The sequence below is a fragment of the Marisediminicola sp. LYQ85 genome, from assembly GCF_046600695.1.
Lineage (GTDB): Bacteria > Actinomycetota > Actinomycetes > Actinomycetales > Microbacteriaceae > Marisediminicola.
In genome coordinates, this window is record NZ_JBKIWO010000001.1 from 1312799 (window position 1) to 1426790 (window position 113992).

118 protein-coding genes, 1 tRNA gene and 1 other RNA gene (2 of these 120 cut by a window edge) are annotated in these 113992 nt (G+C 68.5%); 62 read left to right on the top strand and 58 right to left on the bottom strand.

From position 1 onward, the window contains the following. The 3 genes in view from ACLHG5_RS06125 to ACLHG5_RS06135 are tightly spaced (each overlapping or abutting the next) and all read right to left on the bottom strand, a layout consistent with a single transcriptional unit that may run on beyond the window. Positions 1-662, bottom strand: partial view of a glycosyltransferase gene (locus ACLHG5_RS06125; RefSeq protein WP_411318129.1) — the 5' portion only. 367 nt of this gene lie to the left of the window's left edge; the window shows 662 of its 1029 coding nt (coding positions 1-662); its start codon is at positions 660-662; its stop codon lies off the left edge, out of view. Then, complete coding sequence (locus ACLHG5_RS06130) at positions 659-1816, bottom strand: glycosyltransferase (RefSeq protein WP_411318130.1); 1158 nt, start codon at positions 1814-1816, stop codon at positions 659-661. Before ACLHG5_RS06130 ends, ACLHG5_RS06125 begins: the two co-directional genes overlap by 4 nt. Continuing rightward, positions 1813-2955, bottom strand: coding sequence for a hypothetical protein (locus ACLHG5_RS06135; RefSeq protein ID WP_411318131.1), 1143 nt, complete (start codon positions 2953-2955; stop codon positions 1813-1815). Before ACLHG5_RS06135 ends, ACLHG5_RS06130 begins: the two co-directional genes overlap by 4 nt. Positions 2956-3133: 178 nt before the next feature. Here ACLHG5_RS06135 and ACLHG5_RS06140 point away from each other — a divergent pair, with 178 nt between their 5' ends. From ACLHG5_RS06140 to ACLHG5_RS06205, 14 genes are all read left to right on the top strand, one after another. Next, on the top strand, positions 3134-4033 hold the full coding sequence (locus ACLHG5_RS06140) for a WcbI family polysaccharide biosynthesis putative acetyltransferase (protein ID WP_411318132.1): 900 nt from the start codon (positions 3134-3136) through the stop codon (positions 4031-4033). Next, complete coding sequence (locus tag ACLHG5_RS06145; RefSeq protein WP_411318133.1) at positions 4030-5076, top strand: hypothetical protein; 1047 nt, start codon at positions 4030-4032, stop codon at positions 5074-5076. The genes ACLHG5_RS06140 and ACLHG5_RS06145 overlap by 4 nt, the downstream gene beginning before the upstream one ends. Further along, positions 5073-6398 carry a glycosyltransferase family 2 protein gene (locus tag ACLHG5_RS06150; protein ID WP_411318134.1) on the top strand — a complete coding sequence of 442 codons (1326 nt, stop codon included), beginning with the start codon at positions 5073-5075 and terminating at the stop codon, positions 6396-6398. The genes ACLHG5_RS06145 and ACLHG5_RS06150 overlap by 4 nt, the downstream gene beginning before the upstream one ends. 37 nt (positions 6399-6435) lie before the next feature. Next, on the top strand, positions 6436-7380 hold the full coding sequence (locus ACLHG5_RS06155; protein ID WP_411318135.1) for a DMT family transporter: 945 nt from the start codon (positions 6436-6438) through the stop codon (positions 7378-7380). A 238-nt stretch (positions 7381-7618) separates the two neighbouring features. Continuing rightward, positions 7619-8029: a hypothetical protein gene (locus tag ACLHG5_RS06160; protein WP_411318136.1), complete on the top strand. Its 411-nt coding sequence runs from the start codon at positions 7619-7621 to the stop codon at positions 8027-8029. Between the two features lie 70 nt (positions 8030-8099). Beyond that, complete coding sequence (locus tag ACLHG5_RS06165; RefSeq protein WP_411315030.1) at positions 8100-8669, top strand: sigma-70 family RNA polymerase sigma factor; 570 nt, start codon at positions 8100-8102, stop codon at positions 8667-8669. Further along, on the top strand, positions 8659-9525 hold the full coding sequence (locus tag ACLHG5_RS06170; protein WP_411318137.1) for a hypothetical protein: 867 nt from the start codon (positions 8659-8661) through the stop codon (positions 9523-9525). The genes ACLHG5_RS06165 and ACLHG5_RS06170 overlap by 11 nt, the downstream gene beginning before the upstream one ends. A 106-nt stretch (positions 9526-9631) precedes the next feature. Further along, positions 9632-10375: a PspA/IM30 family protein gene (locus ACLHG5_RS06175; protein ID WP_411315028.1), complete on the top strand. Its 744-nt coding sequence runs from the start codon at positions 9632-9634 to the stop codon at positions 10373-10375. Between the two features lie 41 nt (positions 10376-10416). After that, positions 10417-11427 carry a heparan-alpha-glucosaminide N-acetyltransferase domain-containing protein gene (locus tag ACLHG5_RS06180; RefSeq protein WP_411318420.1) on the top strand — a complete coding sequence of 337 codons (1011 nt, stop codon included), beginning with the start codon at positions 10417-10419 and terminating at the stop codon, positions 11425-11427. A gap of 47 nt (positions 11428-11474) precedes the next feature. Continuing rightward, positions 11475-12125 (top strand): NADPH-dependent F420 reductase, encoded by a 651-nt coding sequence (locus ACLHG5_RS06185; RefSeq protein WP_411318138.1) that lies wholly within the window; start codon positions 11475-11477, stop codon positions 12123-12125. Between the two features lie 46 nt (positions 12126-12171). Continuing rightward, the gene (locus tag ACLHG5_RS06190) at positions 12172-12993 is read left to right on the top strand and encodes an arginase family protein (protein ID WP_411315026.1); all 822 of its coding nucleotides are present in this window, start codon (positions 12172-12174) and stop codon (positions 12991-12993) included. 67 nt (positions 12994-13060) lie between these two features. After that, positions 13061-13855 carry a crotonase/enoyl-CoA hydratase family protein gene (locus ACLHG5_RS06195; protein WP_411318139.1) on the top strand — a complete coding sequence of 265 codons (795 nt, stop codon included), beginning with the start codon at positions 13061-13063 and terminating at the stop codon, positions 13853-13855. Positions 13856-13859: 4 nt separating this feature from the next. Then, positions 13860-14210 (top strand): ribonuclease E inhibitor RraB, encoded by a 351-nt coding sequence (locus ACLHG5_RS06200; RefSeq protein ID WP_411315024.1) that lies wholly within the window; start codon positions 13860-13862, stop codon positions 14208-14210. A 6-nt stretch (positions 14211-14216) separates the two neighbouring features. Next, a complete protein-coding gene (locus tag ACLHG5_RS06205; protein WP_411318140.1) occupies positions 14217-15644 on the top strand; it encodes a dihydrolipoyl dehydrogenase family protein in 1428 nt (475 codons plus the stop codon). Positions 15645-15648: 4 nt separating this feature from the next. Here ACLHG5_RS06205 and ACLHG5_RS06210 read toward each other — a convergent pair whose 3' ends face one another. Next, the gene (locus ACLHG5_RS06210; RefSeq protein ID WP_411318141.1) at positions 15649-16878 is read right to left on the bottom strand and encodes a glycosyltransferase; all 1230 of its coding nucleotides are present in this window, start codon (positions 16876-16878) and stop codon (positions 15649-15651) included. Positions 16879-16935: 57 nt separating this feature from the next. Between ACLHG5_RS06210 and ACLHG5_RS06215 the strand changes: the two genes are divergently transcribed. Then, complete coding sequence (locus tag ACLHG5_RS06215; protein ID WP_411318142.1) at positions 16936-17376, top strand: Fe-S oxidoreductase; 441 nt, start codon at positions 16936-16938, stop codon at positions 17374-17376. A 30-nt stretch (positions 17377-17406) separates the two neighbouring features. Here the strand turns inward: ACLHG5_RS06215 and ACLHG5_RS06220 are convergent, their stop codons facing one another. The 7 genes from ACLHG5_RS06220 to ACLHG5_RS06250 form a co-directional block, all read right to left on the bottom strand. Further along, positions 17407-18201, bottom strand: a complete 795-nt coding sequence (locus ACLHG5_RS06220) for an ABC transporter ATP-binding protein (protein WP_411315020.1) — start codon at positions 18199-18201, stop codon at positions 17407-17409. Next, positions 18201-19229, bottom strand: coding sequence for a FecCD family ABC transporter permease (locus ACLHG5_RS06225; RefSeq protein WP_411318143.1), 1029 nt, complete (start codon positions 19227-19229; stop codon positions 18201-18203). The genes ACLHG5_RS06220 and ACLHG5_RS06225 overlap by 1 nt, the downstream gene beginning before the upstream one ends. Next, positions 19226-20293, bottom strand: coding sequence for a FecCD family ABC transporter permease (locus ACLHG5_RS06230; protein WP_411318144.1), 1068 nt, complete (start codon positions 20291-20293; stop codon positions 19226-19228). Before ACLHG5_RS06230 ends, ACLHG5_RS06225 begins: the two co-directional genes overlap by 4 nt. Positions 20294-20299: 6 nt before the next feature. Further along, the gene (locus tag ACLHG5_RS06235) at positions 20300-21325 is read right to left on the bottom strand and encodes an iron-siderophore ABC transporter substrate-binding protein (protein WP_411315017.1); all 1026 of its coding nucleotides are present in this window, start codon (positions 21323-21325) and stop codon (positions 20300-20302) included. Between the two features lie 163 nt (positions 21326-21488). Then, a complete protein-coding gene (locus ACLHG5_RS06240) occupies positions 21489-22451 on the bottom strand; it encodes a siderophore-interacting protein (protein ID WP_411315016.1) in 963 nt (320 codons plus the stop codon). Positions 22452-22532: 81 nt separating this feature from the next. Continuing rightward, entirely contained in the window at positions 22533-23948 is a 1416-nt protein-coding gene (locus tag ACLHG5_RS06245) for an amidase (protein ID WP_411318145.1), read from the bottom strand. 26 nt (positions 23949-23974) lie between these two features. Next, positions 23975-24358, bottom strand: a complete 384-nt coding sequence (locus ACLHG5_RS06250; RefSeq protein WP_411315014.1) for a hypothetical protein — start codon at positions 24356-24358, stop codon at positions 23975-23977. Positions 24359-24428: 70 nt separating this feature from the next. Here ACLHG5_RS06250 and ACLHG5_RS06255 point away from each other — a divergent pair, with 70 nt between their 5' ends. Next, positions 24429-24761 carry a DMT family transporter gene (locus ACLHG5_RS06255; RefSeq protein ID WP_411318146.1) on the top strand — a complete coding sequence of 111 codons (333 nt, stop codon included), beginning with the start codon at positions 24429-24431 and terminating at the stop codon, positions 24759-24761. A gap of 54 nt (positions 24762-24815) precedes the next feature. On the opposite strand, the gene ACLHG5_RS06260 is transcribed toward ACLHG5_RS06255, so the two are convergent. From ACLHG5_RS06260 to ACLHG5_RS06275, 4 genes are read right to left on the bottom strand one after another with little or no spacing between them, the layout of a single operon-like run. Next, complete coding sequence (locus tag ACLHG5_RS06260) at positions 24816-25394, bottom strand: GNAT family N-acetyltransferase (RefSeq protein WP_411315012.1); 579 nt, start codon at positions 25392-25394, stop codon at positions 24816-24818. A 47-nt stretch (positions 25395-25441) separates the two neighbouring features. After that, complete coding sequence (locus ACLHG5_RS06265; protein ID WP_411318147.1) at positions 25442-26146, bottom strand: uracil-DNA glycosylase; 705 nt, start codon at positions 26144-26146, stop codon at positions 25442-25444. After that, a complete protein-coding gene (locus ACLHG5_RS06270; RefSeq protein WP_411315010.1) occupies positions 26116-26592 on the bottom strand; it encodes a phosphoribosyltransferase in 477 nt (158 codons plus the stop codon). The genes ACLHG5_RS06265 and ACLHG5_RS06270 overlap by 31 nt, the downstream gene beginning before the upstream one ends. A gap of 40 nt (positions 26593-26632) precedes the next feature. Continuing rightward, positions 26633-27397, bottom strand: coding sequence for an SDR family NAD(P)-dependent oxidoreductase (locus ACLHG5_RS06275; RefSeq protein WP_411315009.1), 765 nt, complete (start codon positions 27395-27397; stop codon positions 26633-26635). 100 nt (positions 27398-27497) lie between these two features. Between ACLHG5_RS06275 and ACLHG5_RS06280 the strand changes: the two genes are divergently transcribed. From ACLHG5_RS06280 to ACLHG5_RS06310, 7 genes are all read left to right on the top strand, one after another. Further along, entirely contained in the window at positions 27498-28625 is a 1128-nt protein-coding gene (locus ACLHG5_RS06280) for an acyltransferase family protein (RefSeq protein WP_411318148.1), read from the top strand. 163 nt (positions 28626-28788) lie between these two features. Continuing rightward, on the top strand, positions 28789-30114 hold the full coding sequence (locus ACLHG5_RS06285) for a bifunctional o-acetylhomoserine/o-acetylserine sulfhydrylase (RefSeq protein WP_411315007.1): 1326 nt from the start codon (positions 28789-28791) through the stop codon (positions 30112-30114). A gap of 74 nt (positions 30115-30188) precedes the next feature. Further along, positions 30189-31400, top strand: a complete 1212-nt coding sequence (locus ACLHG5_RS06290) for a homoserine O-acetyltransferase (protein WP_411315006.1) — start codon at positions 30189-30191, stop codon at positions 31398-31400. Between the two features lie 129 nt (positions 31401-31529). After that, complete coding sequence (locus ACLHG5_RS06295) at positions 31530-32174, top strand: response regulator (RefSeq protein WP_411315005.1); 645 nt, start codon at positions 31530-31532, stop codon at positions 32172-32174. Between the two features lie 143 nt (positions 32175-32317). Then, positions 32318-33481, top strand: a complete 1164-nt coding sequence (locus ACLHG5_RS06300) for a sensor histidine kinase (protein WP_411318149.1) — start codon at positions 32318-32320, stop codon at positions 33479-33481. Beyond that, a complete protein-coding gene (locus ACLHG5_RS06305; protein WP_411318150.1) occupies positions 33478-34731 on the top strand; it encodes a hypothetical protein in 1254 nt (417 codons plus the stop codon). Before ACLHG5_RS06300 ends, ACLHG5_RS06305 begins: the two co-directional genes overlap by 4 nt. Before the next feature lie 115 nt (positions 34732-34846). Continuing rightward, complete coding sequence (locus tag ACLHG5_RS06310; protein WP_411315002.1) at positions 34847-35503, top strand: response regulator; 657 nt, start codon at positions 34847-34849, stop codon at positions 35501-35503. Between the two features lie 18 nt (positions 35504-35521). Here the strand turns inward: ACLHG5_RS06310 and ACLHG5_RS06315 are convergent, their stop codons facing one another. The 3 genes from ACLHG5_RS06315 to ACLHG5_RS06325 all read right to left on the bottom strand — a co-directional run bounded on the left by ACLHG5_RS06315 (position 35522) and on the right by ACLHG5_RS06325 (position 38283). Beyond that, positions 35522-35881, bottom strand: coding sequence for an MTH1187 family thiamine-binding protein (locus ACLHG5_RS06315; RefSeq protein ID WP_411318151.1), 360 nt, complete (start codon positions 35879-35881; stop codon positions 35522-35524). Between the two features lie 85 nt (positions 35882-35966). Beyond that, positions 35967-37373: a hypothetical protein gene (locus tag ACLHG5_RS06320; RefSeq protein WP_411318152.1), complete on the bottom strand. Its 1407-nt coding sequence runs from the start codon at positions 37371-37373 to the stop codon at positions 35967-35969. Between the two features lie 88 nt (positions 37374-37461). After that, entirely contained in the window at positions 37462-38283 is an 822-nt protein-coding gene (locus ACLHG5_RS06325) for an NAD(P)H-hydrate dehydratase (RefSeq protein WP_411318153.1), read from the bottom strand. Between the two features lie 56 nt (positions 38284-38339). On the opposite strand from ACLHG5_RS06325, the gene ACLHG5_RS06330 reads away from it, so the two are divergent. Beyond that, a complete protein-coding gene (locus ACLHG5_RS06330) occupies positions 38340-39428 on the top strand; it encodes an NADH:flavin oxidoreductase/NADH oxidase (protein ID WP_411318154.1) in 1089 nt (362 codons plus the stop codon). Between the two features lie 86 nt (positions 39429-39514). On the opposite strand, the gene ACLHG5_RS06335 is transcribed toward ACLHG5_RS06330, so the two are convergent. The 3 genes from ACLHG5_RS06335 to ACLHG5_RS06345 form a co-directional block, all read right to left on the bottom strand. After that, on the bottom strand, positions 39515-40555 hold the full coding sequence (locus ACLHG5_RS06335) for a hemolysin family protein (protein WP_411318155.1): 1041 nt from the start codon (positions 40553-40555) through the stop codon (positions 39515-39517). After that, positions 40552-41940 (bottom strand): hemolysin family protein, encoded by a 1389-nt coding sequence (locus ACLHG5_RS06340; RefSeq protein WP_411318156.1) that lies wholly within the window; start codon positions 41938-41940, stop codon positions 40552-40554. Before ACLHG5_RS06340 ends, ACLHG5_RS06335 begins: the two co-directional genes overlap by 4 nt. A 79-nt stretch (positions 41941-42019) precedes the next feature. Continuing rightward, positions 42020-43459 (bottom strand): GuaB1 family IMP dehydrogenase-related protein, encoded by a 1440-nt coding sequence (locus ACLHG5_RS06345; protein WP_411314995.1) that lies wholly within the window; start codon positions 43457-43459, stop codon positions 42020-42022. Positions 43460-43603: 144 nt separating this feature from the next. On the opposite strand from ACLHG5_RS06345, the gene ACLHG5_RS06350 reads away from it, so the two are divergent. Further along, entirely contained in the window at positions 43604-47437 is a 3834-nt protein-coding gene (locus ACLHG5_RS06350) for a multifunctional oxoglutarate decarboxylase/oxoglutarate dehydrogenase thiamine pyrophosphate-binding subunit/dihydrolipoyllysine-residue succinyltransferase subunit (RefSeq protein ID WP_411318157.1), read from the top strand. A gap of 90 nt (positions 47438-47527) precedes the next feature. On the opposite strand, the gene ACLHG5_RS06355 is transcribed toward ACLHG5_RS06350, so the two are convergent. Together ACLHG5_RS06355 and ACLHG5_RS06360 are read right to left on the bottom strand one after the other, a co-directional pair. Beyond that, positions 47528-47767, bottom strand: a complete 240-nt coding sequence (locus ACLHG5_RS06355) for a zf-HC2 domain-containing protein (protein WP_411314993.1) — start codon at positions 47765-47767, stop codon at positions 47528-47530. Continuing rightward, the gene (locus ACLHG5_RS06360) at positions 47764-48456 is read right to left on the bottom strand and encodes a sigma-70 family RNA polymerase sigma factor (protein ID WP_411314992.1); all 693 of its coding nucleotides are present in this window, start codon (positions 48454-48456) and stop codon (positions 47764-47766) included. Before ACLHG5_RS06360 ends, ACLHG5_RS06355 begins: the two co-directional genes overlap by 4 nt. Before the next feature lie 118 nt (positions 48457-48574). Between ACLHG5_RS06360 and aroA the strand changes: the two genes are divergently transcribed. The 3 genes from aroA to ACLHG5_RS06375 are packed head-to-tail and all read left to right on the top strand — an operon-like array spanning position 48575 to position 51919. Next, positions 48575-49996: a 3-phosphoshikimate 1-carboxyvinyltransferase gene (gene aroA, locus ACLHG5_RS06365; protein ID WP_411318158.1), complete on the top strand. Its 1422-nt coding sequence runs from the start codon at positions 48575-48577 to the stop codon at positions 49994-49996. Between the two features lie 22 nt (positions 49997-50018). Continuing rightward, on the top strand, positions 50019-51044 hold the full coding sequence (rsgA, locus tag ACLHG5_RS06370; RefSeq protein ID WP_411318159.1) for a ribosome small subunit-dependent GTPase A: 1026 nt from the start codon (positions 50019-50021) through the stop codon (positions 51042-51044). Positions 51045-51103: 59 nt separating this feature from the next. Further along, positions 51104-51919 (top strand): inositol monophosphatase family protein, encoded by an 816-nt coding sequence (locus ACLHG5_RS06375; protein ID WP_411318160.1) that lies wholly within the window; start codon positions 51104-51106, stop codon positions 51917-51919. Here ACLHG5_RS06375 and ACLHG5_RS06380 read toward each other — a convergent pair. From ACLHG5_RS06380 to prfB, 8 genes are all read right to left on the bottom strand, one after another. Continuing rightward, on the bottom strand, positions 51916-53394 hold the full coding sequence (locus ACLHG5_RS06380) for an MFS transporter (RefSeq protein ID WP_411318161.1): 1479 nt from the start codon (positions 53392-53394) through the stop codon (positions 51916-51918). The genes ACLHG5_RS06375 and ACLHG5_RS06380 overlap by 4 nt on opposite strands. A 77-nt stretch (positions 53395-53471) precedes the next feature. Next, the gene (locus ACLHG5_RS06385) at positions 53472-54206 is read right to left on the bottom strand and encodes an NUDIX hydrolase (protein ID WP_411314987.1); all 735 of its coding nucleotides are present in this window, start codon (positions 54204-54206) and stop codon (positions 53472-53474) included. Positions 54207-54246: 40 nt separating this feature from the next. Beyond that, positions 54247-54567: a hypothetical protein gene (locus tag ACLHG5_RS06390; protein ID WP_411318162.1), complete on the bottom strand. Its 321-nt coding sequence runs from the start codon at positions 54565-54567 to the stop codon at positions 54247-54249. A 72-nt stretch (positions 54568-54639) separates the two neighbouring features. Further along, positions 54640-55013, bottom strand: a transfer-messenger RNA (tmRNA) gene (ssrA, locus tag ACLHG5_RS06395). A 147-nt stretch (positions 55014-55160) separates the two neighbouring features. Beyond that, positions 55161-55637 (bottom strand): SsrA-binding protein SmpB, encoded by a 477-nt coding sequence (smpB, locus tag ACLHG5_RS06400; protein WP_411314985.1) that lies wholly within the window; start codon positions 55635-55637, stop codon positions 55161-55163. Positions 55638-55733: 96 nt separating this feature from the next. Then, positions 55734-56651, bottom strand: coding sequence for a permease-like cell division protein FtsX (ftsX, locus tag ACLHG5_RS06405; protein WP_411314984.1), 918 nt, complete (start codon positions 56649-56651; stop codon positions 55734-55736). Continuing rightward, positions 56648-57424 (bottom strand): cell division ATP-binding protein FtsE, encoded by a 777-nt coding sequence (gene ftsE / locus ACLHG5_RS06410; RefSeq protein ID WP_411314983.1) that lies wholly within the window; start codon positions 57422-57424, stop codon positions 56648-56650. Before ftsE ends, ftsX begins: the two co-directional genes overlap by 4 nt. Positions 57425-57527: 103 nt before the next feature. Further along, on the bottom strand, positions 57528-58634 hold the full coding sequence (prfB, locus tag ACLHG5_RS06415; RefSeq protein WP_411314982.1) for a peptide chain release factor 2: 1107 nt from the start codon (positions 58632-58634) through the stop codon (positions 57528-57530). A gap of 92 nt (positions 58635-58726) precedes the next feature. Between prfB and ACLHG5_RS06420 the strand changes: the two genes are divergently transcribed. Next, on the top strand, positions 58727-59986 hold the full coding sequence (locus ACLHG5_RS06420) for an MFS transporter (RefSeq protein WP_411318163.1): 1260 nt from the start codon (positions 58727-58729) through the stop codon (positions 59984-59986). A 32-nt stretch (positions 59987-60018) separates the two neighbouring features. On the opposite strand, the gene ACLHG5_RS06425 is transcribed toward ACLHG5_RS06420, so the two are convergent. The 7 genes from ACLHG5_RS06425 to ACLHG5_RS06455 form a co-directional block, all read right to left on the bottom strand. Next, positions 60019-60492 (bottom strand): pilus assembly protein TadG-related protein, encoded by a 474-nt coding sequence (locus ACLHG5_RS06425; RefSeq protein WP_411314980.1) that lies wholly within the window; start codon positions 60490-60492, stop codon positions 60019-60021. Beyond that, positions 60489-60962, bottom strand: coding sequence for a hypothetical protein (locus ACLHG5_RS06430; protein ID WP_411314979.1), 474 nt, complete (start codon positions 60960-60962; stop codon positions 60489-60491). The genes ACLHG5_RS06425 and ACLHG5_RS06430 overlap by 4 nt, the downstream gene beginning before the upstream one ends. 4 nt (positions 60963-60966) lie before the next feature. Beyond that, on the bottom strand, positions 60967-61377 hold the full coding sequence (locus ACLHG5_RS06435) for a TadE family protein (RefSeq protein WP_411314978.1): 411 nt from the start codon (positions 61375-61377) through the stop codon (positions 60967-60969). A 1-nt stretch (position 61378) separates the two neighbouring features. After that, the gene (locus ACLHG5_RS06440; protein ID WP_411316285.1) at positions 61379-61558 is read right to left on the bottom strand and encodes a hypothetical protein; all 180 of its coding nucleotides are present in this window, start codon (positions 61556-61558) and stop codon (positions 61379-61381) included. A gap of 71 nt (positions 61559-61629) precedes the next feature. Then, complete coding sequence (locus ACLHG5_RS06445; RefSeq protein WP_411314977.1) at positions 61630-62568, bottom strand: type II secretion system F family protein; 939 nt, start codon at positions 62566-62568, stop codon at positions 61630-61632. After that, positions 62565-63443: a type II secretion system F family protein gene (locus tag ACLHG5_RS06450; protein ID WP_411318164.1), complete on the bottom strand. Its 879-nt coding sequence runs from the start codon at positions 63441-63443 to the stop codon at positions 62565-62567. Before ACLHG5_RS06450 ends, ACLHG5_RS06445 begins: the two co-directional genes overlap by 4 nt. After that, positions 63440-64423 carry a CpaF family protein gene (locus tag ACLHG5_RS06455; RefSeq protein ID WP_411318165.1) on the bottom strand — a complete coding sequence of 328 codons (984 nt, stop codon included), beginning with the start codon at positions 64421-64423 and terminating at the stop codon, positions 63440-63442. The genes ACLHG5_RS06450 and ACLHG5_RS06455 overlap by 4 nt, the downstream gene beginning before the upstream one ends. Here ACLHG5_RS06455 and ACLHG5_RS06460 point away from each other — a divergent pair, their 5' ends adjacent. From ACLHG5_RS06460 to ACLHG5_RS06555, 20 genes are all read left to right on the top strand, one after another. Continuing rightward, positions 64424-65887, top strand: a complete 1464-nt coding sequence (locus tag ACLHG5_RS06460; RefSeq protein ID WP_411318166.1) for a recombinase family protein — start codon at positions 64424-64426, stop codon at positions 65885-65887. Beyond that, positions 65884-66231 (top strand): hypothetical protein, encoded by a 348-nt coding sequence (locus ACLHG5_RS06465; protein WP_411318167.1) that lies wholly within the window; start codon positions 65884-65886, stop codon positions 66229-66231. Before ACLHG5_RS06460 ends, ACLHG5_RS06465 begins: the two co-directional genes overlap by 4 nt. Before the next feature lie 434 nt (positions 66232-66665). Further along, the gene (locus tag ACLHG5_RS06470; protein WP_411318168.1) at positions 66666-67013 is read left to right on the top strand and encodes a hypothetical protein; all 348 of its coding nucleotides are present in this window, start codon (positions 66666-66668) and stop codon (positions 67011-67013) included. Further along, the gene (locus ACLHG5_RS06475) at positions 67010-67291 is read left to right on the top strand and encodes a hypothetical protein (protein ID WP_411318169.1); all 282 of its coding nucleotides are present in this window, start codon (positions 67010-67012) and stop codon (positions 67289-67291) included. The genes ACLHG5_RS06470 and ACLHG5_RS06475 overlap by 4 nt, the downstream gene beginning before the upstream one ends. A gap of 97 nt (positions 67292-67388) precedes the next feature. Then, complete coding sequence (locus ACLHG5_RS06480) at positions 67389-67586, top strand: hypothetical protein (RefSeq protein WP_411318170.1); 198 nt, start codon at positions 67389-67391, stop codon at positions 67584-67586. Beyond that, on the top strand, positions 67583-69574 hold the full coding sequence (locus tag ACLHG5_RS06485) for a hypothetical protein (protein ID WP_411318171.1): 1992 nt from the start codon (positions 67583-67585) through the stop codon (positions 69572-69574). The genes ACLHG5_RS06480 and ACLHG5_RS06485 overlap by 4 nt, the downstream gene beginning before the upstream one ends. Next, positions 69571-69765 carry a hypothetical protein gene (locus ACLHG5_RS06490; protein WP_411318172.1) on the top strand — a complete coding sequence of 65 codons (195 nt, stop codon included), beginning with the start codon at positions 69571-69573 and terminating at the stop codon, positions 69763-69765. Before ACLHG5_RS06485 ends, ACLHG5_RS06490 begins: the two co-directional genes overlap by 4 nt. A gap of 49 nt (positions 69766-69814) precedes the next feature. Then, complete coding sequence (locus ACLHG5_RS06495; RefSeq protein WP_411318173.1) at positions 69815-70924, top strand: hypothetical protein; 1110 nt, start codon at positions 69815-69817, stop codon at positions 70922-70924. Beyond that, positions 70921-72543, top strand: a complete 1623-nt coding sequence (locus tag ACLHG5_RS06500; RefSeq protein WP_411318174.1) for a hypothetical protein — start codon at positions 70921-70923, stop codon at positions 72541-72543. Before ACLHG5_RS06495 ends, ACLHG5_RS06500 begins: the two co-directional genes overlap by 4 nt. A gap of 63 nt (positions 72544-72606) precedes the next feature. Next, positions 72607-73410, top strand: coding sequence for a hypothetical protein (locus ACLHG5_RS06505; RefSeq protein ID WP_411318175.1), 804 nt, complete (start codon positions 72607-72609; stop codon positions 73408-73410). 12 nt (positions 73411-73422) lie between these two features. Then, on the top strand, positions 73423-73584 hold the full coding sequence (locus ACLHG5_RS06510; RefSeq protein WP_411318176.1) for a hypothetical protein: 162 nt from the start codon (positions 73423-73425) through the stop codon (positions 73582-73584). After that, positions 73581-73964, top strand: coding sequence for a hypothetical protein (locus ACLHG5_RS06515; RefSeq protein ID WP_411318177.1), 384 nt, complete (start codon positions 73581-73583; stop codon positions 73962-73964). Before ACLHG5_RS06510 ends, ACLHG5_RS06515 begins: the two co-directional genes overlap by 4 nt. Next, positions 73954-74346 (top strand): hypothetical protein, encoded by a 393-nt coding sequence (locus ACLHG5_RS06520; protein WP_411318178.1) that lies wholly within the window; start codon positions 73954-73956, stop codon positions 74344-74346. The genes ACLHG5_RS06515 and ACLHG5_RS06520 overlap by 11 nt, the downstream gene beginning before the upstream one ends. A 12-nt stretch (positions 74347-74358) precedes the next feature. After that, positions 74359-74766: a hypothetical protein gene (locus ACLHG5_RS06525; RefSeq protein ID WP_411318179.1), complete on the top strand. Its 408-nt coding sequence runs from the start codon at positions 74359-74361 to the stop codon at positions 74764-74766. Positions 74767-74769: 3 nt separating this feature from the next. Further along, positions 74770-75279 carry a hypothetical protein gene (locus ACLHG5_RS06530; RefSeq protein WP_411318180.1) on the top strand — a complete coding sequence of 170 codons (510 nt, stop codon included), beginning with the start codon at positions 74770-74772 and terminating at the stop codon, positions 75277-75279. A gap of 4 nt (positions 75280-75283) precedes the next feature. After that, the gene (locus ACLHG5_RS06535) at positions 75284-76975 is read left to right on the top strand and encodes a hypothetical protein (protein WP_411318181.1); all 1692 of its coding nucleotides are present in this window, start codon (positions 75284-75286) and stop codon (positions 76973-76975) included. Continuing rightward, positions 76975-77346, top strand: coding sequence for a hypothetical protein (locus ACLHG5_RS06540; protein ID WP_411318182.1), 372 nt, complete (start codon positions 76975-76977; stop codon positions 77344-77346). Before ACLHG5_RS06535 ends, ACLHG5_RS06540 begins: the two co-directional genes overlap by 1 nt. Then, the gene (locus tag ACLHG5_RS06545; RefSeq protein ID WP_411318183.1) at positions 77346-79430 is read left to right on the top strand and encodes a hypothetical protein; all 2085 of its coding nucleotides are present in this window, start codon (positions 77346-77348) and stop codon (positions 79428-79430) included. Before ACLHG5_RS06540 ends, ACLHG5_RS06545 begins: the two co-directional genes overlap by 1 nt. A gap of 2 nt (positions 79431-79432) precedes the next feature. Further along, a complete protein-coding gene (locus tag ACLHG5_RS06550; RefSeq protein WP_411318184.1) occupies positions 79433-80182 on the top strand; it encodes a hypothetical protein in 750 nt (249 codons plus the stop codon). 35 nt (positions 80183-80217) lie between these two features. Beyond that, the gene (locus ACLHG5_RS06555) at positions 80218-80808 is read left to right on the top strand and encodes a hypothetical protein (protein WP_411318185.1); all 591 of its coding nucleotides are present in this window, start codon (positions 80218-80220) and stop codon (positions 80806-80808) included. Here ACLHG5_RS06555 and ACLHG5_RS06560 read toward each other — a convergent pair. Beyond that, on the bottom strand, positions 80791-81090 hold the full coding sequence (locus ACLHG5_RS06560; protein WP_411318186.1) for a hypothetical protein: 300 nt from the start codon (positions 81088-81090) through the stop codon (positions 80791-80793). The two genes, ACLHG5_RS06555 and ACLHG5_RS06560, sit on opposite strands and share 18 nt — an antisense overlap. Positions 81091-81370: 280 nt before the next feature. Between ACLHG5_RS06560 and ACLHG5_RS06565 the strand changes: the two genes are divergently transcribed. From ACLHG5_RS06565 to ACLHG5_RS06580, 4 genes are all read left to right on the top strand, one after another. Further along, a complete protein-coding gene (locus ACLHG5_RS06565; RefSeq protein ID WP_411318187.1) occupies positions 81371-83029 on the top strand; it encodes an ABC transporter substrate-binding protein in 1659 nt (552 codons plus the stop codon). A 68-nt stretch (positions 83030-83097) separates the two neighbouring features. Next, positions 83098-84102: an ABC transporter permease gene (locus tag ACLHG5_RS06570; protein WP_411314973.1), complete on the top strand. Its 1005-nt coding sequence runs from the start codon at positions 83098-83100 to the stop codon at positions 84100-84102. Next, positions 84099-85046, top strand: coding sequence for an ABC transporter permease (locus tag ACLHG5_RS06575; RefSeq protein WP_411314972.1), 948 nt, complete (start codon positions 84099-84101; stop codon positions 85044-85046). The genes ACLHG5_RS06570 and ACLHG5_RS06575 overlap by 4 nt, the downstream gene beginning before the upstream one ends. Positions 85047-85089: 43 nt before the next feature. Next, positions 85090-85569 carry a glutathione peroxidase gene (locus ACLHG5_RS06580; protein WP_411314971.1) on the top strand — a complete coding sequence of 160 codons (480 nt, stop codon included), beginning with the start codon at positions 85090-85092 and terminating at the stop codon, positions 85567-85569. 16 nt (positions 85570-85585) lie between these two features. Here the strand turns inward: ACLHG5_RS06580 and ACLHG5_RS06585 are convergent, their stop codons facing one another. Next, positions 85586-87262: a dipeptide ABC transporter ATP-binding protein gene (locus ACLHG5_RS06585; protein WP_411318188.1), complete on the bottom strand. Its 1677-nt coding sequence runs from the start codon at positions 87260-87262 to the stop codon at positions 85586-85588. Positions 87263-87403: 141 nt separating this feature from the next. On the opposite strand from ACLHG5_RS06585, the gene ACLHG5_RS06590 reads away from it, so the two are divergent. Beyond that, positions 87404-88459: a DUF368 domain-containing protein gene (locus tag ACLHG5_RS06590; protein WP_411314969.1), complete on the top strand. Its 1056-nt coding sequence runs from the start codon at positions 87404-87406 to the stop codon at positions 88457-88459. Positions 88460-88472: 13 nt separating this feature from the next. After that, positions 88473-88554, top strand: a tRNA-Leu gene (locus tag ACLHG5_RS06595). Between the two features lie 66 nt (positions 88555-88620). Here the strand turns inward: ACLHG5_RS06595 and ACLHG5_RS06600 are convergent. The 8 genes from ACLHG5_RS06600 to ACLHG5_RS06635 form a co-directional block, all read right to left on the bottom strand. Then, positions 88621-89313 carry an SDR family NAD(P)-dependent oxidoreductase gene (locus ACLHG5_RS06600; RefSeq protein ID WP_411314968.1) on the bottom strand — a complete coding sequence of 231 codons (693 nt, stop codon included), beginning with the start codon at positions 89311-89313 and terminating at the stop codon, positions 88621-88623. 92 nt (positions 89314-89405) lie between these two features. Continuing rightward, complete coding sequence (locus ACLHG5_RS06605; protein WP_411318189.1) at positions 89406-89951, bottom strand: HEAT repeat domain-containing protein; 546 nt, start codon at positions 89949-89951, stop codon at positions 89406-89408. Between the two features lie 19 nt (positions 89952-89970). Then, positions 89971-90693 (bottom strand): metal-dependent transcriptional regulator, encoded by a 723-nt coding sequence (locus ACLHG5_RS06610; RefSeq protein WP_411314966.1) that lies wholly within the window; start codon positions 90691-90693, stop codon positions 89971-89973. 4 nt (positions 90694-90697) lie between these two features. After that, entirely contained in the window at positions 90698-91936 is a 1239-nt protein-coding gene (locus tag ACLHG5_RS06615) for an Nramp family divalent metal transporter (RefSeq protein WP_411318190.1), read from the bottom strand. Positions 91937-91945: 9 nt separating this feature from the next. Then, positions 91946-92530: an RdgB/HAM1 family non-canonical purine NTP pyrophosphatase gene (rdgB, locus tag ACLHG5_RS06620; protein WP_411318191.1), complete on the bottom strand. Its 585-nt coding sequence runs from the start codon at positions 92528-92530 to the stop codon at positions 91946-91948. After that, positions 92527-93258: a ribonuclease PH gene (gene rph / locus ACLHG5_RS06625; protein WP_411314963.1), complete on the bottom strand. Its 732-nt coding sequence runs from the start codon at positions 93256-93258 to the stop codon at positions 92527-92529. The genes rdgB and rph overlap by 4 nt, the downstream gene beginning before the upstream one ends. Next, positions 93255-94094: a glutamate racemase gene (murI, locus tag ACLHG5_RS06630; protein ID WP_411318192.1), complete on the bottom strand. Its 840-nt coding sequence runs from the start codon at positions 94092-94094 to the stop codon at positions 93255-93257. The genes rph and murI overlap by 4 nt, the downstream gene beginning before the upstream one ends. Positions 94095-94105: 11 nt before the next feature. Beyond that, the gene (locus ACLHG5_RS06635) at positions 94106-95587 is read right to left on the bottom strand and encodes a cryptochrome/photolyase family protein (protein ID WP_411318193.1); all 1482 of its coding nucleotides are present in this window, start codon (positions 95585-95587) and stop codon (positions 94106-94108) included. A 307-nt stretch (positions 95588-95894) separates the two neighbouring features. Here ACLHG5_RS06635 and ACLHG5_RS06640 point away from each other — a divergent pair, with 307 nt between their 5' ends. Beyond that, the gene (locus ACLHG5_RS06640) at positions 95895-97124 is read left to right on the top strand and encodes an ice-binding family protein (protein ID WP_411318194.1); all 1230 of its coding nucleotides are present in this window, start codon (positions 95895-95897) and stop codon (positions 97122-97124) included. A 40-nt stretch (positions 97125-97164) separates the two neighbouring features. Further along, positions 97165-98472: a nicotinate phosphoribosyltransferase gene (locus ACLHG5_RS06645; protein WP_411318195.1), complete on the top strand. Its 1308-nt coding sequence runs from the start codon at positions 97165-97167 to the stop codon at positions 98470-98472. Here ACLHG5_RS06645 and ACLHG5_RS06650 read toward each other — a convergent pair. The 3 genes from ACLHG5_RS06650 to ACLHG5_RS06660 are packed head-to-tail and all read right to left on the bottom strand — an operon-like array spanning position 98462 to position 101786. Then, positions 98462-98722 carry a DUF3039 domain-containing protein gene (locus tag ACLHG5_RS06650; RefSeq protein ID WP_411314958.1) on the bottom strand — a complete coding sequence of 87 codons (261 nt, stop codon included), beginning with the start codon at positions 98720-98722 and terminating at the stop codon, positions 98462-98464. The two genes, ACLHG5_RS06645 and ACLHG5_RS06650, sit on opposite strands and share 11 nt — an antisense overlap. Positions 98723-98745: 23 nt before the next feature. Next, a complete protein-coding gene (locus ACLHG5_RS06655) occupies positions 98746-100317 on the bottom strand; it encodes an ABC transporter permease (protein WP_411318196.1) in 1572 nt (523 codons plus the stop codon). Then, positions 100293-101786 (bottom strand): ATP-binding cassette domain-containing protein, encoded by a 1494-nt coding sequence (locus ACLHG5_RS06660; RefSeq protein WP_411318197.1) that lies wholly within the window; start codon positions 101784-101786, stop codon positions 100293-100295. Before ACLHG5_RS06660 ends, ACLHG5_RS06655 begins: the two co-directional genes overlap by 25 nt. 865 nt (positions 101787-102651) lie before the next feature. On the opposite strand from ACLHG5_RS06660, the gene ACLHG5_RS06665 reads away from it, so the two are divergent. The 4 genes from ACLHG5_RS06665 to ACLHG5_RS06680 are packed head-to-tail and all read left to right on the top strand — an operon-like array spanning position 102652 to position 105778. Next, positions 102652-103344, top strand: coding sequence for an NTP transferase domain-containing protein (locus ACLHG5_RS06665; protein WP_411318198.1), 693 nt, complete (start codon positions 102652-102654; stop codon positions 103342-103344). Positions 103345-103389: 45 nt separating this feature from the next. Beyond that, positions 103390-104187 carry an ABC transporter permease gene (locus tag ACLHG5_RS06670; protein WP_411314954.1) on the top strand — a complete coding sequence of 266 codons (798 nt, stop codon included), beginning with the start codon at positions 103390-103392 and terminating at the stop codon, positions 104185-104187. Further along, positions 104187-104966 (top strand): ABC transporter ATP-binding protein, encoded by a 780-nt coding sequence (locus ACLHG5_RS06675; RefSeq protein WP_411314953.1) that lies wholly within the window; start codon positions 104187-104189, stop codon positions 104964-104966. The genes ACLHG5_RS06670 and ACLHG5_RS06675 overlap by 1 nt, the downstream gene beginning before the upstream one ends. After that, entirely contained in the window at positions 104963-105778 is an 816-nt protein-coding gene (locus ACLHG5_RS06680) for a hypothetical protein (RefSeq protein ID WP_411318199.1), read from the top strand. Before ACLHG5_RS06675 ends, ACLHG5_RS06680 begins: the two co-directional genes overlap by 4 nt. On the opposite strand, the gene ACLHG5_RS06685 is transcribed toward ACLHG5_RS06680, so the two are convergent. From ACLHG5_RS06685 to ACLHG5_RS06715, 7 genes are all read right to left on the bottom strand, one after another. Next, positions 105762-107090, bottom strand: a complete 1329-nt coding sequence (locus ACLHG5_RS06685; protein WP_411318200.1) for a CDP-glycerol glycerophosphotransferase family protein — start codon at positions 107088-107090, stop codon at positions 105762-105764. The genes ACLHG5_RS06680 and ACLHG5_RS06685 overlap by 17 nt on opposite strands. 54 nt (positions 107091-107144) lie before the next feature. Beyond that, on the bottom strand, positions 107145-108017 hold the full coding sequence (locus ACLHG5_RS06690) for a glycosyltransferase family 2 protein (protein ID WP_411318201.1): 873 nt from the start codon (positions 108015-108017) through the stop codon (positions 107145-107147). Further along, a complete protein-coding gene (locus ACLHG5_RS06695) occupies positions 108014-108823 on the bottom strand; it encodes a CDP-alcohol phosphatidyltransferase family protein (protein ID WP_411318202.1) in 810 nt (269 codons plus the stop codon). Before ACLHG5_RS06695 ends, ACLHG5_RS06690 begins: the two co-directional genes overlap by 4 nt. Positions 108824-108826: 3 nt before the next feature. Continuing rightward, on the bottom strand, positions 108827-109864 hold the full coding sequence (locus tag ACLHG5_RS06700; RefSeq protein WP_411318203.1) for a glycosyltransferase family 2 protein: 1038 nt from the start codon (positions 109862-109864) through the stop codon (positions 108827-108829). A gap of 155 nt (positions 109865-110019) precedes the next feature. Next, positions 110020-111714 (bottom strand): trypsin-like peptidase domain-containing protein, encoded by a 1695-nt coding sequence (locus ACLHG5_RS06705; RefSeq protein WP_411318204.1) that lies wholly within the window; start codon positions 111712-111714, stop codon positions 110020-110022. A 190-nt stretch (positions 111715-111904) separates the two neighbouring features. Then, positions 111905-112735 carry a hypothetical protein gene (locus ACLHG5_RS06710; protein WP_411318205.1) on the bottom strand — a complete coding sequence of 277 codons (831 nt, stop codon included), beginning with the start codon at positions 112733-112735 and terminating at the stop codon, positions 111905-111907. Then, the gene (locus tag ACLHG5_RS06715; protein WP_411318206.1) at positions 112711-113271 is read right to left on the bottom strand and encodes a hypothetical protein; all 561 of its coding nucleotides are present in this window, start codon (positions 113269-113271) and stop codon (positions 112711-112713) included. The genes ACLHG5_RS06710 and ACLHG5_RS06715 overlap by 25 nt, the downstream gene beginning before the upstream one ends. Before the next feature lie 110 nt (positions 113272-113381). Between ACLHG5_RS06715 and ACLHG5_RS06720 the strand changes: the two genes are divergently transcribed. Continuing rightward, positions 113382-113992, top strand: partial view of an aminotransferase class I/II-fold pyridoxal phosphate-dependent enzyme gene (locus ACLHG5_RS06720; RefSeq protein ID WP_411318207.1) — the 5' portion only. It continues 589 nt past the right edge of the window; 611 of the gene's 1200 nt are visible here — the first part of the coding sequence; it begins with the start codon at positions 113382-113384; the stop codon falls past the right edge of the window.

Sequence of the window (113992 nt, forward strand, 5' to 3'; positions counted from 1 at the left end):
TCGGCTTCGAGCGCAGCCCACTGTTCCGCGGCGGGCAGCGGCGAGGTGAGGCTCCCGAGAACCACGCCACCCGATCTCGACGGGCTCGCCGCGGTGCGGTCACTGTCGGCACGGTCGCCGTATCTGGAGATCCCCCCCACCTCGCGCACACGGTCTCGAGCAGCCGCGAACGGCGCGAGGTCGTGAGTGCCCGGAGCCCACGGACAGAGGATGACGTCGGCGAGCGAGTAGGCGAGACGGTGCGGCTCGTCGGTGCGCGCGCCGGGCTGAGCGACGACGATCGTGGGGATGCCGAGCAGCCGCACGAGGAGGGCGACCTCGACCGAGACGTCCACGACGAAACGGTCGAGACCGTGGGCCACCGAGTGCTCGACGATCGACGCGAGCCTCCCCGCGTGGCCGGGGTGGGCGACCGGCGCCCAGTGCAGCGCGCCGTTCGCGGTCGGGTTCGCTTCTGCGGGATCGCGAGGCGCGCCCTCCGGGCTCTCGACGACGTCCGAATCGCTCGGCAGCTGGACCCACCGGGTGCGGGGTGGCAGATCGCGCGGGGCGGTGAGCGAACTGAAGACCCACACCTCGTGGTCGAGGTGGGGGCGGATCGCGAGGAACCGCGTGATGTGGCCTCGACCCGCGTGGTGGATGTACCAGCCGAGCCCCGTCATATCGCCGCGTCGATCGGCTCGGCGTCGGCGCTCGACGCGATCGCGCGATGGAAGTGGTGCTCGACGCGCGAGACGTGGTGCACGACCGCGAACCGCCGGGCGGCCTCCGATCGCGTGCGCCGACGATCCCGATACCCGTTGTGGTGGTCGAGAAGGTCTCTCGCGGCCGACGCGAGGGCGTCGAGATCGTTGGGGGGAACGAGACGTGCTCCCGAATTGTTGCCGACGACCTCGCCGACGCCCCCGACGTGGAAAGCCGCCACCGGGGTCCCCGTCGAGAGCGCTTCGGCGATCACGAGGCCGAACGGCTCCTCCCACACGGGCGTGACGAGCGCGCATCCGCTCGATCCGACGAGCTCGGCGAGTTCGCGCATCCGCAGGGGGCCGACGTATCGCGCGTCGTCGTCGAGCAGAGGGGCGACAGAGGTCGCGAAGTAGTCGGAGTCGCCCACCCTGCCGGCGATGACGATGCGGGCCCCCGCAGCGCGGGCGGCCAGTATCGCGAGGTGCGGTGCCTTCTCGGGCACGATGCGCCCGAACCACACGATGTCTGCTCCCCCGCGACCGAATCGCCACATCGTCGTGTCGACGGCGTTGTGCAGCAGGTCGGATGCGAGACCCGCACTCTGCCACTCGTGCTGAGTGTGCCGGCTCACCGACACGAAACGACTGCCCGCCGACCGCCCGGCCTCGCGCCACCCGTCGAGCATGCTCGGAAGCGGCGGGGTGTGCAGAGTCGTGAGCATGGGGATGCCGAGCCCTGGGGCACGCGCGAGGGGCGCCCCGTGGAGGTTGTGGTTGTCGATCACGTCGACGACGTCGCGGCGGGCGGCGAACCAGTCGAGCGCGCGGTCGAGGAACTCCACCGCGACCGGGAGATGACCGGGAGGGAAGGTGCTGTCGGAGGCGAGAGCGGGGTCGGCCCAGACCACGGGAGGGAGCGCGAGCTCCGGGTGCGGTGCGGGAACCGAACCCTCGACGGCCGTGAGCACGACACGGTGGCCGCGAGCGCGCAGCATCCGCACCCTGTCGAAGAGCGCGGCTTCGAGCCCTCCCGCGTGCGGTTCGCCGAGCGCGTGGCGGAACGGAGCGATCATGCCGATGGTGAGCGGGCGGGATGCTCTCGCGTCGCGCACCGGCAGGACCGCCGTCACTGCAGACGCCGCTCGGAGGTGGGTCGCGCAGCGACGGCGCGCTCGTAGACGGCACGGTGCTCCCGGGCGATACGCCGCCGCGCCGCGCGGCGCTCGATCCGGCGCGAGTGCACGAGCTCGAGCCGTGCCTGCGACCCCGCCGCGGTGTGCGGAGCAGCGACGGCGACCTCGAGCGCGGCGGCGAGCGACACGGGGTCGTCGAGGTCGACGGCAAGGAAGTCGTCTGGATGCTGTTCGCCGAGGAAGCCGATGTCTGCTCCCACGACGGGGACCCCGAGGTCGAAGCACAGCTCGACCCAACCGGAGTGGGTGCCGTGACGGTAGGGAAGGAGCGCGACATCCGACTCCGACACCGTCATCTCGAGTTCGGAGTCGTCGAGCCTGTCGCGCTCGCGGAGGATGATGCGCGGCGACGCCTCCGCGATGCGGCGCACCTCGTCGCGAGCGGCCTCGTCGCGTACTCGCGCGTTGAGGTCGACTCGAGCCTCGACGTCGATGCCCCGTCCGGCGAGGATCTCGAGCGCGACGGTGAGAGCACCGACGGTCTCGACCCCGGCGATGTTCGGTCGCAGGTCGCGCAAGTGCACCCCGACGACCGCGGCACGCGAGAGCGACTCCGCCGCGACCGGACCGGAGACCACGGCCTCATCGCGGTCGACCGGCACGATGTGCGGATGCGCGATCACGGTCGCGGACCGCCCCCACGTCGCGGAGACGTGCGCCGCCGCACCCGCGGTGAGGGTGATGATCTCATCGGCCCGCCCGACGACGAGCGCGATCTGCTCGTCGTGGCGACTCTGGTCGTCGAGTTGGGGGTTGATCAGGTCGTGGAGGGTGAAGACGAGGGGTCGCCCCGCCCGCTCGAGGGCGTCGAGGGCCTCGCTGAGTTCGGCTGTCTCGAACGACTCCATTCCGAAGTGCACGTGCAGCACGTCGAACTCCGCAGCGTGCTGCGAGATCCATCCGGCCGTGAGCATCGCGGGGGGCCACCATCGACCCGACGCGCCGCCGACGGGAGGCGGATCGGGCAGGTGCACGACATCGGTCTCCCCCGGGTCGCGAGTGTTCTCGACGTAGGGGTGCGACGCCGGCACGCACGCGATCGTCAGCGCACGGGTGCGTAAGGTGTTTTCGGACACGGATCTCCAACAGGACGTCAACTCGAGAGCCGGAGCAACTCACCGCCAGACGGACTGCGACCCGTCAGGGCGCGACGGGCTGGGAGACACGTCGTCATGCGAATATAACCCCGACGGACGACACCGACGCACGCGAATCCGGGCGCTGCCGGCGACTCACCCCACCGAGAGGAACGACGTGATCGACGAAGCGGCCGACGGCGCTCGTCGGCGACACTACGGATCGTTCTACGGCCTCACCCCCGCGCCCGAGTCCCTCGCGATCGTCATGGGCAATTGCCAAGCCGAATCGCTGCGCATCACCCTCGAGGGAGACGACCTGGCGACCGTGCGCATCCCCGCCGTGCACGAGCTCACGAGCGACGACCTGTCTCACCTCGAGCGCCTGCTCCCCCGCGTGAGCCTCCTCGTGACCCAACCGATCCGCGACGGTTATCACGACCTCCCCCTCGGAGCGGCGGAGATGATCGCCCGCCTGCCGCGAGGTGCCCGCCACGCGATCGTTCCCACCATCAGGCACACCGCCCTCTACCCCGCTCACGTCATCGTGCGTGATCACTCGCGCCCGCTCGCCGACCCCCCGATCGTCGTCTATCACGACCTCCGCGAACTCGCGCGAGCGGCGGGCACCCCCGTGCGCGTGGACACCGAGGCCATCCGCGCGATCGCGGCGCGGTCGAGCGACGAGTTGCGTCGTCGGGAGAGCCTGCACGGGGCGATCCCGGTCTCCGACCTCGTCGACCCTCCGAGATTCGACACCATGCGCACGATCAACCACCCCGGCAATCCCGTCTTCTCGGCGCTCGCCGTGCGCGTGCGGGAGTCGGTCGGCCTCGCCCCGGTCGCCGCAGACCCGGGTCGTCCCCTGCTCGACTCGGTGCACGCCCCGCGCGACCCCGAGGTCATCGAGACGTGGGGGCTCGACGACGCGCCGACGGATCACTGGGTCGTCGACGGCGAGGTCATCCCCCGCGACACGGTCCTGAGCGCGCACCGCGAGTGGTACCGCGAGCACCCCGAGACGGTCTCGTTCGCCGTGCGCCGCCACGCCGAGACACTGCGGATGATGCAGTCATGAATTCTCCGCTCCGGATCGGGCTCATCGTGCACGCCGACCGACAGCACGGCGTCGCACAGTACGCGCGCGCTCTCGCCGACCGAGTGGTGGCGGCGAGCGCGCACGCGGACACCTCGACCGCGACCGTTCTCGAGAGGGGCGGCTCCGAGGCCTCCGACCTCCGCGACGACACCGACCCGACCCCCGTGCACGCGCACTTCACCGACCGGTTGTGGGGCCCGAACCCGGGCGACGCCGCGGCTGCGATCGAGCGGATCGCGCGGCGCACGACGTGCACCGTCACACTCCACGACGTGCCTCAGCCGTCCGACGGCCGATCCCTCGAGGCGCGCATCGCGGGATATCAGCGCGTCGTCGACGCGGCCGCGGGCATCGTCGTCAACAGCGAACACGAGCGACTCCTGCTCGCCGATGTCATCGATCTCGGCGACACGCCCGTGACCGTGATCCCCCTGCCTGTCGAGGTCGCTCACGAATCTGCGGGCGACCCCGCCCCCTCGCTCGCGGACGCACCGGTGCTCGACCCCGCCGTCGCCATCCTCGGCTTCTTCTACCCCGGCAAGGGACACCGCGAAGTCGTCGATGCCGTCGCCGCTGCGCGCGTCGACGCTCCCGTTCGCGCGCTCGGCCGGGTCTCCGACGGCCACGAGGCAGACCTCGCCGAACTCGAGTCGCACGCTCGAGCGCTCGGGGTCGACTTCGCCGTGACGGGCTATCTCGACTCCGATGAACTCGTGCGGCAGTGCCGTCGGGTCGCGGTACCGGTCATCGCGCACACGCACTTCTCGGCGTCCGGCTCGATGGCGACCTGGATCGGCGCCGGACGTCGACCGATCGTCGTCGAGAGCCGATACGCGCGGGAGATGGAGCACTTGCGCCCCGGAACCCTCACGATCGTGAGCGCCGCGGATCTCGGGGCGGCCGTCGCGCGCGCGATCTCCGACCCCGTGTCGACCCGAGTCGCCGCGGATGCCGACACCCGCCCCCACCCCGACGACACCGTCGCCGCCTACCGCGCGTGGTGGGCCGAGGTCGCGTCGTGACCGCGCCCCCCTACGGCGTCTCAGTCGCGGGGAACGCCTGGAACACGCTCGACGGCGAGGGTCGCGACACTCCTGTGACGGTCACGGTCGTCGTCGCGCACTTCGAGCAACCGGTCCAGCTCCGTCGGGTTCTCCTCGCCCTCGACAGGCAGTCGCACCCCGCAGACCACCTCGAGATCATCGTCGTCGACGACGGTTCCGCCGTCGCCCCGACCGTGCCGCCGCACGTCACCCTCGTTCGCCAAGCCGACGAGGGGTTCCGTCTCGCGGCGGCTCGCAATCGCGGCATCGAGGCAGCGACGGGCGACGTGCTGCTCTTCCTCGACGCCGACACCGTGCCCGAACCCGCCTACGTGGAGCGGATGGCGCGGCTCCCCTCGCTCGCCCCCGAAGCGGTCGTCGTCGGCACGCGCCTTCACGCCGACCTCACCGACGTGCCGATCGACGCGCCCATCGAGGTGCACGCCCCGCGGCACCGCCTGCCCGACCCCGACTGGTTGCGTGACGAATACCGCCGTTCCGACGACCTCCTGCACGCCGACGATCGCTCCTACCGTCACCTGATCGGCGCCGTGCTCGCGTGCAGTCGCTGGTTCGCTCTCGAGGTCGGGGGCTTCGACGAGTCGTTCACGACCTACGGCGGCGAGGACTGGGAGTGGGCGTGGCGGTGCTGGATCGCCGGGGCGATCTTCGCGCACGCGCCCGGTGCCGTGGCATGGCACGACGGCGCCGACTGGAGCGGGCGCGCGAGCGACCCCGACGACAAGTCACGCGAGACCCACACTCTCGCGCATCTCATCCCGGTGCGAGGTTCACGGCCGCACGGTTTGCTCCTCGGGTCGAGCGACACCCTCGTCGTCGTCGACAGCGGGATGACGGCGTCGCACGCCCTCATCACGGTCGACAGTGTTCTGAGGGCGACGCCGTTCGCGCACGTTCGAGTGTCCAGGGATCACGAGCGGCTCTTCGCGGCCGACCCGCGGGTCTCGTTCGGTGAGGCGGTCGACCCCTCGCGCGCTGCACTCGAGGGGTATCGCGTGCGAGTCGACATCACCGTTCCCTGCCGGATCGCGCCTCCCGGAACAGGCGGCTCCACCGCTTTCGGGCGCATCATCGAGACCATCGGCACCGGCACGACCGGACAAGTGACCCTCGCCGACGACGACGGCGCCCTCGTCGTCATCCGGTCGGCGCGTGCCGCCGCGAGAGAAGCGCGGTGGCCGACGCCGTTCTTCGAGCACACCGTCGAATCCGCGGCATCCGTCGTCCGTCGCCTCCGCGGTGACGAGAGCGTCGCGGCCCACTACGGCGATTGGCTCTGACCCGGGCCCGGAACGACGCGCGTGTGACAATGACGGCATGCGCTCCGTGCTGCTCGTCCTGCTCGCCGCAGCTCTCTTCGGAACCACGGGAACGGCGCAGGCGCTCGGCGCACCGGATGCCGACCCGGTCTCGGTCGGTGCGGCACGGTTGCTCCTCGGCGGCACCGCCCTCGCGCTCGTCGCAGTCATCTCGTCCCGCCGCCGACCGCCCCACACCGCCCCGGGCTCGGCGAGCGGTGTGGGGCACACCACCGTCGTCGTCGTGGGTGCGCTCGCCGTCGTCGCCTATCAGCCGACGTTCTTCGCGGGCGTCGACCGCAACGGTGTCGCGGTCGGCACCCTCATCGCCCTCGGAACCGCTCCGCTCGCGACCGGCGCCCTCAGCTGGGCGACGACCCGCGCCTTCCCCGGCGTTCGCTGGTCCGTCGCGACCCTGCTCTCGGTCGCGGGGCTCGTGTGGCTCACGGGCGCCGGGCCGGGCACTCGAGAGGGCGTGGATGCCGTCGGTCTCGCGGCATCCCTCTCCGCGGGTCTCTCCTACGCCGTGTACGCCGTCTGCTCCAAGCGACTACTCGACGACGGGTGGTCGCCGTCGAAGACGATGGGCACCCTCTTCGGCGCGGGAGCGCTCGGCACGATCCCCCTCGTGCTCTTCTCCGACACCACCTGGATCGTCACGGCCTCGGGCCTCACGACGGTGCTGTGGCTCGGTCTCGCGACAGTGTTGGTCGCCTACCTGCTCTTCGCGAGCGGACTCCGCGGGCTCACAGCACCCGTCGTCGCGACGCTCACCCTCGCCGAACCCCTCGTCGCGAGTGCGCTCGGAATCATCGTGCTCGGCGAGTCTCCGAGCCTCCGCGTCTGGATCGGCGTCGGGGTCATCGTCGCGGGCATGATCGTGCTCGTGGGCGGCTCTTCGCCTAGTAGCAGGTCGCGGCGCGGTCAAGGCCCCGGGGCGAACGAGGCCATCAACACCTATTGATCGCTCCGCTCTCCACAATGTCCTCCTTTTGGTGGACATCGAGAATGTAATTCCTCTAAAGTCCCAATTGGTCAACGAGGACCTCTCTAGTCCACCGATCGCACCCGAATAGATCGGTGAACTCGCCGGTCACTTTCCCGTTCCCCCCAGCGGGGAGGTGACCGGCACTTCTCACTCCCGCGAGCGACGATCCCGAACCGCGCGGCCCACCCGTCACGTGTCTTCTACTATCGAACTCGTGACCTCGCTCAACGATTCGTTCGCCCTCGTCTTCGAGGTCCTCACGTGGGTCGGACTCGGCGCGGGGGTCACGCTCCTGCTCATCGGCTACGGCATCCGCCTTTTCGCGGGGAGATTCGTCGAGACGTGGGGCGTCGTCATCGTCTCGCCGACCGAGCCCTCCGCTCTGTCGTTCCGATGGATGGACCTCGACCGCATTCTGCACTCCTCCCCCGTGCCCCCCGATGCGCCGGGTGAACCGCGCCTCGGAGACGAGGTCACGGTGCACTTCGACAAGCGGGACCCCGCGATCGCTCGACTCGACGACCCGCGCCTCGACGGACGCGGCGTGCGGATCGCGGGATGGCTTCTCGTCGCCATCGGCATCGTCAGTACGATCGTGCAGGTCGTCGCCGTGCTGCTCGAATAGCGATCGAGGCGCGCCCCCCAACCTTTCGTCGATCACACTCGTTCTAGTCGGTGAGGAGAGGAGTGCACGAGTGACGTCGTCGTGGGAAGGCGTCGCGACAACGCTCGTCGAGCGTCGCGGCACAGCGCTACTGCGCTACGCCCGTTTCGTGACGGGCGACGCCGAGAACGCAGGCGACCTCGTGCACGACGCCCTCGTCAAGACCTTCGGCCGGCTCTCCAACGGCTTCACGATCGAGGGCGCCGAAGCCTACGTGCGCCGAGCCATCCTGACCGCGCACATCGACGCCACGCGACGCCGCTCGAGGTGGCGGCGGATCGCGCACCTCACGATCGAGCCCGCGGTGGTCGATTCGAGCGACGCGGCGACCGGGTCGCGCCTCGATCTGTGGGCGCAGTTGCGCCGCCTGTCGCCGCGCGAGCGGGCCTGCCTCGTGCTGCGCTACTACGACGACTTGACCGTCGCCGCGATCGCCCGCGAGCTCGAGATCAGCGAGGGAACGGTCAAGAGATACCTGAGCGACGGCCTCGCGAAGCTCGCCGCGGCCCTGGGGGCCGACGACCCGACGTCGGCGTCACCGGTGTCGTCGCCATCACCGTCGGCACCGCCCGAACGAACCGAGGAGCACCATGGTCGATGAGATCCCGTCCGAGCGCGCACGAGACGTGCTCGACCGGCTCGGTTCCGAGGCGGACACCGATTCCGGCGGTAACGCCCGGTCACTCGACGGCGCGTCGATCGTGCGGGCGGCCCGGCATCGACGGCGACCCAAGATCGCGGTGATCGCCGTCGCGTCGACAGCCGCCGCCGTCGGACTCGGCGTCGTCGCGGTGACGGGCATCGATTTCCTCCTCCCCGTGACCTCGAGTGACAGCGCCGTCTCGGGTCTCTCCGACGGCGCCGATGGGCCGGCCTTCGACGGGCCGGGCGTCGATGAGGAGGAATCGAACGAGGGCGAGTCGACTGGCGGCCGCGGACTGCCGTCGTGCGGCGAACCGATCGTCAGTCGAGCGCCGAGCCCGTCGGGACTCGTCGCGACCCCCGACTTCGTCGAGAGCGTCGATCTCTCGACCGACGCCCGAGACGGGGGTGTGCGCACCATCGACGGCGCAATCACTCTCGAGAACACCGGGTCGTCCCGCGTGTCGGGAGCAGTGTCCGCTCCCCCCGTCGTCACCCTCTCGCGCGACGGCATCGTGATCGCGCAGACCGACTCGGGCCAGGCGGTCGGGGTCGTCGAGTTTGACCTCTCCCCGGGTGAGACGATCTCCCTCGACGCCGCGCTCGGACTCACGGAGTGCGACGGGGATGGCGACACGCTCGGTGCCGGAAACGACGAGCTCGCCCCGATCCCACCCGGGCGCTACGACATCTCCGCGACGGTCGACATCGTCGCCGTCGCCGCCACCGAGGTCGGCGGGGTCGGCGACGGCGAGCTCGGCCAGGGTGCCGACGGATTCGTCGAAGGGCCGACCGTTCCGATCGTGCTCGACTGACAGTTCGGCGTCGCCACCCGGTGTTTCCCTGATGCGGATCACTAGAATCCGTTGCGGGCCGGTTCTCCCCCGCACTCTCGTGGCCCGCGACATCGAAAGGCACACCATGACCAAGCAGTCGATCTTCGGGCGCATCGCCCAACTCGCGAAGGCGAACATCAATGCCGTGCTCGACCAGGCCGAAGACCCCGCCCTCATGCTCGACCAGATGGTGCGCGACTACACGCGGAGCATCGCCGATGCCGAGGGTGCGATCGCGCAGACCATCGGCAACCTGCGCCTGCTCGAGCAGGATCACGCCGAGGATGTCTCCGCCGCCGCCGACTGGGGAACCAAGGCTCTCGCGGCGAGCCGCAAGGCCGACGAGTTGCGCTCGGGCGGCAAGACGGCCGACGCCGACAAGTTCGACAACCTCGCGAAGGTAGCGTTGAGCCGCCAGCTCGCCTCGGAGAAGGAGGCCCGCGACGCCGAACCTCAGATCGCCTCGCAGACGGCTGTCGTCGACCAGCTCAAGTCGGGGCTCGACGCGATGCGCGGCAAGCTCTCGCAGCTCACGTCGAAGCGCGACGAACTCATTGCGCGATCGAAGACCGTCGAAGCGCAGCGCCAGGTGCACGACGCCGTGAAGAGCATCGACCTTCTCGACCCGACGAGCGAGATCAGTCGGTTCGAAGACAAGATCCGTCGTGAGGAGGCCCGCATGCTCGGCGCTCAGGAGCTCAGCGCCTCGAGCCTCGACTCGCAATTCGAAGCTCTGGCGGCATCCGACGAGCAGATCGAGCTCGACGCGCGCCTCGCCGCCCTCAAGGCCGGCTCGCCGGCTCCCCGCGCCCTCGGCGCAGGCGAGTAGGGCACCCCATCGCCCGCGAGCTCACGGCGCAGACGAGCAGGATCGTCGGCGTCGACGTCGCGCGCGGCATCGCGGTGCTCGGCATGTTCGTCGCGCACGCGATTCCCCGCCCGACCGACGTCGAGCTGCTCGCCGACGGCCGCTCGTCGGTGCTGTTCGCGACGCTCGCGGGAGTCTCGCTCGGGATCATGACGGGGTCGGCGAGTCCGACCGAGCCCGAGGCTCGGCGCTCGCGGCGCGGGAGCATCGTCATCCGCGCACTCGTGCTGTTTCTGCTCGGTGTTCTGCTCACGACGCTCAACAGCGGCATCGCGATCATCCTCGACTACTACGCCATCGCCTTTCTCCTCATGGTGCCGCTGCTGTTTCTTTCACGCCCCGTGCTCATCGCGATAGCCGTCGTCGCCGCATTCGTCTCGCCCCTCGTCGCGGCTGCCCTTCCCGACGCCGACCCCGTCACGTCGCCGTTGCGCTACGTCGCGCAGGAGTACTTGCTCACGGGGTACTACCCCGTGCTCATCTGGCTCGCCTACCTGCTGTTCGGCCTCGTGTGCGCCCGATCCGACCTGCGCCGCGAGGGCACACAGCTCGTCATGATCGTCGCGGGTTCTGCGGGCGCCATCCTCGGCTACGGCGCCGCGACCTTCCTCCCCGGCGTGACCGCCGAGGCGCACTCCGACTCCACGGCGGAGGTGTTCGGCTCGGGAGGTCTCGCGATCGCCGTCACCGGTCTGCTGCTGTGGGTCACGTCGCCCGAGCGACGCGGCTTCGCACGGATCGTCCGCGCGATCACGTGGCCGCTCGCCGCGACCGGGTCGATGGCGCTCACGGTCTACACGCTGCAGATCATCACCCTCGCGATCTTCGTCGTCTTGCGCACGCAGAGCGACGGGGCGGTGGAGTACCCGGGGTGGCCTCTCCTCATCGGGCTCATCGTCGCGTCCCTCGCATTCGCGAGTGCCTGGCGGCTGTGGCTCGGGCGCGGGCCGCTCGAGCGTGCTCTCGCCGCCGTCGCGCGCCCGGCAGAGGCCAGCCCCGCACCGCGCCCCTGACTCGCTGTCCGGGAATCATCACGACCGCGGCGCGGTTGCACTCCCCCATGACGACAATCGGATTCATCGGAGCAGGACACATCGGCAGTCAGGTCGCCCGCACGGCGATCGAGGCGGGCCACGACGTCGTGATGAGCAATTCGCGTGGCCCCGAGACCCTCGCGGCGCTCATCGCCGACCTCGGCCCGCGCGCTCGTGCCGCGACGGCGACCGAGGCCGCGACAGAGGGCGACATCGTCGTCGTGACGGTGCCCCTCAAGGCCTATCGCGACGTGCCCGTCGAGCCGCTCGCGGGCAAGATCGTCATCGACACCAACAACTATTACCGCGAGCGCGACGGCGACATCGCCGTGCTCGACGCCGAAGAGCAAACGGTGTCGGGTCTCCTGCAGGAGCACCTCCCCGAGAGCCGCGTCGTCAAAGCCTTCAACCACATCACCGCGAGCAACATCACGTCGGAGCGGTCTCCCGCGGGCACCGACGACCGGCGGGCCCTCGCGATCGCAGGAGACGACGACGACGCGCGACGGGCGGTCGCAGACCTCCTGGACTCCTTCGGTTTCGACGCTGTCGATGTGGGTCAGCTCTCGGAGAGCTGGCGGGTCGAGCGCGATCAGCCGGCGTACGGTGCGCGCGAGAACGCGCGAGAGCTCCGGGCGAGCATCCTCCTCGCCGAGCGCAACAAGAACTCGCGGTGACGCGGCCGCGACGACCGCGGCCGCCCCGCGTGGCACACTGAACCCTGTGAGCGCCTCATTCATCGTCGTCCCCCAGTGGCAAGGCTCAGGCTCGTCGCGAGCGATGCGTCTCATCGAGGGGGCCGAGGCCATCGGCGGCGACCTGCCGTTCTCTGCGACCACTCGAGTCGACGTGCCCTCGGGTGCCGGCTCGAGCATGGACACGGGCGTGCAGAGACTCAGTTCGGTCGCTCGCGTGCGCGACGAGCTCGCCGCCGTCCTGCGGGAGACCGCGTCGCCCGCGGTCGTGATCGGCGGCGATTGCGGTGTCGAGCTCGCCGCGATCGACCACGCGATGCAGCAGGGGGATGTCGCGGTCGTCTGGCTCGACGCGCACGCCGATCTCAACACCCCGGTGTCATCGCCGAGCGGTGCGTTCCACGGCATGGTCTTGCGCACCCTCCTCGGTGACGGAGCCGACGAACTCGTTCCGACCACTCCCGTGCCCGCTCATCGCGTGATCCTCGCCGGCACCCGAGCTCTCGACGAGGCCGAGAACGATTTCGTCGAGGCGGCGGGCATCACGATGCTCCCGCCCGACGCACTCACCGCCGATTCGCTCGCCGAGGCGGTGCGCGAGACGGGAGCGTCGCGCGTCTACATCCACGTCGATCTCGACGTGCTCGACCCCGCGGAGTTCGGGTGCGTGAGCTATCCGGAGCCGTTCGGCATCACCCTCGCCGACCTCCTCGCGCTCATCGGCGCGGTGCGGGACGTCGCGCCGCTCGTCGGCGCGGGCATCACCGAGTTCGCTCCCGCCTCGATCGATTCCGCGGTGGACGATCTGCCGAGCATCCTCCGCATCGTGGGTGCACTCACGCGATCGTGACGACGGCGTGGCCGCGAGGCACCTATCCGAGGAGCGGGCGGAGCCCGACGGTCGTAGGCTCTCTGTCATGACCGTGCCTGCCCGTCGTCGCGTCACCGTCGACCGCGACGACCGTGTTCTCCTCATCGGCCTCGATCGCGCCGACAAGCGCAACGCCGCCGACCACGCGATGCTCAGCGAACTCGCCCTCGCCTACGGCGAGCTCGATCGTGACCCGGAGCTCAGGGTCGGCCTCGTCTACGCCCACGGCGACCATTTCACCGCCGGTCTCGACCTCGCCGACATCGGCCCCCGCATCGGCCCCGACGGCGTCGACATCGTGCCGGAGGGGGGCATCAACCCGTGGCAGGTCGACGGCACGTCCGTGTCGAAACCCGTCGTCGTGGCGGTGCAGGGAACGTGCCTCACGCTCGGTATCGAGCTCATCCTCGCGAGCGACATCACGATCGCCGCGGAGTCGACCGTGTTCGGCCAGATCGAGGTGAGCCGGGGCATCCTCCCCTTCGGTGGGGCGACCGTGCGACTGCCGCGCGCCGTCGGGTGGGGCAATGCCATGCGGTGGATGCTCACGGGCGATCGGTTCGACGCGCCGGAGGCCCTGCGCCTCGGGCTCGTTCAGGAGGTCGTACCCGACGGCACGGCCTTCGATCGGGCGCGGGAACTGGCGCGGCGCATCGCGGCTCAGGCCCCTCTCGCCGTGCAGGCGACGCTCGCGAACGCCCGTGTGGCCGTGCGCGACGGAGACGCCGCAGCCGAGTCCGCTCTGCAGCCCGAGCTCGTGCGACTCGCGGCCACCGAAGACGCCCGCATCGGCATGGAGGCGTTCCTCTCGCGCACCGATCCCGGATTCGTCGGGAGGTAGCGCCGTGGGCAGAAACCTCGAATCGCAGCGCGCGATGAACTCCGAACAGCTTGCCCAGCGCATCAAGATGGGCGACCACCTCGACGTCGAACGCCAGGTCGAGCACTTCGCCGTCTTCGCCGTGCGAGCGAACGCGGTCGCCGCGAAGGTTGCACTCACGGCGGCCGGGTTCGACGCCTCGATCGTGCGTCGCGGCTGGAGCAAGTTCGAGGTGCGGGCCAGGCAGACGACGAGTCTCGACACGTCGACCGTCGACGGCTTCGTCTGCCAGGTGTTCTCGATCGTGGAGACCTACCGTGGGGCCTACGACGGATGGAGCGGCTCGTTCGCCGTGTCACCTCGCGAACAGGAGTGAGTGCACATGAGTGAGACCGAGTGGGATGTCATCGTCATCGGGGCGGGTGCGGTCGGAGAGAACGTCGCGGGTCGTGCGGCCGAGCGGGGTCTCAGCGTCGTCATCGTCGAGAACGAGCTCATCGGCGGGGAGTGCTCGTACTGGGCGTGCATGCCCTCGAAGGCGCTCTTGCGCAGTTCGAGCGCGCTGCGAGCCGCTCGCGCGGTTCCGGGGGCTCGCGAGGCCGTCACGGGCGAGGTCGACGTCGCCGCGGTCTTCGCTCGGCGCGATTCGTTCACGAGCGGATGGGACGACTCCTCCCAGGTGGAGTGGCTCCAGTCCGCGGGGATCGACCTCGTTCGCGGGCACGCCCGTCTCGCCGGGGAACGCGTCGTGCACGTGACCTCAGACGACGGCGCGGGACGCGAGCTCACCGCTCGCCACGCTGTCGTCGTGAGCACCGGGTCAACGGCCGCGATGCCCGACATCCCCGGCCTCGCCGAGGCGACGCCGTGGACGAGTCGCGAGGCGACGAGCGCGACGAGCGCCCCCGCGAGTCTCGCCATCATCGGTGGCGGTGTCGTCGCGGCAGAGATGGCGACGGCCTACACGGGCCTCGGGAGCACCGTGACCCTCATCGCGAGAAGCGGTCTCCTCGGTTCGTCTGAGCCGTTCGCGGGCGAGCTCGTGGGGTCCGCCCTCACGGATGCCGGCGCGACCGTCCTGATCGGCCGCTCGCCCGTCGCGGTGCGCCGTCTCTCCGACGAGTCGGTCGAGATCGACCTCGACGACGGCTCGACGGTGTCGGCCGCCGAAGTGCTCGTCGCAACGGGACGTAGCGCGCACACCGCGGATGTCGGTCTCGAGACGGTGGGTCTCACTCCGGGCGACTGGCTCCCGGTCGACGACACGATGCTCGTCGAGGGGTTCGACTGGCTCTACGCGACGGGCGATGTCAATCACCGCTCCCTCCTGACCCACCAGGGCAAGTACCAGGCGCGCGCGGCCGGCGACGTCATCGCCGCACGTGCTCTCGGGTCGGAGCTGTCGACGGAAGCGTGGGGCACCCACGTCGCGACGGCCGACCATGCGGCGGTTCCGCAAGTCACGTTCACCGACCCCGAAGTGGCCTCCGTCGGCCTCACCGCCGCCGCAGCCGAAGAGGCGGGTCTCGACATCCGCGTCGTCGACTACGACCTCGGTGCCGTCGCGGGGTCGAGCCTCCACGCCGAGGGCTACTCGGGTCGAGCCCGCATGGTCGTCGACGAGGCGCGGTCGGTCGTCGTCGGCGCGACTTTCGTGGGCCCGGATGTCGCGGAGCTCGTGCACGCCGCGACGATCGCGGTCGTCGGCGAGGTGCCCCTCTCCCGCCTGTGGCACGCCGTGCCCGCATACCCGACCATCAACGAGGTGTGGTTGCGGCTCCTCGAGACCTACGGTCGGCCCGCGCAGTAGCGACTCAGAGGCCCGCGACGCCCGCGTAGACACCGAGCGTCGCGGCGGCCGTCGACGCCCACGTGAACCCTTCGGCGTGGTCTCGGGCTCCTCGCCCGAGGGCCTCGAGCCCGTCGCGGTCGTCGAGGAGCGCCGATACGACCCTGGCCCACTCGCGGGGTTCCCGGCCGTCGACGAGCACCCCCGAGACCCCGTCGTCGACCGACTCGACGAGACCGGTGCTCCGGAATCCGACGACGGGGGTTCCGCTCGCGGCCGACTCGAGCGCCACGAGCCCGAAGGTCTCCGAGTGCGAGGGCACGAGGGTGAGGGTCGCCTCGGCGAGGAGCCTCGCGAGGTAGTCGCGGTCGACCGACCCGATGAAACGGATGTCGTCGGCGACACCGAGCTCGTCGGCGAGCGTGCGCAAAGACCGCGCGTACCCCTCGTCACCCGGGGTCGATTCCCCCGCGATGACGAGCACGGGCGATGGCCCGCTTCCGCGCGTCATGTCGGCGAGTAGCCGCACCCCGAGGTCTTGGGCCTTGAGGGGTTGCACGCGGCCGACGATGACGATGAGGGGGCGGCCAGCCGCGACGTCGAGCCGGGCCCGCACGACGTGGTCGGCGCGCCGCGGCCGGAAGTGGTCGACATCCACTCCCGGCGGGATGACCCAGACTCGATCGGCGGGGGCGCGCACGTCGTCGATGAGTGTCGTCACCTCGGCGGCCGACGACGCGATGACCGCACTCGCCTGGTCGGCGAGGAACATCTCGCTCCGCACCCGCCTCTCGCTCTCCGGCTCGGCTCCGGGCGCCAGGCGACGGTTCTTCATCGCCGCGAGAGTGTGGAAGCTCTGCACGAGGGGGATGCGGTGCTCGATCGCCACGGGGAGGGCGGATATGCCGCTCAGCCAGTAGTGGGCGTGGATGACGTCGAACCCGCCGGGAACACTCGCGTGGAGTTTCGCGATCCCCTCGCCGAACTCGTCGCTCACGCGGGAGAGGTCGTTCTTGCGCAGCTCGCCGCGGGGGCCCGCCTCGAGCTCGTGGAGCGTTACCCCGGGCGAGAGGTCGACGACGCGCGGCTCGGCGACGGCGCGCGTGAGCACGTCGACGGCGAGTCCGCGGGCCCCGAGCGCCGTGGCGACCTCGCGCACGAGGATGTTCATGCCCCCCGCATCGCCTCGGCCCGGTTGAGCGGCGGGCGACGTGTGCATCGAGATCATCGCGACACGGCGGATCGGGGAGAGCATCCAGCCACTGTATTGCGCCGCCCCTGGCCGTCCGAGCCGTGTGCTACCACTGAAGACATGACACCGGAGGCAACACCCGCGCTCGAGATTCTCGAGGCAGCAGCCCGAAGCGTGTGCTCGATCGGTGCCGCATCACCCGTGGTGCGCAGGATCGCCCTCGACCACCGCGTCGTCGCGGTCGGTTACGCTATCGCGACCGCGGGGGCGCTCGTGTGGGGCGCTGCGCTCAGCACCGGGCCTCTCGAGCGCGAGCACGGTCTCGTCGTCGCGCGCGGGTGCCCGCGGTGGGCGTTCGGGCGCGGCGGAACGATGATCGGCGGCGTGTATCTCACCCGCGATTCGACCTCGCCGACCGTGATCGAGCACGAGGCGGTGCATCGGGAGCAGTGGCGGCGCTACGGTCTCGCCTTCATCCCGCTCTACGTCGCTGCGGGAGCGGATGCCCGTTCGAACCGCTTCGAGAGGGAGGCCGGTCTCGAGAGGGGCGGCTACGCGTGAGCAACGGGCACCCCGCGTGACGACAGCGCGCTACTGCCCTCGCGCTGACCTCGCGAGCGGCACCACGAGGGGTGTTCCGGTCTCAGGGTCGTCGATGACGCGGCACTCGAGGCCGAACTCCCGCCCCACGAGGTCGGCGGTGAGCACGTCTCCCGGTGGGCCCTCGGCCACGATGCGTCCGTGATTGAGCACGACGAGGTGGGTGGCGTACCGGGCAGCCTGGTTGAGGTCGTGGAGGACGACCACGAGGGTCTTGCCTCGCGCGTGGAGCGCCGCGCACAGGTCGAGCACGTCGTACTGGTGGGCGATGTCGAGAAACGTCGTCGGCTCGTCGAGCAGAAGCAGATCGGTCGCTTGCGCGAGAACCATAGCCATCCACACGCGCTGACGCTGCCCGCCTGAGAGTTCGGTCACGACGCGGTCCGCGAGGGCCGTCGTCTCGGTCGCCTCGAGCACCTCCGCCACGACGGCCTCGTCGGTCGCGCTCCACTGCCTCAGGAGGCTCTGGTGGGGATACCTGCCGCGCGCCACGAGGTCGCGCACCCGCACGCCGTCGGGTGCGATGGGGTTCTGCGGCAGGAGTGCGAGCCGTCGAGCCACCTCCTTGGTGCGGTACGACCCGATGGCCGCGTCGTCGAGCACGACCTCGCCCGATGCGGGGGCGATGGTGCGTGCGAGGGCTTTGAGCAGGGTGGACTTGCCGCTCGCGTTCGGCCCGACGATGACGGTGAAGCCGCCGTCGGGGATGTCGACGCTCAGCGCCTCGACGACGACACGGCCGTCGTACGCGAGAGTCACGTCGCGCGTTCTCAGTCGAACGGTCATCAGATCGTGCCTTTCTTGAACTCGCGAACGAGCAGGAAACCGAGGTAGAGCCCGCCGATCGCTCCCGTGAGCACTCCGACGGGCAATTGCACCTCGAAGGGGGAATTCTGCACCGCGAGATCGGCCGCGACGATGAGGAGCGCCCCCGTGATGGCCGAGATGGCGACGTTCGCTCCCCCGACCCGCGTGAGCCGCTTCGCGACCTGGGGGGCGATGAGCGCGATGAACGCCACGGGGCCCGCGACGCTCACGGCGGCCGCCGCGGCGGCGACGGCGACGACGATCGACACGGCGCGCGTGGTGCTCGCCTTCGCTCCGAGAGAGTCGGCGATCTCGTCGCCCATCTCGATGAGCGACAGGCGCCGGCCGAGCAGCATCGCCGACGGCACGATCACGAGCAGCGACGCCCAGATGATCGCGGCGTCGTCCCAACTCCGCGAGGCGAGGGTGCCGTTGATGTAGGCGGCGAGCACGGTCGCCTCCTCGCGACCGGCGCGAGCGATGAGCAGGTTGGTGACGGCGACCCCCATGGCCGACACCCCGATGCCGACGATGATCACGCGCGACGGCGACGAGAATCCTCGACCGGTTCCCGCCCACACGACGAGCATCGCGACGGTCGCGCCGACGAGGGCACCCACGGGCACGGGAACGACGCCCGGCCACACGAGGGCGGATGCCGCGGCACCCGCCGAAGCCCCGACGCCGAGTCCGATGACATCCGGGCTCCCGAGCGGATTGCGGGTCACGGTCTGGAACAGCGCACCCGCGATGCCGAGGGCCGCGCCGGTTCCGATCGCCGTCACGAGTCGAGGTCCGCGGAGTCGTGTGAGCACGAATCCCTCGGAACCGGTGGGCGCGATGACCTGGGCGGGGAGCGTGAGGATCGGGATCCCGAGCGATCCAAGGGTGAGCGTGAGGAGCCCGGCGACGAGGAGGAGCACGGCGAGCACGGCGCCCACACCGAGGGCACGCCGACTGAGCGGGATGCTCACCGCCGTTCCGATGCGCACGGTCGTCGTGGTCACGCGAAGCCCCGGCCGCGGCGAACCGCGTAGAGCAGCACGGGGGCACCGATGAAGGCCGTCACGACACCGACCATGAGTTCGGCGGGGCTCACGATCACGCGGGCGATGACGTCGGCGAGAAGCACGAGCGCCGGCCCGAGGATGGCGCTGTAGAGCATGACCCAGCGGTGGTCCGATCCCGTGAAGCTGCGCACGATGTGGGGCACCGCGAGACCGACGAAGCCGATGGGGCCCACGGCGGCCGTCGATGCCGCACACAGGAGGGTCGTCGCGACCGCGCCGAGCACGCGCGTGCGGCCCGTGCTCGCACCGAGGGCCGTCGCGGTGTCGTCGCCGAGCGCGAGGGTGTTGAGGGCCGGCGCGATGAGAAAGGCGAGCGCGAGGCCCACGAGGATGAACGGCAGGATCTCGCCCGCGACCGCGGGCTCCCGGCCGGCGAGCGACCCCACGACCCAGTAGCGGTAGCTGTCGAAGACGTCGGGGCGGCTGAGACTCAGGGCCTGGATGTACGCGGCGATGACGGCCGACACGACGGCTCCGGCGAGAACGAGCCTCACGGGGCTCGCGGCGCGCCCACCCGACCCGAGCGCGTAGACGATGACGACGGTCACGAACGCGCCGGGGAGGGCGACCCACACGGATGCCGCCGCCGAGCCGGTACCGAAGAACCACGCGGCGGTCACGATGGCCGCGGCAGCGCCCACGTTGACACCGAGGAGACCGGGATCCCCGAGGGGGTTGCGGGTCACGCCCTGCATGACGACGCCGGACACCGCGAGTGCCGAACCGACGAGCACCGCGAGGAGGGTGCGGGGAATCCGGCTCGCGACGACGGTGTCGTCGAAGGTGCCGGTCGGCGCGACGAGTGCGGTCCAGACATCCGCGAGCGCGATCGCTCTCGTGCCGACGGCGAGGCTCAGCGCGACGCAGCCGAGGGTCACGACGATCGCGACGACGAGGCCGAGCAGGAGGGGTGACAGAGCGCGACGGCGCCCGGCCGGCGCCACCGCCGTCGTCGACGGGGCCGGGAGCTCGGCTCCCGACCGCGTCGACGACGGCATCATCGGCGGTTACTCCTGCGTCGCGGCGACGGCGTCGTCGATGAGCGGGATGTACTCGTCGATCGCCCACGGCACGCTGTACGGCGTGATCATGCTCATCGCCATCCCGAGGGGGCGGTCGATGTTGACGACGGCGGAACCCCGTTCGACCGCGGGGATCTGGGAGTAGAGCGGCTGGGCCTCGATGTCGGCCGCGCTCGCCTCGTCGTTCGCCCACGAGAAGAGCACGTCGACGTCGTCGAGCACGTCGGCGCGCTCGAGACCGATCGTCGAGGTGAACGTGCCGTCCGAGACGGGGAGGGCGGCGACCTCGTCGACCTCCACGAGTCCGAGGCCCGAGATGATGTCGACGCGAGGGTCACCCGCCTGGTAGACGGCGAGGCTGCCCGGGTCGCCCGCGTAGATGTAGGCGAACGATACGCCCGCGAAGTCGGGGTTCTCGGCCGCGGCATCCGCGATCTGCGTCTCGAGGTCGGTCACGAGCCCGGCCGCCTCGTCGCTCTTGCCGAGGGCCTGCCCGATGATCTCGATCTGGTCGTCCCAATCGGTGCGCCACGCCGTCTCCGGGTAGGCGACGGTCGGCGCGAGATCGTTGAGGATGTCGAAGTCGTCTTGGCTCAGGCCGGATTGCGGCGCGAGGATGAGGTCGGGCTCGAGCTCGATGATCGCGTCGATGTCGACCTCCGGGTACACCGCGAAGGTCTCGGGGAGCTCGTCGCCGCGCTCCTCGATGGCCGCTCGGGTCCACGGCTGGTAGCCGTCTTCGTCGCCGCTCCAGGCGTCGACCTCGACCCCGACCGGCGTCGTGCCGAGCGCGACCGCGGTGTCGGCCGAGCCCCACCCGATGGTCACGACGCGCTCCGGCTCGGCCGGAATGACGGCGTCACCGAGGGCGGAGCTGATCGTCACGGGGAACGCTCCGTCGCTCGACGCGCCCTCCGGCTCGGCCGCGGTGCCGCTCGCGCACCCCGCGAGGGCGATGAGGGCCGTCGTCGCGAGAGCCGCGGTCGCCACTCGGGTGAACATTCTGGTCATGGTCGGTCCTTTCGAGGCGCACCGGTCGGTGCGCGCGAGTGGCGCTCGGGCTCGTGGTCGAGTCGAGGCGGATGGCGGCGCCCCGGGTGGGGCGCGTCGAGCGGGAGCGCAGCGAGACGGCGAGGCCGGAAGCCCCGTGTCAGTCGCTCTGTGTCGGCAAGGGTCAGTTCTCGGAGCGACCGCGGCGCCAGTAGCCCATGAAGGCCACGTCGTCGCGGTGCATGCCCGACTCCTGCACGAGGAAGCGGCGCAGGAGCTTGATGCACCCGGCCTCGCCCGCGATCCACGCGTAGAGGTCGTGCTGGACCTCACCCCGAGCGGGAGCGGCGGGAACGTCCCAGAGGATCTCGCGATCGACGTCGATGTCGGTGATGTCGTCGGCGACGTCGCTCTCGGGGCGCACGATCATCTCGCTCACCCACGTGCGCACGGCACGGTTGAGAGCGACTCCGTGCTCGGTTCCGCGGGTGTCCCGCGCGAGCCAGGTGACGGTCATCCGGCCGGGCGCCGCGACGGGGAGAACATCTTTCTCGCTCGCGACCTCGATGAAGACCTGTCCCCGGGTGTCGCGCGGAAGGGTCTCGAGGATGCGGCAGATGGCCGGGGCGGCGGTCTCGTCACCCGCGAGGAGCACGCGCTTGGCCGTTCCGGGCTTGAACTCGATTCCGCCGATCGGATCGATCCCCTGCACGAGGGTGCGGGCGTCCGGTCCGACGACGAGCAGTTCGTCACCCTCGCGAGCGCGGTTGACCCAGCGCGTCGCGGGCCCGGTGTCACCGTGCACGACGAAGTCGATGTCGAGTTCGCGCTCCGCCTCGCGGTGTGCGCGCACCGTGTAGGTGCGGAGCGGGCACTGCTCGTTCGCGGGCAGGGAGCGCCACGCGGTGTACCACGACGTTCCGGCCGACGCGGGAAAGGTCGTGAGCCCCGTCTCGGCGAGGGGAAGCACGAGCTTCACGCGCTGGTCGTCGCCCGGGGCGAGGAAGTGTTCGAGGGCGTCGCCTGTGAAGGTGACTCTCACGAAGTTCTCTCCGAGGCGAGCGAGGCGTTTGACGGTGACGGGGAAGACCGCGAAATCGACGGTGGTCGCGATGGTCGAGGTCGTCTCGCTGCGCGTCATGCTCATGCCTGAAGTATGGCATGCCTTACCTAAGGAAGGTAACCCTCTCCTGCGTTCGTGTCACAAACGGTCGGGATCGCAGCTCGATCACCACTGCGGTGGGTGCCGACGCTGCCACAGGATGCGCCTCTCGAGCTGAGCGCCGATCGAGAGCAAGACGTCTTCCCCTCCCGGCCGACCGATGAGCTGGACACCCATCGGCACACCCTCGGCCGTGACTGACACCGGGAGCACGATCGCGGGGAGACCCGAGACGTTCACGAAGCTCGTGAACGGCGTGTACTGCACCTGCTGAGCGAAATTGAGCTCGGGATCGGTCTGCGGGTACCACCCGATGGGGCGCGGTGGCAGGGCGAGGGCGGGAGTGAGCACGGCGTCGAACCGGCGGAACTGCCGGATGATCGATCTCTCGAAGGCGCTGAGAGTCGCGAGCGCCCCGCCGAGTTCCCGAGCGCCCACACCGCGGCCCCGCTCGACGAGCCACCGCGTGAGCGGTTCGAGCTGGTCGAGATCGGCCCCGTCTGCCGGGATGCCCGCGGCACCCGCCTGCCAGATCGTGCGGAATGCTCCGGCGTAGGCGTCGCTCTCGTCGAGAGCGAACTCCTCGACGCCGTGGCCGACGGCGTCGAGATGGGAGACGGCCTCGGCGAGCGCCGCCGACGCTTCGGCGGAGACCGTGATGTCGTAGCCGGCGTCCCACGGCGAGGTCGTCGTGAGCCCGACGTGGAACCGGCCTTCGCCGCGAACCGCCGCGTTGGAGAGGGCGCCGCCGTCCCACCGAGGAGCCCGCACCGAGAACGGCGGCGGCTCCTCGCCGATCATCACGTCGAGCAGGAGGGCCGCGTCACCCACGGTGCGCGCGAGAGGCCCGGGCACGACGAGCCCGGCGAGCTTGTCGAGCCCCGTACCGCTCGGCACGAGCCCCCGTGTGGGCTTGAGACCCACGAGACCGGTCGCGGCCGCGGGGATGCGCACCGACCCTCCGCCGTCGCTGCCCGGGGCGAACGGCAGCAGTCCGGCGGCGACCGCGACCGCCGCTCCCCCACTCGAGCCACCCGCACCCGTCGCCGTGTCGTAGGGGTTGCGAGCGGGAGGCGCAACGAGCGACTCCGTGTACGACGGGAGGCCGAACTCGGGGGCGTTGGTCTTGCCGAGACTCACGGCACCCGCGCCGTCGAGAACCTCGACGAGCTCGTCGGACGCGTCGGGCACGAATTCGGCGAAGAGTCGGGAACCGTAGGTGGTGCGCACGCCGGCTCGCGCCGAGAGATCCTTATCGCCGAACGGCAGGCCCCACAGGGCGAGGCGCCGATCCGGCGCCGCACCGAGAGCTCGAGCGCGCTCCCTCGCCCGCTCCGCCGTGACGGTCACGAAGGCACCGAGCCCACCGTCGAGCCTCTCGATGCGGTCGAGGTAGTGGTCGACGAGCTCGAGAGGCGTGATCTCGCCCCGATCGAGCCAATCCCACTGTTCGCGAGCGGTCAGGTGGTGGAGTTCGAACATCCGTTGAGCCTAGGCCGGTCGGCTGATCACTCGAGTTCGAGGCGGATGCTACGCACGAGTGTGTGGAACGCGAGCGGCGTGTCGGCTGCCGTGCGAGCACCCGCGATGAGCGCCGCGCGTTCGCCGAGCTGCGCGACGCTGACGAGCTCGTGGTCGATCGTCGACCCGCGTTCCCCCGCGACGACGCGGTATTCGGCGCGATACCACCACGAGCCCTGCACGATGATCGTGCCGCTCCCGGCGTCGGCGAGGTATCGCAGGGGCGCTCCCGAACCGGGCCGGGCGTCGGGACGAGGGGCGAGACGAGAGTCGAGCGCCGCGAAGACTTCGGCCGGGCCGGCGGCGATGGTCGCGGCGAGCACGTGGAGCACGTGGTGCTTCGCGGGGCGTTCGAGGGGCGCAGCCGGCATGGTCCGACCCTAACCCGCGCACCTCGGCGTGGAATCTCGTACGTTTGTCGCACTATCAGGGAGACACACCATGGGTTATCTGTTCCTCGCACTCGCGATCGTCGGAGAGGTCGTGGCGACGACCTTCCTCAAATTCACGTCGGGTGAGCGCACCGCGTGGTGGGCGTACGCCGTCGTCATCGGCGGCTACGTCTTCGCCTTCGGCATGCTCTCGCAATCGCTCTCGCGCGGGGTTCCCCTGGGCATCGCCTACGGCATCTGGGCGGGAGTCGGGGCCGTCCTCGTCGCGATCGTGAGCTACCTCGTCTTCCATGAGCCACTCACGTGGGTGCAGCTCGTCGGCATGGCTCTCGTCGTCGGCGGAGTCATTCTGCTCGAGGTCGGCGGCGAGCAGACCGCGTGATCACCGTCGAGGGCCGAGTCGACGAGGTCGACGCGGCGCTCAGCGACATCGTCGCTACTTGAGGCTCTTCTGCATGAGGACGGTGCCGAGCCACCGCTCGAATTTGAACCCGACCTTGCCCATGTGACCGATCTGCTTGAACCCGAAAGCCTCGTGGAGTCGGATGGACGCGTCGGCTCCGCGGTCGGCGATGACCGCGACGATCTCCTTGAGACCCGCGGCCTTCGACCTCGCGATGAGTTCGGCCATGAGCGCCTTGCCGAGCCCCTTGCCCGTGGCGGCGGGGCCGAGGTAGATCGAGTTCTCGACGGTGAACCGGTACGCCGCTTTCGTCTTCCACGGAAAGACGTAGGCGTAGCCGAGCACGTGCCCCGTCGGGCTCACCGCCACGATGAATGGCAAGCCGAGTTTGCCGAGCTGGGCGTACTTGAGCTTGAGTTCGCGAAGCGTCATCGGCGTCTCGTCGAAGGTGACCGTGGAGTTCGCGACGTAGTGGTTGTAGATCGCGCGGATGTCGGGGAGATCCGCGGGGGTCACCTCGCGGATGTCGTACGTGAAGGGCACCTCGAGGGGCGGCTGATTGCGGTGCGCCCCGAACGGCCGATGCCCGGACTGGTACTCCTCTTCGAGCATCGGTCCTCCTGGTCTCTCCGGCGTAACCGTGCGCCGACACTGCGATCTTAGGTGAGACTCCAGTCGACAGCCGGTGCACCGAGACTCTCGAGAATCGCATTGGCTCTGCTGAACGGGCGCGACCCGAAGAACCCGCGTGAGGCGGAGAGCGGCGAGGGGTGCGGCGACGTGATGACCGGGGTGTCGCCGAGCAGGGGGGTGAGCGACGCCGCGTCCTTTCCCCACAGGATGGCGACGAGGGGAGCATCTCTCGCGACGAGGGCGCGGATGGCCGTATCGGTGACGTGCTCCCACCCCTGTCCGCGATGACTTCCCGCGACTCCCGGGGTCACGGTGAGCACCCTGTTGAGCAGGAGGACTCCCTGATCCGCCCACGCGGAGAGGTCGCCGTGCGACGGGGCGGGGATGCCGAGATCGTCGGTGAGTTCGCGGTAGATGTTGGCGAGACTGCGCGGAACGGGCCGCACCGCGCGATCGACCGAGAAGGAGAGCCCCACGGCGTGGCCCGGGGTCGGGTAGGGGTCTTGGCCGACGATGAGCACCCGCACGTCGGCGAGGGGGCGCTCGAATGCCCGCAGCACCGAGGCTCCGTGAGGCAGGTAACCCCGCCCCTGCGCCGTCTCCTCGCGCAGGAAATCGCCGAGCTGAGCGATCCGCCGCGCCTCGGGTTCGAGCGCGCGCGCCCACCCGGCGTCGACGAGGTCGACGAGAGGCGCGACGGTCACACGACCACCGGGGGCTGCGAACTCCACGGGAAGTCGATCCACTTGCTCGTCGAGCGCCACGCGAAGTCGGGCTCGAGCACGGTTCCCGGCTTGCTGTAGAGGCACACGGAGCGCACATCCGCCCCCGTCCGCCCGAGGAGGTCGACGACCATCGCGAGGGTGCGACCCGAGTCGGAGACGTCGTCGACGATGAGCACGCGCTTTCCGGCGAGCGAATCCTGGTCGAGGTGAGGGGCGAGCACGACGGGCTCGGGCAGTCTCGCGTCGACCCCGGTGTAGAACTCCACGTTGAGCGCGCCGCAGCTCTTCACGTCGAGCGCGTAGGCGACGGCGCCCGCGAGCAGCAGACCCCCGCGCGCGATCGCGACGACCACGTCGGGGCGGAACCCCGTGCGCAGGATGTCGGCGGAGAGCTCCCTCGCCGCCTCTCCGAACTCGACCCAGCCCAGGACCTCACGCGCGTCGTCTGTCATGGCTTCACGCTAGCGCTGTCTCGGCCCCCACGCGCTCGCGTCACTCGGTCCGTCGCGCGACCTTGTGCGGTGCGGCTTGGGCGACGGGTTTGATCGTCACGAGGTCGAGGTTGACGTGGGCGGGCAACAGCACCGACGACACGATCGTGTCCGCGACGTCGTCGGCAGACAGCGGATGATCGACGCCCGCGTAGACGGCGTCAGCGCGCTCCTGATCGCCGCCGAACCTCACGAGACTGAACTCCTCGGTCTTGACCATCCCCGGGGCGATCTCGATGACGCGCAACGGCTCGCCCGCGAGCTCGAGGCGCAAGACGCTCATGAGGGCGTGAGCTGCGAACTTGGCGGCGTTGTATCCCCCGCCGCCCTCGTAGGCCACGTGGCCGGCGATCGACGTCACGGTGACGATGTCTCCCGAACCCGACCTGGCCGCCGCGGCGCGGAGGTGCGGGAGGAGCGCGCTCGTGACGCGCTTGACGGCGACGACGTTGACGTCGAACATCCTCGACCAGTCGTCGGGGTCGCTCTCCTCGACCGACGCCATTCCGAACGCGCCGCCCGCGTTGTTGACGAGAGCGTCGACCCCACCCGTCGCGGCGACGTGCGCGGCGAGCGCGTCGACGTCGGGCTGACTCGTCACGTCGGCGACGAAGACGGTCGCGCCCGTCTCGGCCGCGAGCGCCTCGAGCCTCTCGGCGCGGCGAGCGACGCCCACGACATCCCATCCCGCCCCACGGAAGGCCCGCACGGTCGCTGCGCCGATTCCCGAACTCGCACCCGTGACGACAACTCGTTTCGTGTTCACAACTCTCCTCAGATCAGGTGCGGGGGCCGCTCCGGCCTCCGCCGACGCGGAAGCCTGCTTCACCGTACCCGGGCCGACGGGTCACCTAGGCTTGCGAGAAATGACGCACACGGCCTCCTCCCCCAGCTCGGCATCGGCGCGAGCGGCGACCTCGCCAGCCCGGCCGCGCGTGCCCGTGTGGGACAACGCCCGATTCGTGTGCGTCACGCTCGTCGTCATCGGGCACGGCATCCAGAGGCTCACCGCCGAATCCGACAACGCGCTCATCGTCTACCTCTTCATCTACGCGTTCCACATGCCCGCGTTCGCGATCATCAGCGGGTACTTCTCGAAGCCCGGGGCACCCAACGCGAAGCAGCTCAAGAAGGTCGTCACCGACATCCTGCTGCCGTACTTCATCATGGAGACCATCTGGACGGTCGTGAAGTTCGCCGTCGAGGGCCAGACCGAGTTCAACCCGTCGCAACCGAGCTGGACCCTGTGGTTCCTTCTCGCGCTCGGCATCTTCCGGCTCATCCTCCCCTACCTGTCGCTCCTGCGGTGGCCGCTGTTCTGGTCGCTCGTCTTCTCGGTCGGAGTCGGATACCTCGCCAACGTCGACAGCACCTTCTCGCTCTCTCGAGCGATCGGCATCCTCCCGTTCTTCGTGCTCGGCTGGAAGCTCAACGAGTGGGGTCTCGTCGACCGCTGGCGCCTCGTCGAAACCCGCGCCTGGAGCATCCGGGTCGCGGCGATCGCCGTCTTCGCCGGATGGCTCGCGGTGCTCGTCGTCTTCATCCCCACCTGGCGCGCGATCGATCTGCGCTTCTGGTTCTTCTACGACGACTCCTACCTCGTGCTCGGCGGCGACATGTGGTGGGCGGGATTCGTGAGGCTCGGGCTCATCGCCCTCGCCGTCGTGTTGAGCGCCGCCCTCTTCGTGCTCATCCCGCGATCGGAGACCTGGTTCACCGACCTCGGCCAGGCCACGATGTACGTCTACCTCCTGCACAGCTTCGTGCTCTATCCGATCCGCGAGGCGGGCGTCATCAGCGGCGAGCGCACCTCGGCGATGTGGCTGCTCTCGATGATCTTCGCGGGGGTCGCGATCTCGATCGTGCTCGCGAGCCCATGGGTGCGTCGCGCCTTCCGCCCCCTCATCGAGCCGAAACCGCGCTGGCTCTTCCTCGACTCCTCCCCGAGCGACGGTGGCTCGCGCGTCGACCCCACCGGGTCACGCCGCCGCTGACGGGCGCGCCTCGACCCGTCGGCGCACGAGGTTACGCCGTGTGTCACCGTCGTTGACCGCCGAAAGCGACCTTCTTAGGCTCGGTGCTCCGAGCAGTCGCCGACCGACGACACGTTCGTCGGCCTCGCGGAGGCTCCGGCGGACCCGAAGACAGGAGTGACCGATGACCGAGACATCAGACTGGAAATTCGAGACCAAGCAGATCCACGCGGGTGCGGCTCCCGATCCCGTGACCAACGCGCGAGCGACGCCGATCTACCAGACCACGTCGTACGTGTTCAACGACGCCGACCACGCGAAGAACCTCTTCGCCCTCGCCGAGTTCGGCAACATCTACACGCGCATCCAGAACCCCACGCAGGCCGTCGTCGAAGAGCGCGTCGCCGCGCTCGAAGGCGGGTCGGCGGCACTGCTGCTCGCCTCGGGGCAATCGGCGACGACCTTCGCGGTGCTCAACATCGCGGGCGCAGGTGACCACATCGTGTCGTCGTCGTCGATCTACGGGGGCACATACAACCTCTTCAAGTACACGCTCGCGAAACTCGGCATCGAGACGACCTTCGTCGAGAACCAGGACGACCCCGACGAGTGGGCGCGCGCGGTGCGCCCCAACACCAAGCTCTTCTTCGCCGAGACGATCGGCAACCCCCGCATCAACATCCTCGACATCGCGAGTGTGTCGGCGACGGCCCACGAGGCCGGAGTGCCGCTCATCGTCGACAACACGATCGCCACTCCCTATCTCATCAGGCCGTTCGAGCACGGTGCCGACATCGTCGTCCACTCCGCCACCAAGTTCTTGGGCGGGCACGGCACGGTCATCGGCGGGATCATCGTCGACGGCGGCCGCTTCGCGTGGTCGAAGAACGTCGAGCGGTTCCCCGGTCTCACCGAGCCCGACCCGAGTTACCACGGCGCGAGCTACACGGGGGTGCTCGGCGACGCCATCGCCTACATCATCAAGGCCCGCGTGCAGTTGCTGCGCGACCTTGGCGCATCCATCGCTCCCGCGAGCGCCTGGCAGCTCATCCAGGGCATCGAGACCCTCAGCCTCCGCATCGAACGTCACGTGCAGAACGCGCAAGCGGTGGCCGAGTGGCTCGACGCACACGACGATGTCGCGGACGTGTATTACGCGGGTCTGCCCACGAGCCCGTCCTACGCCGCTGCGAACCGCTACGCGCCGAAGGGGGTCGGGGCAGTGCTGTCGTTCGAGCTCAAGGGCGGCGTCGACGCGGGGCGAGCCCTCGTCAACAACGCGGGTCTCTTCAGCCACCTCGCGAACATCGGTGATGTGCGCAGCCTCATCATCCACCCGGCCTCGACGACCCACGCACAGCTCACCCCCGAGCAGCAGTTGACGGCGGGAGTCACCCCCGGGCTCGTGCGTCTCTCCGTCGGACTCGAGAACATCGACGACATCCTCGCCGACCTCTCGACCGGCCTCGAGGCGGCCCGGGCGACCGCGGTGAGCAACGCCGCGGCCTGACCCGCCCTCGCCGAGCGCCCCGCGACGTAACAAACCGCGGGGCGCTCAGCAGTTGGCCCGATACTGGTCACACAATGGATTGGCAGACGCCCGAAGACACGGTTCCCTCGTTCTTCATCACCGAGGCGAACACGCGGTCGATGGTCGGCGGCCCGCCCGCGACGGGCGCGTGGCGCGAGGGTGATCACCCGGGCGACCGCAGCTTCCTCTCTCTGGGGCCCCTCGAACTCGAGAGCGGCGAGACCCTCCCCCACGTGCGGATGGCGTTCGAGACCTGGGGTGAGCTCGCGGCCGATCGCAACAACGCGGTTCTCGTGCTGCACGCGCTCACGGGAGACAGCCACATCACGGGTGATCCCGTGCGCGGCCACCCGACCGCCGGATGGTGGAGCGAGATGGTGGGCCCCGGGCTCGCGATCGACACCGACGAGTTCTACGTCGTCGCCCCCAACATGCTCGGGGGCTGCCAGGGGACGACCGGCCCCGCGTCTCTCGCACCAGACGGCGCCGAGTGGGGCGCACGATTCCCCTACCTGACCATCCGCGACCAGGTCGCCGCAGGAGCGCGATTCTCCGATGCGCTCGGCATCGAGAGGTGGGCCGCGGTCGTCGGCGGCTCGATGGGCGGGATGCAAGCCCTCGAGTGGGCGGTCGGGCACCCCGACCGCGTCGCGCGAGTCGCGGTGCTCGCGGCGCCGCCCTCGAGCAGCGCCGACCAGATCGCCCTCAACTCGGTGCAACTCGAGGCGATCCGCATGGACCCCGCCTTCGCGAACGGCTCCTACTACGACGCCCCCGACGGGGAGGGGCCCTATCGCGGACTCGCTCTCGCGCGGCGCATGGCGCTTCTCAACTACCGATCGCCGACCGAGCTCAACGACCGCTTCGAGCGCAGCTGGCAGAGCAGCATCAGTCCCCTCGGCCACGACGGCAAGTTCGCCGTCGAGAGCTACCTCGACTTCCACGGCAACAAGTTCTCCCGGCGATTCGACACCAACAGCTACGTGACGCTCGTGGGCGCCATGAACTCGCACGACATCGGCCGCGATCGAGGTGGTGTCGCCGCAGCCCTCGCGAGGGTGACGGCCACGGCCCTCGTGCTCGGCATCGACAGCGACCGGCTCTTTCCGCTCGACGACCAGCGGTCTCTCGCGCGCGGTATCCGTGCCTGCCTCACGGGCACCGAGCCCGCCGTGGTCGAGTCGCCGTTCGGTCACGACGGGTTTCTCATCGAGCACGCTCAGGTCGGCGGCTGGGTGCGTCGACTGCTCGACGCCGAGGCATAGCCCGCACGCTAAACCTGTCACCCTGACGGGGGCGTGGTCGCCTCGGGCGCGCGTGGCTAGTCTCGGAGGCGCACCGACCTCCCGTGCGGAGATCCGGGTGCGATCTCGAGCGGCCCGGGGGGAGGCTCCGTGAGCGAGCACACCTCTCGGCCGCGCCTCGCCGTCGTCGACGACCACCGCCTCGTGCTCGACGGGATCGTCTCCCACCTCACCCTCACGGGAGTCGAGGTCGAGGTCGTCATCGCCGCGACCTCGTGGTCCGAGTTGCTCGACCACGACTCCTACCCCGTCGACGTCGTGGCCCTCGACCTCAACCTCGGGGACAACATCCCCGTGACCCTCAAGATCAGGGCCCTCCGCGACGCCGGAGTGCGCACGGTCGTGATGAGTGGTCACGCCGACCGCAGTTCGGTGCACGCCGTACTCGGCGCGGGAGCGCACGCCTTCGTGCCCAAGACCGATCCCGCGGAGGAACTCGTGGCGGCCGTCATCTCGGCCGCTCACGACCTCCCGCACCGACCACCGGAGGCGTTGCCGCCCCGCGAGACGGCCGTCGACCCGGGGCTCGGCCCGCAGGAGCACCGCGCCCTCGTGCTCTACGCCGCGGGTCGGTCGATCAAGGAGGTCGCCGAGGTCATGATGACGACGGACGAGACGGTCAAGTCGTATATCAAGCGTGGTCGACGCAAATACCGCGAGGTCGGTGTCGACGTCGGCACGAAGGTGCTCTTGCGTCGCCGGGGGATCTCCGAGGGGTGGTTGACCCCCGAATAGCACGACGATCGCGCCGATGAGGCCGGTCATGACGGCGCCGAGCGGGAGCGCTGTACCCCGTTCGAGCGGGACGTGTGCAAATATTGCGGTGTTGCGCGGGAGCGCGGCTCCCCAGACTCAGCGTGCCCGACAGGATCAACTCCGTGGATCAATTCGCGAAAGAACGAGACCGCTTGCTCGAGCGCACCGCTCGGCTCGTCGGTCTCGTGGGCATCGGCGTCACCGCGATCTGCTTGAGCCTCCCCGGAGTCTCCTCGCCCGACATCCTCATCGTCACGCTCGTTCTGTGCGGTCTCACCGCGGGGGCGCTCTGGAAGATCGGAACATCCCGCTCGCTCGTGTGGGTCGTTCCCGGCGCGCTCACGGGCCTCGGCGCCCTGGTCGTGGCTCAGATCCCCTCGAGCGACGCCACGGCCGAAGCGGTCGCGACCTCGCTCGTGCCGCTCGCGGGCGCGGGAATCGCGGCATTCGCGCTCGTGCTCACGAACTCGCTCGCGCGACTCGGTGTCGCGGGGCTCCTGCTCGCCGCGAGCGCGATCCTCACCGAGACCGCGGTACCGGGAGACCAGCCGCTGTCGTCGCAGACCGCGACGGTGCTCCTCGGGTGGGCGCTCATCGTGACGCTCGCCTACTGGCTCAACGCGAGCGTGCCGAAGGCCGCGCGCAAGATCTTCAGCATCGGACGCGCGCATCGAGCAGAGAGGCTCGCGAGCGAGACCGAAGCTCAGCGGCGGCAATCGGCGAGACTCCTGCACGACACCGTGCTCGCGACCCTCACCCTTCTCGCGCACTCGGGCGTCGGGGTGTCTCCCGACGCCCTCCGCCACCAGGCCGGCGACGACGCGCGGTTGCTCCGGCAGCTCCGCCTCGGAGGAGCCCCCGTTCCGCAGTCATCCGAGCACTACAACCTCGAGCCCGTCGAAGAGAGCGCCCTCGGCCACACCCTCGAATCGGTCAAGCAACGATTCGGTCGCATGGGCCTCGAAGTGAGCTGGCACGGCACGGGTCAGGTGCTGCTGCCGAGCGACGTGCTCGACGCTTTCCTGCTCGCCCTCGCCGAGTGCCTCGAGAACGTCCGACGGCACTCGGGCGTGACCGACGCGCACGTCACGATCACCGACGACGACACGACGGTGCGCGCGATGGTCACCGACGCGGGCGTCGGATTCAACCTCGACGACATCGACTCCGCTCGCCTCGGCTTCAAAGACTCCGTGGTGGGTCGACTCCACGAGGTCGGCGGGCGAGCACGCCTGTTCTCGTCGCCCGGGAGCGGCACGACGGTCGTGCTCGAGGTGCCACGGTGACCGGCTGGTCGACCCCCGAGGAGAACACCCTCGGCGTCATCTTCAGCCGGCGCAACCGCGGTGTTCCGCGCGCGTCGGTCGCCGCGGCAGCCGTCAGACAAGCGAACGCCCGCTGGTCGAGCCTCGGCACCGGATATCTCGGGGTGGGCGCCGCGGCGCTGTGTGCCGTCGAGGCGGTCTACGGGCTCGCGTCCTTCGCCACCCATCTCACGGCCTACCCGTCGCTCATTCCGGCGATCGCCGCGTGGGTCGTGTTCATCGCGGCATTCGCGGCGATGAGCATGTCTCTCGCGACGCGCGGGGAACGCCTTCCCGGGTGGGCTTTCGGTCTCTACTACCTCGCTCTCGCGGTCGTCGCCGCCCTCGACCTCGTCGCGATCTGGCCGCTCGGCGACGTCGGGGCGTATGCGACGGCCTCGGTGACCGCGGGGTTCGGCCTCCTCATCGTCGCGGTGCACCGGCCCGCCCGCGAGCTCGCCATCGGCACGACCGTGCTCGTCGCCGCGCTCGTCACCACGATCATCCTGACGACGGAGATGACCCCCGAGATGGCGCCCGAACAGGTTCTCATCGCGGTGCTCGCCGGGTTCCCCGCGTTCCTCGCGGTCTCGATCGTGCGCAACTTCCGCACCATGGTGCAGCTCGAGCTCGATCGGGTGCTCGTGCAGAGCACCGTCTCCGCGCCGCGATTCGCGGTCGGGATGCTCGCATCCGAAGAACTCGCGCGACTCGACCTCGCCGCGGAAGAACTGCTCGATTCGGTCGCGAGCGGACGCACGGCTCTGCCGCTGCGCCCCAAGACGGCCTCGACCGCCGCCTCCCTCGCGACCGAGTTGCGTCTGCACCTCATCGAGGGGCGCCGCGAGACCTGGCTGTACCACGCGGTGAGCGAGTCGGAGCTGCTGGGGCGCGCGGTGACGCTCGTCGACCCGAGCAGCCTCGCGGGACTCCTCACGCCCGCTCAGCGCGACGGCTTGCTCTCGGCCGTCTGGGTCATCGTCGCCGACCACAAGAAGACGGGGGCCACCGCGACGATCACGCTCGGACCGGTCCTCCCGAGAACGGCGGCGTCGCCCGCGCGGTCGATCGCCATCCCCATCGCGATCTCGACGACGAGTGTCGCGCGCAACAGGGTGGACTCTTCGACCTGGGCCGCCCTCGGCCGGGTCGGCGCCTACACCCACTCCGTCAAGGATTCGAGCCTGCGTGTCAAGATCGAATGCCACGTGCCCAACCCCGCCGACCAATGACCGTGCCAGCCGGCGCGGGCTCATCCCGCCTCCCCCGCCACACCCGACTCCCCGCCCCGAAGCCCCACCAGACGCCGCAGCGCGTCTCGGCCGCACCGAGATATCGAAGGACGCCATGACCCCGACCGACACACCTCTCCGCCTCGCACTCGTCGACGACCACAAAATGTTGCTCGGCGCCCTCACCGAGTGGATCCGCGGCGCCGCGAGCGACATCTCGGTGGTCGCGGCCGTGACGTCGTGGCCCGACCTGCTCTCCCACCCCGAATTCCCCGTCGACGTCGTGCTGCTTGACCTCGACCTCAAAGACAACCTTCCGATCTCGCTCAAAATCTCCACGCTCAAGACCGCCGGGGTCAAGACCGTGCTCATGAGCACCTACTCCGAACCCAACGTCGTGCGCGAGGCGCTCGCCGCCGGAGCCCTCGGGTACCTCGTCAAGAGCGAGGCCGCCGAGATGATCGTCGAAGCGATCCGGCTCGCTCGTCGCGGGGAGTCCTACATCTCCGCCGAACTCGACCTCGCCCTCAACGCGAGCGACGTCGGCGGGTCGCCCAAGCTGAGCGCTCAGGAGCGTCGCGTCATGGCTCTCTACGGGGGCGGCGAGCCCGTCAAGGCGGTCGCGTACCAGCTCGAGATCTCCGAGGAGACGGCGAAGTCCTACCTCAAGCGCATCCGGGAGAAGTATCGCGTCGCGGGGATCGACGTGGGCACGAAGGTCGCGCTTCGCCGTCGAGCCATCCACGACGGCATCCTGCTGCAGACCGACTGACGCCGGCGGCAGATCGGATCAGCCGAGCTCCTCGATTGCCGACTCCAGTCGGTCGAGCTTGCCCGTGAGCTCCCCCGTGTACCCCGGGCGGATGTCTGCCTTGAGCACGAGCGAAACCCGGGAGCCGAACCGACCGACCGCCTCGGTCGCCCGCTTGACGACGTCGAACACCTCGTCCCACTCCCCCTCGATCGTCGTGAACATCGCGTCGGTGCGATGCGGCAGCCCCGATTCCCGCACGATCGCGACGGCGGCGGCCACGGCGTCGTGCACCGAGTCGCTCGGCGCTGCGGGAGCCTGGGCCGGGACCGACACCGGATCGCCGGAGACGCTCTGCTGGGGGACGCCGCTCGGGGCGACGGAGAAGGCGACGAGCATGGGGACTCCTTGTTGTTTCAGGGCCGCGGATGACTCGGCTGTAGGGATGACTGGGCTGTACGGATGACTGGGGTGTGCGGATGACTCAGAGGTGCGCCGTGTCGACCACTGTGGCACGGGCGTGCCCGTCGGTGTGGCGCGCGGCGTCGGCCTCACTCCCCGACCTCCCGACCGTCGACCCGCCGGGCACCGCCGCCTCGGGTCGCAGTCTCGCGAGACACACGACGGCCCAGGCGAGGAGCGCGACGAGCAGGGCGTTGCGGACCGTCAGAACGACGAGCATCTCGGGCCACAGCCCGAGGAGGTACCCGTAGAGGTAGGGGTAGAGCGCGTGAGTGAGTGCGGCGATGACCGTCACGAGAACGACGCTGACGTGGATGCCGAGCCTCGAGCCTGCGGCTCGCACGCCGGCATCGGCGGGAGCGCGGACACCGCGGCTGTGCTGACCGACGAGGCCCAGGATCACGGGCACGGCGAGCCACGAGATGAACTGGGGCGAGCCGACCTTCTGAAACACGATGAGGCTCGTGACGAGACTCAGCGCGAGCGGCGGTAGCACGACGGAGGCGTCGACCCCGCGCCGGACCACGAGCGCGCCGAGCCCGCACACGAGACCGACGACCACGACGAGGAGCGGCGTCATGACGGCGCTCACGAGCTCGGAGCCGGGGCCGTCGACCTGCCACGTGAGGATGTCGGTGTCGTAGTAGACCTCGGTCGTCGACGGGTCGAGGATGGCGCCCCACATCCAGAACGTCGACACCGGGGCTTCGACCTGGAGTCCGCGCCCGGTCTGCTGCCCGACGAAACTCGCGACGTTCGCGCCGCTCCCCGCCGCGAGGGCGATGATCGCCACGACCGCGCTCGTCGCGAGAGCGATCCCGAGCACCCTGCCTCGCTCGCGCAGCGTGACCACGAGCGCCACGACGAGCACTCCCGGCCACACCTTGATCCACGCGGCGGCCGTGAGCAGAACGGTTGCGAGGAGGGGGCGTGACGCGACGACCACGACCCCCGCGACCGCGAGAGCGACCGTGACCGCGTCGATGCGCGCGAGCGCGATGGGCCCGAGCGCGACGAGGAACAGCGACCACCACCATCCGGCGATGCGACGACGGCGCGATCGGCCGCGACCGACGAGCGCGGCGAACGCGACGACGTCGAGAACGACGATGAGCGCGAGCCACGTGACCGAGTAGAGCGACGCGTCGAGCGTGAGCGGAACGAGCGCGGGGATGCTCGCCGCGACCGGGTAGAGCGCATAGGAACCGAGGATGGGCACGAGGGCGAGCACGGGGTAGACCCACGGCGCGTCGATCCCGACCCAGTAGTCGGCGCCGAAGGCCTGATTGGTCCAGAACCAGTACACGCTCGTGACGTCGCCGAGAGGAAACCCGGGGGCGGTGAGGTTGAGCGCGACGAGCGCGACGTGCGCCGCGAGAAAAGCGATCCAGACGCCCACCGAGCGCAACGGGGCGCTCGCAACCGACATGCCCGCCATCCTACGGCTGCCCGGCCCGGCACGGCCCGGGCCGGCCTGAGCTGCCGTGGCCTGGCCGAAGCGTCGTCGCAGACTCGCGCTACGACGCGGCGAGCATGTCGGCGATCACGCGCGGCACCGCGTACGCGAGGTCGAGCACCGTGAGCGGGCCCCCGGCACTCGCCTCGGCGGCGGCGGCACCGTGGATGCTCGCGGCCGTCGCCGCGAGTCGCGCGAGTGTGCGCTCGTCACGCTCGATCTGCGCGGAGTGCGTGGCGACGAGAGCACCGAGGATGCCCCCGAGGGCGTCCCCTGCTCCCGCGGTTGCGAGCCACGAGGTCGGGGTCGTGACGACGAGCCGAGACCCGTGCGCGTCGGCGACGAACGTCGACGACCCTTTGAGGAGCACCGTGACCCCGAAATCGACCGACGCGCGTTCCGCCCACAGGGCAGGCTCGTCGGCGACGCGCGAACGGTCGACGCCGAGCATCCTCCCGAGCTCGCCGTAGTGCGGCGTGATGACCGACGCACCGGCGACCTCCCCGACGAGGTCGAGAGCGCCGGCGTCGAGCACGGTCGGAACACCCTGCGCGATCGCGTCGCGGAGGCGCCCCGACGCACGGTCGTCCCGCGTCTCGGCGTCGATCCCCGACCCGAGCAGCCACGCTTGCACTCGACCGTCGGCCGTCACGACCTCGGGCCGCCGCTGGAGAACGAGATCGGTCGGCCGCGAGTCACCGAGGTAGCGCAGCATCCCGACCCCCGTGTGCAGGGCGGCCTCGACGCCGAGGACCGCCGCACCCGGATACATCGTCGACCCCGTGACGACCCCGAGAACACCGCGGGAGTACTTGTCGTCGCTCGACTGGGGCACCGCGATGTGGCGAGCGGAGTCGGCGGGGGTCCAGGTACGAAACGTCACAGTCCGACGATACGCGCGCGGGCATATTCGCGCCCGACGCGGTGTTGCAGACCGAGATGACTACTTCTGCGCTCTTCACGCCCCACACGATCCGCTCGACCTCGTTCCGCAACCGCATCTGGGTGAGTCCGCTCTGCCAGTACTCGGTCGACGAACGCGACGGCGTTCCCACCGACTGGCACCTCGTGCACCTCGGCTCGTTCGCGCGCGGCGGCGCGGGGCTCGTCATGACGGAGGCGACCGCGGTCACCCCCGTCGGCCGCATCTCCCCCGAAGACACCGGGATCTGGAACGACGACCAGCAGGCCGCGTGGGCGCGCATCGTCGACTTCATCCACTCGCAGGGCGCGGCGGCGGGCGTGCAACTCGCTCACGCCGGCCGCAAAGCGTCGACGTGGAAAGAGTGGGGTCCCGAGTCGGGCACCCAGCCCGAGGCCGACGGCGGCTGGACCATGGTCGCGCCATCCGCCATCCCCTTCACGGGTTACGGCACCCCGCACTCCCTCACCGTCGAAGAGATCGCCGAGACCGTCGCCGACTTCGCCCGCGCCGCTCGCCGGTCGATCGACGCGGGCTTCGACGTGCTCGAGATCCACGCGGCGCACGGGTACCTCGTGCACCAGTTCCTCTCGCCCCTCTCCAACGAGAGAACGGATGCCTACGGCGGCAGTCTCGAGAACCGCGCGCTCGTGCTCGTCGAGATCATCCGCGCTGTGCGCGACGAGGTGGGCGACGACGTGCCGCTCTTCGTGCGCTTCTCGGCCACCGACTACGCCGAGGGAGGCTGGGACCGCGAACAGACCGCGACCGTCGCCGCGTGGAGCCGTGACGCCGGCGCCGACCTCTTCGACATCTCGACGGGGGGTCTCGTGCGCGACGTGACCATACCGCTCTCCCCCGGCTACCAGGTGCCGTTCGCCGACTTCGTCAAGCGCGAATCCGACGTCGAGGTGAACGCCGTCGGGCTCATCACCGAGGCGGCCCAAGCCGAAGAGATCGTCGCGAGCGGTCAGGCCGACGCCGTCATGATGGGGCGCGAGATCATGCGTGACCCGCACTTCCCGCTCCGCGCCGCCCACGAACTCGGCGTCGAGATCGACTACTTCCCGATCCAGTACCACCGCGCCCGCTGGCGCCGCGGCTAGGAGCTACCGACGACGCGTCGCGTCGTCCCCCTAACGACGACGCGTCGCGCCGTCCCCTCTAACGACGACGCGTCGCGCCGTCCCCTCTAATGACGACGCGTCGCGTCTTGCACCTCTCCGACGAGCTCCTCGATGATGTCCTCGAGAAAGAGCACGCCTCGCGTGTCGCCGCTCTCGTCGAACACCCGCGCGATGTGCGTTCCCGAGCGGCGCATCGAGGCGAGGGCGTCTTCGAGGTCGGTCTCGAGGTAGATCGAGATGAGCTGGCGGATGCGCTTCGGCGGAACCGGGTGCTCGAACTCCCCGATCGCCTCGAGGTCGATGACGTCTTTGAGGTGCAGATATCCCGTGGGGTCGCCCGCCTCGTTGACGAGCACGTATCGCGAGAACCCGTGCCGCGCCACGGCCTTCTCGACGTCTTTCGGCGAGGCCGCCTCCGAGAGGGCCACGAGGTCCGACATGCTCACGGCGATGTCTCGCACCTTCTTCTCGGTGAACTCGAACGCGGCCATGAGCGCTCCGCTGCTGTCGGTCAGGAGTCCCTCGCGCTGTGACGTCGCCACGATCGTCGCGACCTCGTCGACCGTGTACGCGCTCGTCGCCTCATTCTTCGGCTCGACCCTGAAGAGCCGCAGCACACCGTTCGCCGTCGCGTTGAGCGTGACGATGATGGGGCTGAAGATGCGCGAGACGAGAACGAGCGGCGGCGCGAGGATGAGAACCGCGCGATCGGGGATCGAGAACGAGAGGTTCTTGGGAACCATCTCGCCGAGCACGACGTGCAGATACGACACGAGCACGAGAGCGATGATGAACGCGACCGTGCCGATCACCTCCGGCGGGAGTCCCGTGAGCTCGAGGGGGATCTCGAGGAGGTGATGGATGGCGGGTTCCGAGACGTTCAGGATGAGCAGCGAGCACACCGTGATCCCGAGCTGACTCGTCGCGAGCATGAGCGTCGCGTGCTCTATCGCCCACAGCGCGGTCTTCGCCGCCCTGCTTCCCGCCTCGGCCCGAGGTTCGATCTGCGAGCGCCTCGCCGAGATGACGGCGAACTCGGCGCCGACGAAGAAGGCGTTGACGGCCAAGAGGATGAAGAGCCACCCGATGCCCCACCAGTCGCTCATCGCGTGCGTCCCGTCTGCTTCGAGGTGGGGATCGGCCCTGTGGGCCGGCCCGCGGGGGTCACGTCGACGCGCTCGGCGGCGTCTTCGGTCTCGATCGCGAGCGGGGTGAAGCGCATCCTGTCGATGCGACGCCCGTCGAGCCGTTCGACGCGGAAGGTTCCGGCGTCGACCGTGACGGTGTCGCCGACGACGGGCAGTCGCCCGAGTTCGCTCATGATGAAGCCGCCGACGGTTTCGTAGGGCCCGTCGTCGGGCACGACGACATCCGCGCGCTCCTGCAGTTCGTCTGGCCGGAGGCTCCCGGGAAAGGTGAGCCAGTCGCGGGATCGCACGACGCCCGCGCGAGCACGGTCGTGTTCGTCGGCGACCTCGCCGACGAGTTCCTCCACAAGGTCTTCGAGGGTCGCGACGCCCGCCGTGCCCCCGTATTCGTCGACGACGACCGCCATCTGGTAGCCCTGCTGGCGCAATTCGCCGAGGAGGGTGTCGAGTTTCATCGTCTCGGGCACCCGGAGCGCGTCGCTCTGGAGCGCGGAGACCGGAACGACAGACCGCTTCTTGCGCGGCACGGCGACGGCCTGCTTGACGTGCACGAACCCGACGACGTCGTCGATGCTGTCGTCGATCACGGGGAAACGCGAGAGACCCGTCGAGCGCGCGAGGGAGATGACGTCGTCGGCCGATGCAGACCTGTCGATGCTCGAGACGCGCGGACGCGGGGTCATGACGTCGGACGCGATGTGCTCGCTGAATGCGAGTGTGCGCTCGAGCAGCGTCGCCGTGTCGCGATCGAGGATGCCCTCGAGAGCCGAGCGTCGCAAGAGCGACGTGAGCTCGTCGGCTGTCCTCGCCGAAGAGAGCTCCTCTTTCGGCTCGATGCCGACCGACCTCAGGATGCCGTTCGCCGAGTTGTTGAGCACCGAGATGAAGGGCTTGAAGACGAACGTGAAGCCGACCTGGAACGGGGCGACGAGCTTGGCGGTCTGCCGCGGGAGCGCGAGGGCGAAGTTCTTCGGCACGAGCTCGCCGATGATCATCGAGAGGAGCGTCGCGATGAAGATCGCGACGATCGTCGCGACGACCGAGATCGCCGGATCGGGGATGCCGACCGAGCCGAGGAGCGGGGCGAGGAACCGGCTGAATGCGGGCTCGAGGGTGTACCCGGTGAGGAGGGTCGTGAGGGTGATGCCGAGTTGCGCGCTCGAGAGGTGCGTCGAGGTGATCTTGAGCGCCCCGATGGTCACCCCGAGGTTCTTCTCCCCGCGCGCCTGGCGCGCCTCGAGATCGGATCGATCGAGGTTGACGAGAGCGAATTCCGAAGCCACGAACAGTCCCGTACCGACGGTGAGGAGGAGCCCGATCGCGACGAGGATCAGGTCGTACACGAGAACCGCGGAGAGAAATGTCGAGAAGGGGGGTCATCCATGGTGATCTCGATGGTATCCGAGCGGTGGGGCACTCGGTCTACCAGCTGACCGGGAGGGCTTTGCCCTCTTCGTACCCCGCGGCGCTCTGGATGCCGACGAGAGCCCGGTCCGCGAACTCCGCGAGGGTCGACGCGCCCGCGTAGGTGAGCGACGAGCGCACGCCCGACGTGATCATGTCGAGCAGGTCCTCGATCGACGGCCGCAGCGGATCGAGGTAGATTCGCGACGACGAGATGCCCTCCGCGAAGAGGGTCTTGCGAGCGAGCTCGTACGCCCCGAGCCGGTCGAACCTGTCGTGCACGGCCTTCGTCGAGGCCATGCCCCAGCTCTCCTTGTAGAGGCGACCCTCGTCGTCGGTCTCGAGGGTACCGGGGGCCTCGATCGTGCCCGCGAACCACGATCCGATCATCACGGATGCCGCTCCCGCCGCGAGGGCGAGCGCGACGTCGCGCGGGTAACGCACTCCCCCGTCGGCCCACACCGTGGCGCCCAGCTCGCTCGCGGCCGCCGCCGTTTCGAGCACGGCGGAGAACTGGGGTCGCCCGACGGCGGTCATCATGCGCGTCGTGCACATGGCGCCGGGGCCCACGCCGACCTTGACGATGTCGGCCCCCGCCCCGACGAGTTCGCGCACGCCGTCGGCTGTCACGACGTTGCCCGCGACGAGCGGAATGCCGAGGTCGAGCTTCGCGACCGCCGAGATCGCCTCGATCATTCCGCTCTGGTGCCCGTGTGCCGTGTCGATCACGAGCACGTCGACGCCAGCAGACGCGAGAGCCTTGGCCTTGCGGGTGACGTCGCCGTTGATGCCGATCGCCGCGGCGACTCTCAAACGACCCTCGGAGTCGAGGGCGGGCGTGTAGATGGTCGACCGCAGAGCGCTCGTGCGACTCACGGTGCCGATGACGTTGCCGTGCCGGAGCACGGGCGCGAACTGAAGATCGGCGGCGACGAGGAGGTCGAATGCCTCTCGCGCGGTCGTCACGTCGTCGGCGTCGATCGAGGTCAGGCGCCCGTGCAGCAGATCGCCGAGGGTGGCGTCGGGGAGGGCGGCCCCGAGGCGACTCGCCGAGATGCACCCGAGGTAGGTGCCGCTCCGGTCGTGCAAGACGATGCCGTGTCCCTCCACCGGTGGCAAGCGTCGCAGGGCGTCGGCGACGGTCTCGTCGGGGCGGAGGGAGACCGGAGAGTCGAAGGCCACGGGTTGGGCCTTCACCCAGCGGATCGCGGCATCCAGATCCTGGAGGTGCATGTCTTGCGGCAGGACACCGAGGCCACCTCGCCTCGCGAGAGTCGCCGACAGCCGTGCGCCCGTGACCGAGCTCATGTTGGCCGCGACGATCGGAATGGTCGCGCCCGTGCCGTCGGTCGGCGCGATGGACACGTCGAGGCGGCTTTTGACATCCGAGCGGCTCGGCACGAGGAACACGTCGGAGTAGGTCAGATCGTGCCGGGGAGTGGTCTCGTAGAACCTCATCCCCTCACGTTAAACCCTCCGGGCCCGGTCGAAGCAGGTCGACGAAAGTGATTAAGCTTGACGGGTGTGCGACCAGCGACGGCCGCGCGTGCGACGTAGTCGGTGACAACCAGCACGGTGACAACGGAAAGTGGGCGGTCGGCAGTGTCTAGCCAAGTGACCGGAATAGCTCCAGAAGACGGTTCGTCGGGAGAGTTCGGGGCCAACGAATGGCTCGTAGACGAGATGTACGAGAGGTACATCGACGACAAGAACTCGGTAGACCCGTCGTGGTGGCCGATTCTCGAGAACTATCGCCCCTCCGAGTCGTCTAAGGCCGACGCCGAGTCCACGGGAGAGCGCGCTGAAGCGTCTGCCGACGCGACGACAGCCGAGCCGCAGATCCCCACCGAACTGACGACCGAGCCCGAGGCCGCGGCACCGACTCCCGCCCCCGAACCGACTCCGTCGAAGGAGTCGACCCCGACCGGCACGCAGCCGGTCGCGCGCACGACCTCGATTCAGGCGCGGCCGCAGCCCATCCCCGCCGACGCCCCCTCCGCTCCGAAGGCGCCGAAGAAGAAGCCGGCCGAACCCGAGGCCGCCCCGGCGGACGAGAACGTCGTGCAGGCTCTCAAGGGCATGGCCAAGAGCCTCGCCTCCAACATGGACGCGAGCCTGAGCGTTCCGACCGCGACGAGCGTGCGCACGATCCCCGCGAAGCTCATGATCGACAACCGCATCGTCATCAACAACCACCTCAAGCGAGCGCGCGGCGGCAAGATCTCGTTCACTCACCTCATCGGCTGGGCGATCGTGCAGACGATCAAAGAGTTCCCGAGCCAGAACGTCTACTACGACGAGGTCGACGGCAAGCCCTCGGTCGTGACTCCCGCCCACGTCAACCTCGGGCTCGCGATCGACATGCCCAAGCCCGACGGTTCGCGCGCACTGCTCGTGCCGGGCATCAAGAACACCGAGACCATGAGCTTCGGAGATTTCATCTCCGAGTACGAAGCCCTCGTGCGCAAAGCTCGGGGCAACAAGCTCACGGCGGGCGACTTCGCGGGAACCACGATCTCCCTCACCAACCCCGGCGGAATCGGGACCGAGCACTCGGTCCCGAGGCTCATGAAGGGCCAGGGCTGCATCGTCGGTGCGGGCGCGCTCGAGTACCCCGCGGAGTTCCAGGGGATGTCGCAGACGACCCTCGCCGATCTCGGTGTCGGCAAGACCATCACCCTCACCTCGACCTACGATCACCGCGTCATCCAGGGTGCGGGCTCGGGCGAGTTCCTCAAGCGCGTGCACGAGCTGCTCATCGGGCAGCGCGGGTTCTACGAGGCGATCTTCTCCGACCTGCGGATCCCCTACGACCCCATCCACTGGGCCTCCGACATCCACGTCGACCTCGCGAACCAGGTGAGCAAGACGGCTCGCGTTCAGGAGCTCATCAACTCGTTTCGCGTGCGCGGCCACCTCATGGCCGACATCGACCCCCTCGAGTACCGCCAGCGATCGCACCCCGACCTCGACATCTCGAGCCACGGCCTGACCTTCTGGGACCTCGACCGCGAGTTCGTCACGGGCGGGTTCGGCGGCAAGCGCTCCGCGCTCCTGCGCGACATCCTCGGGGTGCTCCGCGACGCCTACTGCCGCACCATCGGCATCGAGTACATGCACATCCAAGACCCTGTGCAGCGCAAGTGGATCCAGGACCACATCGAGACGCCGTACTCGAAACCGACCCACGACGCGCAGATGCGGGTTCTCGGCAAACTCAACGAGGCCGAGGCCTTCGAGACCTTCCTGCAGACGAAGTACGTCGGCCAGAAGCGGTTCAGCCTCGAGGGCGGCGAGTCGACGATCGCCCTGCTCGACGCCATCCTCCAGGGGGCGGCCGAGACGGGTCTCGACGAGGTCGCCATCGGGATGGCCCACCGCGGTCGCTTGAACGTGCTCACGAACATCGCGGGCAAGACCTACGCGCAGATCTTCCGCGAGTTCGAGGGGACTCAAGACCCCCGCACCGTGCAGGGCTCCGGCGACGTCAAGTACCACCTCGGCACCGAGGGCACCTTCACGGGCGCCACGGGCGATCAGATCCCGGTGTACCTCGCCGCGAACCCCTCGCACCTCGAAGCGGTCGACGGCGTGCTCGAGGGCATCGTGCGGGCGAAGCAGGACCGCGGACCCGTCGGCTCGTTCGGAACTCTTCCGATCATGGTGCACGGAGACGCCGCCATGGCGGGCCAGGGCATCGTCGTCGAGATCCTGCAGATGTCGCAGCTCCGCGGCTACCGCACCGGGGGAACGATCCACCTCGTCGTCAACAACCAGGTCGGATTCACGACCCCTCCCGGAGAAGCGCGCACCTCCATCTACTCGACGGATGTCGCCAAGACGATCCAGGCCCCGATCTTCCACGTGAACGGCGACGACCCCGAGGCCGTCGTGCGCGTCGCCGAACTCGCGTTCGCCTACCGTCAGGAGTTCCACCGCGACGTCGTCATCGACCTCGTCTGCTACCGCCGCCGCGGACACAACGAGGGTGACGACCCCTCGATGACCCAGCCGCTCATGTACAGCCTCATCGAGGCGAAGCGCTCGGTGCGGACCCTCTACGCCGAGGCTCTCGTCGGTCGCGGCGACATCACCCAGGAGGAGTACGAGGGGGCCCACGCCGACTTCCAAGACCGGCTCGAGCGGGCTTTCGCCGAAACCCACGCGGCCCAGACCGGGTCGATGTCGATCCCCGTGCAAGACCCCGACGCGGTCGCGGACCTCGAGCGCCCCGAGTCCCAGAAAGACGAGCAGCACGACAATTCGGGAGAGCCGGCGACGACAGCGGTCGACGAATCCGTCATCTCCCTCATCGGTGACGCGTTCGACAACCCGCCCGAGGGCTTCACGGTGCACCCGAAGATCCAGGCGCTGCTCAAGAAGCGCGTCGACATGAGCCGCAACGGCGGTGTCGACTGGGGGTTCGGTGAACTCCTCGCTCTCGGGTCTCTGCTCGTCGAGGGCACCCCCGTGCGCATGGCGGGTCAAGACACCCGGCGCGGCACCTTCGTGCAGCGTCACGCGGTCTTGCACGACCGCCAGAACGGCCAGGAGTGGCTGCCGCTCGCGAACCTCAGCGAGAACCAGGCTCGATTCTGGATCTACGACTCGCTCTTGAGCGAGTACGCCGCGATGGGCTTCGAGTACGGCTACTCGGTCGAGCGCGCAGACGCTCTCGTGCTGTGGGAGGCGCAGTTCGGCGACTTCGGAAACGGAGCCCAGACGGTCATCGACGAGTTCATCTCGAGCGCCGAGCAGAAGTGGGGTCAGCGCTCGAGCGTCGTGCTCTTGCTGCCGCACGGCTACGAGGGCCAGGGGCCCGACCACTCGTCGGCCCGCATCGAGCGCTATCTGCAGTTGTGCGCCGAGAACAACATGACCGTCGCTCGGCCGTCGACCCCCGCGTCGTACTTCCACCTGTTGCGCCGCCAGGCGTACGCGCGCCCGAGGCGCCCCCTCGTCGTGTTCACCCCGAAGGCGATGCTGCGGCTCCGCGGAGCGACGAGCGCGGTCTCCGACTTCACGACGGGCAGATTCGAGCCCGTGATCGACGACCCGCGTCCGATCGACAAGGCGGCCGTCAAGCGCGTCGTGCTCCACTCGGGGAAGATCCACTACGACCTCCTCGCCGAGGCCGACAAGCGGGGCATCGACGACATCGCGCTCGTGAGGGTCGAGCAGTACTACCCGCTCCCCCTCCGCGAGCTCTCGACGGTTCTCGCGAAATACTCGGGCGCCGAACTGCTGTGGGCGCAAGAGGAGCCGGAGAATCAGGGTGCGTGGCCGTTCGTGAGCCTCGAGCTCGCGCGTCGCCTCAAGTCGACGTCGATGAAGGTCGCGTCTCGCCCGGCATCCGCCTCACCCGCGACGGGTTCCACGAAGCGGAGTGCGGCAGAGCAGGCCGACCTCATCGACCGCGCCCTCACGCTCGACTAGCGACAAACGAAAGACGAGCCGGTCCCTCCGTGGGACCGGCTCGTCGTCGTTGTCAGAGATCGTCGTTGTGGACGCTCGGCGCTCACGCCGTCAGTGCGACTGCATCTCCCGCAGACGGGCGAGAACTTGATCGCGGAGCACTTCGGGTGCGGTCTCCTTGCACGCGCGCTGCACCGCTTGCGTGAGAACGAGACCCACGCGGCGCTCGTCGTCGCAGTCGACACAGCTCGCGAGGTGCTCGGCGATGTCGGCAGCCTCGTCGGACTTCAGCTCGTTGTGCAGATATTCTTCGAGCTCTGATTTGGCTTTGTCGCAGCCGCAGTCAGTCATGTCGTCGATCCTTTCGCAGAAGCTTCGGCCCGCGCCTTAGTGCGCTTGCCCGCCGAGGGCGCGGGCACGGTCATGCCCCGCTCGTCGGCGTAATCGGTGAGGAGACCGCGGAGCAAGCGCCTGCCTCGGTGCAGGCGGCTCATGACGGTCCCGACGGGGGTCTTCATGATGTCGGCGATCTCCTGGTAGGAGAAGCCTTCGACGTCGGCGAAATACACCGCGAGACGGAAATCCTCGGGGATCGACTGGAGCGCGTCTTTGACCGCGCTGTCGGGCAAGTGGTCGATCGCTTCGGCTTCGGCCGAACGCGCCGCCCTCCCCTGCGTCATCGACTCGGCGCTCCCGATCTGCCAGTCCTCGAGCTCGTCGAGGGTGCCCTGGTAGGGGTCGCGCTGCTTCTTGCGGTAGGTGTTGATGAACGTGTTCGTGAGGATGCGGTAGAGCCACGCCTTGAGGTTCGTGCCCTGCTGATACTGGCCGAAGGCCGCGAACGCCTTGACGAAGGTCTCCTGCACCAGATCGGATGCGTCGGCGGGGTTGCGGGTCATCCGGAGGGCGGCACCGTAGAGCTGATCCATATACGGGATGGCCTGGCTCTCGAAGAGATCGCGTTTCTCGCTCGCGGCCGCCGCCTCACTCGCCGCGTCGACGGCGTCGGGTCCGGCAGGGGTGCTCTCAGGAGTGCTCATCGACACCGAGTCTAGTTCGCGGCTCGACGGGCAGCGGCGGGCTCGCACCGGTCGTGCGGGGGTGAGGAGGGTCACGCGTGCTCCGATCCGTTCGTCGTTTCTCGATACCCTGTAACCGATGCAGGTATTCAGGTATTCCGGGCCGGAGTTCAGCCCCTACGACGATGCGAGCGAGTCGAGCGATCACGAGCCCGGGCCCTGGCCCGCGCCCGAGGCGACGCGCCCGCTCTCCGCGACGATCTCGCTCCCCGGTTCGAAGTCGCTGACCAACCGCGAACTCGTGCTCTCGGCTCTCGCCGACGCGCCGTCGACGCTCCTGTCCCCGCTGCGGTCGCGCGATTCCGCCCTCATGATCTCGGCGCTGCGGTCGCTCGGAACCTCGATCACCGAGGTCGGTGAGGGCGAGTACGGCCCCGACCTCGAGATCGTGCCCGGCGAGCTCGCCGGGGGAACCTCGATCGATTGCGGTCTCGCGGGAACGGTCATGAGGTTCATCCCCCCGCTCGCGACCCTCGCTCTCGGACCGGTGTCGTTCGACGGCGACGAGGCGGCGAGGCGGCGCCCGATGCGCGCGACGATCGACTCGCTGCGCGCACTCGGAGTGGATGTCTCGGACGACGGCCGCGGTTCCCTCCCGTTCAGCCTCTACGGCACGGGCGAAGTCGAGGGCGGGGAGCTGAGCATCGACGCGTCGGCGTCGAGCCAGTTCGTCTCGGGACTGCTCCTGAGCGCTCCGCGCTTCCGACGAGGGCTCACGCTCACCCACACGGGAGACGTTCTCCCGAGCCTCCCCCACATCGACATGACCATCGCCGCTCTGCGGGCTCGCTGTGTCGCGGCGCACTCGCCCCAACCGGGAACCTGGGTCGTCGAACCCGGACCGATCTCGGGGCTCGAGCGGCGCATCGAACCCGACCTCTCGAACGCGGCCCCGTTCCTGATCTCCGCGATCGTCGCCGGCGGAAGCGTGACGATCACCGATTGGCCCACCGAGACGACCCAGGTCGGCGCCGAACTCGAGAGACTGCTGCCGCTGTGGGGCGCGACGGTGTCCCGCGGGGACTCGGCGGGAACGAGCTCCTCGCTGCGTGTCGATGGTGGCGTCGGGGTCGTCGGCGGCGCGACCCTGCCCGGTGTCGACCTCGATCTGAGCATCGGCGGCGAGCTCGCTCCCGCGATCGTGGCGCTGTGTGCGCTCGCATCCGGCCCGAGTCGCATCACGGGAATCGCCCACCTCCGCGGGCACGAGACCGACAGGCTCGCGGCTCTCGCGAGCGAGATCGGCGCCCTCGGCGGCTCGGTCACCGAACTGCCCGACGGCCTCGCGATCGTTCCGGCCCCCCTCGTCGGCGCTCCGTGGCGCGCGTGGGACGACCATCGGATGGCGCACGCCGGCGCCGTGCTCGGACTCGCGGTTCCCGGCATCCTCATCGACGACATCCACTCGACCTCGAAGACGATGCCCGAGTTCGCCGACCTCTGGATGCGCGTCGTCACGGGTATCGAGACCGTGTCGGCCGACCCGATCCTGCTGTTCTGATCCCGACGAGTAGACCCCACCGATGAGCTGGCTTCCCCCCGACGACGAGAGCGACGACGAGCCCTACGCCGACTACGAGGCGCGGGCGCGCCCCAACCCCAAGGGCAACAGGGCGCGCACGAAGATCCGCCCCGAGCACAAAGACGCGGTCACGGGCCGCGTGCTCACGGTCGACCGCGGTCGGTACAGCGTGCTCGTGGGCGAGGGGACCGACGACGAACACGAGGCGATCGCGTCGCGCGCGAGCGAGCTGCGCAAGAACGCCGTCGTCACGGGCGACCGTGTCGACCTCGTGGGCGACACGAGCGGCGTCGACGGGAGCCTCTCGCGCATCGTGCGCATCCAGGAGCGTTCGACCCTCTTGCGTCGCAGCGCCGACGACTCCGACGAGGTCGAGCGCATCATCGTGGCGAACGCCGACCAGATGCTCATCGTCGTCGCCGCGGCGAACCCCGAACCGCGCCCGCGACTCGTCGACCGCTACCTCGTGGCGGCGTTCGACGCGGGAATCACGCCCATCCTGTGCATTACGAAGACCGACCTGCGCGACCCGACAGACTTCCTCGCGAACTTCGTGGGTCTCGACATCATCGTCGTGCAGAGCGCTGAGAACCAGTGGCCGCTCGAGGTGCTCGGTGGGCTCCTGAGCGGGCACTCCACGGTCGCGGTCGGGCACTCCGGTGTCGGCAAGTCGACGCTCGTCAACGCGCTCGTTCCCGACGCCCACCGCGCCATCGGTCGCGTCAACACGGTCACCGGGCGCGGCCGGCACACGTCGTCGTCGACGATCTCGCTGCGTGTCGGCGACGGGTGGATCATCGACACCCCGGGGGTGCGCAGTTTCGGCCTCGGGCACATCAACCCCGACAACATCCTCGGGTCGTTCACCGATCTCGCGACCGTCGCGCTGCAGTGCCCCCGCGGATGCACGCACCTGCCCGGTTCGCCCGATTGCGCGATCATCGAGGCTGCCGAAGCCGGCGAACTCGGCGACATCGGTCGCTTGCGGCTCGACTCCCTGCAACGACTTCTCGGCACCCTCGCCTAGGGGATCCGTCGGCACCGCGACCGGACCGGGTCGCATCGGCGGGGCGATAGCCTGAACGAGTGACCGAGCCCTCCCTGAGATCCGACCTCCAGCTCGCCCGCGAACTCGCCGACATGGCCGACTCGATCTCTTCGGAGAGGTTTCGCGCCAACGACCTGCTCGTGACGATGAAGCCAGACATGACCCACGTGACCGACGCCGACAAAGCCGTCGAAGCGGCCATCCGCGGTGGTCTCGCCGACTCTCGGCCCACCGACGGCATCCTCGGTGAGGAGTTCGGCGTCGAAGCCGGGACCGGCTCGGGCGTCAAGCGGGAGTGGATCATCGACCCGATCGACGGCACCGCCAACTACGTTCGCGGAGTGCCGGTGTGGGCCACCCTGATCTCCCTCGCGATCGATGATGTCCCCGTCGTCGGTGTGGTGAGCGCTCCCGCTCTCGGACAGCGCTGGTGGGCGGCGCGCGGGCACGGAGCCTGGACGAGCGAGAAGGTCTCCGTGAGCGAGACGCGCGAACGACGCATCTTCGTCTCCGGCGTGACCGAGCTCGCGGACGCCTCGCTGAGCTACAACAGCCTCAAGGGCTGGGACGAGCACGGCCGCTTGAGCTCGCTCGTCACCCTCTCTCGCGAGGTGTGGCGCACGCGGGCCTACGGCGACATGTGGTCGTACATGATGGTCGCGGAGGGTCTCGTCGACATCGCGGGAGAGTTCGACCTCCAGCCCTACGACATGGCCGCGCTCATCCCCATCGTCGAGGAGGCGGGCGGTGCCTTCACGTCGGCGACGGGCTCGCCCGGCCCCTGGCACGGTTCTGCTCTCGCAACGAACGGTGTGCTGCACGACGCCGTGCTCGAGGTGCTCGCGCGCGACTAGGCCGCGGCGGGGTCGGAGTCCGGGGCGCCTGGCGTGGCCTGCGTCTCGGCGCTCTCGAGCCGTCTCTTGCGCAAGTCGAGCAGGGCGAACACGAGGGCTACGACGACGAGCCCGAGCGACACGAGAAGCCCGTTGCGGAAGCCGTCGTGATAGACCTCGATCGCGGCGAGCTGGCCGGTCTCCCGGTAGAGGGTCGCGAAGAAGGTGGATGACGCCGCGGCGACCCCGACGGCGGTACCGACGCGCTGCCCCACTTGGGCCATCGATCCCGCCACTCCCCCCTCGGCCACGGGAACACGCGCGAGCGTGAGCGTCTGGTTGGGCGAGATGACGAAGCCACCCCCCGCCCCCGCGACCGTCATCGCGGCCGCCATGTACCAGGGCGAGAGCTCGGGCGGCAGATAGACGGCGGCCACCCCGACGAGGGCGAAACCGATGATGACGCTCACGAGGCCCGCGACCACGAGCAATCGGCCGTACTTCTCGACGAGCCGCCCGCCGAGCCACGAGGTCACGGCGGATGCCAGGGCGAACGTGATGCTCACCATGCCGGCGTAGACCGGCTCGAGCCCGAGCCCCTGCTGCAGGTAGAGCGTCGAGAGCAGGAACAGGGCGGGGAGAGCACCGAAGTAGGCGGTCGCCACGAGCAGACCGTTGCGATAGGAGCTGTCGCGGAAGAGCGAGAACCGCACGACGGGCGACTTGCCGTTGCGCTGGTAGCGGCGTTCCCACCACACGAAGGCCGCGAGGGCGACGACGAACAGCGCGAGGAAGGCCCAGCGTCGCGGGTCGTCGTCGGGGCCGCCGGTCGTGAGCACGAAGGGGAGCATGAGGCTCAGGGTCGCGATGCCGAGGAGCACGATGCCGACGAGGTCGAGTTCGGTGCGCGCATCCGCAGATCTGACGTGCTTGGGCAAGAGCCGGATGGCGAAGAAGAGGGCGATGACGCCGAGGGGCACGTTCATCCAGAACAGCAGGCGCCAGCCGTCTGTCGGCCCCCCGATCGCGATGAGCAACCCGCCGAGGGTCGGCCCGAGCGCGGTCGAGATGCCGATAGTCGCGCCGAAGACGCCGAAGGCGCGGCCGCGCTCCGCCCCCTGGAACATCTGCTGCAGGAGCCCGAGCACCTGGGGCATCTGGATGCCCGCGGCGACGCCCTGGAGCACGCGCGCGATGAGCAGGAAGGTGATGTTCGGTGCGAGCGCGCAGAGGATGCTCGAGACGGTGAAGAGGGTGAGCCCGATGACGAACATGACCTTGCGGGAGTGGATGTCGCCGAGCCGCCCCGCGGGCACGAGCGCGAGCCCGAATGCGAGGGCGTAGCCCGCGACGATGATCTGCAGCTCGCTCGGCCCCGCGCCGAGGGACGCCTCGATCGACGGCAATCCGACGTTGACCTTCGAGAGGTCGAGGATCGTGAGGGCCGCGACACCGACGCACACGGCGAAAACCTGCCAGCGGGTGCGGTCGGACATGGGCGCAGGGGAAGAGGGAGAAGTATTCATGGGGAGTGATTCAGTTATATACCCGCGGGAAGAGAGCGGGCTCCGCCCTAGCCGTCGGTGGCGGGGAGGTCGAGCGGCAGCTCGCGCGACGCATCCCACGGTTCGGTCCAGCCGAGCCGGTCGAAGATGCCGTCGAGGAGCATCGCGGTGAAGCCCCAGACGAGATGCTCCCCCGTGCCGCCCGCGGCGTCGTCGACGAGGAATCCGGGGTCGCGTCTCTCCGTGCCGAACCGGCGCACGACCGTGACACCCCGATGGGCGGGGTCGAGGAGGTCGGCGACGGGAGCGCGGAACACCGCGGCCGACTCCCTCTCGTCGACCGCGCGAACGGGAGCGGGGTGACTCCACCACGCGAGCACGGGCGTCACGAGGTGATTCGAGAATGCGAGCGGCACGGTCGAGAGGGTTCCGAGCACGTCGACCCCGTCGGGGTCGAGACCCGTCTCCTCGCGCGCCTCCCGGAGCGCCGCATCGACGGGTCCCGCGTCTCCGGGGTCGATGCGCCCGCCGGGAAAGGCCACCTGGCCCGGGTGTGCGCGCAGGGTCGACGCTCGCGCGAGCAACAGCACGTCGAGGTCGCGCGACACGGCGCGGTCCCGCGCGCGGCGATCGCTCGGGAGTGAATCGAGCACCCCGAACAGTATGAGCACCGCGGCAGCACGCGACCCGTCTGCGACGGGTGCGTCCGACAGGCCGGCGAACTCCGTGGCACGGGAGGCGTCGCGCTCGAGAACGGCTCGCAGTTCGGCGCGCGCGTCGAGGGGAGCGTCGGCGGCAGACATCCGTTCAGGCTACGCCTCTCGTGTGCGACGCCGGCGCGGATCAGATGGTGAGCGTGATGCCCGAGAGCACGAAGCACAGCGCGACGAGCCCGAGGGCGATCGAGGCGACCCACACCGGCGCACCGCGGGCGCCCGACCGCAGCGCGAGAACGAGGGCCGTGATGGCCGAAGCGACCCACAACACGGCCGTGACCGCGAAGACCATGAGCGGTCCGAGCAGACCGAGGCGATTGCCCCCCTCGAGGGTCACGAGCCCCGTGAGCCACCACGCCGTGATGAGCGCGAGAGGCACGAGGGCGACGACCCCGAATACGAGCGACGTGAATCGGCGAGACGTGGCGGCAGAGTCAGGGGTGGTCACTCCGATGACGCTACCAAAGTCGAGAGAGTCTCGACGGTGGGAGAGACTCGCACAGCGCGTGATGCCGACCGATGGTGGAGATGGGGGGAATTGAACCCCCGTCCACTGCTGTGGTCATGTGCCTTCTACGGGTGTAGCCGGTGAAGACGTTCTACTCGGCTCCGGGATTTACCACAGGCAGTTACCCCGACGAGCCCAGCCCCAGTGCAAGTCCCGCTGTGCCCGGAGGCGCAACACAGCAGCAATCTCTCTAGATAGCGCCGGAACCCGGGTAGAGAGCATTCCCGGACCGACGGACTTCTTAGTGCGCTCGCTTAGGCAGCGAGGGCGAAGTCAGTGCGCTTTGAATTGGCACTTATTTTTTGCAAGGGACATTAACGAGTTGACCTTGCATTCTCGACCCGCTTCTCACAGTTGCGCAGGCAATGTCGAAACCGATCATCCCCATGGCGACTTCCCACCCCGACTGTCGTCGGTGCGGAGGAAGTGGTGGCATCACGCGCTGTGGAGTTGTCAATCGATACTGCACTCGAGGTGCAGCCCTCTATCTTACGACGGATGCCCGGCACCCGCCAGCCTGCACGGCTCGGTCGCTAGTCGCCGAGCTCCCGCCGCGTGCCCATGGCCCGGTCGGCCTCGCGCTTGTCTTGACGCTCGCGGAGCGTCTGCCTCTTGTCGTATTCGCGCTTGCCCTTAGCGACCGCGATCTCGACCTTGGCCCGACCGTCGAGAAAGTAGATCGAGAGCGGCACGAGCGTGTAGCCACCCTCTTTGACCTTGTTGTGGATCTTGAGGATCTGCTGCTTGTGCAGCAGCAGCTTGCGTTTGCGCCGCGGCGGGTGGTTGTTCCACGTTCCCTGGTTGTATTCGGGGATGTGCACGGCGTCGAGCCACGCTTCGCCGAACTCCACGTAGGCGTAGCCGTCGACGAGCGACGCCCGGCCCGCGCGCAACGACTTGACCTCGGTTCCCGTGAGCACGAGGCCCGCTTCATAGGTGTCTTCGATGGCGTAGTCGTGTCGCGCCTTGCGGTTGGTAGCCACGACCTTCTGGCCACGTTCCTTGGGCATAACGCTCTCCTCGATCGCCGTCGTGACCGGTGTCGGCCCCGTGCTCGCCCGCGCGCATCGCAGACAGCCCACCAGTCTAGCCGGTGGGGGCTCCGATCAGACCTTGAGGTAGCGACTGATGGCGACGTTGGCCGACACCGCGGCGAGCAGGATGCCCGCGCCGAGTAGCACGGGCGCCACGAGAGCAGCCTCGTCCATGCCGACGAGCGCCGTCGTCGCCCCGACGGTCGACCCCAGGTAGTCCTGCACGAAGAAGCGCACGAGGGCGAAGACGGCTCCGGCGGCGAGGACCGACCCGATGAGCGCAGCGATGACACCCTCGAGGATGAACGGGGTCTGGATGAACCGGTTCGATGCCCCGACGAGCCTCATGATGCCGAGCTCCCGCCGCCTCGAGAACGCCGACAACCGGATGGTCGTCGCGATGAGCAACACCGCCGCGACGAGCATGAGGGCCGCGATGCCGATGGCCGTGAAGCTCGCGACGTTGAGCGCTGAGAAGATCGGGTCGAGGTAGGCCCGTTGGTCTTGCACCTCCTCCACTCCCGCGAAGCCGGAGAGGCTGTCGATGAGAACGTCGGATTGCGTCGGATCGTCGAGGTTGACCCAGAACGCCTCGTTCAAGAACTCGGGCGTCACGAAGTCGGCGAACTCGTTGTCGGCGAACTGCTCCTGGTAGCGCTCGAACGCCTGCTCGTGCGACTCGAACTCGTAGCGGTCGACGAGGGGCGCGAGGGTCGGCGAAGTGAGCTGCTCCTCGACGAGAGCCTTCTGGTCGTCGGTCGCTTCGGCGAGGCTGCAGTTGCCGATCTCGGATGACGACGTGCAGAAGTAGATGGCCACTTGGGCCCGGTCGTACCAGTAGCCCTTCATCTGACCGATCTGCGACTGCAGCAGGATGGCCGCGCCCACGAACGTGAGCGAGATGAAGGTCACGAGGATGACCGAGACGACCATTGAGATGTTGCGTCGGAGACCGTTCGCCACTTCCGACGCGATGAGACCGAGCCTCATGAGAGGGGGCCCCGCGTCACGATCGGTTGCGCGCTCGTGCGCGCGAGACCGTCGGTCGTGCCCCGCGCGGCCATCTGCGTGGGGATCGCCTGGGTCTGGTATCCACCGCCGCGTTCGTCACGCACGACCTGGCCAGACATGAGCTCGATCACACGGCGCTGCATCTGGTCGACGATGCCGGCCTCGTGGGTCGCCATGAGCACGGTCGTGCCACTCGTCGAGATGCGCTGCAGAAGCGCCATGATGCCCTGGCTCGTGGCGGGGTCGAGATTTCCGGTCGGCTCGTCGGCGAGGAGGATCGCGGGCTTGTTGACGATCGCGCGGGCGATCGCGACGCGCTGCTGCTCACCACCGGAGAGCTCGTGCGGGAGCCTCGAGGCCTTGCCCGCGAGACCCACCATCTTGAGCACATCCGGAACAGCCTCCTGGATGAAGCCCTTGCTCTTGCCGATGACCTGCAGCGAGAACGCCACGTTGGCGAACACGGTCTTCTGCGGCAGCAGCCGGAAGTCTTGGAACACGACGCCGAGATTGCGCCGGAAGTAGGGCACCTTGCGGCTCGGCAGTCGCCCGAGCTCCTGCCCGAGCACGTGGATGCGCCCCTTGGTGGGGTTCTCCTCTTTGAGCACGAGGCGCAGGAAACTCGACTTGCCGGAGCCCGAAGCGCCCACGAGGAAGACGAATTCCCCCTTGAGGATCTCGAGGGTCACCGAGTTGAGGGCGGGCCTGGTTGTTCCCGCGTAGGACTTTGTTACCTGATCGAACCGAATCATGTCGCGTCGACTCTAGGTACGGTCACGCGATTCGGCGCGAGCGACAGGCCGTGTCGGCGCACTCCCGGTTTCGACCGGCCGCGAGCCCCGATCGTGGGGCGGGCTAGTCGACGTCGCGCTTGCGCCAGCGGATGCCGGCGTTGATGAAGCCGTCGAGGTCGCCGTCGAACACGTTCGAGGGGTTGTTGACCTCGTACTCCGTGCGCAGGTCTTTGACCATCTGGTAGGGCGCGAGCACGTAGGAGCGCATCTGGTCACCCCAGCTCGCGGTGATGTTTCCGGCGAGCTCCTTCTTCGCGGCGGCCTCCTGCTCGCGCTGCAGGATGAGCAGTCGGCTCTGCAGCACGCGCATCGCGGCGGCGCGGTTCTGGATCTGGCTCTTCTCGTTCTGCATTGACACGACGAGTCCGGTCGGGAGGTGGGTGAGGCGCACTGCGGAGTCGGTCGTGTTGACGGACTGACCGCCGGGGCCGCTCGAGCGGAACACGTCGACACGGATGTCGCTGTCGGGCACCTCGATCGCGCCCGCCTCCTCGATGAGCGGGATGACCTCGACGGCGGCGAAACTCGTCTGGCGCTTGCCGGCGGAGTTGAACGGGCTCATGCGCACGAGACGGTGGGTTCCGGCCTCGACGCTCAGGGTTCCGAAGGCGTATGGACCGTCGATCTCGAACGTCGTCGACTTGATGCCCGCCTCCTCGGCGTAGCTCGTGTCCATGACGGTCGTGGAGTAGTCGTGCTGTTCGGCCCAGCGGAGGTACATGCGCTGGAGCATCTCGGCGAAGTCGGCGGCATCCACTCCCCCGGCGCCCGCGCGGATGGTGACGACCGCGGGGTGGGCGTCCCACTCGCCGTTGAGGAGGGTCTGCACCTCGAGCTCGCCGAGCACGCGCTGGATGCTCGCGAGCTCGTCGGTCGCCTCCTTCTGGCTCTCGTCGTCTCCGGCCTCATTGGCCATCTCGACGAGCACCTCGAGGTCGTCGAGGCGCGACTCGATGCTGCGTATGCGTGCGAGGTCGGACTGCTTGTGGCTGAGCGCGCTCGTGACCTTCTGCGCCTTGTCGGTGTCGTCCCACAGGTCGGGGGCGCCGGCCGCGTCGCTCAGTTCGGAGATGTCGGCTTCGAGCCTCTCGATGTCGACGACGGCCTGGATCTCGACGAAGGTCGACCGCAGGGCCTGGATCTGGTCTGAAATATCGAGCTCGCTCATATCCAGGCCAGCCTACCCGCCGGCCGGAGCGGCCCCGCCGGTCCCTGACCTGTCGATGGGGCCCTCTCGCTCGGGCGTAGCATCGACAGGTCATGTCGAGCTCCGAGCACCCTTTCCGCTGGCGCTCCCTCGCACTCCCCGCCCTCCTCCCCACCCTGCTGTTCTCGATCGGCGAAGGCGCGATCCTGCCGATCATCCCGATCGTCGCCGACCGCCTCGGCGCCGACCTCGCGACCGCGGGGCTCGTCGCCTCGATGATCATGGTCGGGCACCTCATCGGCGACATCCCGAGCGGATGGCTCATCAGCAAGACCGGCGAGAGGCCCGCGATGATCGGGGCGGCGTTCGTGGCCGCGGTAGGACTCGGGCTCGCGATCGCGTCGACGTCGCCCTTCATGCTGGGCGCGAGCATCCTCGTGATCGGCATCGCCTCGGCCGTGTTCGCTCTCGCCCGCCACGCCTTCATGACGAGCTTCGTGCCCCAGTCGTATCGGGCCAGAGCACTCTCGACGCTCGGCGGCACCTTCAGGCTCGGATACTTCGTGGGGCCGTTCCTCGCGGCCGGGGTCATCGCGATCACGGGGTCGACGACCGCCGTCTTCGGCCTGCACATCGTCGGGTGCGTCGCGGCTGCCGTGGTGCTCCTGCTGTTGCGCGACCCCGCGGCGAGTTTCGGCGCGAGCGCGGCGTCACGGTCGGCGCACGGCCCGAGCACGCCGGAGGGCGGGCAGCTCGTCGCGCACGAGACGATCGGCCTCTTCCGCACGATGTGGGCCAGCCGTCGCATCCTCACGACTCTCGGGGTGGGCGCCGCGCTCATTGGCGCCATCCGGGCGAGCCGCGCCGTCATCCTGCCCCTGTGGGCGGTGAGCATCGGCATCGGCGACGCCAACACGGCTCTCATCATCGGTATCGCGGGCGCGATCGACTTCGCCCTGTTCTATGCGAGCGGCCAGATCATGGACCGCTTCGGCCGGCTCGCGAGCGCCCTCCCGTCGATGATCGGCCTCGGCCTCGGGCACCTCGCACTGTCGTTCAGCCACGACCTGCCCGGGAACGTCGTGTGGTTCATCACGGTCGCGATGTTCCTCTCGGTCGCGAACGGCATCGGCAGCGGCATTCTCATGACCCTCGGCGCCGACCTCGCCGACCCGCGCAACCCCGCGCCGTTCCTCGGCGCCTGGCGCTTCACGGCCGACCTCGGGGGCGCCGGCGCCCCCCTCCTCATCTCCGGTGTCACGGCGGCCGTGTCTCTCTCGCTCGCGACCGGGGTCATGGGCGTGCTCGCGCTCGCGGGCGCCGGCATCCTGCTGCGCTACATCCCCAAGTACGTGCCCCGCTCGAAGCTGTAGCGGTCGCGACGTTCCCGCGGTGCTGCCTCGAGTCAGCGGAACACCGACCGTCCGACCGCCGTCACGTCGATGCGCACGCCGTCGGGAACGAAGAGCGTCACAATGGGTGGCCGCCAGCGCGACGAGAGGGTCACGGTCGCGCTCAGCCCGTCCGGCGTGCCGGCGCGGTCGATGCGCAGGTTCTCGAATCGTGGAGACGGCGCGTCGCGCACGAACTCGGCGGCGGCTCGCGCGACTCCGTCGGAAGTCAGTCGCGGTCGGATTCCCGCCTCGGTGACGGCGACGTCATCGAGGGCGAACGATTCGGCTCCGGCGAGCGCCGCGCCGTCGGCGAGGGTGAAGAGGCGCTTCCGCTCGACGTAGAGGGATGTCGCGGCGACCACGACGAGGGTGAGCACGAGAGCCATCACGCCGTAGAAGATCGTGAGCAGGAGTGTCGAGCCGGTGTCGTCATCCGCACGCAGCCGCCTCGTGCGGCGGGAGGGTGTGCCGCCGAGTGTCGTCACGGTGCCGCAGCCCAGAATCGCGAGACGGTGTGGGTCGCGCTCGCGGCGAGGGGCACGCGCAGCGGCGCACGCACGTCGAGGGCGGCGGGCACGAGCGGCAGGGGCACGACGACGGTCACCTCGACGGTTACGGCGCTCTCCCGTGACAGACACGCGGACGGGTCGGGTTCGCAGCGCACGACGACGGTCGATCCCGCTGGGTCGACACCGTGGTCGGCGAGAGCGAACTCGACGGCACGACGCGCCGCCGATTGCGCGTCGTCTTCGTCTTGCGCGAGCACGAAGACGCGCGCCGCGTGCCGGGCGGCACCTTCGACGGCGAGCGCGCCGCCCTGGATCGACGCCATCGCGACGATGAGGTAGACGATCGGGAGGAGCAGGATCATCCCCGCGGTGATGAACTCGAGCGATGCCGACCCGGAGTCGTCGGACCACGGCGCGCGCCGGTCGGATCTCCCGTGCGACGCCACGGCCTCAGCCCTCGATCGCTTCGAGCGCCGCATGCCCGCTCACCTCCAGTGAGCCGGGTAGTCCGATGAGTCCGATCACGGGAAGCGACGCGGTCACGTCGACGACGACGGCGGGATGCCCGAGGTAGTCCCCTCGGGCCGCCGTCACGTCGACGGGGTAGTCGCCACCGAGCGCCCCCGCGATGAGGTCTTCGGTTCGCGTCGCCCCTTCGTCGAGGCCGCTGTCGGCGAGCGCCGCGAACCGGGCGCCCTCGGATGCCGCGTCGAGCACGGTGTTGCGCACGTGCAGAGCCAGGGCGAACTGCAGTACGGAGAGCGTGACGAGGGTGAGCAGGGCTCCGACGAGAACGAATTCGACGACCGCCGACCCGTCGTCGTTCGGCGGTCGCTGCGCCGTGTCACCCCGCCCGGGCACGTCAGAATCCGGTGACCCGCGAGATCGCCTGCTCGAACACCCCGCTGAGCGCCGGGCCCGCGAGCGCCCAGATGACGATCACGAGGCCCGCGGTCATGAGTGTGATGAGCACCCACCCGGGCACGTCGCCTCGATCGTCGCGAACGAGCGCGAGGCGCCGCCGCCGAGCCACGACGGGCACGGGGCGGGACGGAGTGGCAGTCGAGGAATGCACAGGGTGAAGCGTGTGGGTCATGGCGAAACCGTCCTTGTCTAGAAGCCGAGTTGGAGCACGAAGATGCCGGGAAAGATCGCGAACACGATCGTCGTCGGGAGGATGAGGAACACGAGAGGCACGAGCATCGCCACCTCTTTCTTTCCCGCCGTCTCGAGAAGGCGGCGTTTGGCGTCGTCGCGCGCATCCTGTGCTTGCGCGCGCAGCACTTCGGCGAGGGGCGTTCCGCGATCGAGAGCACCGAGGATCTGTTCGACCGCGCGAGACAGCGCCGGCAACCGCACCGTGTCGGCGAGACGCGCGAGAGACTCGCCGAACGGAACACCCGTGTTGGCGTCGGCGACGGTCGTGGCGAGTTCGACGGAGAGTTCGCCTCGACTGATCCGGGAGACCCTTCGGATGGCATCGAGGATGCCCTCCCCCGCCGAGAGACTCAGGGTGAGGAACTCGAGAACTGTCGGCAGTTCGTTCGTCATGCGGTCGAGTCGTGCGCGGGCGGTGCGCTGGAGCCGGTAGTCGAGAGCGACGACCGCGGTGACGCCCGCGGCGACCGTCACCCCCACGAGAGCACCGGGTGGCGGGGTGGTGACAGCGCCGATGACGGCCGACGCCGCCACGCCCCCGATGAGGCCGAGGATGCCGGAGCTCAGTTGCCGCGCACGAAATTGCTCGGCGCTCAGCGTCGACCCCGCTTGCCGCAGTCGCACCCTCAGTTCGACCGACCCGCCGAACACGCTGTCGATGGTGCGACGCGCGCGCGTCGTGAGAGGGGTGAGCACGGTGCCGAGCACGGGCAGAGGGTCGACGGCCCGTCGACTGAGCAGTTCACGTGCCGCCGGCGAGATGTCGACGACGTAGGGGGCGACGCGATGCAGCAACCGCGGTCGGTCGAGCAGCGGGATGAGGCTCACGAGCGACCACGCGCCGAACCCGAAAGTCAACCCGAAGAGCACGGCCCACGCCGTCGTCGGGCTCACGCGAACCACCGGCGCTCTTCGGGCAGCCTGCCGATGGCGACCATGATGCGGTACGCCACGATGCTGACGGCGAGCCCCCCGATGATGATCGCGGCGCCCGGCGGCGTGTTGTAGGCCATGGCGGCCTCGGGGCGGGTGGCGAGTAGACCGAGCACGATCCACGGGGCCGCAACGCCGAGTCGCGCGGCGTTGACGACCCACGACTGTCGCGCCTCGACCTCCGCTCGGATCGCGGCCTCCTGGCGCAGGTAGGACGCGAGGCTGCGGAGCACGGTCGTCAGTTCACTCCCGCCGACCTCGCGCGACATCCGCAGCGTCTCCAGCACGCGATCCGCGACGGGGTCGGCGAGGCGGGCTTTCACCTCGTCGACGCTCGTCGCGAAGTTGCCGGTCGTCCGGTAGCTGCTCTCGAAGACGCCGAAAGCCGCGCGTGATTCGGCGGGGCCCGTGCGGGCGAGGGTGGAGACGCTGTCGGGGAGGGCGAGCCCCGAGCGCACGGCAGACACGAGGTGGTCGACGTGGTCGGGCCACACGGTGCGATTGGCCACCCGACGCTGCCGCGCCCGCACACTGACGACGAGCCACGGCACGAGCGCCGCCGAGAGCGCCGCGGCTGTGCCGAGCGGCACGACGGGAGCGACGGCGAACACGACAGTGCCCACGGCGAGACCGACGACGAGCGACACCACGACGAACGCCGGGATACCGACCGAGTGCAGCCCGCCGGCGGTCAGGCGGTCGCGCACGACCCTCACGAGTCGGGAGGGAGCGGATGCCGCCCGCTCGCGACGGGGCCACAGAAACGGCGACGCGGCGAGCAGCGCTCCGAGCCCGAGCGCGAGACCGAGGGCGAGCGCGACGATCGGGGTGGTCACGATCGCCGCCCGCTGATGACGGCGGAGACATCGAACCCGGCCGCCTCGAAACCGTGACGCTTGCCCGGGTAGTTGCCGGTCGCTTCGAGCACGCCGTGGTCGAGGGCGAAGATCGTGCTCGCCTCGATGACCGTGCCTTCGACGACACCGCTCGGTGCCACGATCTCGCGCACACGGCGCTGGCCGGTCTTGCGCAATTCGCAGTGCACGACGATGTCGATGACGGTCGCGACAGTCGGCACGACGAATCCCGAGTCGATGTTGCGCCCCGCGAGAAGCGGAAGGGTCGACAGTTTGCTGAGGGCGTCCCTGGCGCCGTTCGCGTGGATGGAACACATCCCGGGCAACCCCGAGTTGAGCGCGATGAGGAGGTCGAGCGACTCGGCCTCGCGCACTTCGCCGACCACGAGACGGTCGGGGCGCATCCGCAGCGCTTCTTTGATGAGCCTGCGCAAGCTGATCTCCCCGGTGCCCTCGAGACTCGGCTGCCGACACTGCATCGCGACGCTGTCGGGGGCCTCGAAGTCGAGCTCGAAGGTCTCCTCGACCGTGACGATGCGGTCACTCGGCCGCGCTGCCGACAACAGGGCGTTGAGGAGTGTCGTCTTGCCGCTCTGCGTCGCACCCGACACGAGGATGTTCTGGCCAGACAGCACACACATGCGCAAGAATTCGGCCGACTGCCGGGTGAGAGACCCGAGGGCGACGAGACGGTGCAGGTCGCGGATGCGCTGCGAGAACTTGCGGATGTTGACGGCCCAGTGTTTGTGGGTCACATCGGGGATGACGACGTGCAGCCGCGAACCGTCGGGCAGGGAGGCGTCGACGAAGGGCGAGCTCAGGTCCACGCGCCGACCGGTGGACTGCAGCATCCGCTCGACGAGGTCGCGCACCTCGGTCGGCGCGAGCTCGATGTCGGTGAGCTCGGCCACTCCCCCGCGAGCGACGAAGACGCGGTCTCTGGTGTTACCGTTACCCACATGTCTACTCGTGCAGTCATCTACGCTCGCGTGTCCGCAGCGGAGGCCAATGGCCAAGTCTCCGACTCCGTGCAGAATCAGATCGACAATCTGACCGACCTGGCTAAGAGGCGGGAATTCGACCTCATCGGGAAGCCCTTCGTCGACGACGGTAAGTCGGGATTCAAGGGGACGGGCCGACCCGGCTTCACTCGGCTCCTCCTCGCCACCAAGCGGGGCGATCACGATGTCATCCTCGTTCGCCACGTGGACAGGCTTTCTCGAAACGACGGCGACAGCTCGCTCATCCGGATCGCATCGCAACTGGGCGGGGTGCGATGGATGACAGCGGACGGCGCTGAGACTGACCCGAGCACCGCGGGTGGAGCACTAACCGCGAAGATGCTCTCCGCGATGGCGGAGTTCGAGAGTGCGATGAAGTCCGAGCGGCTCCTGGAGCACTACTCCTACGCCGCCGTCTCCGGGAAGCTCCGACCCTCCTCCCAGACTTACGGGTTCCAGGCAGGCGGCCAGCACGTAGAAGACGAGGCCGAGGTGATCCGAGACCTCTATGCGCAGGTCCTCGCGGGTAAGTCGCTCTGGGCGATCCTCAAGGACCTCAACGACCGCGGAGTGCCGCAGCGCCGAAAGGGTGGCCGCTGGGAGTACGCCACTCTCAACTCGATCCTCCGACGCCCCGCGAACGCCGGACTGGTCTCCTATAAGGGAGAGTTTTTAGAGGGCGTGCAGGCCTCCTGGGACCCCATCGTCGACCCCGCGGACTGGTACGAGGTGCAGGCCATCCTCACCGCCCCCGGACGCAAGACCTCGCCGGGACCCAAGCCCAGGCACCTCTCCTCCAGCTCCGCCACCTGTGGAGTGTGCGGCGCCACGATGCGATCGAACACGGCCACGGACAACCGTCGCGGCACCCGCTACTCGATACTCAGGTGCCCGAACTCCAGCGCCGAGGAGCGCCACGCCTCAGGCAAAATCTCCGACCTCGACCCCCTGGTCCGCTCCGAGATCATCAAGGCCTTCCTCATCGGTCCTTCTTCCATGTTCCCCGACAAGCCGGACGACACCAGAGCACTCCGAGACGCCCTCAACGCCATCCTCACGCAGCAGGAGGAACTCACCGACCTCATGCTCGAAGGGCTCATCAAGAAGCCCCAGGGACGCGCACGCCTGGCAGGCCTCAACGCCAGGGAGGCTGAGCTTCGCGAGCAGATCGAGGAGGCCGGAGTCTCGGGCTCCTCCCTGGTCGACATCCGGCGCGGCATCTACGTGGGGAAGAACGCTGACCTGGAGGGATTCAAGAAACTAGGCGAGGCCTTCGATGCGCTCCCGATCGAGGAGCGCCGCAAGCTGGTCCGGCCCCTACTCGACATCCGCGTCTACCCGGGGCGCTTCTCGCCGTCCAAGTACTTGATCACTCACAAGGTCGTGACCCAGCTCAACGAGCCGGACGAGATCGTCGGATGAAGATCACTTCGGAGCACGAGGCGCTCGTCGTCGAGTTCCTCGAAGCCGTGCGCACGGATCAGCGTTACGCCGAGCGGATCGCGGAGCTGGCCCGTGACGTGAAGCCCCTGGCGCCTCGCAAGCCCAAGCCCGCACCGAAGCCGAAGGCAGCTCCGAAGCCCAAGCCAGCACCCAAGCCCAAGGCAGCTCCCAGCAAGCCGGGGCCCAAGCGGTCGTTCTTCCCCGCGATGCTCGATGGCCTGGATCACCTCAGCATCAGGCAGCAGGCCGCACACCTCGGATGCTCCATGAGTGAGATCGACCGGCTCCGCCGAGCCCGCAGGAAGGCACAGCAGAACCCGTAGAATTAGTGAGCCCCGCGGTGTGTTCGTTGGTCCGATCCCCCGCGGGGCTTTCGCATGCCCAGACCCTCCTATTAGGAGCGACACGCCCGGGCCTGCATATACGGCTAAATCAGTTTCAGGGGCTCTCTGAATCAGGCTCAGAAACGACCCCCTCTGGAGCCCAGTATCCACGGTCATCTCAGCTAGTGCGCGTCGAATGACAGGGTTACACCAGTCACGTATCCCCTGGTGAGAGAGTTGTTTCGCTTCGATCTGGATGTCACGCTTCCACTATCCGCTTCACCTCCTCGGAGCGGACGAAGTCAAGCTCTCTTTCAAGAATTTCCATCTTCCACTTCTCTTGCGCGCATCGGCCCGGGGGGCCTCGCCGAGTAGAAGGAGGAGAAGGAAAAGGGGCCGGGCTTCTCGTCGGAACAGCAGATCGGACCAGACCCATGGCAACTCCCAAGCAAGCTCAACTCCTCGTGCGGATGTGCGCTCAGCGCTCACTCCGAGACGGCAAGACCATCTCCGCGGAGCAGAGGAGCCGGGCTTACTCCAAGGCCCTCGGCTACTCCCATGCAGACATCTCGGGTCTGATCTCCGAGATGAGTGCGGAATACACTCCAGCGCTCAGCGATCGACAGGCGGAGGTCATCCGCGGGCTGGTGATTCAGGCTCGCGATGCTGGGTCGGACTGGACCGCTGAGTTCAACGACCTCACCTCGGTGGCAGAGGCGGACGCCATCATCAAGGCGGGCATCGCGGCTGTCGCCGCAGCACGCAAGGCGGTGTCAGCATGAGCATTCACGCCAACCTCCACCGCGAGCAGCTCGTGGACCTCGTGGAGATCGGGGACCGCTTCGGAGGGACCGTCGTCCTCGACGATGGCTCACTGGACTGGCGCCACCTCGGAACGATCGTCGACACGGACACCACGACCTTCGCTGTCGACACAGACTTCGGGCTCCTCTGGCTCCACTGGGTGGACTCCTGGTTCGACATCCGGGTGACCCGACCAGACCCGCAGGGCGACGGCTCAATCCCGGTCTTCCGCGTCGACGCTTGGCCTGCGCAGTGATCGGCCCGGAGAGCACGGCCGCACTGGAAGCAGTACTTGAGTCCGCATTCCACGCGATGCTCGACGACCTCATCCTCAACTACACCGAAGCCCACCGATGAAGCGGGCAGCCGCAGCGTTCATCGCGGTGGGCCTCGGGCTCACACTCGCCGGATGCGGAGACTCAGCCGAGGAGCGATTCGAGAATGCGTTCACCAGATGCATGAGCATCGTGCAACCAGGTGACTCGGACTTCATCGTCGATCGGATGACGGACCACTGCATCGACAAGGCGATCGAGGTGAGCACGAGATGACCGGACACCACCTCGGTGCGGACTGGAGCGCGGTCAAGCGGAAGGTCCGACCGATCCTCGCCGCTCAGGTCCGAGCAGGCACCGCCCGGTGCGTCGACTGTCGCCAGCCCATCCGCCCCGACGAGCGGTGGGCGGTGGGTCACATCGTCAGCGTCAGCCAAGCCGAGCAGATGGGTTGGAGCAAGGCGGAGATCAACGCAGTCACGAACCTCGGAGCAACGCACCACGGAGCCAAGGGAGGGAAGACCTGCAACCAGCGATCAGGAGGAAGGATGGGTTCCAACGCTCGCAATCGAGGCACGACTAAGGCATCCGCTCCTACCAGGACAGCGACTAAGGCATCCGCTCCTGAAAGGGCAGCGACGGTCGGAGGCTCGGACTCTTCTGAGACAGCGCGGTCATCCCCGGCCCTCGGCTCTGAGGATTTTTTTCCTACTGGACCGCAACCTGAGGAGCACTCGGGTGTTCCGCCACTGAACAGGAGCAGCTTCGAGGGTTACGAGAGGGGACGAGAGGAGTTCCTGATAGGGGCTCGTCTCCTGGGGTTGGATACCGACCGGAAGCCGATCCAGCCTCAGCAATACGTCGTCGGAGACGCTCTGAACGCCCAAAAGCCGAACGGAGTTCCCCTCCACGCTGTGACTGCGATCTCGATCCCTCGCCGTGCGACCAAGACGACCTCGTGGTGGGCCGTAGCGCTCGGCAGAATCTCGAATCCGGACCGCGGGGACTACCAAGTCGGCTTCACCGCCCAGACCCAGGTCAAGGCCCGCGAGCGCTGGCTCAAGGACTTGGTCAAGCCGCTGGAGCGTCAGTACCCGGACCCCAAGGAGTCGCCGTACATCATCAACCGGCAGCCCGGCGCCAGCTTCATCGAGTGCCGAGCGACAGGCGGACGCATCTCGATCCTGCCTCCCTCCGCGGAGTCCTTCCGAGGTGAGGGGTTCGCGCTGGTCGGCATCGACGAGGCGCAGGAGGTCGACGCAGGCGACGAGTCGGAGGACCTGGTCTCGGGCATCCTCCCGACCTTCGACACCATCACGATCGAGGGCGAGAGCGCCGGTCAGCTCGTGCTCCTCGGCACCGCAGGCGAGCACCAGGGCGGAGTGTTCTGGGACTACCTCCAGCTAGGACGTGAGGGGAAGTCCGGCATCGTCGAGTACGCCGCCCATCCGGACACTCCGGTCTGGGAGGAGGGGTTGCCCATCGAGGGGACCACCGCGGACCCCGAGGTGTGGAAGGCAGCGCACCCTGGAGCAGGCGGGCTCACCCCGATGTCGGTCATCCGCGAGCGATTCGAGAAGATGACCTCCCGGGCGTTCTGTCGCGAGTACTTGGGGCTCTGGCCCGAGGGCATCGGCTCCGCCTTCATCAACCCCATCAAGTGGGAGGCAGGCGCCCTCACGGTGCCCATGCAGCTCCCCGACTACTACGTGGCAGGCTTCTACGTCTCGATCACCGGATTGAGCGCAGCACTCGTCGCAGCGTGGAGGGTCGACGGTGTCGCGCACTTGGCGGTGATCAAGCATGCCGAGGGGACCTCCTGGCTCAAGCCCGCCGTCCTCGCGGATCACAAGGCTCACGGCCAGGCCTTCGTCTACGACGCCAAGAACGCGGCCACGGATGTCGAGGGGCAGGCGATCAAGCGGGCTCGGGTGCCGAGGCTCAAGCTCGTGCCCCAGAACTGGATACACGTCTCGACCGCAGCGTCCCTCTTCATGAAGGAGCTGAACTCGGGCAACCTCCGCCACTACGACCAGCAGGCGCTCAACCTCGCCGTCCGGGATGCGGTGAAGGGGCAGCAGCCGCAGTCGAGCCGCTGGAGCTTCCGCATGAGCAAGCCAGACGAGCAGGACATCACAGCACTGGAGGCCGGGGCTCTCGCACTCCGCGCCTACGACGAATTGAAGCCGAAGGCCGCACCCAAGCCCCGCTCGGTCCGAGAGCGGGAGGCCCGGGAAGCAGCAGCGAAGGCGGTCGCAGCGTGAGCGCGAAGGTAGATGTCTCCCCAGTCTCCATCGTGGTGTGGTGCACCGAGTGCCCGAGCTTCGGAGAGAACGCGTTCAACGAGGAGCGTGGTCACGACATCGCTCACGACCACGAGCGCAGCGTGCACCCGGAGACCCAGACAGCGCTCTACAACCGCCTGAACTACCGGAAACGCAAGATTGTTGCGTGAGTCTCTGGTCTCGCGCGTGAAATCACAGTGACGTGAGGAGAATTTGCATGTGGGTTTCCTCTCGTTCCTTGGCTTGGCGGACGTGCGTCCGTCTCCTCTGGCGACCTCGGAGAACCTCGGAGTCGTCTCCCCCTACGCAGCGCCGAGCCACCTCGCTCAGTTCGCAGTAGGCGAGGTCTACGGTTCCGAGGTCGCCGCTCTCCTGCCGATGGGCCGTGCGGATGCTCTCGCCATCCCGGCAGTGGCCAAGGCCCGCAACCTCCTGGTGTCGACGATCGCCCAGTACCCACTCGAAGCGATCGACTCCAGCGGGCAGCTCCTCACCAACCAGCCGCTTTGGCTCACTCGCACAGACGGTCCGGTCAGCCCGTACCACCGCGCCGCAGCCACGGTCGACGACCTGATCTTCTACGGTCACAGCCTCTGGATGCTCCAGCGCGGAGCCAAGCAGGAGGGCTCGCGCTTCGGTCCGATCATCGACGCAGCGTGGGTTCCCCAAGCCGAGTGGAAGATCGAGAACGGGAGCGTCGTCGTCCACGACATCGCGCTCGACGACGGCGACTACATCCTCTTCGAGGTCCCGCTCTTCCCCGGCCTCCTGAGTCTCGGAGCCCGCACCCTCCGCGGTGCTCGCGACACCGAGCTTGCCTGGACCAGCCGGATGGAGTCCCCGGCCTACCTCGTCGAGCTTCGGATGACCTCGGACACCGAGATGACCTCTGAGGAGGCCGAGGAGTGGGTCGACGAGTGGGTCACCAAGCACCGCTCCGGCAAGCCCTCGGTCGGACTGAACCCGCTGGGCCTGGAGATGCACACGCACGCGGGCTCGCTCGGAGAGGCCGACCTCTTCATCCAGTCACGTGATGCGATCCGCACCGATGTCGGCTCGTTCCTCAACGTCCGGGCAGCGATGCTCGACGGCACCACCGGAGTGGACAGCCTCACGTACTCGACCACCGAGGGCGAGCGGAACGCCTTCTTCGAGATCGACCTGCCCATGTGGACGCGCCCGATCGAGGAGGCCATCACTCAGGCCCTCCCGCGCACGCAGCGCGCCCGCTTCAACTTCACCGAGACCCACGGCGCCACCTCCGGAGCGTCGGCGCCAGCCGAGCCCACACCCGCAGCACCTACCGAGCCTCAGGAGGCCGCAGCATGACCGAATTCATGAACGGCGGAGACTTCTCCGTCGACCTCGACACCCGCACGGTCCGCGGACTCCTCCTCCCCTGGGATGAGCAGACGCAGTCCAACCACTCCTTCGCCGTCAGCTTCGGCCGCGGTGACTGCGAGGTCCCCACGGACATCTCCGTGCTCAACGCCAACCGCCGCCACAACCGCTACGACCCCGTGGCCCGGTTCATGTCCGTGGACGACACCGAGCGCGGCCTTGTGGCCTCATTCGCGATCTCGCGCAACCCCGAGGGCGACCAGCTCCTCGACCAGATCAAGTCGGGCGAGCTGAAGAAGCTCTCCCCCGAGATCGGACGCCTCTCTCGTGACGGCGTCAAGGGGAAGGGCAAGCTCACGGGCGCCGCGTTCGTCGACGAGGGCGCATTCGCTACCGCTGGCCTCTTCGCCCTCGACCCGATTGAACCCCACGAGGAAGAGGTCGTCACTGAGTCCTCCTCGACCTACGTCGACCCCGAAGACGGCACCAAGACCACCGACAAGTCGACGACGACCGAGGAAGTCGAAGACCTCGGAGACGGCACCAAGCGCATCACCCGCACCACGACCTACATCACAGAGATCACCGATCCGGAGAACCCGGAACCCACAGAAAGCGAGGCCATCGTGCCCATTCCGAACACGCTCGATGCGTCGAGCACCGCCACCCCCACCCTCGACAAGGACGGCCTCTTCGCGCTCATCACCAACGCGCGCAAATCCGGAGGCCGCGATCAGGAGTCCCTCAAGGCTCTCGCGGACATCCAGGGAGAGGGACTCTTCGCGCTCAACGACGTGAAGATCAGCGGCGCCAACCAGCTCGGAACCGGCGTCGTGCAGCCCGCATGGCTCGGCCAGCTCTGGTCGGGCAAGCGCTACGCCCGCAAGGTGATCCCGCTCCTCTCCAACGGCCCGCTCACGGCTCTGGAGGTCAAGGGCTACCGCTGGGGCGTCAAGCCCGAGGTCTCGACCTGGGCCGGAAACAAGGCCGACGTGCCCACCAACACGCCGACCACGACCGCCTACAGCGTCGGCATCCAGCGCTTCGCTGGCGGCTGGGACATCGCTCGCGAGTTCATCGACTTCAACCAGACCGAGGTCCTGAACGAGTTCTTCGCTCACATGGTCGACAGCTACGCCAAGAAGAGCGACGACTACGTGCTCACCCAGCTCCTCGCAGCGGCCACCCCGGTCGCCGCGACGACCTACCCCACGGACGTGAACGCGGCCATGGGCAAGATCGTCCAGGGTGCCCTCCAGGTCATCGCCAACGACGCCACGCCGAGTTTCGCCCTCGTCGCGCCCGACGTGTACTCGCAGCTCCTGTTCACGCTCGACAAGAACCGCCTCGCCTTCCTCAACGGAGCCCTCGGCCTCGAAGAGGGCTCGATCGAGTCCTTCAAGGTCGTGCCCCACTCCGGTCTCGCAGCCGGTCGGGTCGTCGTCGCTGACAAGCAGAGCGCCACATCGCTGGAGCTGGCCGGATCGCCCATCCGCGTGAACGCCCTCGACATCGCCCGCGGTGGAGTCGACGAGGCGATCTTCGGCTACGTCGCCCTCAAGGTCGACTACCCCGAGGGCATCGCGGTCATCCAGAACGCCGCGTAACCAGCCGGGAGCCGGGTCGGGGGAACAGCCCGGCTCCCACTCGATTCAAGAAAGGAGGCAGCCATGTTCGGTCTGTTCGTTACCGTCGATCCCGAGACCTACCAGTTGCCTCCACTGATCCTGGAAGCGTTCGACGTTCGCACCCGCCAGCAGGTGGAGACGATCGCAGGCTCGATCGTGCCGTCGAACCTCCAGACCGCCATCACCGCAGCCGACCTGCCCGGGAAGGTCGCGGCAGCCGTCTCCTCTGCCGACATCCCCGGGCAGGTCTCCGCAGCAGTCACCGAGCAGGACATCCCCGCCCTCGTCGGCTCCGCAGTCACCGCAGCAGACATCCCTGGTCAGGTCTCCGCCGAGCTGGCTCTCCAGTCGGGGAAGGTCATCCAAGGCACGGGGTCCCCGCTCGGTGTCCTGAACTCGCCAGTAGGCACGCTCTACGTGGACACGGCCCAAACGAATGGCGCGCGACTGTGGCTCAAAAACGGGGCATCCGCCGCGGGGTGGGTCGTCGTCTCGGGAGACACCGGCTGGCGCGAGCTACCGCTCCCCGTGGGCTGGAGCGGCCGTTTTCTCGGACGTCGGATCGGCAACACGGTCGAGCTTCAAGCGGCCGTAAACCCGCCCCCCGAGCAGCGGCCCAACCCGACCGGGGTACTAGAGATCCCCGAGATCTTTCGGCGCGGCGGCGATCAATCCTGGCGCGGCTTGCGTCACTTCAACACTGGCACCGGAGGATACGCCGACGCTCAGGATCGCGGCTCCTCGTATGCGATCGGTGGACTGCCCGCGATCGGCGCGATCACTTTCACCCAAACACACTTGGCAGTTGGCCCGTGGCCGACGGCTCTTCCTGGCACTCCGACCTGAGGAATTCTGATCATGCTCCCCGATCTCACCAAGTACACGCCCGAGAAGCTTGAGTCGCTCAGAATTGCCCTCGCAGTCGAGAGCGAGCGCCGCCAGGTCATCGAGACCTACCCGGAGACCATCGAGCAGATGACGGCCACCCTCGCCGCAGCCCAGGCGGGTGATCCCGAGTGAGCTTCCTCACCGAGTACATGGTCGAGTCCCCTCCGGGCTCTGGCCTGTTCGCGCTCGTGGTCCCGCTGGGCTGGCACACGGTCGAATCCGCAGCCGACGAGTGGGAGGACGCCCCGACGAACGAGGACAGCCTCTTTGCCCTCCTGGAGTCAGCGCGCGAGCAGTGCGAGGCCTTCGCTCCAGCGATCAAGCCCGGCGCCCTCATCCCGATCCGTTACCGGCAGGCGCAGCTCATGCAGGCACGAGCGCTCTGGCAGTCGACTCAGGCCAACGCCTCCGACGAGATCGGCTCGGACGGCTTCCGCGTGACCGTGTTCCCGATGGACCGCACCATCAAGAACCTCCTCCGACCCAAGCGAGGTGTGCCCCTTGTCGGCTAGATCAGAACTCGCAGCGCTCCTCACTCCGCTCCTGCCCAAGACGTGGAAGGTCATCACGACGGAGACGAACGTCGACAAGCTCGACCGCACCCTCCTCCGCCTCCGGCAGACCACGATCGCCCGCCACCCCGCAGCTCCGCTCTCCAAGCACCTCGTCACCTTCGAGGTCCGCGTCACGGTCCCCGGAGTTGATGCGGCCAAGGCAGAGGACCGCCTCGACGCAGAGTTGGCGATCCTCCTCTTCGCCATCAACTCACTCGGTGGCTCGATCGCCTGGGACACCGCCACCAAGGGCCTGGACCCGGACACCCAGGGCCTCGCCTACGAGCTGACTCTCACCGCATCCATCGACCGTCCCGCAGCTCCCACCACCACACAGTAAGGACACCTCCTCATGGCACTCATCACCGGGTCCCCGTTCCGCTTCACGGACGGCACCATCCGCATCGGAACCGACAACTACGAGGCGCTCGTGAGCGCCGCGGAGCTGGTCCCCACGACCACCAGCTCGACCTTCAAGGCCATCAACGGCGACTCGCACACCAAGTCCGGCAAGGCGAGCTACACGCTCAACCTCTCCTTCGCTCAGGACTGGGAGAACGACGACTCGCTCTCGAACTACCTCTTCGAGAACGAGGGAACGGTCGTCGAGGCGGAACTCCGGCCTGCCTCGGGCGGGAAGGGCTTCGCCGTCGAGGTGGAGCTGGCCGCACCCAACATCGGTGGCACGGCGGACACGGACGCCGTCTCCACCGTCGCCATGGGGTGCCAGGGCAAGCCGACCATCCTGCCCGCAGCCTGACCCATGGCCTCCTCTCTGTTCGCGATTAGCGCCTATACCTCGAAGGAGTTGCAGGCGCTACTCGTGGGCATGAAGGGGATGGAGCGGCCACTCAAGGCGCAGCTCCGGAAGGCCACCACCAAGACCGTCAAGCCGGTCTGGATCGCGGCAGTACAGGGGAACGCCAGGACGAAGCTGGAGAAGCGTGCTCTGGGCTCCACTGCCACGGTGACCGTCCGCGACAGCAACGTCACGCTGAAAGCCGGGGGCAAGGGGAAGCTCCTGTCCAAGGCTCCGACCCTCTCCAAAGCCGCCGAGTTCGGAGCTGACCGAGAGTTCCGGAAGTCCTTCTCCACCCGCTCCCCCAAGGGCACCAGCTACACGGTGAACCGGCGCACGCAGCGTCAGCTCCCGACGTTCAACCGCAAGGGCAACGTGGTCTATCCCGCGGCCGCCAAGGTCATCCCCCGCATCGCCGCTCTCTGGGTCCAGACCTCGGTCCGGACCCTCCACGAAGTTCTCGAAAGGAAGTGACCCAGTGGCCAACGACATCCAGCTCAACGTCACGGGTGACACCCAAGGGCTCATCGACGCCGTCGCGAAGGGCGCCGTCTCCGTCGAGAAGCTCGAAGACGTGCTCGACGATGCAGCCAAGACCGGAGCGGACGCCGGAGAGAAGCTGGAGAAGTCCCTCGACGGCGCCGAGGATGCAGCGGAGAAGCTCGGCAAGGCGGGCAAGCGCTCCGGCGACGACATCGAGAAGGGCATGCGGGATGCGCAGCGCGACACCAAGGACCTCGAAGCCGAGATCAAGGACGCTCGCGATGCATTCGAGAAAGCAGGCCGCGCCGGACGCGACCTAGGCGACAACGTCTACAAGGGCGCCAAGAAGGGCGAGGGCGCCATCGACGAGATGGGCGACGAGGCCCTCCAGGAAGCCAAGGAGATGGGAGCCAGCTTCGGCTCCGTGGAGGACGCCCTCGACAGCGTCCAGTCCGTCATCTCCAACATGTTCGTCGGCTTCGGTCCAGCGGGGATCGTCGCTGGTGTCGCCGTCGCAGCCGGTATCGGTCTGGCGATGACAGCCGGTCAGGACGCAGCGGAGGCCATCAATCAGGCCAAGGAGCGCGTCTCGGAGCTGACCCTCGAACTCTACGAGGCAGGCGGTGACATCGACCAGCTCGACATCGGCGGGAAGATGCGCGAGTGGGGCGTCGAGATCGCGGACACCAAGGAGTTCTGGGAAATCTGGCAGGAGGGCGCTGTCACCAACATCGGGAAGGCCGCGAAGGCAGCGAAGCTCGCGCAGACCGATTTCGAGACCATGTTCCGCGGGATGTCCGGCTACGACGCAGAGGCCGCAGAGCGCGCGTTGGAGGCCGTCACCGAGCGCATCGACGAGATGGAGGACACCCTCTCCGAGACCGAAGGCTTCGGTCGACTGGGTGCAGCCATCGGCGCGTTGGGCGAGCGCACTGAGCTGACCAACCTCCAGAAGCAGCTCCAGAACACTGTCGACGTGATGGGCGAGACCACCGAGGAGTACAACCTCCTGGAGGAGGCGGAACTCCGCCAGGCTGAGGCAGCGCAGGAAGCAGCGGACATCCGCAACGACGCCGCCTCATCGCTCCAGGCGCCCCTCGATGAGGCCGTGAGCGGCTTCGAGAACTTCAAGGACGCCGAGACAGAGGCACTCGATCCAGCGGCCTACATCGCCTCCATCAACGAGCGCATCGAGGCCACGGGGAACTTCAACGCGAACGTGGCCACGATCTCGGAGACCTTCGGACTGAGCGCCGCGGAGAGCCAGGCGATCCTCGACCAGGGAATCTCCTTCGCTCCGATGCTCCAGGCGATCATCGACTCCGGGCTCGCTCCGGAGTTCGTGACGCAGATTCAGAATGCGGTGGGCGGTGGCCAGGACATCCTCGACGGCTCCGACCTCAACGCAACGGTCGACGTGGATGCGGATGTCAGTCCCTCGGAGAAGGCGATCCGTGTCATCGAGCAGGCCAAGCGCTCCACCAAGGACATCGAGGTCGACGCCGACACCTCCGACGCCAAGCGGAAGATCGCCGCTGTCGAGGATGGCAACTACTCCACCACGGTCAAGGTTCACGCGGACCTCTCCAGCGCTCAGCGCGCCATCACGGGCTTCATGAACCAGCCTCGATCGATCCGCATCAACGCCACGATCGTCGACCCCCACACCGGAAGGAGGGTCGACTGATGGCCAACCGCATCGAGGTCCTGGGTGACCCGAACAACTACCTCGACATCGACATCATCACCGAGTACGAGTTCATGCTCCCCTCCCGGAACGTGATCCACAACATCCTCAACCGGCGCACGCCGGAGGTGACGATGCTTCCGATCTCGACCAGGGAGGGGACGCTCAACATCGTGGCTCGCTCCTACTCCGAGGCCATGGCTGTCGTCGACCTCCACCGCACCAACGCCACGTTCCTGTGGACCTCCGACGACCTCAACGTCTCCGGAGAGCAGCTCTACTACGTGCTCCGAGGTGCTGTGACGGCCGTCCAGGACCAGAACGTCTCGGACGTGTGGACGGTCTCCGTCGAGTACAAGGCGGTGAGCTGATGGCCATCGCAGAGCACAAGATCGAGGCGGCCGTCTACCTCCCCGGCTACACGGTCCCGGCCTACGACAAGGTCATCCCGGCCCGCACGATCTTCTCCACGAGCTTCGAGGAGGGGCAGCCGGTCTCGGGCTTCTCGCCGTACGCCAACGCCTCGGACATCTCCGGATACTTCACCCGACCTCGCACGGGCCGTCGCGTGATGGCATTCCGCCGTGATGACGCCGACGGCCCCTCCTCCGAGATTCGCAAGGTGCAGACCGGGTTCACTCCCGGGCTCCGTTATCGGGTCGTCATATGGGCGCGTGTGAACCGTGAGGACTACCGCATCAACATCGCGTTGGGTGTCGTCGGGGTCGCATCCGCTGAGCCGATTCTGAACTCGAACCGCACCGAGTGGCAGCTCCTCGAAGTCGTATTCACCGCGACCTCCACGTCGCACACGATCCGACTCGCCTACAACCCCACGGACGGGGACGAGTTCACCGGCAACGGCGCGATATTCGACGACTTTTCCGTCACCCAGCTCGAATACAACGAGCCTCAGCCCGCCCGGGACATCCCGGCGTCGGGCGTCCCCATGGTGCTCAAGCCCGAAACGGCGACCGTCTCCCTCGACGAGAGCCGCTCGCCGTTCGCCGTCGCGACGCTGGAGTGTGCCGACGTTGACCTCCTCGCGCTCGAAGCCATCGACCCGCGCACACCCTCCCGGATGGAGCTGACCCTCATCAGGGACTACATGCAGCGCAACACAGCCGCGGACTTCGACGCCTACATGATCGAGAGATACGGGCCGAACCCGACGATCGAGAACTGGAACACGGAGTTTGACGGTCAAAGCATCGAGCACTTCAACGCGCAATTCTCGAATCCCTTCAATCCGCTCACGCACGTTCCGCCCATCTACTCTTACGCGGGCGGCGCTGGGGTCGCTAAGTCGGATGGCTGGAATGGGACCCAGCTCAGTGATTCCTACAACGACGGTGAGTGGTATCTGACTGCGATGCTCGCAAGTCGCATCTTCACAGGACTCACCGTTGGACAGACCTATCGAGTCACGGGAGTCGTCACACCACGGCTGGGCGCACCCATCGAGGTTTACGTCCAGTCGAGCTTGATCAGGTCAGCCAGGTTCGCGATCAGCGGCAATGAGACACAGACTGTCGAACTTCTGTTCAGAGCGCCCGCAACTTCGTGGGGGGTACAGCTGTACTCCACTCAGAAGAACCCCGACGGCACCTCTTCTGGGCTCGGAGTCTGGAAGTCGGTCCAGGTAGTTCCCGTGCCTCCGGAAGAGCCGGTCCAGAATCTGTCGCTCAACCTCGGCATCCGTGAGCGCACGATCGACTACGCCTCCGGGACCGTCACATTCACGCTCTCCTCGGATGAAGCGATCCTCCAGGACACCCTCCGCATCTCGAACGAGCCCATGGCGCCTGCCGAGAACACGGTCATCGCCTGCATCGACATGGCGCTCACGCAGATCGGAGCAATGTTCACCCGCGCGGGCACCGTGACGGACTCCCCGGTCGACCCCGAAGCCGCTCTCTGGCAACCCGGGCAGGACCTCGACGAGTACCTCCGGCCGATCCTGGAAGCCGCGGGGCTCCGCCTCTACTGCGACGAGAACCGTATCTGGACGCTCATCATGGCCCACGGCTACACCCGCAGCACGACGGCGCTCAGCGACCAGGTGGATGTCGAGCAGCTCGGCCTCGGCATCAACCGCGATGACTCCACGTGGTTCGACGCCGCCGTGGTCAAGTACCAGTGGGTCGACGCCAACGAGCTGAATCAGACCGCGTACGACACCTACGCAGCTCCCGGCTCGACCAAGGGCCGCCTGTTCGAGTACGAGACCCCCTATCCGGGTCCCGGCGCCGCTCGGAGGCTCGTGGAGCGCGCGATGGAACGTGGTCAGCGGTTCGAGTCGACCGCCGTCTCGGACTACGCCGCCTACCCCGGAAGCAACCTCACCATCGCCCAGGTCGACCGCCCCACCTCAGAGGCCTACGTCGGCTCGGTCACGTGGGAGTTCCCCGACCACACCATGCGCATCAGCACGCGCGGAATCCAGGAGACCTGATCATGCCCGACTTCACACCGGCCACGCCCATCACGCCGTTCCACGACATCCTCAACAACTGGAGGGTGCGCACCTACAAGCCCGCCACGCTCAACGAGCTGGTCTCAGCCACCGCGGGCAAGCTCGCGGGCGATCTCGCGGTCGTGCTCGAAGGTGGGGCGCTGTTCGAGTACAACGGGTCCATCTGGCAGCAGAAGACCATCGCGCAATTCACGGGCGTCACCACGGCCTCCAGCGCCTACTCCAAGGCCTCGGGTGCCTACCGGCTCGCAGGGACGCGCATCCGTGTCGGAGTCGACGAGTACAGGTGGACGGGCGCCGTCTGGGAGCTGGAGCCGCGCGGCTCCAGCATCTTCTACTTCCAGGGCACGCAGTCAGTCCCCGTGTCGACCTCCCCGGCGACGAGGCTCCTCCTGAACAACACCGCTTCCCTGACTGGGGAAGCGACCATGCAATACCAAGGCAACGTCGCGATCCAGACAGGGGCCGCGGGCCAGTACCTCCTCGAAGGCTCGGTCACGTTCGCTCCGAACTCGACCAGACTCCGATGGGTCGAGATTCGCCGTGGTGCCTCGGAGTCGCTCATGGTGAACGCGGAGCCCGCGGGGTCGAACTCGTTCGAGAAGGTCGTCTCACTCCGCGCGGTGCGGACCCTGGCAGCCGGAGACGTGCTGAGCATCCACCTGGCCCAGAACTCCGACAACCCGCTCAACGTCGTGGACGGTGATCTCCAGCTCACTCGGATCGGCTAACCGCTGGGGCACTCCCTCTTGGATAACCTCAGGGAGTGCCTAAGCGAAGCAAAGAATTCGAGAACGTCGTCTACCCGGCGCGCGTCTACCAGAAGCTGTTCGACATGCTTCGTGAGGCCGCTGGGGACGGCGACATCGAAGACCCGGTGAAACGAGCCGACTGGCTGAAAAACCGGGCTGTCGAGATAAGCACGGTCACCAACGTCAAGCATGGGTCTGATACCGAGTACCCGCGCACGGAAGCCTCGATCCTGAAGGAGCTTCGCGAACCTTGGGAGTCGGCAACGATCTTTCTTGATCTGTTCTGGCCGAGCACCGAAGTGAGGATTCATGCCTACGACCGGCAATACAACAGGTCAGTGGGCGTCAACGTCGAAAGTGACAGTAAAGCGCTCGTCGACTCGGTCATTGGCCTGTTCCAGGATGAATACGAAGCGCACAGGGTGTCTGACCCCTTGGCTCCACCAGAGGTGGTCGAAGTCGAGCCAGCACCTCGAACGCGGCTACAACGATTCGGTACATGGGTTTTCGATGGGCTGAAACAGCATTCAATACCCTCTGCCCTGAGCTTCGCCTCGGGTGTGGGTGCAACGTTGCTCACTCAAAACCTAATTGGTGGGAATTAGGAAGACCCGGTCGGGCCCGTTGATCCAGATCTCCTCGACGCTCGGATCGTCGAAGAACGGCTGCAGCGCGCCGTATCCCGTGATGGTCGCGACGATCTGCTGCGCCGCCGTCGCCTCGTCGGCGAGCAGCGGCAGCGACCCGCCGAGCGCCCGCTCGCTGTAGCGCTGCACCGCATCGTCGACATAGCGCTTCGCGAGGTCGCGGTCGCTGCCGAGGTCGACGCCGTCGAGTCGCACCCGCTCGCGCACACTCTGGGTGATGAGCGCGAGCGGGGACGACATGGCCCCATCGTGGGCGAGACCACGAAACCCGCTCGCGAGTTATCCACAGTGACCTCGCCCCACACCCCTCGATCATCGTGACGGGCCGACCGCGCGACCGGTCTCGGGAGCGTCTGATCGCCCCTCCGGAGCGGATCCTGACCTCTGCTCACCGTGTAATGTTCCGGTAACAGTCCGGGCCTATGGTCCTATGTCACCGTCGATATCGGGAGCCGAGAGTGTCTGCCGTGTCGCGAAATCCTGCATTCCCCTGCGTCACATAATTCGGAGGATCACAGCAATGACACCCACCGCGCGATATTCCCGGGCCCTCGGAGGGCTCGCCGCGCTCGCCGCCGGAGCCCTCGTGCTCACCGGCTGCGTGCAGAGCGAGCGTGACGACGCCGGCACCGACGGCGACGTCGACGGCACGTTCGTCTTCGCCGCATCCGGCGACCCGGTCAGCCTCGACCCGGCCTTCGCGAGCGACGGCGAATCGTTCCGCGTCGCCCGCCAGATGTTCGAAGGCCTCGTCGGCGTCGAATCCGGTGGCGCCGACCCCGCCCCGCTGCTCGCCGAGTCGTGGGAGTCGTCGGACGACGGCCTCTCCTACACCTTCCAGCTGCGCGAGGGAGTGACCTTCCACGACGGCACCGAGTTCAACGGCGAAGCCGTGTGCTCCAACTTCGACCGCTGGTTCAACTTCGAGGGCCCCGCCCAGAGCCCCGCCGCGGCCTACTACTACGGCAGCCTGTTCCGCGGATTCGCGGGCGACGACGCCGCGCTCTACGAGAGCTGCGAGGCGACCGGCGACACCGAAGCCGTCGTCAACCTCACCACTCCGTTCGCCGGTTTCATCGCCTCCCTCTCGCTGCCCGCCTTCTCGATGCAGAGTCCGAGCGCTCTCGACGAGTTCGGCGCCGACGAGGTCACCGGAAGCGACGACGCGCCCGTCATGTCGGAGTACGCCAACGGCCACCCCACCGGAACCGGGCCGTTCCAGTTCGAGTCGTGGGATGTCGGATCCCAGGTCGAACTGAGCGCCTACCCCGACTACTGGGGCGACCAGGGTGACGTCACCGAGATCATCTTCCGCGTGATCGACGACCCCAACGCGCGTCGCCAGGCTCTCGAGGCCGGCAGCATCGACGGCTACGACCTCGTGTCGCCCGCCGACACCGTCGCACTCGAAGAAGACGGCTTCCAGATCGTGCCGCGCGACCCGTTCACGATCCTCTACCTGGGCTTGAACCAGGAGGTCGAGGAGCTCGCGGATGTGCGCGTGCGCCAGGCGATCACCCAGGCGATCGACAAGGAGCAGCTCATCACCCAGACGCTCCCCGAGGGCACGCAACTGGCCACCCAGTTCATCCCCCCGGTCGTCGCGGGCTACAACGACGACGTCACGACGTATGACTACGACCCCGACGCCGCTCGCGACCTCCTCGCCGAGGCCGGATACCCCGACGGTTTCGAGATCGACTTCAACTACCCGACGAACATCTCGCGTCCGTACATGCCCACCCCCGAGCAGGTGTTCACCAACCTGAGCACCCAGCTCGAAGAGGTCGGCATCACCGTCAACGCGCAGCCGAACGAGTGGGGCGAGTACCTCGACCGCATCCAGGCGAGCGACGACCACGGTCTGCACCTCCTCGGCTGGACGGGTGACTACAACGACACCGACAACTTCGTCGGCGTGTTCTTCGGCGACGAGAAGCCGGAGTTCGGCTTCGACAACCCCGAGCTCTTCGCCGCTCTCGACGAGGCACGTGGCATCGCGAGCCTCGACGAGCAGATCCCGCTCTACGAAGACATCAACGAGCAGATCGCCGAGTTCATCCCGGCCGTTCCGCTCGCCCACCCGGCGCCCTCCCTCGCGTTCGCCGAGCGCGTCGAGAGCTACCCGGTGAGCCCGGTCAACGACGAGGTCTACAACCTCGTCGAGCTCAGCGACTAACTCGCCCCAGCAGCGGGGGCAGAACCTCACGGTTCCGCCCCCGCTTTTCCTGTGACCGGAAGGACCCCGTGCTGCGTCTCATCGCCAAGCGGGTCGGCTTGCTCGTGCCGACCCTCCTCGGTCTCTCGATTCTGTTGTTCCTCTGGGTACGCTCCCTCCCGGGAGGCCCTGCATCCGCCCTCCTCGGCGAACGGGCCACCCCCGACCGCATCGCGGAGATCAACGCGGCATACGGCTTCGACCGCCCCGTGCTCGAGCAGTACTTCACCTATCTCGGCCGGCTCATCTCCGGCGACTTCGGGTCGTCGATCCAGACCGGGCGCCCCGTGCTCGAAGAGTTCGCCAACCGTTTTCCGGCCACGATCGAACTGACGGTCGTCGCCCTCATCTTCGCGATCGGCATCGGCATCCCGCTCGGCTACCTCTCGGCCAAGTACTACGGCAAAGCGCCCGACCACGTCGCCGTCGTCGTGAGCCTCATCGGGGTCACGGTTCCGGTGTTCTTCCTCGCCTTCATCCTCAAATATTTCTTTGCCGTACAGCTCGGCTGGTTCCCGCCCGACGGTCGGCTCGACCCGCGCATCGACGCCACGAGCGTCACCGGTTTCGCCGTGCTCGACGGCCTCCTCACGGGAGAACTCGATGCCTCGGCCGACGCCCTCATGCACCTCGTGCTGCCCGGCATCGCGCTCGGAACCATCCCGCTCGCCATCATCGCCCGCATCACGCGCGCGTCGGTGCTCGAGGTCGCGGGTGCCGACTACGTGCGCACCGCTCGCGCGAAGGGGCTCGCCTCGAACCTCATCCGCGACCGCTTCGTCTTGCGCAACGCGCTGCTCCCCGTCGTCACGACCATCGGCCTCCAGCTCGGGCTCCTCATCTCCGGAGCAGTGCTCACCGAGACCGTGTTCGCCTTCGCGGGCGTCGGCAGTTTTCTCGCCGACGCGATCTTCCGTCGCGACTTCCCCGTGCTGCAGGGGTTCATCCTCTTCATCGCGATCCTCTACGCCGTGATCAACCTGATCGTCGACATCAGCTACAGCATCATCGACCCCAGGGTGCGTGTTCAATGACCAACGACATTCCCCCCGCCCCCGGCGGCGGACCGCTCAAGCCGGGCCCCGCGGGCTCCTCGGCCGAGCTCGACGGCTCGAGCCTGTGGCGCGACGCGTGGCGACGCTTGCGACGCAACCCGCAAGCGATTGCGGGCGCGATCGTCGTGCTCGTCTTCGTGCTCATCGCCGTGCTCGCCCCGCTCCTCGCGCCCTACCCCGGCACCGCGCTGCCCGGTCAGCGCGAGGTGACGCCGACGAACCTGCCCGGTATCGGCGAGAACCCGCTCTTCCCCCTCGGCATCGACCGCTTCGGCGGCGACGTGCTGAGCAAGCTCATCTGGGGCGCCCAAGCGTCGCTCCTCATCGGGCTCATCTCCACCGCTCTCGGTCTCGCCGGGGGCATGCTCATCGGCTGGGTCGCGGGAACCTTCGGCGGCTGGGTCGACAACGTCATCATGAGGTTCGTCGACATCCTGCTCTCGGTGCCCAACCTCCTGCTCGCCGTGAGCATCGCGGCGATCCTCGGGCAGAACCCCGCCGCCATCATGATCGCGATCGGTGTCTCGCAAGTGCCGATCTTCGCGCGCTTGCTGCGCTCGTCGATGCTCGCTCAGCAGAACAAGGAATACGTGCTCGCGGCGCGTACCCTCGGCCTCGGCAAGAGCGCCATCAGCCTCACCCACGTGCTCCCCAACAGTCTCGGCCCCGTCATCGTGCAGGGCACGCTGAGCCTCGCGACCGCCGTGATCGAGGCGGCGGCACTCTCGTTCCTGGGCCTCGGCGGCGGTCGCCCCGAGACCGCGGAGTGGGGCCGCATGCTCACCTACGCGCAGAACGAGCTCGCGATCGCCCCGCACCTCGCGTTCCTGCCGGGCCTCTGCATCGCCATCACGGCCCTCGGGTTCACGCTGCTCGGCGAATCGCTCCGCGAAGCCCTCGACCCCACGGCGGGCACGAGATAACCGCCCCCAGCCGACGGGATGTCGGCGGGCGTACCCTGACGCCATGACCCTCGCCGACATCCCGCTCACCCGCCTCGACGGAACCCCCGAGACCTTCGGCCGCTACAGCGGGTCGATCGTGCTCGTCGTCAACGTCGCCTCGCGATGCGGGCTCGCGCCGCAATACGAGAAGCTCGAGGCGCTCCAGCGCCGCTACGGCGACCGGGGCTTCACGGTGCTCGGGTTTCCGAGCAACCAGTTCGCGCAAGAGCTGCGCGACTCCGACGCGATCGGCGAATACTGCTCGGCCACGTGGGGTGTCACGTTTCCGATGTTCGAGAAGACGAAGGTCAACGGTCGCAGCAAACATCCGCTCTACAGCGAGTTGAAGAAGACCAAGGACTCGCACGGTCTCGCGGGCCCCGTGCTGTGGAACTTCGAGAAGTTCGTCGTGATGCCCGACGGTGCCGTTCACCGCTTTCGCAGCACCGTCGAGCCCGACGACCCCGCGATCGTCGCGCTCATCGAGGGCGCGCTCGCCTGACGCCGCGCAGTGGCGGTCAGGCGACGTCGAGCGCCGCACCCGGAATGGATGCGAGCAACTGCTGCGTGTAGGGGTGCTGTGCGCTCTCGAAGATCTGCTCGCTCGGAGCAGCCTCGACGATCGACCCGTTCTGCATGACGCACACGGTGTCGCTGATGAGACGCACGACGGCGAGGTCGTGGCTGATGAAGAGGTAGCTCAAACCGAGCTCCCTCTGCAGGTCGGCGAGGAGGTCGAGGATCTGCGCCTGCACGAGCACGTCGAGAGCCGACACGGGCTCGTCGCACACGATGAGTCGCGGTTTGAGCGCGAGAGCGCGCGCGATCGCGACCCTCTGGCGCTGCCCGCCACTCAATTGCGAGGGGTAGCGGCCGGCTGTGCTCGTCGGGAGGGACACCTGGTCGAGCAGCTCGAGCACACGCGCGCGACGCTCCTTGGCCGACCCGCGCCCGTAGACCGAGAGCGGCTCCTCGATGATGCGCTGCACTGAGAACGACGGATTGAGCGACGAGTACGGGTCTTGGAACACGGGCTGCACGTTCTCGCGGAACGACCGCAGCGCCGCGGAATCCATCGCCGAGACGTCGTCGCCGTCGAACAGGATGCTCCCGCTCGTCGGCTCGATGGCCCGCAGGATCATGCGGGCGGTCGTGGTCTTGCCCGACCCCGACTCCCCCACGATCGCCACGGTCTTGCCGCGCGGGATGTCGAGGCTCACGCTGTCCACAGCCACGAAGTCGCTGCGGCCGCCGCGGCGCTTGTAGATCTTGGTGAGGTCGCGCACCTCCACGATGTTGTCCACGGGGGTATTCGCGGCTGCCGTGCCGCCTGTCGCGGGGGCCGCACCGCGGTCCTCGACCACGACATCGCGGTGCACCGGCACCGCGCGCGCGATCGCGACACTCGGCGCCGCGGCCACGAGCCTCCGGGTGTACTCGTGCTGCGGGCGGGAGAGGATGTCTGCGGCCGCACCGGTCTCCACCACCTCGCCCTTGTTCATCACGACGACGCGGCTCGCGCGCTCGGCCGCGAGACCGAGGTCGTGGGTGATGAGAACGACGCTCGTGCCGAACTCGCTCGTCATGCGCTCGATCTGGTCGAGGATGGTGCGCTGCACCGTCACGTCGAGGGCGCTCGTCGGCTCGTCGGCGATGAGCAGCCGCGGCCGGCACGCGAGTCCGATGGCGATGAGGGCGCGCTGGCGCATCCCCCCCGAGAGCTCGTGGGGGTATTGCTTCGCGGTCGCCGCGGGGTCGGGCAGTCCGGCGGCGGCGAGCGCGGCGATGACGCCGGCCTCGAGGCCCGAGCTCGTGACCATGTTGTGGGCTTTCAGGGTTTCGGCCACTTGAGTGCCGACCTTCGACACGGGGTTGAGGTTCGACATGGGGTCTTGGGGAACGAGGCCGATCGACGCGCCGCGCACGGACCGCATCTTCGACTCGGGCAGACCGACGAGCTCGGTGCCGTCGAACTGGATGCTCCCGCGCGTCACGTCGCCGTTGCCGGCGAGGAGTCCGATGATCGCCATCGCCGTCGTCGACTTGCCCGATCCCGATTCTCCGACGATCGCCACGGTCTCGCCCTGGGCGACATCGAGGTCGACTCCCTTGACCGCTTCGACGAGGCCCCCGGGCGTCCGGAAGCCGATCGTCAGATCGCGCACGTGCAGGAGTGGTTTCGGCGTCGTGACCATCCGTCCATTCTGTCGGCTCGGGCGCCGCGCGGGTGACCATTCCCGCACTCGTTACGCAGCGTTAACGGCACGGGGTCCGCGGTCTCGACCGCGGGGTCTTGGTATCATTCACGATCACCCCTCGCCGGTCCGAAAGGCCTCATGAGTTCGTCACGCCCCACCCCCGCTTCGACTGTCTCGACCGATTCGGGCGGCACCGGTTCGAGCCGTGTCGTCCGCGTGCTGTTCGATGCCATCCGCGGCGCCCTCATCGGTGCCGCCGAGATCGTTCCGGGCGTGAGCGGGGGAACGATCGCGCTCATCGTCGGCGTCTACGAGGCCCTCATCGACGGCGCGGGTCACCTCGCCCGCGGTGTCGCCCTCCTCGTGGCCGACGGCGTGCGCGGCCGTGGCCTGTCTCGCGCGTCAGCGCACTTCCGTTCGGTGCGCTGGTCGGTCGTGCTCCCCATCGGTGTCGGGATGCTCGCGGCGATCGTCGTGGGTGCGAGCCTTCTCGCTCCCCTCCTCGAGTCGAATCCCGTGCAGACCAAAGCCGTCTTCGCCGGCCTCATCGCGGCGTCGCTCATCGTGCCCATCCGCATGGTCGGAGGGTTCTGGCACATCCGCGAGATCCTCATCGCGACCGTCGCGGCCGTCGCGACCTTCTTCCTCACGGGCATCCCGCCGGCCGCCGAGGCCGACCCCTCCCTCATCGTCGTCGCCATCGCGGCAGCGTTCGCCGTGTGCGCCCTCGTGCTCCCGGGAGTGTCCGGATCGTTCCTGCTGCTCACCGTCGGCATGTACGCCCCGACCCTCGCGGCCGTCAACGATCGCGACTTCGTCTACCTGGGCGTGTTCGTCGTCGGCGCGGCCCTCGGTCTCGGGGTCTTCGTCTCGGGCCTGCAGTGGTTGCTCGCCCACCGGCATCGCATCACCCTCGTGATCATGACCGGACTCATGGTCGGTTCGCTCCGTGCCCTGTGGCCGTGGCAGTCGGAGGAGAACGAGTTGCAGGCCCCCGGTGACGACGTCACCACGGCCGTGCTGCTCTTCCTCGTCGGCATAGCCGTCGTCGCCGTGCTCATCGTCATCGAGAACACCCTCGTGAAGCGGCGCCTCGCGTCGGCCGACAGCGTGACCGACCCCGAGCCGGATGCCGACGCCCAGCCGGTCGACGACGGCACCGTCGGCCCGTCCGACGAGCGCGGCCGCCGTTAGGCTTGAGCCGCTCGCGGGAGTGGTGAAATTGGTATACACGCAGGATTTAGGTTCCTGTGCCGCAAGGCGTGAGGGTTCAAGTCCCTTCTCCCGCACCCACCGTCACTGACCACACCGCCACGGAGTCGCCTCGTGGCCGTGTCGACCGGCTGTGCCGCGGGTCAGCCGGCTGGCGCGAACGCCGAGTCGGGGAGGTCTTTCTCCCCGTCGGCGATCGCGCGGACGACGCGTTCCGCGACGGCGTCGGGGTCGTATCCGGTCGGAAAGGCGGGAGCGGTGCCTTCGATGGGCCGCGTCGCGAGACCCGTCTCGGTGTGCCCCGGTCGCGCGTCGACGAGTCGCACACCCTGGCGCCGGAACTCCCGGGATGCCGCGGTGGTGAAGGCCGCGAGCGCGGCTTTCGAGGCCGAGTAGGCCGCGAGGCCCGCCGTGGGGGTGTCAGCGACGATGCCGCTGAGCGTGAGCACGAACGGCTCGCGCCCCTCGGCCGCGGATGCGGCGAGCGCGGGCATGGCGTCTCGGATGAGTCTCATCGGCCCGAGAGCATTCGTCTCGAAGAGTTCGTCGATCGTCGCGTCCTCGAGGTCGGCAGCCGGGCCGAAGGCCACCACTCCCGCCGCGACGACGAGACCGTCGAGTCGTCCGTGGCGCTCGAGCGTCGCGGCGACGAGCGCCGCGGGCGCGCCGGGGGCCCGCAGGTCGGCGGTCATCGCGTCGTCGCCCGTGAGGCTCGCCGGGCGTCGTGCGGCGCGAACGACGGTGGCGCCGGCATCCGTCAGTCTTGTGGAGACGCGGGAGCCGAGTCCGCCCGTCGCTCCGGTCACGAGAATCACGGCACCATCGAGTCGAGTCATGCCGCCAGCCTAGGAGCGCACTCGCGGTGGCTCGTCGAGAAGGCGAGCGTTCACAGCGGATACTCGATCGCCTGACAGCGAACTGTCTGCGGTCAGCCGCCGAGGCGAGCGCGCATCGATCGCGACGCCGCTCCGGCACGCTTGCGCACCTCGAGGTCGCCGTCTTTCACGAGAGCGTGCACGGCGTCGAGGTCGGCGCTGCCTCCGGTCGCGGCGAGAGCTTCGGCTGCCACGGCACGGACTCGCGCGACATCGTCGGTGAGGAGAGCGCGGAGGTGATCCGGCGCCTCGACACCGCGCTCGGCGGCGACTCGAGCGCACATTTCGCGCACACGCCAGGCCTCGTTTGTGAGTCCGGCGATGACGGCGTCCACGGCCGTGTCGTTCCACACGTAGAGCAGGGCGCGAGCTCCCCACACCTCGGGCCAGTAGAGCGCCGGTGCGCCCTCGAGCACGCCCTTCGCGTGCTTGCCTCCCGCGTAGAGCAGGAAGTCCTCTCCCGCATTCGCCCCCGCGAGAAGGGCGAGGGCTCGCTCCACGACGGCGTCGGGGCCGATGACGGCGGCGACCTTGGTGAATCGCGTTCCGATCGGGTCGTCGAGGATCGCGAGGGGGTCGGGGAGGGTGTCGGAGGTCATGGCCGTCAACGCTACCGCGTCACGCGCGCCCGTCGACCGCGACCCAGCACGACGCCGTGGCCTCGGCGCCCAGATCGATCACGGTTTCCGGACCACCCCCGGCCGGGGTCACCCTCACGACGAGCGCTCCCCCGAACGGTCTTCTCTGCTCGACCGTGACCCGCGCGTCGACGCTCACCCCCTCGGCCGCGAGATAGCGCAGCAGTTCGGGGTCACGGTCGCGGATGCGCACGACGACCCCGGAACTCCCGTCGGCGAGATCGCCGAGCGACACTGCGTCGGGGATGACGATCTCCCCCGAGCGAGTCGGGATCGGGTCGCCGTGGGGGTCGCGCACGGGGTCGCCGAGCTGCTGCGCGATCGCGTCGAGCAACCGGTCGCTCACGGCGTGTTCGAGAACGTCTGCCTCGTCGTGCACTTCGTCCCACGTGTAGCCGAACGACTCGACGAGCCAGGTCTCGATGAGACGGTGCCGACGCGTCATCGCGAGCGCGAGCGCCGACCCCTCGGGAGTGAGCGACACGGCGCCGTACCGCACGTGGGTCACGAGACCCGCCGCGGCGAGCTTCTTGACCATCTCGGTGGCCGTCGATGGGGCGAGAGACAGGCTCGCGGCGAGACTCGTGGTCGTGATCGGCACGCTCTGCCACTCGGTGTGGGCGTGGATGGCCTTGAGGTAGTCCTCGGCGGCGTGGCCGAGACCGCGGCGGGGTGCGCCCGCGGGCGGAGTGCGGTCGGTCACCTCGTCACACCCCTGTCACGGTCAGCACGATGAGTGCCACGTTGAGAGTCACGACGAGGGCGACGACGATTCCGAGCGCCGCCTTCACCGCCGGCGGGTTGGCCTGCTCCCCCATGAGCCGGCGATCGTTCGTGAGCCGCCACAGGGGCACGAGCGCGAAGGGGATGCCGAAGCTCAGCACCACCTGGCTGAGCACGAGGGCCGTCGTCGGGTCGAACCCGATCGCGAGGATGAGCAGCGCCGGGAGCATCGTGAAGCCGCGCCGGAGCAACAGCGGAACGCGCTTGAGAAAGAGCCCCTCCATGATCGTCGCTCCCGCGTAGCTCCCGACCGCCGTCGACGCGAGTCCGGATGCGAGCAGCCCGATCGCGAAGACGAGGGCCATCCCCGCGCCGAGGGCGTCGTCGATCGCGGCGTGCGCTCCCTCGATCGAGTCGGTGCCCTCGACACCCTGCAGGTTGGCGGCGGCGAGAAGGAGCATGCCGAGGTTCACGATTCCGGCGATCGCGAGGGCGATGCCGACATCCCATTTCGTTGCACGCAGCAGACTCGCGCGCTCGACTGTCGTCGTGGCGTGACCGTGACGGTCACGCGCGAGTGCCGAGTGCACGTAGATCGCGTGGGGCATGACCGTGGCGCCGAGCATGCTGGCCGCGAGCAGAACGGACCCCGTTCCCTCGAAGCGCGGCACGAGCCCGCCGACGATGCTTCCGCCGTCCGGCGGGTTGATGAGGAGACCCGAGAGGAACCCCACGGCGATGATCGCGAGGAACGCGATGATGACCGACTCGAACGTGCGCTGGCCGAGGCGGTTCTGGCTCGACAGGATGACCATCGAGATGACCCCCACGATCACCCCGCCTACGACGAGGGGGATGTCGAACAGGAGGTACAGGGCGATCGCGCCGCCGATGACCTCCGCGACGTCGGTCGCGATCGCGATGAGTTCGGCTTGCGCCCAGAACGCGCGCCGCGACTTCGTGCCGAGCCTCGCACCGAGCAATTGGGGCATCGATTTGCCCGTGACGATGCCGAGCTTTGCCGATTGGTACTGCACGAGAGCGGCCATGAGGTTCGCGACGACGAGCACCCACACGAGGAGGTATCCGTATCGGGCGCCTCCCGTGAGATTCGCGGCGACATTGCCGGGGTCGACGTAGGCGACCGCGGCGACGAGCGCGGGCCCGAGGAGCACGGCGCGACGCACCGAATTTCGGCGCTTGACGACATCCGTTTTCGGCATGCCGAAAGACTACGCGGAGGCGCGCTCCCGAACCACCGGCATGAGGGCGGAGAACGCGAGAGTCCGATGACTCACGGCGTTCTTCTCGTCGCTCGTGAGCTCGGCTGCCGACTTGGTCGAGCCGGCCGGCGCGAAGATCGGGTCGTAGCCGAACCCGCCCGCGCCCCTCGCCTCGCGCAGCACCGCGCCGGGCCACTCCCCGACCTCGACGTGCTCGAAGCCCGAGGGCGCCACGAAGGCCGCGGCGCACACGAACCGGGCCGAACGGTCGCTGACCCCCTCGAGCCGCTCGAGTAGCAGGGCGCGATTGTCGGCGTCGTCTCGCGTTCCCGCGAAGCGGGCCGAGTGGATGCCCGGAGCACCGTCGAGCGCGTCAACGCTGATGCCGGAGTCGTCGGCGAGGGCCGCGAGCCCCGTGTGGGCGGCGGCCGCTCTCGCCTTGATGAGGGCGTTCTCGGCGAAGGTCGCCCCGTCTTCGACGGGCTCCGGGCCGTCGTATCCGACGAGCTCGATGCCCGCGAGAGCGTCTTCGAGGATCGCGCGGAGTTCGTCGACCTTGTGCGCGTTGTGTGTCGCGAGAACGACCCGGGTCACGCGAGCGACTCGGTCTGCAAGCGCGTGAGATCGGCCGTGCCTCCGAGGGCGAGATCGAGGAGGGCATCGAGTTCGCGGCGATCGAACGGGGCCCCCTCGGCGGTGCCCTGCACCTCGACGAAGAGACCGCGCCCGGTCGCGACGACGTTCATGTCGGTTTCGGCGCGCACATCCTCGGTGTAGGCGAGATCCAGCATGGGCTCTCCCCCAACGATGCCGACCGACACGGCCGCGACGCTGTCGATGAGAGGCTTCGCGTTCTGCCCGATGAACTTCTTCGAGCGCCCCCACTCGAGCGCTTCGGCGAGAGCGACGTAGGCCCCCGTGATGGCCGCGGTGCGGGTTCCCCCGTCGGCTTGCAACACGTCGCAGTCGATGACGATGGTGTTCTCTCCGAGCGACTTCATGTCGACGACGGCACGAAGCGAACGACCGATGAGGCGGGAGATCTCGTGCGTGCGCCCCCCGATCTTTCCCTTGACCGATTCGCGGTCCATGCGGTCGTTCGTCGAGCGCGGAAGCATCGAGTATTCGGCCGTGACCCACCCCTTGCCCTTGCCGGACATCCACCGCGGAACCCCGTTGGTGAACGACGCGGTGCACAGCACCTTGGTGCGGCCGAACGAGATGAGCGCGGAGCCTTCCGCTTGATCGCTCCAGCCGCGCTCGATCGTGACGGGGCGCAACTGGTCGAGAGTGCGACCATCGATTCTCTGGGTGTCGGTCATGTGTGTCTCTCTGGTAGCGGGATGGTTCCGGTCTCGACGAGTTCGACCGTCGACACCTCGGGGCCGAGAAAACGGCGGGCGAGCCGCGTGAACTCGATCTTGCTCTTGCCCGTCGCGTCGAACTCGTAGGTCGGTGGGGCGGGGTCGGCGCGCTCGATCCCGTGCTGCACGAGGGTGCGGTAGACGTCCGCCGCCGTCTCGTCGGCGCTCGACACGAGCGTGACTCCCGGCCCCATGACGTAGCGGATGGCGCCCGCGAGCAGCGGATAGTGCGTGCACCCGAGAACGAGCGTGTCGATCCCCTCGGCTTTGAGGGGCGCGAGGTACTCCTCGGCGACGTCGAAGAGCTCGGGGCCGCTCGTGATCCCCGCTTCGACGAACTCGACGAATCGCGGGCACGCGCGCGAGTGCACCGAGAGGTGAGGGGCGGCAGCGAATGCGTCGTCGTATGCGCGACTCATGATCGTGCCCGTCGTGCCGATGACGCCGATGCGCCCGACGCGCGACTGCACGACGGCGGCGCGCACGGCGGGTTGGATTACCTCGACGACCGGGATGCCGAGTTGCTGCGTGTAGCGCTCGCGCGCGTCGCGGAGCGTGGCGGCAGACGCCGTGTTGCACGCGATCACGATCATCTTGACGCCGCGTTCGACGAGGTCGTCGAGCACGGCGAGGGTGTACTCCCTCACGAGCGCGATGGGCTTGGGGCCGTACGGCGAATGCGCGGTGTCGCCCACATACAGAACGGACTCGCCAGGCAACTGGTCGATGATGGCCCGCGCGACCGTGAGACCGCCGACCCCCGAATCGAAGATGCCTATCGGTGCGTCGCTCACGAGGGTCGAGTTTAGTCGTCTACCGTTCCGAAACCGACGCGGCGGCGCTCCTGCTCCACGACCGCTTCGCGATCACTCAGACGGCGGAGTCCCGCGAGCGGTTGCGCCATCCTGTGGTTGCCCTGCAATCGCGACTCGGTGCGATCGAGGAAAGCCCAGTAGCCCGCGGTGAACGGGCACGCTGTGGGCCCCAGTCGCACCTTGGGGTCGAAGCGACAGCCTCCGCAGTAGTCGCTCATCTTCGCGATGTACGCCCCGCCCGAGGCGTAGGGCTTGGTCGCGACGATGCCGCCATCGGCGTGCTGCGACATCCCCACGACGTTGGCCGGCATCACCCACGGCGTGCCGTCGACGAACATCCTGATGAACCAGTCGTTGAGTTGAGCGGGGTCATACCCCCTCTGCAACGACCAGTTGCCGATGACCATGAGTCGCTGGATGTGGTGCGCCCACCCGTGCCGCCGCACCCCGTCGATCGACTCACTGAGACACCGCGCTTCGATCGCCGCGGCATCGAGCTCGAGCATCTCCTGCGGAATGGGAGTCGTGGCCGCGAGAGCGTTGTTGGAGGTGACGTAGTCGGGTCCGAGCCGCCAGTAGAGATGCCACACCCAGTCTCGCCAGCCCATGATCTGGCGCACGACACCCTCGACACTCGCGATGGGCGCACGCCCCGCGGCGTGCTCGGCTTCGACAGCGTCGATGACCTCGCGCGGGCTCAGAACACCGAGATTCATGGGCACGCTCAAGAGCGAGTGCGCCATCGTCCAATCGCCCGCGAGCATGGCGTCTTCAAAGGGGCCGAAGTCGCCCAGGCGCGACTCGATGAAGTCGGCGAGGGCAGCCCGTGCTTCGGTCGGCGTGACGGCGAATCGCCGGGGGCCGTCGTCTCCGACGAGCGTGACCTCCCCCGCGGCAGCCCACCGGTCGAGATCGGCACGCACCTCGGCGTCGATGTCGTCTTCTTCGGGCCACCACGGTTCGGGCAAGCCGAGGCTCACGGCGCCCTTCGGAGGAGAGGCGCGGTTGTCGTGGTCGTAGTTCCACTTTCCGCCGACGGGCGTGTCGCCCTCCATGAGGATCCCGGTGCGCTCTCGAGCGACCCGGTAGTAGTCCTCCATGAGCAGCCTCTTGCCCCCGCGGGAATCCGCCCACTCGGTGAAGTCGGTTTCGCTCGTGATGAAGCCCCGGCTCTGAAGCACCGCGATGCCGTGCCGTCGCACGAAGCGACGAGCGCCGTGGGAGGTCGGGTCGATGACCTCGAGGTCGTCTCGACCCTCGACGATCTCGCGATACGTGTCGACCTGGTGGAACTCGGCCCGATCACCGAGCTCCCGCGCGCGATGACGGATGGCGGAGAGGATGAGGTGAGCTTTCGCCCGGTGGAGGGGCGCCCGGCGCATCACCGACCTCGCCTCGATGAGCAGAACCCGCCCCCCGTCGTCGAACTCCTCGCCGAGTTGCCCGGAGAAGATCCAGCGTGTGCGCTCCATGAGCCGAAGGCTAGCCCGTGCCCCTGTCATCGACTCCCGCGATGGCCGCTCGCCGCGGAGATCCTGTACACGCTCGCTAATCCGGCCAACTACTGATATGAATCAGGGGACGAGGTCGACGGCCCGCTCGCTGAGCGACGCGCACACCCCTCCGCATAAGCAGGGGGAAACTGTGTTTGCACAAACGACCGAAAAAACAATCCAACGGAGCACGTCTCGCAGGATCGCCACTATCGGCGCTGCAGGAATCCTCGGGGTGGCTCTCGCGCTGGGGACGGCGAGTTCCGCGTCAGCGGCTGTCATTCTCTTGGGTCCGATCGATCTCGGCGGAGCCGAAGATTTCGGTGTTCTCGCGAGTTCCGAGATCACCAACACCGGGCCCACCGTCGTCGCCGGCGACGTCGGCGTCGCTCCCGGGACATCCATCACCGGATTCGAGGGGGCTCCCGCGGGATCGACCTCCGCGGGTGGAGTCATCCAGCCGACCGGTGAGATCACGACCACCGCTCAGACCAACCTCGACGCGGCCATCACCGACGCCGAAAGCCTCACCCCGACCGCGGACATCGGTCCCAACATCTCCGGACTGTCGCTGACACCCGGCGTCTACGACGGCGGCGGCGGCGGCGAGTTGCTCATCGACGCCGGCGCGGCGGTCACACTCGCCGGCACCGCGGAGTCGATCTGGGTCTTCCGTTCGTCGAGCAGCCTCACCGTGGGAGCCGGAGCGGAGATCATCCTCACCGGGGGCGCATCGGCGTGCAACGTCTTCTGGCAGGTCGACAGCGCCGCGACCTTCGGCGAGGGCGTCGACTTCACCGGAACGGTCATGGCCCGCGCCGAGATCACCCTCGGAGACGACACCTCGGTCGAGGGCCGGTTGCTCTCGGCCGACGCCGCCGTGACACTCATCAACAACGACATCACCGTTCCCGAGGGATGCGCGGAGGGAACCTCCCCCGTCATCACGACAGCGCCGGTCTTCACCGACGCGACGCCTCCGCCCGCGACCGAGGGCACGCCGTACAGCTACACCTTCGACACGACGAGCACGCCCGACGCGACCTACTCGGTCGTCGACGGCGAGCTCCCCGCCGGGCTGGAACTCGACGAGACGACCGGCGAGCTCTCCGGCACCCCGACGACCCCGGGCACCGTGGAGTTCACGGTCGAAGCCGACAACGGTTTTGACACACCCACGACCGTCGATGTGACCATCGTCACGGCCGAGGCACCCGAGGACGGCGACGGCACCGGCGGTGGCGGCGACGGAGACGGCACCGGCGGAGGCGGCGACGGCACCGGCGGAGGCGGCGACGGCACCGACGGAGGCGGCGACGGCACCGACGGAGGAGATGCCGGAACCGGTGGAGGTACCGACGAGATTCCCGGCACGGTGACCGGCCCGAACGGCGCCCTCTTGGCCAACACCGGAGCCGACACGCAGCTCGGCGCCATCGGCGCCGGAGTGCTTCTGATGGGAGCGATGCTGACCGTCGCCTCCGTCATCGCTCGACGACGCGGCCTGACGGACTAGACACGGCGGTCGGCGTTCCGCGGCTGATTAGGCTCGACCCATGACGAGCGCGCTTCTCACCGACCGCTACGAGCTCACGATGATCGATGCGGCCATCCTCGGGGGCACGCACGATAGGCCGTGCGTATTCGAGGTGTTCGCCCGGCGGTTGCCCGACGGGCGCCGCTACGGCATCGTCGCGGGCACCGGGAGACTGCTCGACCTCATCGAGCGGTTCCGCTTCACCGATGCCGAGCTGTCGTGGCTGCGCGATGAGCAGGTCGTGGCGCCGGCCACCCTCGACTGGCTCGCCGACTACCGATTCGGCGGCTCCATCCGGGGGTACCGCGAGGGCGAGGTCTACTTCCCCGGCTCGCCTCTCCTCATCATCGAGGGGGGCTTCGCCGAAGCGGTGATCCTCGAGACCCTCGTGCTGAGCGTGCTCAACTACGACACCGCCGTCGCGAGCGCCGCCGCGCGCATGGTCGGCGCGGCACACAGCCGCCCGCTCGCCGAGATGGGTTCGCGGCGCGCGACCGAGCAGGGGGGTGTCGCTGCCGCTCGCGCGGCCTACATCGCCGGGTTCGGGGCCACGAGCAACCTCGAGGCGGGGCGCTCGTGGGGGGTGCCGACCATGGGAACGGCGGCGCACTCCTTCACCCTCCTCCACGAGACCGAGGAGCAGGCCTTCCGGGCACAGGTGGCGGCGCTCGGGCCGGGAACGACACTCCTCGTCGACACCTACGACGTCACGCGGGCCGTCGACCTCGCCGTGGATGTCGCGGGTCCTGAGTTGGGCGCCGTGCGCATCGACAGCGGCGATCTGCCGGGTCAGGTCGCCGCCGTACGTCGCCAACTCGACGCTCGCGGTGCGACGTCGACGAAGATCACCGTCACCAACGACCTCGACGAATACGCGATCGCCGCTCTCGGCGCGTCTCCCGTCGACTCGTTCGGAGTCGGAACCGCGGTGGTCACCGGATCGGGTCACCCCGCTGCCGGCCTCGTCTACAAGCTCGTGGCCCGGCTCGACGCCGACGGCGACTGGGTGTCGGTCGCGAAGAAGTCCGTCGCGAAAGCCAGTGTCGGAGGGCGGAAGTGGCCCGTGCGATCACTCCACGACGGCGTTGCGACGAGCGAGACGATCCGAGTCGGCGCCGACGACCCGCATCAGGTGTCGACGGAGCTCGAGCGATCCCTGATCGTTCCCCTCATCGAGAACGGTGTCATCGACTCCCGCTACCGGGGCGCCGACGGAACCGCTCTCGCTCGACAGCACCGTGCATCCGCCATCGCCGAGCTGCCGGCAGACGCGCTGAGACTGAGTCGAGGCGAGCCAGCCCTACCGACGGTCTACGTCACTTCTTGAGCTTCTCGTAGATCTCTTTGCACGTGGGGCACACGGGGAACTTCTGCGGGTCGCGCCCCGGAAGCCACACTTTGCCGCACAGCGCGATCACGGGCTTGCCGCTCATCGCCGACTTGAGGATCTTGTCTTTCTGCACGTAGTGCGAGAAGCGTTCGTGGTCGCCGTCTTCGAGCTGTTCCTGGTTGAGGAGCTCTTCGAGTTCGCGATCGAGGGTGTCGGTTCCGCCACCTGCGGGGTTGTCACTGGCCATGGTCCGATCGTACCGACCGAACATCAGTTGCGCTCGGTGAACGTGAGCAGCTCGGGACCCCGGCTGTCGAACACTCGCGCCCCGATCGCCGTTCCGACGACGAAGACGACGAGCCCCGCCGTGACGCCCGCGAAGAGTGCCGTGAGCGGCAACGAGCCGTGCTCGTCGAGTCCGTAGAGCCCCCACACGATCGCGGGCGCCGAGATGGCGATCGTGAGGAAGAACGCGATCGACTGGGAGAACAGCGCGGCGCCGCCACCGTCTTGGGGCTGTGAGAAGGGGCTGTCTCCCGGGCGCACCGCGGGGTAGGCACGCACGACCGACAGCACACTCGCGATACCGAGGCCACCGAACAGGATGCTCACGCACACCCCGATCATCGAGGGCAGCGCTGTCGGGTCTCCGTAGAGCCACACCGACACGGGCGCACCGACCGCGATGAGCGGCACTCCCACGAGCAGCACGGGGATGACGCGGCCGAGCCGGTCGACGAGGCCCGACGTGTTCGAGGCGACGTGCAACCACACGGCGGTGTTGTCGTGCGCGATGTCGTTGTGCACGCACCACGACAGAAAGAGGCACATGACCGGGAGCGGGAGCAGGGCGAGGTTCTGCCAGTAGACGCCCCCGATGAGAAGCACCGGGATCATGAGCATCGGCACGATCGGCACGATCACGAGCTGCACGCGATAGCGCGGGTCCCGAATCCAGTAGGTGAGGCTTCGCGCGACGACGACCGCGAGCGGTGTCGCGGGCAGGCGCCCGAACCATCCCAGTCCGCGCTCACGCGACGGGTCGCTCTCGCGGTGGGTCGTCGTGAGCATCGCTCCGACGAGGAGCCTCCAGAGGATCGCGAGCACGACGACGGTGCCGATCGCGATAGCGAGCCGCGAGGTCGCCTCGCCAGTGTCGCCCGCCGCAGCGGCAGCGGGCGCGGCCCACGCGGCGGCGAGCGGGGTCGACGCCAGACGGTCGGTCACGGTCGTGACGACCTCGAGCCCCGCGGAATCCCAGTCGACGGTCGCGAGGAGGGCGATCGCGGGCGCGGCCGCGACGAGCACGATGATGGTGGCGAGCCCGAGCACCTCCCGCGAGCGCCGCGACGAGAACAAAAACGATCCGAGCGCTGTCGTGATGCGTGCCAGGAGGATGCACGTGGCGATGATGAGCGCCGCGGAGACGAGAGCGACGATGGTCGATCCCGGCGACCGCGACCACGTGACGACTTGCGCTGCGGCGACTCCGATGATCGCGAGACCCGGGAGTCCGACGAGCGAAGCGACGAGCACGATGCCCGAGAGCCGCGTCGTCCGCACGCCGAAGAGGGCGAAGCGCCGAGGGTCGAGAACGTCGTCGACGCCGAAAGCGAGCGGTGCGAGAATGGACGCCACGACGACGACGACGCCGAGAGCGAGAACGAGGGGCTCCGCTGCGGCGATCTCGGTGTCGCGCAGGGACGCGAGCCCGGTCATCGCGACGATCGTCGCGGCGACGGCGAACGCCGATGCGAGCAGAACACCGAGCACTTGGCCGGGCGGCCGACGGAACGAGTTGAGCAGGAGACTGACCCTCAGTCCGAGAAGTTGTGCAACCACTCCATGCCTTCCGCCGCCTTGCGCCCACCGGCGAGAGCGATGAAGCGCTCCTCGAGCGACAGTCCTCCTCGCACCTCGTTCATGGGGCCGCTCGCGAGCATCTCTCCCCGCACGACGATGGCGACCGCGTCGCAGATGCGCTCGATGAGGTCCATCCCGTGACTCGACATCACGACGGTGCCGCCGGCCGCGGCGTACTTCTGCAGGATCTCGACGATGTTCGCCGCCGACACGGGGTCGATGGTCTCGAACGGCTCGTCGAGGATGAGGATCTTGGGTGCGTGGATCATCGCGCTCGCGAGGGCGATCTTCTTGGTCATGCCCGCCGAGTAGTCGGAGACGAGCCGCGGAAGCGCCTCCTCCAGACCGAACGCTTGAGCGAGGTCGGCCGAGCGCGCGGAGACCGTTGCGCGCTTGAGCCCGCGCAGTGTGCCCGCGTAGTGCAGGAGCTGGGCCCCGGTCAGTCGATCGAAGAGCCTCAGGCGGTCGGGCAGCACGCCCATCGAGCGCTTGGCCGCAGCGGGGTCCGCCCAGACATCCGCCCCATCGACGCTGATCGAACCGCGATCGGGGCGAAGCAGCCCCGTGATCATCGACAGGGTCGTGGTCTTGCCCGCGCCGTTCGGCCCGACGAGCCCGAAGATCGTTCCCGGCCGGATCTCGAGGTCGACGCCCGTGATGGCCACGGTGTCACCGAAGCGCTTCTCGAGTCCGCGGATCTCGAGCACGACGCGCGACGAGTCGTGGTGCGTTTCGTCGTCGGTGCCGGTGTGTCGGTCGCCCTCGACGTCGACGCGGGAGTCAGAGCCGGCATCGGAAACGAGGGCGGGCACCGTGGCGGCCGACTGTTCGGCGGCGGAGCGGGCCTCGGCGCGGCGCTCCCGCGCTGCAGCGGCCGCTTGGGCCGCGTCATTGGCGATCGCCCGCAAGCGCGCGCTCGTCGACTTCCACCCGCTCTCGGTCGTCGGCGTCTCGGCCCGGAGGGTGCCCGCCGCGTCGGCCTCCACCTCGGGCAGGTCAGGGGCATCCGTTTCGTCAACGGACGGTTCTTCGATGACGGTGTGATCGGCGGCGGTTTCGTCGGTGGCCGACTCGTCGGTAGTCGATTCGTCGGTAGCCGATTCGTCGGTCACCGATTCGTCGATGACCGCTTCCTCGGTGACCGATTGGTCGATGGCCGATTCGTGGGTGGCCGCGTCGGGTCGGCGACCGGCGCTCGACGCCGGGCGGGCTCGCGGGGTGCGCTCCCGGGGCGGGCGCGGTGCGGCGATCGTGGAATCGGCGACGACTGCCGCCGCTTTCGACGGAGCACCGCTCGAGCTCGCGCCGGGGGCGCCGGAGGCAGCCTCCGCGGGTTCCGCCGAGTCGACGGACTCGTCGCGTGCGGGAACGCTCTCGGCGGACTGAAGAGTCTCGATCGACGGGTCGCTCTCGATCGACGACTCGGTCTCGATCGTCGACTCGGTCACGTCGGCGACAGCGTCGACTGAGGCCGGCTCTGCCGCCGTGACCGCAGGCTTCGACGAGGCGGGCTTCCTGGAGGCGGGCTTCGGCGAGGCGGGTTTGCGGGGCGCGGGCGTGCGAGCGGCGGGCTTGCGCGCCGCGGGCGTTCGAGCCGACGGCGTGCGCGGCGACGACCCCGCGGCGCCCTTCGGCGCCGACGGGCGCGGTGACCGGGGTGTGGCGGCTCTCGCGGGCGTCTCGGGCAGGTCAGCGTCCGCTCTCTCGCTCGCACCTCGTGCTACGGACGCGTCTGTCGACGTCGGGTCGACACGGCGAGCTGCGGCCGGCCGCGCGTTCGCGGCCGACTTGGGCGCGGCGCGCGTCGGCGTCGTCTTCTTCGCGGGAGCACCGCGGGAGCCACCCGACGACGCCGGCGTCGTGCGCGCTCCGGACGCGGATCCCGATGTGCGCGAACGAGAAGAGGCGGCGGTCGAACGGGGCTTCGCGGCCGGCCGAATCGCGGGCTCCGAAGGGGATTCGCCAGCCGGTTCGTCGGTGCGACGGGATCCGGATTCGGCAGCGTCGGCACCGACTTTTCCGGTCGCCGCGGAGTCGGTTTCCGACCGCTCGACGGGGCCGGACACCGTTGCCTCGTCTGCGTCGGAATCCACGTGTCAACCGTACCGAAAGAGTATGGACGAATCAGACGCTACCCGTATTGCGTCACAAAACAGACACATAAGCGCGTGGATGTCTGCCATAATTCGGCGCCCGCACCTAGACTGGGGTGAAGCACGACGATGTGTCTCAACAGGAGCGTAGAGATGAACGCCAGGTGAATCGATTTCCCGGCCCTCTTCGCTCGGCGACAGCCATCAGAGGAGAGAATTCGTGACCACCCAGATCGTCATCCTGGCCGCAGGCATGGGAAGCCGCCTCGGTCGGTCCCTGCCCAAACCCCTCACCGAGCTCAGCGACGGACGCACGATCATGCGTCAGCAGTTCGACAACATCGCTCACGCTTTCGGCGACGACGCCGCCGTGACGATCGTCGTGGGCTACAAGCTCGAGCACATCATCGAGGCGTTCCCGGCGGCATCATTCGTCTACAACGAGCAGTACGACCAGACCAACACCTCCAAGAGCCTCATGCGTGCTCTCAAGGCCTCGACCTCGGGCGGCGTCCTGTGGATGAACGGCGACGTCGTCTTCGACCCCGAAGCCCTCGTGCGAGCCGCGAAGATGGTCGCACAGAACCAGTCGTTCGTTTCGGTCAACACCGCGAAGGTCTCGGACGAAGAGGTCAAGTACACGACCGACGCCGAGGGATACATCCGCGAGCTCTCGAAGACCGTCAAGAACGGTCTCGGTGAGGCCGTGGGGATCAACTACGTCGCCGCCCACGACAAGGCGGCCCTCGTGCGCCAGCTCGGCCGCGTCGCCGACCAGGACTACTTCGAGCGCGGCATCGAGCTGGCGATCGAACAAGACAAGCTACGATTTGAGCCGATCGACATCTCCGACCTCTACGCCGTAGAGATCGACTTCGCCGAGGACCTCGAGAGGGCCAACCTCTTCGTCTGAGCTCCAGTCTCGGGATGTCCCCGGTAATCAGAGGATCCCGATCACGTGACAACCGCGCAGCCTGACAGTCGCTCGTGGTCGTCGTTCGGGCGATATCGGCACTCGCTCTGGTTGCTCACCCGACGCGATCTCCGCGTGCGCTACTCGACGTCGGCGCTCGGATACTTCTGGTCGATCCTCGACCCGCTCGTCATGGCGGGCATCTACTGGTTCGTCTTCACCCAGGTGTTCCAGCGCACCGTGGGCGAAGAGCCCTACATCGTCTTCCTCCTGTGCGCCCTGCTCCCGTGGATGTGGTTCAACGGAACCGTCTCCGACTTCACGCGCGCGTTCCTGCGCGAAGCCAAACTAATCCGCTCGACCAAGATCCCCCGCACCATCTGGGTCAATCGCCTCGTGCTCTCGAAGGGGATCGAGTTCGTCGCGAGCATCCCCGTGATCGCCGTCTTCGCGTTCGGCACGACGGCGACGCTCCACTGGGAAGCCGTGTATGTGCTGCTCGCCGTCGTCATGCAGGCTGTTCTACTCGTCGGGATCGGGCTCATCGTCGCCCCCCTCGTGGTCTTCTTCCGCGACCTCGAGCGTGCTGTCAAGCTCGTGCTGAGGTTTCTCTTCTACGCCTCCCCCATCATCTACAGCTTGCGCGACCTCCCCGAGAACCTCCACGTGCTCGCCTCGTTCAACCCCCTCGCGGGGATCTTCTCGCTCTACCGCGGGGCATTCTTCCCCGAGCAGATCGACTGGGTGGCCGTCGGCATCGGCGCGGGCGTCTCCGTGGCCCTCCTCCTCGTGGGGAGCGTCGTCTTCTCTCGGGTCGAGCGCGCCGTGCTGAAGGAGATCTGATGACCGCCGACACACTCGACACCGTCGACACCACCACCTCGACACCCGTGATCCGGGTGGATGGTGCGGGCATCCGTTTCCGTCGCAACCGGCGGTCCCGCCGCAGCTTCAAAGACCTCTTCTCGCGCCGGCGTCGCCGCATGCGCTCCGACGACTTCTGGCCGCTGCGCGACGTGAGCTTCACCGTGCAACAGGGTGAGGCGATCGGTGTCGTCGGCCGCAACGGGCAGGGCAAGTCGACCCTGCTCAAACTCGTGGCCGAAGTCATCCTGCCCGACGAGGGGACCGTCGAGGTCGGCGCCGGTGTCGCCCCTCTCATCGAGATCACGGGCGGTTTCGTCGACGACCTGTCGGTGCGCGACAACGTGTTTCTCACGGCGGGCCTCCACGGCATGAAGCGAGCCGAGATCGAGGCGCGATTCGCGGAGATCATCGACTTCGCCGAGATCGGCGACTTTCTCGACACGCCATACAAGCACTTGTCGAGCGGGATGCGCGTGCGCATCGCGTTCGCTGTGATCAGCCGCCTCGAGGAACCTGTGATCCTCGTCGACGAGGTTCTCGCCGTCGGCGATAAGGCGTTCCGCGAAAAGTGCTACGTGCGCATCGAGGAACTCCTCGCGGGAGGACGTACGCTGTTTTTCGTATCCCACAACGAGAAAGATCTGCGCCGCTTCTGCACGCGTGGGCTCTACCTCGATAAGGGCGCTCTGGTGGTCGACGGTCCGATCGGCGATGTGCTCGACCGCTACAACCGCGAATACGGAGTCAAGAAGTGACTGGATCCCCCACCGACAGTTCCACGCCCGCCGAGGTGGAACGCGGAATCGAACGGCTGCTCTCGGTGCAGCGTCCCCTCGTCGTGGCTCACGTGCGCAGCATCCGCAAGCACCACCCCGACGCCTCACCCGCTCGAGTGATCCAGATTCTCGAGCGGCGCTACCTCACCGCGGTGACGGGCGGAGGTGCCGCCGTCGGCGCGAGCGCCGTCATCCCTGGCGTCGGCGTCGGCGTCTCGCTCGCCCTCTCGGGCGTCGAGACCGCGGGATTCCTCGAGGCGAGCGCGCTCTTCGCCCAGTCGGTCACCGAGGTGCACGGCATCGCCGTGAGCGACCCCGAGCGTGCCCGCACCCTCGTGATGGCGATGATGCTCGGCACGGGAGGCTCGGACCTCGTGCGCCAGCTCGCGGCCCAGGTCACCGGCGCCGGACCGAGCCGCTCCGGGTTCTGGGGCGAGATGGTCACCAAGAACCTGCCGAAAGCGGCCGTCGGTCAGATCGGGGATCGCATCAAGCGGTCGTTCGTGCGCCGATTCGCGACCTCGCAGGGCACCTCGGTGCTCGGCCGCACGATTCCCTTCGGAATCGGCGCCGTCATCGGCGGAACCGGAAACCACATGCTCGGTCGTCGGGTGGTCACGAGCTCTCGCGAGGCGTTCGGTCCACCCCCGATCGACTTTCCCGTCGAGCTCGAGCCGCGCGCGAGCACCGACACCCCGAGGCCGGCACTGCGAGCGCTGCGGGGCCGCATGAAGATCCGGGGTCGCCGCGATTCCGCGATCGAGTCCGGCGAGGTCACACCCGGCGGATGATCGTCTCGTCATCGTCGTCAGCCGGCGTGATGGTGTTCGCGACCGGGAGGTCGGAGAGCGCGTGATCGCCCGCGTCGTCTGAGGTGGCGGGGTGCAGCGCCGCGTGGGTCTCCCACTCCCCCATGAGGTGCTCGATGGCCGTGCGGAATCGCTGGGTGGCCGCACCCGCCGTCGTGTCACCGAAGTGGTGCCGCACCCAGCTCTGCAGGCGCTCTTGCGACTCGGTGCTCACGAGCACGCGCGTGACGACGTCGACGACGCTCGTCGCCTCCGCGGCGTCGAGCCAATCCGCGTCGCCGAGAAAACCGTCGAGGTCGACGAGAGCGTCGTCGTGCACGGGGCGCGTGACGATGATGGGCCTGCCGGTCGCGAGGCGGTCGTAGACCATGGCCGAGATGTCGGTGATCGCGACATCCGCCACCCGCAGTTGCCACCCGAGCTCGGCGCCCGTGTCGACGACGTGATGGGCTGACGGATCGCGCAGGTTCTCGGCCGTGAGCATCCGCATGATCTCGTCGTTGGCGGCCTTGTAGTCGGCGTCGACGACGCCGCTGCGCGGGTGCGGACGGTAGATCACGCGGTGACGCCCCGTCGCGACGAGCGCGCGCACGGCGGCGAGGCCGTGCGAGACGATCGACCCGTAGGAGGCGGCGGCGCGGTCTCCCTCCCACGTGGGCGCGTAGAGCACGACGACGCGGTCGTCGGCGGGGAACGGCGGAACTCCCTCGAGATGGTCGGTCTGAGGGCGTCCGATCGGGATCGCGCGCTTCTCGAGGTCGTAGTCCCAGAGCTTGCGACGGAGACGGTCGAGGGCCGCTTGGCCCGCGACGAGGCTGTAGTCGTAGGCCTTGAACTGGTTGGTCGTCATGTACATCTTGTCGCTCTCGCCGTGATTGATGAACACGTGCCACATGCGGCTGTAGCGCATCATCTGGAAGTTGCGGGAGTTCTGGTTGACGTAGAGCACGACGCGCAGATCCTGATCGGCGATGACCTGCTCGAGATCGGCCACTTGGCGCGCGTAGACGACCGGCACGGGCGACTCGTCGAACAGGGTCAGGGCGGCTGCGGGTGATCGCGAGATGATCGTGACGGGCCACGTCGTCGCGAGGTCGGCGAGCGGGCCGTACCACTGACGGATCTGATAGAGATTGACTTCGGCGTCGGCGAAGTAGACGGCGATCTGCACGGTGCCCGGTGCCGGTCTCGACATCGTCGGGGCGATGCGTGCGAGGCGTCGGCGGGTGATGCGGGAGCGCCACAGCGACCTCGCGAGTCGGAGTCCGGTGCTCACATCGTCACGCAGCGGCATCGGGCGAACTCCAGTTGCTAGGGGGACAAACGTGGTCCGGTGGGGGACACTCCATTAGATCAGGGGCGGTCGACCGGCCCTCGCCATGCGCCACACCGTTACCCACCTGATACGGCGACGCTCCCCCGCCGGTTCGCGCCAGCCGGCCATCCATCCGGCCCACCACGACCGCAGCCCCATCGGGTTGCGCACGGAGCGCAGAAGCTGCACTCCGGTCCACGACGCGACGTAGAACGGGATGAGCACGACGGGCAGGTTGCGTCGCGCGAGAAAGACGCGATTGCGGGCGTTGAGCCGGTAATAGTAGGAGTGCCGGGTGGGGGTGATCGCCGGATGATGGGCCACGAGGTCGCCCGCGTACCACGTGCGCAACCCCTGATCCCACACGCGCCACGCGAGCTCGATGCCCTCGTGTGCGTAGAAGAACGGTTCAGCCCACCCACCCGTGCGATCGAAGACGCGGCGCGGCATCACGACGGCACCCTCCCACACCGAGAAGACGTCGCCGGACTCGGTCGCCTCCCCCTTGCGGATGCGCGGCACCCAGCGCCGTGGATTCGTAGCCCCGCTCGGATCGACGACGCGCGGCTGCACGAGCCCGATCGTCGACCCCGGGCCGAGGAGGGCGATCGCGTCGGCGAGAAAGGTTTCGCTCGGCACGCTCGCGTCGTCGTCGAGAAAGAAGAGGTACTCCCCCTCGACGAGCGGCACGCCCCGATTGCGACCGGCGGGGATGCCGAGATTCTCGTCGAGCGCGAGAGCGCGCACCCCGGCGGGCAAGCCCTGCGGGCTCCATCCGTTGCCGACGACGACGACGACGACGTCGACGTGCTGCTGCCGCAGGATGCTCTCTAGTGCCCGCTCGAGATCGACTGGCCGCGTGCCCTGCGTGAGGAGAACGGCGCCGACGGTGGGTCGGCCGCTCACCCGCGCACGCGCTTCGACGCCATGATGGCGACGAAGTGCCCGACGAGGGCGAGGAGGGCGAGCGGCAGGAGGGCGCCCACGAGGATGCGGTCGACGAGCGGAGAGCCGACGGCGAGTCCGATGAGGGCCGCGACGAACGTGATCATCGTGAGTTCGACCGAGTGGTAGAGGCGGTGGAACGGCACGAATCGGGCGGCGCGACGCAAGCGCGCGATCATCCTGGCGCTCGGTTCCGCTTCGCCCTTGCGGTCGGCGAGCTTGGGAAGACCGGCGCCCGCGCGCGCGACGTGCACCATGTCGTTGAGCGCCTTGTTGAGCACGATGACGAGGGCGAGGGCGAAACCGATCGTCGTCCAGGCGAAATCGGCTGGGACATCGAACGGATAACCGGCCGCGCGGATGCCGAGGGCGATCGGGATGAGGGCCTCGGTCGAGTAGTGGCCCACCTTGTCGAGGAACACGCCGGCGGGCGACCGCGTGTTGCGCCAGCGGGCGACCTCCCCGTCGCAGCAATCGACGAGCATCTGCAGTTGACCGAGCACGAGGGCGAGGGCCGCTCCGCCGACGCCGGGGATGAGCAGGGCCGCCGCGGTCGACCACCCGACGAGGATCATCATGCCCGTGACCCCGTTGGCCGAGATCGAGGTCTTGAGGAGCCACCAGGTCAGGTAGGGCGACAGGTCGCGGAGGTAGAGCGAGGCCGTCCAGTGTTCGGCGTTGGCACGCTCGCGCACCTCGGGAGGTTGGGTGATCTCGCGCAATTCGGCGATCGACGACGGGCGCCGCTCGGAGACAGGTGAGGTCACGCGTCACCTTCCTGTGTGTGCCGTGATGTTCTTCGTGAGTTTGAGGAAACCGAGGACGAAACCCGACCCCCATGCGAAATGGATGCACGGCAAGACTATGAGATACCAGAGCGCGCTGCGGACGCCCTGCGCCCGCACGACCGGCACCGTCGCGGCGGCGACGAACAGCACGTAGACGCCGGGAACGACGAGAGCGAACGCAAGCCAACCCGCTCCGGAACCGAGCAGCGCGAGGCCCGCGATCCCCACGACGAGGCCGAGGGTGACACCGATGACCATGAGCGGTGGAACGAAGTAGCGGAGCGAGTTCGCTCGGAAGTAGCGCCGCGCGAGCTCCCCCCGCCAGAGACCCGTCGCAACGAACTGGCGGATGAGCGCGCGGAGGTTCGACCGCGGACGGTAGGTGACCACGAGGTGAGGGGTGAACCACACCGTGCCTCCGGTGGAACGCAACCGCCGGTTGAGCTCCCAGTCCTGCCCGCGCTTGATGTTCTCGTCGAACAGGCCGACCTCGAGCAAGCGGTGACGCTGGAAGACCCCGAGGTAGGCGGTCTCCGACGGACCCTCGACACCCCCGACGTGGTGGGGGGTGCCCCCGAGACCGGCGCGGGCGCCGTAGGCCGTCGCCACCGCGCGTTCGAACGGGGTCGTGCCTTCGGCGCGCATGATGCCGCCGACGTTGTCGGCCCCCGTGCGCACGAGGGTCTCGACGGCGATGCGCGTGTAGTCGCGTGGGAGCACCGAGTGCGCGTCGACGCGCACGACGATCGGGTGGGTCGACGCCCTGATGGCCGCGTTGAGCCCGCCGGGGGTCGATCCGAGTTCGTTCTCGATGCGCACGATGCGCGGGTCTGCCCGCACGAGTTCGTCGATGACGGCGTTGGTGCCGTCGACGCTCGGCCCGAGGGCGAGAACGACCTCGATGTCACCCGGATAGTCCTGATCGGTGAGGCTCAGAACGGCCGCTTCGATGTGATCGACCTCGTTGAGCACGGGCATGATGTACGAGACCCCGGGTTGCGGCGTATCAGTTGGGCTCACGTGCTATCCAGTCGCGGCCGGATCGGGTCTCTTCGCTTACGACGGCCGTTGCCGGAAGCTCCATCGAGCCTAACAGCCGACACGACGACGCCCGCGGGGCACCGGAGTGCGCCGCGGGCATCTGTCGTCGTCTGCGGTCGGGCCGCGACCAGTCGCTACTCGAGCGACCCGAGGGTCACATCGACTTCGGCCGGCGTGCCGTCTCGCACGTAGCTGATCTCGGCGTCTGCTCCGGCAGCGAGGGCCCGGATCTGCGCGGTCAGGTCGGTCGCGCTCGTCACGGGGATGCCGTTGACCGAGGTCACGATGTCGCCCGCTTGCAATCCGGCTTCTGCCGCGGCACCGTCGGCCACGACGTCTTGGATGAGCGCTCCGACGACGGTCGCCGTGTCGGCGGAGACCTCGGAGACGTTCGCCCCGAGGAGCCCGTGGGTTCCGGTTCCGCCCGAGATGATCTCGTCGGCGATGCGCTCGGCGAAGTTCGACGGGATGGCGAACCCGACACCGATGCTTCCCGCGGTGCCCTCGGATGATCCGGCGCTCGCGATCGCGACGTTGATGCCGATGACTCGACCCTCGGAGTCGAGCAACGCGCCACCGGAATTGCCGGGGTTGATCGCGGCATCCGTCTGGATCACCGAGAGCGCGATCGTCGACGACGCGGTCGGCTGCTGACCCTCACCCTCGTTCTCGGGGGTGTCGAAGCGCCAGAAGTCGAACGGTCCCTCGTCGGGGTCGGTCTCGTCGAGGTTCTGGTCGTCGGGGGTCTGCGGCGCCGCCGACGAGGCGACCGTGATGCTGCGGTTGAGCGAGCTGACGATGCCGTTGGTCACCGTGTTGGCGAGACCGAGCGGCGCGCCGATCGCGATAGCGGTATCACCGACGTTGAGTTCGCTCGAGTCGGCGAACTCGGCGGCCTGGAGGTTGGTCGCGTCGACCTTGATCACGGCGAGGTCGGAGATCGGATCGGTGCCCACGAGCTCGGCGGGCAGGAGCCGACCGTCGTAGGTCTGCACCGACACCGAGGTCGGTGCCGCACCGTCGATCGACACGACGTGTGCGTTCGTGAGGATGTAACCGTCGTCGCTCAGGATGACGCCGGAGCCGGTGCCCCCGGTGTTCGAGTTCTCGACGGAGATCGTGACGACGGACGGTCCGGCGGATGCCGCGACCGCCGTGATGGCGGTCGCGTCGTCGGCGTCGTTGACCGTGATGTTCGCGGGGCCCGAGACGACGCTCGACCCTCCGGAGTTCTGCATGGCCGTGATGGCGAAAGCGGTGACACCCGCTCCCGACACACCGCCGACGAGCGCGCCGACCGCGATCGCCGCGATGAGCCCGACTCCGGCGCCGCGCTTCTGCTTCGGCGCGGTCGAAGACGAACCGGCGGCGGCAGGCTGGCCGAACGCGCCGGTCTGGCCGTGCGCGCCGTTCGGACCCTGTGCGCCGTTCGGACCTTGTGCGCCGTTCTGGCCGTAGAGGCCTCCCTGTGCCGCCGCTGCACCGTAGAGCGGCGCCGTCGGCTGCTGCCCGGGAACGGGAGGCGGGGTGGGCGCGGAGTACGCGGACGCCTGGGGTCCGGGTGCGTGAGGAGTCGACGCGTAGGGGTTCGATCGCGTGTCGGCCGCGGCCTGCCCGGCCGGCGGGGTGAAGGCGGCGGGAGCGCTCGGGGCAGGCGTCGACGGCGCGGGCGTCTCAGCCGCAGTCGCGGCGGGCGTCGACGGGGTGCTGGGCGCCGAGGGGGTGCTCTCGGTCGGCTGCGCGGGAGGCGGCGTGGGGGCGGGGCTCTGCGGTGCGTTCACGTCGTCTCTCGCCTCGCCTGTGTCGGGACGATCGTTGTTGTCGGTCATGGTGCTCCTTTCAAGCGCTGCCAGCATCCGGCGACAACCTGGACATTGTATTTGTCGCTGCTGTGAGGCGGTGATGACTCGATCGAGCGATCATCGACCCCCTCTCTTCGGAGCGCGGAGGGCATTCGCTTGTTCCTGCGGAGCTGGTCGGTGCCGGCGCTGTCGGGCCGATGCGAACGAACCGCTTGCGTCAGCAGCCGGGACCGCGGGGCCCCGCCGCGCAATCGCGGTCGACGAGCACGGTGTCTGCGGTGCCGACCCGCACCGTGAGGGGGTCGGCCGCGACGGTCACGGTGCCGTCGATCGACACCCACGGGCCCCCGTCGCTGTAGCGGTATTCGGCGCGGTAGTCGGTGCTCGCCGACACCGTGTGGGTCGCCGCCCGCGAGTAGGCGTGACTCGTGGGGGTCGCCGTGAACTCGTTGCTTCGACCGGCCGCCCACGGCGCTCCTCCCGTCGTGCGCACGACTGTCGTGCCGTCGCCGTAGTCCCAGCGGTAGGCGACCGGAGTGAAACGCACCGACGCGGGTTCGCCGAGCAGGCTGCCCTGCCGCATGTGGGTTCGAGCATCGACGAAGAAGTTGGTTTCGAGCCCGATGATCGACCACCCGTTCGGCTGCATCCCGTGCGTGCCGCTCGACGCGTCGAACCCCGCGATGTCGCTCAGCGTGATCGCGCGCTGAGCCTCCTCCTCGGGCTCATCCGACGGCCCCGTGACGGTGTACCCGTCGCGACACACCTCGACGGCGGGGTCGCACTGCGGCTCCTCGAGCACGGGCGCCGCCCCGCCGGGTGCGCCCGCGCCGGGCCCGACCTGTGCGCCGGGTGCCGGGGGCCGACCGGGCGTCGTGACCGACCCCCCGAGCTCGACCCCGTCGGGCGTGACGGATGCGGAGGGTGGTGGGCAGAGCCCCGCAGCCGCCATCGCTCTCGAGCACGTTGGGCTCGTCGGCGAGACAACGCCGCCGACGACAAAGGTCATGACGGCGAATACGGTCAGCAGAAGTTCTCGCCGGACCATAGATCGCTTCTTGTTAAGAGGAGGTCGTCGGTGGATCCGTCGACGTGGGCCAACTCGATCTCGAGGGGATAGAGGTCGAGGCGTTCAGTTGGAACCGTCGAGTCCCCGTCTTCGTTGACAATGTCTACAGCCGAGACGTCGAGGCAAACGTAGGCAGTCAAGGCCTTCTCGCTTCCCCAGTCCTGGAGACGGAGTCTGGAGAAGGTCGTCTGACCTATCTGCGCGTTGCCCTCTCCGGAAAGCATTGCAGCATCTTCGAGGTCTTGCTGAAGAGCCTCCGAACGAGCCACATCGTGGAGAGCATTCGTGTCAGCCCACCCGTCCTGCGCAACCTCGTCCGACACCGCGAGGTACTCCGCGTACGCCTCCTCGGCCGCGGCGAGCGCTTCCTCTTCGGTGGCGAAGACCGGGTCGCTTTGCGGCGAAGCTGACGGCGCGGGTGTCGGCGCGGCCGTCGCGCATCCGGCGAGAATCACCGTGAGAATCGCCGCAGCACCGAACGCACCGACGCGCGCGGGGCGGAGGGGCGAGCTCATGCGATGACGCTAGAACACGCGTGGTGGCGGGCGCCAGCGTTCTCCACAACACCGCCGTTCAGCGGCTCGGCGTTAGGTTGGTTACTCCTCGACGAAGTGCTGGTGACGAATTGACTATTCCCGGAGCGTGGGCGCGCACGGCCCGCTCGGCGATGCTTCTCGGAGTCGACGGCGAGCTGCGCCCGACAGTCTTCGCCGAGATGACCGCCCTCGCCGCGACGACGGGGGCGATCAACCTCGGTCAGGGGTTTCCCGACGAAGACGGCCCGCGCGAAGTGCTCGACGCTGCTCGAGAGGCGATCGCCGCTGGTGTGAACCAGTATCCGCCGGGGCTCGGCACGCTCGAGCTCCGCACCGCGATCGCCGAGCACCAGAGTCGCTTCTACGCTCTCGACGTCGACCCCGAGACCGAGGTTCTCGTGACCGCCGGTGCGACCGAGGCGATCATGGCCACTGTGCTCGCGCTCGTCGAGGCGGGCGACGAGATCGTCACCTTCGAGCCGTTCTACGACGAATACGCGGCCGCCATCGGGTTGAGCGGGGCTGTTCACCGCACGGTGCCGCTGCCCGCGCCGCACTTCCAACCCGACCACGACGACATCCGAGCCGCGATCACCGACCGCACGCGGCTCATCATCGTCAACAACCCCCACAACCCCACGGGCACCGTGCTCGACCGTGCGGCGCTCGAGGTGATCGTCGAGGCGGCGCACGCCCACGA

Coding starts and splice junctions, on each gene's coding strand:
- ACLHG5_RS06145 (WP_411318133.1), top strand. CDS start 4,030: ATGAATTCTCCGCTCCGGATCGGGCTCATCGTGCACGCCGACCGACAG.
- ACLHG5_RS06155 (WP_411318135.1), top strand. CDS start 6,436: ATGCGCTCCGTGCTGCTCGTCCTGCTCGCCGCAGCTCTCTTCGGAACC.
- ACLHG5_RS06170 (WP_411318137.1), top strand. CDS start 8,659: ATGGTCGATGAGATCCCGTCCGAGCGCGCACGAGACGTGCTCGACCGG.
- ACLHG5_RS06175 (WP_411315028.1), top strand. CDS start 9,632: ATGACCAAGCAGTCGATCTTCGGGCGCATCGCCCAACTCGCGAAGGCG.
- ACLHG5_RS06185 (WP_411318138.1), top strand. CDS start 11,475: ATGACGACAATCGGATTCATCGGAGCAGGACACATCGGCAGTCAGGTC.
- ACLHG5_RS06195 (WP_411318139.1), top strand. CDS start 13,061: ATGACCGTGCCTGCCCGTCGTCGCGTCACCGTCGACCGCGACGACCGT.
- ACLHG5_RS06205 (WP_411318140.1), top strand. CDS start 14,217: ATGAGTGAGACCGAGTGGGATGTCATCGTCATCGGGGCGGGTGCGGTC.
- ACLHG5_RS06210 (WP_411318141.1), bottom strand. CDS start 16,878: ATGCTCTCCCCGATCCGCCGTGTCGCGATGATCTCGATGCACACGTCG.
- ACLHG5_RS06215 (WP_411318142.1), top strand. CDS start 16,936: ATGACACCGGAGGCAACACCCGCGCTCGAGATTCTCGAGGCAGCAGCC.
- ACLHG5_RS06220 (WP_411315020.1), bottom strand. CDS start 18,201: ATGACCGTTCGACTGAGAACGCGCGACGTGACTCTCGCGTACGACGGC.
- ACLHG5_RS06230 (WP_411318144.1), bottom strand. CDS start 20,293: ATGATGCCGTCGTCGACGCGGTCGGGAGCCGAGCTCCCGGCCCCGTCG.
- ACLHG5_RS06235 (WP_411315017.1), bottom strand. CDS start 21,325: ATGACCAGAATGTTCACCCGAGTGGCGACCGCGGCTCTCGCGACGACG.
- ACLHG5_RS06240 (WP_411315016.1), bottom strand. CDS start 22,451: ATGAGCATGACGCGCAGCGAGACGACCTCGACCATCGCGACCACCGTC.
- ACLHG5_RS06245 (WP_411318145.1), bottom strand. CDS start 23,948: ATGTTCGAACTCCACCACCTGACCGCTCGCGAACAGTGGGATTGGCTC.
- ACLHG5_RS06250 (WP_411315014.1), bottom strand. CDS start 24,358: ATGCCGGCTGCGCCCCTCGAACGCCCCGCGAAGCACCACGTGCTCCAC.
- ACLHG5_RS06255 (WP_411318146.1), top strand. CDS start 24,429: ATGGGTTATCTGTTCCTCGCACTCGCGATCGTCGGAGAGGTCGTGGCG.
- ACLHG5_RS06260 (WP_411315012.1), bottom strand. CDS start 25,394: ATGCTCGAAGAGGAGTACCAGTCCGGGCATCGGCCGTTCGGGGCGCAC.
- ACLHG5_RS06270 (WP_411315010.1), bottom strand. CDS start 26,592: ATGACAGACGACGCGCGTGAGGTCCTGGGCTGGGTCGAGTTCGGAGAG.
- ACLHG5_RS06280 (WP_411318148.1), top strand. CDS start 27,498: ATGACGCACACGGCCTCCTCCCCCAGCTCGGCATCGGCGCGAGCGGCG.
- ACLHG5_RS06285 (WP_411315007.1), top strand. CDS start 28,789: ATGACCGAGACATCAGACTGGAAATTCGAGACCAAGCAGATCCACGCG.
- ACLHG5_RS06290 (WP_411315006.1), top strand. CDS start 30,189: ATGGATTGGCAGACGCCCGAAGACACGGTTCCCTCGTTCTTCATCACC.
- ACLHG5_RS06310 (WP_411315002.1), top strand. CDS start 34,847: ATGACCCCGACCGACACACCTCTCCGCCTCGCACTCGTCGACGACCAC.
- ACLHG5_RS06315 (WP_411318151.1), bottom strand. CDS start 35,881: ATGCTCGTCGCCTTCTCCGTCGCCCCGAGCGGCGTCCCCCAGCAGAGC.
- ACLHG5_RS06320 (WP_411318152.1), bottom strand. CDS start 37,373: ATGTCGGTTGCGAGCGCCCCGTTGCGCTCGGTGGGCGTCTGGATCGCT.
- ACLHG5_RS06330 (WP_411318154.1), top strand. CDS start 38,340: ATGACTACTTCTGCGCTCTTCACGCCCCACACGATCCGCTCGACCTCG.
- ACLHG5_RS06335 (WP_411318155.1), bottom strand. CDS start 40,555: ATGAGCGACTGGTGGGGCATCGGGTGGCTCTTCATCCTCTTGGCCGTC.
- ACLHG5_RS06345 (WP_411314995.1), bottom strand. CDS start 43,459: ATGAGGTTCTACGAGACCACTCCCCGGCACGATCTGACCTACTCCGAC.
- ACLHG5_RS06355 (WP_411314993.1), bottom strand. CDS start 47,767: ATGACTGACTGCGGCTGCGACAAAGCCAAATCAGAGCTCGAAGAATAT.
- ACLHG5_RS06360 (WP_411314992.1), bottom strand. CDS start 48,456: ATGAGCACTCCTGAGAGCACCCCTGCCGGACCCGACGCCGTCGACGCG.
- aroA (WP_411318158.1), top strand. CDS start 48,575: ATGCAGGTATTCAGGTATTCCGGGCCGGAGTTCAGCCCCTACGACGAT.
- rsgA (WP_411318159.1), top strand. CDS start 50,019: ATGAGCTGGCTTCCCCCCGACGACGAGAGCGACGACGAGCCCTACGCC.
- ACLHG5_RS06380 (WP_411318161.1), bottom strand. CDS start 53,394: ATGTCCGACCGCACCCGCTGGCAGGTTTTCGCCGTGTGCGTCGGTGTC.
- ACLHG5_RS06385 (WP_411314987.1), bottom strand. CDS start 54,206: ATGTCTGCCGCCGACGCTCCCCTCGACGCGCGCGCCGAACTGCGAGCC.
- smpB (WP_411314985.1), bottom strand. CDS start 55,637: ATGCCCAAGGAACGTGGCCAGAAGGTCGTGGCTACCAACCGCAAGGCG.
- ftsX (WP_411314984.1), bottom strand. CDS start 56,651: ATGAGGCTCGGTCTCATCGCGTCGGAAGTGGCGAACGGTCTCCGACGC.
- ftsE (WP_411314983.1), bottom strand. CDS start 57,424: ATGATTCGGTTCGATCAGGTAACAAAGTCCTACGCGGGAACAACCAGG.
- prfB (WP_411314982.1), bottom strand. CDS start 58,634: ATGAGCGAGCTCGATATTTCAGACCAGATCCAGGCCCTGCGGTCGACC.
- ACLHG5_RS06420 (WP_411318163.1), top strand. CDS start 58,727: ATGTCGAGCTCCGAGCACCCTTTCCGCTGGCGCTCCCTCGCACTCCCC.
- ACLHG5_RS06460 (WP_411318166.1), top strand. CDS start 64,424: ATGTCTACTCGTGCAGTCATCTACGCTCGCGTGTCCGCAGCGGAGGCC.
- ACLHG5_RS06465 (WP_411318167.1), top strand. CDS start 65,884: ATGAAGATCACTTCGGAGCACGAGGCGCTCGTCGTCGAGTTCCTCGAA.
- ACLHG5_RS06470 (WP_411318168.1), top strand. CDS start 66,666: ATGGCAACTCCCAAGCAAGCTCAACTCCTCGTGCGGATGTGCGCTCAG.
- ACLHG5_RS06475 (WP_411318169.1), top strand. CDS start 67,010: ATGAGCATTCACGCCAACCTCCACCGCGAGCAGCTCGTGGACCTCGTG.
- ACLHG5_RS06480 (WP_411318170.1), top strand. CDS start 67,389: ATGAAGCGGGCAGCCGCAGCGTTCATCGCGGTGGGCCTCGGGCTCACA.
- ACLHG5_RS06485 (WP_411318171.1), top strand. CDS start 67,583: ATGACCGGACACCACCTCGGTGCGGACTGGAGCGCGGTCAAGCGGAAG.
- ACLHG5_RS06500 (WP_411318174.1), top strand. CDS start 70,921: ATGACCGAATTCATGAACGGCGGAGACTTCTCCGTCGACCTCGACACC.
- ACLHG5_RS06505 (WP_411318175.1), top strand. CDS start 72,607: ATGTTCGGTCTGTTCGTTACCGTCGATCCCGAGACCTACCAGTTGCCT.
- ACLHG5_RS06510 (WP_411318176.1), top strand. CDS start 73,423: ATGCTCCCCGATCTCACCAAGTACACGCCCGAGAAGCTTGAGTCGCTC.
- ACLHG5_RS06525 (WP_411318179.1), top strand. CDS start 74,359: ATGGCACTCATCACCGGGTCCCCGTTCCGCTTCACGGACGGCACCATC.
- ACLHG5_RS06530 (WP_411318180.1), top strand. CDS start 74,770: ATGGCCTCCTCTCTGTTCGCGATTAGCGCCTATACCTCGAAGGAGTTG.
- ACLHG5_RS06540 (WP_411318182.1), top strand. CDS start 76,975: ATGGCCAACCGCATCGAGGTCCTGGGTGACCCGAACAACTACCTCGAC.
- ACLHG5_RS06545 (WP_411318183.1), top strand. CDS start 77,346: ATGGCCATCGCAGAGCACAAGATCGAGGCGGCCGTCTACCTCCCCGGC.
- ACLHG5_RS06550 (WP_411318184.1), top strand. CDS start 79,433: ATGCCCGACTTCACACCGGCCACGCCCATCACGCCGTTCCACGACATC.
- ACLHG5_RS06560 (WP_411318186.1), bottom strand. CDS start 81,090: ATGTCGTCCCCGCTCGCGCTCATCACCCAGAGTGTGCGCGAGCGGGTG.
- ACLHG5_RS06565 (WP_411318187.1), top strand. CDS start 81,371: ATGACACCCACCGCGCGATATTCCCGGGCCCTCGGAGGGCTCGCCGCG.
- ACLHG5_RS06575 (WP_411314972.1), top strand. CDS start 84,099: ATGACCAACGACATTCCCCCCGCCCCCGGCGGCGGACCGCTCAAGCCG.
- ACLHG5_RS06580 (WP_411314971.1), top strand. CDS start 85,090: ATGACCCTCGCCGACATCCCGCTCACCCGCCTCGACGGAACCCCCGAG.
- ACLHG5_RS06585 (WP_411318188.1), bottom strand. CDS start 87,262: ATGGTCACGACGCCGAAACCACTCCTGCACGTGCGCGATCTGACGATC.
- ACLHG5_RS06590 (WP_411314969.1), top strand. CDS start 87,404: ATGAGTTCGTCACGCCCCACCCCCGCTTCGACTGTCTCGACCGATTCG.
- ACLHG5_RS06600 (WP_411314968.1), bottom strand. CDS start 89,313: ATGACTCGACTCGATGGTGCCGTGATTCTCGTGACCGGAGCGACGGGC.
- ACLHG5_RS06605 (WP_411318189.1), bottom strand. CDS start 89,951: ATGACCTCCGACACCCTCCCCGACCCCCTCGCGATCCTCGACGACCCG.
- ACLHG5_RS06615 (WP_411318190.1), bottom strand. CDS start 91,936: ATGCCGAAAACGGATGTCGTCAAGCGCCGAAATTCGGTGCGTCGCGCC.
- rph (WP_411314963.1), bottom strand. CDS start 93,258: ATGACCGACACCCAGAGAATCGATGGTCGCACTCTCGACCAGTTGCGC.
- ACLHG5_RS06635 (WP_411318193.1), bottom strand. CDS start 95,587: ATGGAGCGCACACGCTGGATCTTCTCCGGGCAACTCGGCGAGGAGTTC.
- ACLHG5_RS06645 (WP_411318195.1), top strand. CDS start 97,165: ATGACGAGCGCGCTTCTCACCGACCGCTACGAGCTCACGATGATCGAT.
- ACLHG5_RS06650 (WP_411314958.1), bottom strand. CDS start 98,722: ATGGCCAGTGACAACCCCGCAGGTGGCGGAACCGACACCCTCGATCGC.
- ACLHG5_RS06675 (WP_411314953.1), top strand. CDS start 104,187: ATGACCGCCGACACACTCGACACCGTCGACACCACCACCTCGACACCC.
- ACLHG5_RS06685 (WP_411318200.1), bottom strand. CDS start 107,090: ATGCCGCTGCGTGACGATGTGAGCACCGGACTCCGACTCGCGAGGTCG.
- ACLHG5_RS06705 (WP_411318204.1), bottom strand. CDS start 111,714: ATGACCGACAACAACGATCGTCCCGACACAGGCGAGGCGAGAGACGAC.
- ACLHG5_RS06710 (WP_411318205.1), bottom strand. CDS start 112,735: ATGGTCCGGCGAGAACTTCTGCTGACCGTATTCGCCGTCATGACCTTT.
- ACLHG5_RS06715 (WP_411318206.1), bottom strand. CDS start 113,271: ATGAGCTCGCCCCTCCGCCCCGCGCGCGTCGGTGCGTTCGGTGCTGCG.